Below are 111006 nucleotides of genomic sequence, written 5' to 3' on the forward strand. Positions count from 1 at the left end.
CATTGGGTGCGTTGAGCGCACCGAAGGCCACATTGGGTGCGTTGAGCGCACCGAAGGCCACATTGGGTGCGTTGAGCGCACCGAAGGCCACATTGGGTGCGTTGAGCGCACCGAAGGCCACATTGGGGCGCTGGGTCAGCCGGCCGCCCAGAAGGCGTAGTCCGCCCAGTAGCGGACCGCCGTCTGGGCACCGGCCGTGCACGTTCCGGCCGGTGCCACGCCGCCGCGGGTGTGGAGGCGCTGGATGTAGGTCACCTTGGCGAAGGTGCCGTCGCCGGTGTTGAGGTTCGCCTTGAGCAGCAGCTCCGGGATCGTGCCCGTGCGCGGCGACGAGGCGGCCGCCGCCGCGCCGACCGTGCTGCCGTCCACGATGGACGTCCAGACCGGGCCCTTGCTGTGCAGGGCCACCGGTTTGCCGTGCTTCGAGAGGACCGCCGCGGGCTGGATCAGCGCCCACGCGCCGTTCGTGCAGCCGTAGATCTGCACGCCTTCCGCGGGGTAGGCCGCCACCGGCCGGTTGCCCGCCGGGACCTTGAGCGCGTCCGGCACCTTCGAGGCCGCCGGGGTGGCCGAAGCCGTCGCCGCGCCGCCGAGCACCAGTGCGCCGACCGCGAGCGCCACCGTCATCCGCTTCATGGAATCCACCTTCGAAATCCTCCCGCCGCTTCTCGGCGGGCTCCCGCACCCGACACGGGAGCCCGCCGGAAACGGTTCAGACGGATCAGGCGGCGACTTCCTCCTGCGGCGGCGGCGTGGTTTCGGCCTCGGCCGCCTTCGGGTCCGGCGTGCGGTGCCGCAGGGCCAGCAGGCCGCCGACGACCAATGTGATCACCACGCCCATCAGCGTGTACCACGGGTAGGCGAGGGCCACCTTGTCCCCGGCCGCCTTGCTGAAGTCGACGCCGATCAGGTCGCCGGTCTTCGCGTTGAACTTCACCCCGAGGATGACGAACGCCATCGCCACGACCGTGACGACGAACGCGATGATCGCGTCCACCTGCCGGGCCTTCTTGATCAGCAGGCCCAGCAGGAACGACCCCAGCAGCGCGCCGTAGGTGTACCCGGTGATGGCCAGGCCGAGCTCGATCACCGAGTTCTTCGTGGTGGAGAACAGCGAGGCGAACACGGCGAACACGACGGCCCAGATCAGGGTCCACATGCGACCGTGCTGCAGCAGCTTCGAGTCCTCCGGCGAGCGCTTGGTGAACCGCTGGTAGAGGTCGGCCACGGTGGACGTCGAGAGCGCGTTGAGCGCCGAGGCGAGCGCCCCCATCGTCGAGGCCAGCACCCCGGCGATGAGCAGGCCCGACACACCGACCGGCAGGTCGTCGATGATGAACCGCGAGAACACGTCGTCCGGGCTCTGCATCCCCAGCTCCGCCACCGGCTTGCGGCCGTTGAACACCCACAGCATCGTCCCGACCAGCAGGAACAGCGCGAACTGCACGGTGACGATGATGCCGCTGCCGATGAGCGCCTTCTGCCCGTCGCGCAGGCTGCGCGTGGCCAGCAGCCGTTGCGCGATCAGCTGGTCGGCGCCGTGCGACGCCATCGACAGCGCCGCGCCGCCGAGCACCGCCGTCACGAAGGCGTACGGGCTGGTCAGCAGGTTCTTCCCGAAGTCGACGAGCATGAACTTGCCGTCCGCGGACGCCTGGGCGGCCCAGTCGGCGGGCAGCTTGTTCAGCAGCACGATCGCGGCCACCGCGGCCCCGCCGAGGTACAGCGAGAGCTGGATGACGTCGACCCAGACGACGGCTTTGATCCCGCCGATGTAGGCGTAGATCAGCGTCAGCGCGGTGAGGATGACGACGATCACCCAGTAGTCCAGGTGGATGTTGTAGTGCGCCAGGATCACCTTGATCGGGATCGCGCCGGCGAACAGGCGCACGCCTTCGGCGAGCAGCCGCGTGATCACGAACGTGACCGACGCGGTGCCCTGCAGGCCGGAGCCGAACCGCTTCCCGAGGAACGCGTACGCGCTGACGAGGTTGCCGCGGAAGTACCGCGGCAGCAGGACGAACGCGGCGATCGTCCGGCCGATGATGTAGCCGAAGGCCAGCTGCAGGAACAGGAACGCGTTGCCGAAGACCAGCCCGGGCGTGCTGATCACGGTGAGCGTCGAGGTCTCCGTGGCCACCACGGACAGCATCACCGCACCCCACGGCAGACTCCGCTCGCCGACGAAGTAGTCGGCCGCCGACCGTTGCTTCCGGCCGACGAGCACGCCGATCAGCGGCATCGCCGCCAGGTAGACCACGATGATGGCGAGGTCAACACCGCGCATGGATCTCTCCTACTGTCATCCGGCCTTCTCCGCGACTCGCAACCGCGTCACGGCGCCCCCCAGCGGGGCGGGAAGGATCAGGGGCCCGGCGCCCGGGACGAGCGCGCCGAGCACGCGCGGCCCGCGGGCACCGGTCGCCGACGGCACCGTACCCGGCACGCCGCACCAGGTGAGCCAGCCCAGCAACGCCGTCAGGTACGCCTCCTTGCCGGCTCCGGGCAACCCGAGGTCGTCGCTGGTCTTGAGCACCGCCGGGGCCAGGGTGCGGACCAGCGCCGTCATCAGCGCCGGGTTCGCGACGCCGCCGCCGGAGGCGATGACGACCGTGACGCCGTGGCGGCGGCACTCCTCGGCGACGGTGACGGCGGTCAGCTCGGTCAGCGTCGCGAGCAGGTCGCCGGGATCGACCGGGTCCAGGCCGGCCAGCGCCGCGTCGAGGTAGGCCGCGTTGAAGTGCTCCTTGCCGGTGGACTTCGGCGGCGCGGCGGCGAAGTACGGGTCGGCCAGCAGCCGGCCGAGGAGGTCGGCGCGCACCGACCCGCCGCGGGCGAGCCGGCCGTCGACGTCGCTGCGCTGCCCGGTGACGCGGTGGGCCGCGAGGTCGAGCAGGGCGTTGGCTGGCCCGGTGTCGTAGGCGATCACCGGTTCGCCTTCGGCGACGACGGTGATGTTCGCGATGCCGCCGAGGTTCAGCGCGGCGACCGGCCGTCCGGTGTCCTCGGCGAGGCCGCGCAGCCACAGCCCGTCGAGCGTGCTCGCCAGTGGTGCGCCGTGGCCGCCCGCGGCGACGTCGCGGGCGCGCAGGTCGGCGCACACGGGCAGCCCGGTGGCTTCGGCGATCCAGGCGGGCTGGCCGAGCTGGAGGGTGCCGCGGACGTGACCGCCGGAAACCCAGTGGAACACCGTCTGGCCGAGCGACGCGACCAGGTCCGCACGGCCGGCGGCGAGCTCCCCGGCCCCGCGCCGGGCCGCGTCGGCGAACGCCTGGCCGACGCCGGTGTCGAGCCGGGTCAGCTCGCCGGCGGTGCACGGGTTCGGCGGCAACGCGGCGAGCAGGGCTTCGCGCAGGGGTTCGGGGTAGGGGACGTCGAGCTCGCCGAGCGGCGTCAGCACCACCGTGCCGTCTTCGGCGTGCAGGTCGGCGGCGGCCACGTCGATCCCGTCGATCGACGTGCCCGAAATCAGGCCGATCACCCGAAGGCCGTGGCCACCGTTCTTCCCCATCCGGAGGGGTTTAGTGGAGCCTCCGGTGTGACGCAACCCACGTGGTGAAGTCTTGGCCCAAACGGGACCCAGGTCGTGACGAATTGCCGGTGCGGACGGGGTGTCCGGTGCGGCGGAGCGCGGATGAAAGGATGGGTCCGTGTCGAGCACCTGGTTCCTGTTCGTAGTCGTTGCCGTCGTCGTCCTGGTCGCCCTGCTGGTGACCGGCCTGCTGATCGCACGCAGGCGGCGGATCAGCCTGGACGCCCAGCGCGAGGTCGAGGAGAAACCGAAGGGCGGTTCGTACGCGGCCAGCGGCGGCATCGCGCTCGCGCCCGGCGGCACGGCCACGGAAGCCGAGCAGCCGGCCGAGAAACCGGCCGAGCACCCGGTCGAGGACCGGCCGGAGGTCGACGGCCAGCCCGCGGTGGGCGACGACGCGGCGGTGCCGCGCGACTCCGCGCAGCGCACGGTCCGCGACGTCAAGCTGCCGGACGCCGAAGTCGTCGAACCCGCCCCGGTCGTCGAGGAGATCGAACCGGCGACGGGCCGCATCGAGCGGCTGCGCGGCCGGCTGTCGAAGTCGCGGACGGTGTTCGGGACGAGCCTGCTGGGCCTGCTCGGCGCCGGCGACCTCGACGAGGACTCCTGGCAGGACGTCGAGGACACGCTCCTGATGGCCGACCTGGGTGCGGCCACCACCACCCAGCTCGTCGAGCGCCTGCGCGACGAGCTCTCCCGGCGTGCGGTGCGGTCGTCGGCCGAGGCGCGCGAAGTGCTGCACGAGGTGCTGACAGCGCAGCTGTCCACCGACGGCCACCGCGCGGTGCGGGCGCTGCCGCACATCGTCGACGGCAAGAAGCAGCCCGCGGTGGTGCTGGTCGCGGGCGTCAACGGCACGGGCAAGACGACGACGACGGGCAAGCTCGCCCGCGTCCTGGTGGCCCAGGGCGGCACGGTCCTGCTGGGCGCGGCGGACACGTTCCGCGCGGCGGCGGCCGACCAGCTGCAGACGTGGGGCGAGCGCGTGGGCGCGGAGGTCGTCCGCGGCAAGGAGGGCGCGGACCCGGCGGCGGTCGCGTTCGACGCGGTCAAGCGCGGCGTGGACACCGGCGTGGACGCGGTCCTGATCGACACGGCGGGCCGGCTGCACACGAAGACGGGCCTGATGGACGAGCTGGGCAAGGTCAAGCGCGTCGTGGAGAAGCAGGCGAAGGTCGACGAGGTACTGCTGGTCCTCGACGCGACGACGGGCCAGAACGGGCTCATGCAGGCCCGGGTGTTCGCCGAGGTCATCGACGTGACGGGGATCGTGCTGACCAAGCTGGACGGGACGGCGAAGGGCGGCATCGTGTTCCAGGTTCAGAAGGAGCTGGGCGTCCCGGTGAAGCTGGTCGGGCTGGGCGAGGGGCCGGACGACCTGGCGCCGTTCGAGCCGGGCGCCTTCGTGGACGCGCTGCTGGGCTAGGTGATCTGCTGGATCTGCTGCCGGGTCTGCCAGTCGTACACGGCTTTGCCGCCGTTCAGTGCGATGGCGTGGTTCAGGCACAGCCTGTACTGGCTCTGGGAGACGGGGGACGTGCAGCGTAGCCCGAAGCGAGAAATCATCGCGGCCCGGCACTGATGCCGGCCGGCTGCCGCGCCGAGGGCCGTGAACCGCTGCTTCACCGCGGCGAGCTGTGCAGCCGTCGGCGTGCCCGGGAGCTGCCGCGGGGCCGCGCTGCCCGGCGGGGGGAGCTCGAACGGGCTGGCGCCGTCCGGTGCCTGCAGCCCGAGCTTCCGGAGGAGCTGCTCCGTCGGTGTCTCGGTCGTGATGGTGAGCCGGTCCGTCCCGCTGCTCGCGGCCCAGTGGCGGATCCAGCCGACGCCGTGCAGCACCGGTTTGCCGCCGAACTCCGCCGGCTGATCGAGGACCAGGGCGCTGATCAGGTAGTCGTCGCGGGGCAGGGTCAGGTGCGAGGTCTCGCCGAGCACCATCGGCACGGTCACGCCCGGCGTCCGCTCGCCGTCGCGTGGCGCGGTCTGGAGCGCCAGCAGCACGGGCTGCCGCCCGGCGGGGGTGTGCCGCACGGTGATGTCGAGGTCGCTGGTGACGTCGCCGAGCCGGTGCCGCCGCGGCTCGGCCCGTGGCGGGACGGGCGGCAGGACGACCTGCCGCGGCCCGTCGAGCAGCCGGTCCATGCCTCGTTCGGCGAGCCGTCCGACGATGGCGGCGCCGGCCGCCTGCCCCAGCCAGATGAGCGACATGGTGATCGGTTCGGGCACCGAGGCTCCCCCCTTTCGCGGACGCGTGCTGTGGTGGCAGACGCTCGAGCGCCGCGGATTGATACCGGAAAGTGCGGCTAAAGCCGGAACAGCGGCGTCCCGTCCACCTTCCGCAACCCCAGCTGCAGGATCACCGGCGCCGACGGGCGGTTGGCCGGGATCAGGCACGGGGACGTCCGGCGGGCCGTGATCGTCAGGCGGGACCAGCCGATGCCCTGCAGGGTGCGGCGGGCCGGGTCGACCACCATCGCCGCGCCGAAGTAGCGGCCGCCCGGGAGCGCGATGCGGGCCGTCTGGCCCAGGATCACCGGGAACGCCGTGCCCGCCCGGCTGCCGCACTCCTGAAGCGTGAGGATCACCGGTGTCCGGCCCTTCGCGGCGAGGTGGTGCCGGACGCTGATCTCGATCGTCCCCGCCGGGGTCTTGGCCGGGCGCGGCCAGGCGGGTGGCGTGGCGGGCCCGTCGAGCGCGCGGTCGACGAGCCGGTCCAGCAGGTTCGAAGCGGCGCCCTGTGCGAGCCAGGCCAAGGCGCCGGTGTGCGAGTCCATGCTCTTCCTCCGGCGATATTCGGGTGACGGCAGCGGCGCGCCCGCGCAGAATCGGGGCATGCCCGGTTGACGCACGCGCGCCCCTCCTCGTGACAGACGTCCCGAAGCCGTCATTCGCTACGAGAGAGGACCCATCATGACTGTCATTCACGGCGATCGGGTGCGCCTGCGCCCGATCGGCCCAGCGGACCGTGCCCGCGCGCGCGAAATCCTGGCTGCGCCGGAGGTCGCCCGCTGGTGGGGCGACCCGGACCACGAGATCGAAGGCCTGTACGAGGTCGAAGAGGGCTACGCGGTTTACGTGATCGAGGCGGACGGAGTCGTCGGCCTGATCCAGAGCCACGAGGAGCTGGACCCGCAGTACCGCCACGCGGGCATCGACATTTCGGTGCACCCGGACTTCCACGGCCGCGGCCTCGGCCCGGACGCGATCCGCGCACTGGCTCGCCACCTGTTCGCCGGTGGCCACCACCGCTTGACGATCGACCCGGCGGCGGCGAACGAAACAGCGATCCGGGCGTACACGAAGGTGGGGTTCCGCCCGGTCGGCGTGCTGCGTGATTACGAACGCGCCCCGGACGGCACCTGGCACGACGGGTTGCTCATGGACCTGCTGGCCGGGGAGCTGAAGTGAGTCAGTCCTTGTCGATGACCTGCTGAAGCAGCCGGCTCATCTGCTCCATGCCGATGTTCACCTTGGTGAATCCGCTGCGCATCTCGGCCCTCAGGTCGACGATCTCCCGGCCCTGCTCGATCTGCGTCTCGCGCAGCGCGTTCAGCACCTGGGTGTGACCGTTCAAGGTCTGCTTGAACTCCGACACATCGCGGTCCGCCGTGCCGGCGAGAATGCGGGCTGCCGCGGCGTCGTGCCGAGTCTGCCGCACCTGCTCCTCCAAAACGGTCACGCGGGCTTCGAGATCTTCGAGGCTTGCCATGCCGCGTACTTTACCGGCGAGGGTCGGAGCTCTCGCAGCAGGGTCACTTTCCGTCACTAGTTATCACTTTGAGTCACACTGATAGTGGTGTCCGGGACAGGCTCGCCCCCAGGGCGTCCGCCACCCGCTGTACCGCCGGGGCGATGTGCGCCACCGCCTCGGCGGTCAGCCGCCCGGACGGGCCGGACACCGACACCGCCGCCGGTACCGGGGCTCCCGGTACCGCCACCGCGACGCACCGCACGCCGAGCTCCTGCTCCGCCTCGTCCAGTGCGTAGCCCTGCGAGGCGATCCGCGACAGCTCCACCGCCAGCGCGTCCGGGTCCGTGAACGTGTGCTCGGTGTACGCCGGCATCCCGGTCCGGTCGAGCAGTGAACGCACTTCGGCGGCGGGCAGGTGCGCCAGCATCGCCTTGCCCACCCCCGTGCCGTGCGGCAGCAGCCGCCGGCCGACCTCGGTGAACATGCGCATCGAATGCTTCGAGGGCACCTGGGCCACGTACACGACTTCGTCGCGCTCCAGGACCGCCAGGTTGGCCGTCTCGCCGACCTCTTCCACCAGTTCGGCCAGCAGGGGGCGTGCCCAGGCGCCGAACTGCATGCTCGCGTTCTCGCCCAGCCGGATCAGCCGCGCGCCCAGTGCGTAGCGGCGGTTCGTGTTCTGGCGGACGTACCCCAGGTCGACCAGGGTGCGGATCAGCCGGTGGATCGTCGGCATGGGCAGCCCGGACAGCGTCGCCAGCTCGGACAGGCTGGCTTCGCCGCCGGTGTCCGCGAGGTGTTCCAGCAGCTCGAAGGCGCGTTGCAGGGACTGGACGCCGCCGTCGCGACCGTTCTTCTCCGCCGGCACGGTGGCCCTCCTTACGTCGGCGTTGAGCTTCCGCTATGCAGAAACTATAGTCCGGCTGGTAGAAAACCGTAGGGCCGTTATCCAAAGATCCGAACCCTCGAGGTGTTTCCCCATGTCTTCTGAAGTCCAGGTGCTGGGCGACCCGGTCGAGCGCGGCGAAGAAATCCTCACGCCGGAGGCGCTCGCCTTCCTCGCCGGCCTCCACGACGCTTTCGCCGGCCGCCGCGACGAGCTGCTCCAGGCGCGGAGCAAGCGCCGCGAGGAGGCCCGGACCACCGGCAGGCTCGACTTCCTGCCGGAGACCAAGGAGATCCGCGAAGGCGACTGGCAGGTCGCCGGTGCGCCGCCCGCGCTGCGGGACCGCCGCGTCGAGATCACCGGGCCGACCGACCGCAAGATGACCATCAACGCGCTCAACTCCGGCGCCAAGGTCTGGCTCGCCGACCTCGAAGACGCCAACACGCCGCACTGGCGGAACGTGGTCTCCGGCCAGGTCAACCTGTACGACGCCGTCCGCGAGACGATCACCCTGGAAAGCGGCGGCAAGAGCTACGCCCTCAAGGACGACGTCGAGCACGCCACGATCGTGGTCCGCCCGCGCGGCTGGCACCTCCCCGAGAGCCACCTGACCTTCGGCGGCCGCGAGGGTGTCGGCGCGCTCGTCGACTTCGGCCTGCACTTCTTCCACAACGCGGCCGAGCTGCTCAAGCGCGGCAAGGGCCCGTACTACTACCTCCCGAAGATGGAGAGCCACCTCGAAGCGCGGCTCTGGAACGACGTCTTCACCCACGCCGAGAAGACCCTCGGCATCGAGCACGGCACCGTCCGCGCGACCGTGCTGATCGAGACCATCCCGGCCGCGTTCGAGATGGAAGAGATCCTCTACGAGCTGCGCGAACACGCCTCGGGCCTCAACGCCGGCCGCTGGGACTACCTGTTCAGCGTCATCAAGTACTTCCGTGACGCGGGCGAGAAGTTCGTGCTGCCGGACCGCAACTCCGTCACCATGACCGCGCCGTTCATGCGCGCCTACACCGAGCTGCTCGTGCGCACCTGCCACAAGCGCGGTGCCTTCGCGATCGGCGGCATGGCCGCGTTCATCCCGAGCAAGGACCCCGAGACCAACAAGGGGGCCTTCGAGAAGGTCCACGCGGACAAGTCCCGCGAGGCCGGCGACGGCTTCGACGGCTCCTGGGTCGCGCACCCGGGCATGGTCGAGCTGTGCAAGGAGGAGTTCGACAAGGTCCTCGGCGACAAGCCGAACCAGCTCGACCGGACCCGCGACGAGGTGAGCGTCACCGCCGACCAGCTGCTGGACGTCGCTTCGACGCCGGGCGGCGCGACAGCGGCCGGCCTGCGCGCCGCGGTGGACGTCGGCGTCCGCTACATCGCGTCCTGGCTGGGCGGCAACGGCGCGGCGGCCATCCACAACCTGATGGAGGACGCCGCCACCGCCGAGATCTCGCGCTCGCAGATCTGGCAGTGGGTCAAGAACGGGACCACTTTGGACAGCGGCGACGTCGTGACGGCGGCGCTGGTGCGCGGCGTGCTGGCCGACGTCCGCGGCGAGCTGGCCGGCGAGCTCAAGCCGGAGCAGCTGGAGCCCGCGGTGGAGCTGTTCGAGCAGGTCGCGCTGGCCGAGGAGTTCCCGGACTTCCTGACGCTGCCCGCTTACGAGCGGATCAAGTAGTGCGGCTTCCCGACGACGTCTACGACGCCGCCGACGCGCGCCTGGCTGCGGCCGACGCGCGCGTCGCGGCGTCGTACCCGGGGGAGCGGCCGGGACGGCAGCCCGTGCACACGGTCTACGTCCCGGCTTCGCAGTACAAGACGCGCCTGGTGGCCGGCTGGGGCAAGCAGGCGATGCGCGTGTTCATCGAGCACGGCGACCTCCTCGGTGCCGACGCGGACGTGTACGAACGCGTCCGCGCGAAGCTGCTGACCGAACCGATCGAGGACCTGCGGATCGACTTCGAGGACGGCTACGGCCGCGTGCCGGACGACGTCGAGGACGCCGCCGCGCTGGCGGCCGGGCAGACCTTGGCGACCACCGGCGGGACGCCGTTCTGCGGCATCCGCTTCAAGAGCTTCGAAGCGGCGACGCGCCGGCGTGGCATCCGCACCCTCGACCTGTTCCTGGGTGCGTTGCTGGACAACGGCCCGCTACCGCCCGGATTCGTCGTCACGCTGCCGAAGGTGACCGCGGTCGAGCAAGTTGCGGTGGCCGCGGAAGTCCTCTCCCGCTTGGAAACCGCGTACGGGCTCACCGGCGGCACGCTGCGCTTCGAGGTGCAGATCGAGACCGCTCAGTCCATTGTGGACCTCGACGGGACGCTGTCGGTGGCGCGGATCGTCCAGGCGGCGGAAGGCCGGTGCTCGGGCCTGCACTACGGAACCTACGACTACAGCGCGGGCCTCGGCATCGCGGCCGCGTACCAGAGCATGGCGCACCCGGCCGCCGACCTGGCCAAGGGCCTGATGCAGGTCGCGGCGGCCGGCACCGGCGTCCGCCTCTCGGACGGCTCGACGAACAAGCTCCCGATCGGCGACGCACTGCCCGCGGCGTGGGCCGAACACCTCCGGCTGGTCCGCCGGTCACTGGAACGCGGCTTCTACCAGGGCTGGGACCTGCACCCCCACCAGCTGCCGACCCGGTTCGCGGCGACGTACACGTTCTACCGCGAAGGCTTCCCGGCGGCGGTGGAGCGGCTGCGCGCGTACGCGGACAAGCAGGCCGGGGGCGTCCTGGACGAACCGGCGACGGCGCAGGCGCTGGCCGTGTACCTGCTGCGCGGCCTCGACTGCGGGGCCTTGGACGAAGGTGAGCTGCCGTTCGGGCGGCCGGAACTGGAGAAGTACGCGCTGCGGCTCGCGTGAGCAGTGGCAGAGCGGACGCTCAAGGGCGAGCGCCCACTCAGCCACTGCTCACGGCGGCTGCTACGACGGCAACCGGCCGGGGTGTTCCGGTCGGTGCGCGATCACGGCAACCACGGTCAGCAAGGCGAGCTGACCGGCGATCGTCCCGGCTGTCGCCCACGTCGGAAGAGCCGCCGAAGCCGCTTTCAACGTCAACGCCGGCCCGAGGACCGCGCCGAGCACGACCAGCACGTCCAGGACCGTGGTGAGCAGCCGGCGGGTCTGGCTCGATGGCACCGCCATTTCCGCCTTCACCTCCGACGTCTCGATCCGGACGTGCGCGAACCGGCTCGGGCTGTCGTCCCGGTCCGGCTCCACTTCGTGAGGTGCGGACGGATCCGCACGCTCGATTTCGGCACCCATGCTCGTGCCCGTTCCTTTCCGGGCCCGGCCAGGCGTCCGCGGCGGCACGTCGGACCGGGGACCACTTTTCGTGGCCGCGGCTCACGCCGCGGCCGGTTACCGGTCGGCTGTTCGCCTGCCCACCCCCACGGAAGGCAGGCGGACCCGTCGTCCGGTAACCGGAGTCCTTGCCGCGAGGAAGCGTGGTCCTGCTTCCCGATCACTCGGCCCGCCTGCATGAAGACGGGTCCGCGCCAAGGGTGGCTCGCAGTTCGACTGTAAAGCGCCGCTGTCCGGCCTGCAACACTTTTTCGCTGCGAAATATGTGTGTTTTCGGTGGCGAACCTGTCATGATGGCGTGGCACGCAAGAGGAGGCAGCATGCCCGCAGGTGAAGAGAACCGGTCCGCCGTGGTCGACCGCGTCAACGTCGCGTTGATCGCCGAAGCGGTCGATGCGCTGGCGAAGCTCCAGGAACGCACCGGTCTCAAGAAGGTCGACCTCGTCAACCGGGCACTGCTGGTGTACGAGTTCGTCGACGCCGAACTCAAGGCGGGCAAGCAGGTCCTGGTGCGCGACCGGGACGGCCGGGACCAGCTGGTGAAGATCTTCCTGTAGTCACTCACCGAGCCGGGCGCGGTCGGCGGCGGCCCGGCCCGCGCCCCAGCCTTCGTGGCTGCGCACGGTCACCGATCTGCCGACGACCTCGGGGAAGAGCGTGGTGAAGGCCGCCTCGACCTTCAGCTCGTGCGACGCCAGCACCGGCAGCAGCTCGGCCGGGTCCGGCGACCGCCCGATCGTCGCTTCGGCGGCCTGTTCGAGCCGCTCGCCGATCCGGGTGGCGTAGGAGACCAGGAACGACTTCCGGAACGGGCGCGACCGGCCGGCCGGGTCGGCGATCATCGCCCGCGTGGCCTGGACGAGCAGGGACGTCGTCAGCAGCGCGACGGAGTCCAGGTCGTCCTCGTCGCCGACGACGGTGACGAACTCCCAGCGCGGGTCGAAGACCGCCCGGCAGCGGTTGGCCTGCGCGACCACGTGGACCAGCAGCGACTTGGCGTCGGTGTACGGCGTCTCGAGCCAGATCCGGCGGGCGGCGGGCAGGTCGGGTGCGGCCTCGCCGGCCTCCACCAGCACGCGGTCGAGGGCGTGGCGGGTCATCAGCTCCTGCGCCTTCGCCGACAGGGCCTCGGCTTCCTCCGGGAACGAGCTCGACTCGGCCTTGGCCAGCAGGGCGCGGACCCGGCTCAGCTTCTTGTCGTCGACGTGCTTTTGACCGGCGCCGTGACTCACCGGGCGCTGCAGCGGGGTCCCCGGCGCGGGCAGGACGACGGTCACCGGTGGCAGCGTCTTCAGCAGGCCGAAGGCCTCGATGACCGCCGCCACGGCCTCGGACGGCGTGAGGATGTGCTTCGCCGCCCACTGCGGCAGGTGCGGCTCGGTCTCCGGCCACCAGCGGACGGCCCCCGCCGCGTCGAGCTGCTCCCGCCACGACGGGTGCACGGCGGTGAACTGCCCGGCGTACACGGCGAGTGTGTCGAGCAGGTAGGAGGCGCCGAACTCGTCCAGGCGCCGCCGGGCCGCCTGGTGGAGGTCTTCGGGCAGCCAGCCGGCCCGGCACGCCCGGCCGATCAGCTGCTGTCCGGCCCGGTCCGCGGCTTCGGCGAGTCCGGCGGGCAGGGTGAACCCCGGCGCCAGCCGGTCGGCGTCACCCGGTGCGGCGGCGAGCAGGGCGTCGCCGAATTCTTCGGCCGTGGTCGGTGGCGGGCCGACCCGGACCTGCTTCCGCTTGCCCACCCGCCCAGTCTGCCGCAGGGGATTTCCGGGCGTCGGGTACGTCACGGCGAGCGTTAACACCGCCGGAACATCCGACGCTTAGGGTCCCGCCATGGCGGAGAACAAGAAGCGCTGGTGGACGTCGGTGTTCGTGCAGCTGCTCGTGGCGGTGGTCGCGGGCGTGCTCGTGGGGCACTTCTGGCCGGTGCTCGGTGCCCAGCTCAAGCCGGTCGGCGACGGCTTCATCCGGCTGATCAAGATGATCATCGCACCGCTGATCTTCTGTGTCGTGGTGACCGGGATCGCGGCCGTCGGCGACATCAAAGCGGTCGGACGAATCGGACTCAAGGCCATCGTCTACTTCGAGGTCGTCACGACCTTCGCGCTGCTGTTCGGCCTGGTCGTGGCGAACGTCTTCCGGCCCGGTGCCGGGCTCGACATCAACCCGGCGACGCTCGACCCGAACGCCGTCGCCGCCCAGACCAAGGGCGGGCAGCTGCCGTCGATCGGGGACTTCCTGCTGCACACCATCCCCGACAGCGTGGTCAACGCGTTCGCGCAGAACCAGCTGCTGCAGGTGCTGGTGTTCGCGGTGTTCTTCGGTGTGGCGCTGGCGGCGATCGGGCGGGAGCGGGCTCCGCTGGTGCTCGACTTCGTCGACCAGGTGCAGAAGGTCATCTTCAAGGTGATGGGCTGGATCATGCGGGTCGCGCCGCTGGGCGCGTTCGGCGCGATGGCGTTCATCATCGGCCAGTACGGTCTGTCCACTTTGGGCACCTACGCGAAGCTGATCGCCGCGTGCTACGGCGCGGCCGTGCTCTTCACGCTCGTCCTCGCCGCGATTTCCCGGTTCTACACCGGGGTTTCGATCTGGAAGTTCCTCCGCTACGCGCGGGAAGAGTTCCTGCTCGCGCTGGGCACGGCCTCGACGGAGTCGGTGATGCCGCGGATCATGACCAAGCTCACCGACGCGGGCTGCTCCCGCGCGGCGACGGGGCTGGTGGTGCCGACCGGGTATTCGTTCAACCTCGACGGCGCGACCATCTACCTGTCGATCTGCACGGTGTTCCTGGCGCAGGCGTTCGGCGTCGAGATGACGCTCGGCCAGCAGCTGCTGGCGGTGCTGATCCTGATGCTGACGTCGAAGGGCATGGCGGGCGTCCCGGGCTCGAGCTTCCTGGCCCTGTCGGCGACGGCGGCGGCGATCGGCGCGTTCCCGGTGGCCGGGGTGGCCCTCCTGCTCGGCGCGGACCGCCTGATGGATTCGATGCGCGTGTTCGTCAACCTGCTCGGCAACTGCGTGGCGACGTTCGTGGTGGCGAAGTCCGAAGGCCAGCTGGACCGCGCCAAGCTGCGCGAGACGCTGGAGGGCGCGACGCCGGTCGCGGCCTGACGGCAGCGGCGACGTCACGAACGACTCTTCCATGACGTCCGGTGGTTCACCGCAGCCGCGGGAGCGCGTCCCTGGCGAAGTGGCTCAACGTCCGCAGGTCTTCGGCGAACCGCGCCCGGTGGTCCTCCGGCAGGGGCTGGAAGAAGAACTGCTCGATGTTCTCCACGTGCAGGCGGCTGGCCCGCACGGTCGTCTCCTCGCCGGCCGCGGTCAGCCGGACGAGCTGGATCCGCCGGTCGCTCGGGGCCGCCGTGCGGGTCACCAGCCCGAGCGCCTCCATCCGGTCGACCAGCCGGGTCGCGCCGCCGGTGGTGAGCACCTGCTCCTGGGCGATCGAGCGCATGGTCAGCCCGTTCTCGCCCGCTCGGCCCACGATCAGCAGGACTTCGTACATCAGGTGCGTGATGCCGCACTCGCGTTCCAGTGCCCGCCCGAGCAGGTACCCGAGCCGGTGCGCGGCACCCTGCAGCCGCCCGAAGGCCAGCACGCGGGCGTCGCCCGCCGCCTGCCGGGCCGAAGTGATTTCGGGGTCCACGCCTTCATCATCCTCCCCCCTCCACTCCGGCGCGCAAGGCGAGGTAGACGTCGAGCTGGCCGGTGAACTCCGTCAGGTCCACGCCCAGCAGCTCGCCCGCCCGGCCGATGCGGTAGCGCAGCGTGTTGACGTGGACGTGCAGCGCCTTCGCCGCCCGGGTCGGCGAGCCCGAGCACTCCAGGAACACCCGGACCGTGTGCACCAGGTCCGTGTGCTGCTCCGCGTCGTAGGCCAGCAGCGGCCCGAGCACCCGGCGGCGCAGGGCGGCCCGCAGCCCGGCCGGGGCGCCCGCCAGCAGCAGCTCGTGCGCGTCCACCTCGCCGGCCCGGACCACCGTCAGCCGGCCCGGCCGCCGCGCCGCCACCTCCACGGCGTACCGCGCGCTCTCCACGGCCTCCGTGCGCGGGCCCGGATCGCTGATCCCGCAGAGGATCCGGGTCGCCCGCAGCAAGGGCTCCACAGTGGACAAGCCGGCCGGGGAGGGCCGCACCGCGGCCGCGTACGACGTTTCCCCCGCGGAGTCGAGCAGCTGCGCGTCCGGCAGCAGCTCGCCCAGGACGTCCCGGCTTTCGTCGCTGCCTTCGGTCCGCAACGCGACGACGCACACCTCGCCGGGCAACGACGCTTCGGGCCGGGCAGCGCGCGCCCGCGTGACCCCGACGAGCCCCGCCACCTCCTCGGCCAGCTCGGCCTGCGCGGTGCTCAGCGGCCCGCCCACGGCGATCAGCCACGGCACCGCGTGCCGCCCTTCGACCGGGACCACCGTCAACGGCCCGGGCTCACGCGCCGCGTACCGGCGGACGACGTCCTCGGGCGGCATCGGCAGCGGGGCCGTCCCGGCGATCGGCCTGCCCAGCCCCGACAGCACCCAGCAGGGCAGCCCGAGTTCCGCCGCGGCGCGCTCCACCAGCGTCTCGACCGGGGCCTCCGCGGCCGCCTGCAAACGTTTGCGCGCACTGTCGGACGCGGCCGCCAGTGCCAGCACGACCTGCTCGGTGATCACCGAAAACGACAGGTCGGGCGGCACCTCCAGCAGCGGGATCCGGTGCCGGACGCAGGCGTCGACCACGTCGTCCGGTATCCCGCCCGAGTCGGCTCCGGACGCGGCCAGCGCCGCCGCGCCCGAGCGGGCCAGCGCGGCCACGAACGGCTCGGCGTCGCCGGGGGCGTGCCACCAGAGCAGGCCGGACAGCACCAGCTCACCGGCCGACAGGTACCGTCCGGGGTCGGACAGCTCCGTGACGTAGATGCGCGTCACCGGCCGGTCGAGCAGGTCGGTCCCGGCCCGCGGGCGCAGCCGCAGCCCGGGGAGGCCCAGCAGAGTTTTCACGGTCGTCATGAGGCTTGTAGGAAAGCACAACCGGGCCCGCGTCCGCTCCTGTGCGTTTCATGCGTGGTGCCGTTGCCGCCCGGCCGGGTTCCGTCGTCTACTGGTCTATCGCCCCCACGAAGGAGCGCTCTTCTAAGGAGAAGCAGTGGAGTTCCTGCGTCCCAAGACGCTCGCCGAGGCCCTGGCCCTCAAGGCCGAGCGGCCGGACGCCGTGCCGATCGCCGGCGGCACCGACGTCATGGTCGAGCTGAACTTCGACCACCGGCGTCCCGCGGCGCTGCTGGACCTGACCACGGTCCCCGAGCTGGCGGAGTGGTCCACTGTAGACCATTCGGACGGCACGATCCGGCTCGGCGCGGGCGTCCCGTACTCCCGGGTCATCGCTGAGCTGGGTGAATCCGTCCCCGCGCTGGCCATGGCATCGCGCACGGTCGGGTCCCCGCAGATCCGCAACCGCGGCACGGTCGGCGGCAACCTCGGGGCCGCCTCGCCCGCCGGCGACACCCACCCGGTGCTGCTCGCCCTGGACGCGCGGGTCGAGGCGGCCTCCGTCCGGGGGACCCGCCTCCTCCGCGCGGAGGAGTTCTACGTCGGCGTGAAACGGCACGCCCTCGAGCCGGACGAGCTGATCACCGCCGTCCACCTGCCCGGACACGCCGGGCCGCAGCAGTTCGCCAAGGTCGGCACGCGCAACGCGATGGTCATCGCCGTCTGCTCCTTCGCGCTGTCCCTGCGCGACGGCGAGGTCGGCGCGGCGATCGGCTCCGCCGCCCCGACCCCGCGCCGCGCCCGGTCCGCCGAAGACTTCCTGGCCGCCGAGCTGCCGTGGACGTCACGCGAGCCGCTGCCAGACTCCCTGAAACGCCGCTTCGGCGACCTGGTCGGCGAAGCGGCGTCGCCGATCGACGACGTCCGGGGCAGCGCCGCGTATCGGAAGCACGCCCTCGGGGTACTCGCGCGGCGTACGTTGACCTGGGCCTGGGACGAACACCGGACGGGAGCGCGCGCATGCGCCTGAATGTCACGATCAACGGCGAGCCGCGGCAGGCGGACGACGTCTGGGAAGGCGAAAGCCTGCTGTACGTGCTGCGCGAGCGGCTCGGGCTGCCCGGCTCGAAGAACGCCTGCGAACAGGGCGAATGCGGGTCCTGCACGGTCTACCTCGACGACCTCCCGGTGTGCGCCTGCCTGGTCGCGGCCGGGCAGGCCGAGGGCCGCGTGGTGCGCACGGTCGAGGGGCTGGCCGACGGCGACACGCTCGACCCGGTCCAGCAGTCCTTTGTGGACGCCGGGGCGGTGCAGTGCGGGTTCTGCACCCCCGGCCTGGTCGTCGCCGCGCACGACCTGCTGAACCGCGTCCCCGACCCGAGTGACGAGGAGATCCGCGAAGCACTGGCCGGCAACCTCTGCCGCTGCACCGGCTACGAGAAGATCCTCGACGCGGTGCGCGCGGCAGCGAAGGACTCCCTGGGAAAGGATGTTGTCGCGTGAGGACGCTCATCGCGAACGCGGCGATCGCCACCGTCACCGGCGAGGAGTACGCGAGCGGGCACGTCGTCGTCGAGAACGACCGGATCGCCGAAGTCGGCGAAGGCGTGTACACCGGCGAGTTCGACGAACGCGTCGAAGCCGAAGGCTGCCTGGTCACGCCGGGGCTGATCAACACCCACCACCACCTCTACCAGTGGGCGACCCGCGGGCTGGCCGCCGACCACACGCTCTTCGAGTGGCTGGTCGCGCTCTACCCGGTCTGGAGCCGCCTCGACGACGAGATCACGCACACCGCGGGCACCGCCGGGATGGCGCGGCTGGCGCTGACCGGCTGCACCACCGTCGCCGACCACCACTACGTCTTCCCGCGCGACGGCGGCGACCAGGTCGCGGCACTGGCTGCGGCCCGCCAGCGCATCGGCGTCCGGCTGCACGTGGTCCGCGGGTCGATGGACCGCGGCGAGTCCGACGGCGGCCTGCCGCCGGACAACCTGGTCGAGGCGACCGAGGACGCGCTGACCGGCACGGAAGCGGCGATCGACCGCTTCCACGACGACTCCGCGGGTGCGCACCTGCAGATCGCCGCGGGTCCGTGCTCGCCGTTCTCGGTCACCGAACGGCTGATGTCCGGCGCGGCCGAGCTGGCCCGGCGCAAGGGCGTCCGCCTGCACACCCACCTCGCCGAGACCGTCGACGAGGAGCGGCAGTGCCTCGCCGAGGCCGGCTGCACGCCCGCCGAGTACGCCGACAAGCTCGGCTGGCTCGCCGACGACGTCTGGCTCGCCCACACCGTCCACCTCGCGCCCGAGGCGATCCGCCGCTTCGGCGCGTCGGGCACCGGCTCGGCGCACTGCCCGACGTCCAACGGCCGCCTCGGCGCCGGCATCGCGCCCGTCCGCGACCTCCTCGACGCCGGCGTCCCGGTCGGGCTGGGTGCCGACGGTGCCGCGTCCAACGAATCCGGCGGCCTCGGCGAAGAGCTCCACCAGTCGCTGCTGCAGGCCCGCCAGCGCGGCGGCCCGCGCGGCCTGACCACGCGCGAAGCGCTGTGGATGGGCACGATGGGCGGCGCCCGCTGCCTCGGCCGCGCGGACGACCTGGGCTCCCTGGAGCCCGGCAAGCTCGCCGACCTGGCCGTCTGGGACCTGACCGGGCTGAACCACGCCGGCATCACCGACCCGGTCGCGGCGCTGGTGCTCGGCACCACGCCGCCGCTGCGCCGCCTGTTCGTCGGCGGCAAGGCCGTCGTCGAGGACGGCACGCTGCGCGAAGCCGACGAGTCCGCCATCGCCCGCGAGCTGGCTGCCGCGAGCGCCCGGTTGCGGGAGGGCAGATGACGAGCACCACCTCCGTCACCACGACCGCGAACGGCGTCGGCACGTCGCCGCGGCGGCCCGACGGCACGGTGAAGGTCCGCGGCGAGTTCGCCTATTCCTCGGACCTCTGGCACGAGGACATGGTGTGGGGCGTGACGCTGCGCAGCCCCCACCCGTACGCCCGGATCACCGGCATCGACATCGCGGAAGCCCTGGCCGTGCCCGGCGTCTCCGCGGTGCTGACGCACGAGGACGTCCCCGGCCTCAACCGCTACGGCCTCGAACACGCCGACCAGCCGGTGCTGGCGTCCGACGTCGTGCGCTACCAGGGCGAGCCGGTGGCGCTGGTCGCCGCCGACCACCCGGAGACCGCGCGCCGCGCGATGAAGCGGATCGTCGTCTCCTACGAAGAGCTCTCTCCGGTGACGGACTCCGAAGCCGCTGTCGCGGGCGAAGGGCCTTCGCTGCACGAAGGCGGCAACGTCGTCCGGCACGTCAAGATCCGCCGCGGGCCTCAGGACGTCCCCGCCGACGTCGTCGTCTCCGGTGTCTACGAGGTCGGCATGCAGGACCAGGCCTTCCTCGGCCCGGAGTCCGGGCTCGCCGTGCCGGACACCGAAGGCGGCGTCGACCTGTACGTCGCGACGCAGTGGCTGCACGTCGACCAGCAGCAGATCGTCGCCGCACTGGGGCTGCCGATCGAGAAGGTGCGGCTGACGCTCGGCGGCGTCGGCGGGGCGTTCGGCGGCCGCGAAGACCTGTCGATGCAGGTGCACGCGTGCCTGCTGGCCCTGCACACCGGCAAGCCGGTGAAGATGGTCTACAACCGCGAAGAGTCCTTCTACGGGCACGTCCACCGTCATCCGGCGAAGATGTACTACGAGCACGGCGCCACGCGCGACGGCCGGCTCGTGTACGTGCGTACGCGGCTGTTCCTCGACGGCGGCGCGTACGCGTCCTCGACCGGTGCGGTGGTCGCGAACGCGGCCACGCTCGGCGTCGGACCGTACAAAGTGGACAGTGTCGCGGTGGACTGCTGGGGCACGTACACGAACAACCCGCCGTGCGGCGCGATGCGCGGGTTCGGCGCGGTCCAGGCGGCGTTCGGCTACGAGTCGCAGATGGACAAGCTCGCCGCGGCCTGCGGGCTCGACCCGGTCGAGATCCGCGTCCGCAACGCGATGCGCGAGGGCGACCTGATGCCGACCGGCCAGGTCGTCGACGCCGAAGCGCCGGTCGCGGACCTGCTGGCCCGCGTGCGGGAGATGCCGATGCCGCCGGACCGGCCGTTCGACCTGCGGAACCTGCCGGGCGGGGTGTCCAACACGACGCACGGCGAAGGCGTCGTCCGCGGGGTCGGGTACGCCGTCGGGATCAAGAACGTCTGCTTCTCCGAGGGTTTCGACGACTACTCGACCGCTCGGGTGCGCCTGCAGCTGGTCGGCGGGGAGCCGGCCGCGACCGTGCACACCGCGGCCTGCGAGGTCGGCCAGGGCCTGGTGACGATCATGCAGCAGATCGTCCGCACCGAGCTCGGCGTCGACCAGGTGACGGTCCTGCCGATGGACACCTCGATCGGCAACGGCGGCTCGACGTCGGCGTCACGCCAGACCTACGTCACCGGCGGCGCCGTCCAAGCCGCCTGCGTGGCGGTGCGGGCGCGGCTGCTCGCGCGGTTCGACGCTCGAGTGCGCGTGGTCGGCGGCAAGCTCGTCGCGGCCGACGGACAGGTGGTCGCCGACCTGGTGGACGTCCTCGGCGGCGACGTCTACGACGAAACCGTGGAGTGGCGGCACCGGCCGACGTCCTCGCTGGATCCGGAGACCGGGCAGGGGAGCGCGCACGTGCAGTACGCGTTCGCCGCGCACCGGGCGGTCGTCGACGTCGACACCGAGCTGGGCCTGGTCAAGGTGGTGGCGCTGGACTGCGCCCAGGACGTCGGCAAGGCGCTGAACCCCCAGGCCGTGCTCGGCCAGATCCAGGGCGGTTCGGCGCAGGGGCTCGGGCTCGCGGTGATGGAGGAGATCCAGCTTTCCGGCGGGAAGATCCGGAACCCCTCCTTCACCGACTACCTCATCCCGACCGTGCTGGACATGCCGCCGATGACCATCGACGTCCTGGAGCGCCCGGACCCGCACGCGCCGTACGGCCTGCGCGGGGTGGGCGAGCCGCCGACGATCTCGTCGACGCCGGCGATCGTCGCCGCGATCCGGGCCGCGACCGGGCTCGCGCTCACCCGCGTCCCGGTCCGGCCGGAGCACCTCACCGGGACTTGAGCTGCTCGAGGGACCAGTTCTGGTTGGCGTCGTCGTGGCAGGTCCACAGTTCGAGCGGCGTGCCGTTGACGTTGCCGGCGGGCTTGTTGCCGCCGGTGACGTCGACGCACAGCCCGGCCTGGGTGATCGAGCCGTCGGCTTCCAGCTTGAACTGCTGGTTCGCGCCGCCGTGGCAGGTCGAGGCGACGAGCTTCGTCCCGGACGTTCCGCCCTGGGCGTCCAGGCAGCGGCCGTCGGCCCTGAGCTCACCGGCGCCGGTGAACGTCCAGGCCTGCTCGGTGCGGCCGTCGCAGTCCCAGATGTCGACGCTTGCGCCGTTGACGTCGATGCAGCGTGCCGACGAGGCGCCCCGCAGCGGCTGCGTGGTGCCGATGCTGCTGCCCGAGCCGGGGGCGACCCGGTAGATCACCGTGCCGTGCGACGGCACGGTGGCGCTGATCGTGCCGCCGCTGGTGGTCAGCTCCTTCGACCACAGGTTGGTCAGCCGGTAGCTCGCCGCGGCGGGCAGCCCGGCCGCGGCGGCCGTGGTCGAGACCGTGCGGGGAGAGCCGGTTTCGTTGAACAGCACGACCGCGACCTCGCCGTCCTGGAGCGGCTTCGCCAGGACGTCCAGGCCGTCGCCCGACGAGATCCGGGTGGCCTGCTTGCCGAGCGGGTCCTGGTCGACGGCGATGACGTCCGGGTCGAGGTAGGTCGAGAAGGCGGCGACACTCGCGGCGCGCAGGTCGGCGCCCGCGATCAGCGGCGCGGCCATCGCCGCCCAGAGCGTGAAGTGGGCGCGGTCCTCCCGGAAGGCCATGCCGTTGCCGACCTCGAGCATGTCCGGGTCGTTCCAGGCACCCGGCTTCGCGGCGGGGGCGAGTTCGACGTTCTGGTGGTAGATCGCGGCGATGCTGCCCCAGTTGTTGGTGATGTCGCCGGTGGTGCGCCAGAGGTTGCCGACGTCCGGGGCCCACGTCGCGGGGTCGAAGTAGCCCCATTCGCAGATGCTGTAGGTGATCGGCCGGCCGGTGGCCTGCAGCGCGTCGCGCATCGCCGAGTAGCGCCGGATGTAGTCCTGCTGGGTGCTGTCGCTGTTGTGGCAGTTGTCGTACTTGAGGTAGTCGACGCCCCAGCTCGCGAAGAGGTTCGCGTCGGCCTGTTCGTGGCCGAGGCTGCCGGGAAAGCCCTGGCAGGTCATCGTGCCCGCGTCTGCGTAGATCCCGAACTTCATCCCGCGGGCGTGGATGTGGTCGCCGAGGGCCTTGAGGCCGCTGGGGAACTTCGCGGGGTCGGCGACGAGGTTGCCGTCCGCGTCGCGGGACCAGGTCATCCAGCAGTCGTCGAGGTTGACGTAGGTGTAGCCGCGGTCGCGCATCCCGGAGCTGACCATGAGGTCGGTGGTCTGCTTGACCAGGGTTTCGTTGATGTTGCACTCGAAGGTGTTCCAGGTGTTCCAGCCCATCGGCGGGGTGCGGGCCTGGCCGTTCTCGAGGGCTTCGGCCGGGCTCGTGACCGAGACGACGGCGGCGAGGGTGACTGCGGCGACTGCGGCGGCGGGGACTCGGCGCATGGTGGCTCCAACCGGACAACGGTGTGAGGAAGGAGGACTAGACCACCGCGCAGCATCCGGCGTGACTCACCACGCGGTCAAGCGCCATGGTGGTGATTTTTGTTCGATGGGCGGCAAACGTTATCTGTTTTCGCGGAGCAGCCGCCGGGCGACGTCGACCGTGGCGGCCCCCGCGACGGCCATGGCTTCGGTGTCGCGCAGCGAGCGGCAGAGGACGAAGGCGCCTTCGAGGTTGTTGACGGCGGTGATGGTCAGTGTCCGGGCAGCGTCCCGGCTGAGCCCGAACCGCGCGAACTTCTCGGTCCCGGCGTCGATCCAGGCGGTGAAGACGTCGGCGGTGGCCTTCCGGAGCGGCTCGTTGGTGGAGGCGACCTCCAGGGCGACGGTCGCGATCGGGCAGCCCTCGACGTAATCGGTGGCTTCGAGGGTCGCGATGCCGGCGGCGAAGAAGGCTTCGATGCCGCTGACCAGGTTTTCGGCCGGCGCGATGAAGAGGTCGAACAGCTGGATGTAGGCGAGCCCCGAGGTGCGGACGACCTCTTCGCCGAGCTGCTCCTTGCCGCCGGGGAAGAAGTGGTAGAGCGACCCGAAGGGCGCGTTGGCCTCGGCGACGATCTGCTTCAGCCCGGTGCCGGCGTAGCCGTTGCGCCGGAACAGCTCGGCACCCGCGGCCATGATCCGCTCCTTGGTCCCCGTCACGCCCCCATAATAGAGCGTTCTATCAACGAGCTTTCACGTGAAAGCTGGGACCGGGCACTTTCACGTGAAAGTGCCCCTCGCTGGAAGGTCCCAGCGCCCCAATGTGGCCTTCGGTGCGTTGAACGCACCGAAGGCCACCTTGGGTGCGTTGAACGCAACCAAGGCCACCTTGGGGCGCTGGCTAGTGGAGGTCCCAGGCGGGGCCGGGGTCTTCGGCGTCGTCGCGCAGCACGGTGCCCTCGATCAGCCCGTACGGGCGGTCCGCCGCGTAGAACACCTCGTTGGCGTTCTTCAGCCCGAACGGGCTCAAGTCCACCGGGAAGTGGTGCTTGTTCGGCAGTGACAGCCGCACCTCGGCCACCTCCGGCCGTGCCTCGAGCGCCGCCGCGCCCATCGCGTACAGCGTCTGCTGCAGCGAAAGGCTGTGCTTCGTCGCGAACGTCTCCAGCAGCACCCGCCGGATCTCGCGGTGGCTCGATGCCCAGTCGATGTCCTCGCCCTGGTAGCGCCACCGGGCCGTGACGGCGGTCGCCAGGATCCGGTCGCCGGTCTCGGCCAGGGTCGTGTACTGGTCGCGGGGGAAGCCGTGGAACTCCGAGCCCGTCGACTTCAGCACCGTCAGGCCGTCGATGCCGGACACGACCCACGCGCGGCCGTCCTGGACGGTCACCGCCGTCGTGCGCCGCTCGTCGCCGGACCGGCTGAACGCGTGGTCGTGCGGCTCGCCGCCGACGACGATCCGGTCCCAGCCGTGCTCGTCGATCTTGATGCGCGCGCCCGTGATGTTCTCCTGCGTGCCGGTGAAGTGCCGGGCCAGGCGGAGACCGAAGTCCTCGATCTCGCCGACCGGCGCCTCCTTCGCGAACGCGTACACGGTGTTCTTCTGCGTGTCGGTCGCCAGCACCCCGGCGTTGTCGCCGGTCAGGTGCGTCGCGGCCAGCTCCCCGCGCAGCGACGTCGACACCGTCAGGTCCTTCAGGTGGTGCACCGGGCCGTCGCGGCGCACCGTGACCAGCCGGACCTCCGCCTTGCCGTACTGGTTGGGGCCCAGGGTGATGGCCACGGTCAGCTCCCTCGGTAGGTCGAATAGGCGAACGGGCTGAGCAGGAGCGGCACGTGGTGGTGCGTGCTTCCCCCGGTGATCCGGAAGGTCAGCGCCACCTCGGGGAAGAACGCGTCCGGGCCCAGGTACGCGCCGGTGTCGAAGACCAGCCGGTAGTTTCCCGGCTCCACGGTCTCCGGGCCGAGGTCGCGGATGCGGCCGTCGTCGTCGGTGCGGCCCTCGGCGATCGGCTCGCCTTCGGCGGTCTCGAAGCGGACGGCGATCCCGGCGGCGGGCCGCCCCTTGGCCGTGTCGAGGACGTGGGTGGTCACGAGGCTCACGCGGTCACCGCTTTCGCGAGCCGGAGTTCGGCGATCTTCAGCAGCTCACGCCCGGCGACGGCGAGCTCGGTCGCGGGGTCGTTGTTCAGCCGTTCGCGAAGGATCTTCAGCAGTTCGTCGCCGCTGCGGCCGCTCGCGCAGACCAGGTAGACGTGCCCGAACTTGGCTTCGTACTCGGCGTTCGCCGCGGCGAACGCATCGGGATTGTCCACACCGGACTGTTCGGAGCGCGCCCAGCCTGCCGCGGGCTTTTCCCCGATCCGCGGGTGCGCGGTCATCGCCTGCCGGATCTCGTCGCCGCCCAGCGGCAGGTCGGCCGCGGCTTTCAGTGCGTCGAGATCGGCGTACGGCCGCCCGGCGAGCACGGTGTCGACCCAGCGCGGGACGGCCAGGCACGCCGTCAGCAGCGACCGGACGTCGGTGGTGTTGAACTCGGTGAGCAGCACGTGCTGACCGTACGTCGGTGCCGGAACTCCGTCAACATTTTGTTGAAAGTGCTGGTCAGTCGGTGTCCCGGTTGAGGTAGTTGTAGACGGTGAACCGGGTGACCCCCAGTGCGTCGGCCACCGACGAGACGGATTTCCGCAGCCCGAAGGCGCCGCGTTCGCGCAGCAGCCGCACCGCGCGCTGTTTGCCGGCGCGGTCGAGTTCGCCCAGCTTGGCGCCCAGTTCGCGCTCGACGTCGGCGATGAGCCGGGCCAGTGCGTCGTTCAGTTCGACGACCGGCGTGCTCCCCGGGTCGTCGGCCCGGCGCACCTGCAGCGTGACTCGCGTGGCGCCGCCCTCCAGGGCCGCCTTCGCGATGGCCGGGAGAGCTTCGAGCAGTTCCTTCGCTTCGCCGCGGGCCAGGGTGCCGAGCGGGCCGAAATCGGTGTCCAGCCCGGCTTCCGCGGCGGCGTCGCGGGCGGCGACGGCGTGTTCGGGTGGCGAACCCTCGCCGTGGAACGGTTCGCTGGTGAACTCCGCCTCAAGCCGCACGAGGATGACCGTAACGTGCCGCGTCCGTCGTTGACGAGCGACGCGGGCCGTGGTTACTGTCGTTGTGCGAAACCGCCTTTCCGTTCTGTGGAAATCGGCGGTGGTCATCCTCCCGCAGAAGGGCTTTCGGATGGATCTTGTGGTGCGTGCCGCCCGGGCCGTGACGCCCGACGGCGAGGGCCCGGCGACCGTCGGCGTCGAGGGCGGCCGGATCGTCGCGGTCGAACCCGGTCGCGCGGCGCTGGCCGGCGACCGCGTGCTCGACCTCGGCGACGACGTCGTGCTGCTGCCCGGGCTGGTCGACACGCACGTCCACGTCAACGACCCCGGCCGCGCCGAGTGGGAGGGTTTCGAGACGGCGACCCGCGCGGCCGCGGCGGGCGGGGTGACCACGATCGTGGACATGCCGTTGAACAGCCTGCCGCCGACCGTCGACGTCGCGGCCCTGGCGGTCAAGCGCGCGGCGGCGGCCGGCCGCGTGCACGTCGACGTCGGTTTCTGGGGCGGTGCCATCCCGGGCAACGTCGGCGATTTGCGTGGCTTGCACGATTCCGGGGTGTTCGGCTTCAAGTGCTTCCTGCTGCACTCCGGCGTCGACGAGTTCCCGCCGCTCGACCCGGCCGGGCTCGACGAAGCGTTGCGGGAGCTGAGTTCCTTCGACGCGCTCATGATCGTCCACGCCGAGGACGCCCACGAGATCGACGCGGCCCCCGAGCCGCACGGAGGTCGCTATGTCGACTTTCTGCACTCGCGGCCGCGGCAGGCGGAGAACCTCGCGATTTCGCACGTCATCGAGGCGGCCCGGCGCCACTCGGCGCGGGCCCACATCCTGCACCTGTCCTCTTCGGACGCGCTGCCGCTGATCGCCGCGGCGCGCCACGACGGCGTGGCCCTGTCGGCGGAGACCTGCCCGCACTACCTCAGCTTCGTCGCCGAGGAGATCCGCGACGGCGCGACGCAGTTCAAGTGCTGCCCGCCGATCCGGGAAGCGGCCAACCGCGAGCTGCTCTGGCAGGGCCTGGCCGACGGCGTGATCGACACGATCGTCAGCGACCACTCGCCGTGCACGCCGGAGCTGAAACGCTTCGACAGCGGCGATTTCGGTGCGGCCTGGGGCGGGATCTCCAGCCTGCAGCTGGGGCTGCCGGCGATCTGGACGCAGGCGCGGCAGCGCGGGTTCACGCTCACCGACGTCGCCGGATGGATGGCCGAGCGCCCGGCCGCGCAGGCCGGGATGCGCCGCAAGGGCCGGCTGGCGGTGGGGCACGACGCCGACTTCTGCGTGTTCGCGCCGGACGAGGCCTTCGTGGTGGACGTCGCGAAACTGAAGCACCGCAACCCGGTCAGCGCCTACGACCGGCGTCCGCTCGCCGGCGTCGTGCGCTCGACCTGGCTGCGGGGCACCGAAATCACCGGTGACGAGCCGCGCGGCGCGCTGCTGACCCGGGGGAACTGCTGACATGGAGGCGCTGGTGTCCGACCGTCCTGAGTGGACAGAACTGCCCGACCTGGCCTCCCGCCGCTTCGGCGGGACGGTGATGTGGGCGACCGACGAGCTGTTCGCCGAGAAGGAGAACCTGGTCAACCCGTGGGTGCCGGCGCATCGCGCGGAGACGTTCGGGCCGAAGGGCCAGGTCTACGACGGCTGGGAGACCCGCCGCCACCGCGAGCCGGGCGACGACCAGGCCATCGTGCGGCTCGGCCTGGCGGGCACGATCACCGGCGTCATCGTCGACACGGCGTTCTTCAAGGGCAACTACCCGCCGTTCGTCTCGGTCGAGGCGACGTCGCTGCCGGGCTACCCGTCGGCGGCGGAGGTGGCTTCGGCCGAGTGGGACGTCCTGGTCGATCGGGCCCCCGCTTCGGGCCACACGGAGAACTTCTACGCGGTCAACGGTTCGCGGCGGTACACGCACGTCCGGCTGACGCAGCACCCGGACGGCGGCGTGGCGCGGCTGCGCGTGCACGGCGCCCCGATCCCGGACCCGGCACTGCTCGACCTCGACGCGCTCGACCTGGCGGCGCTGGAGAACGGCGCGATCGTCACCGGCTGCAGCAACCGGTTCTATTCGTCGCCGAACAACATCCTCTCGCCGGGGCTGGCGGCCCACCAGGCGGAGGGCTGGGAGACGGCCCGCCGCCGCGACCCCGGCAACGACTGGGTGACGCTGCGGCTGGCCGGCGCCGGGATCGTCCGGTTCGCGGAACTGGACACGAGCAACCTGAAGGGCAACGCACCGGGCTGGGCGTCGGTCAGCGGCCGCGAGACGTACGGCGAGTGGGTGGAGCTGCTGCCGAAGACGCGGCTGCAGCCGGACACCCGCCACCGGTTCGCGCTGCCGGACGGCCCCGAGGTCACGGAGGCTCGCCTCGACATCTACCCGGACGGCGGCCTGGCCCGGCTCCGCCTGTTCGGGCGGCTCACGGAGGCGGGCCGGACGAACCTGAAGGCCCGCTTCGCGAAGACGCGCTAGTTCGCGCCGGGCCGGTTGAGGTAGGCCGAGGCGAGCGACAGGACGCAGGCGCAGCCGACGAGGGCGCTCACCCACCACGGCAGGCCGGCGACGACGCTCCAGACGAAACCCGCCGCCGCGAGGACGGCGACGAGGACGTTCCGGAGCTGCAGCGGGGTCGGCTTGGCCATGCCGCCAGCCTCTCACGGCCCGCTGCGGATCCCGCGCCCTCCCCGGGGGTCGCCACCTCGAAGGCTTCCGCAGCGCGTCCGGTCCCTCGCCGAAGGGCTACCCTAGGGGGCCGACTGCCGTCGCGAGCTGATCACGCCGGTGTTGAAGCCGGCCAGGTGCAGGCCGCCGGCGAAGCGCGCGTGCTCGATCTTCACGCACCGGTTCATCACGACGTCCAGCCCGGCTTCGCGCGCCCGGCCGGCCACCGGCTCGTGCCACAACCCGAGTTGCAGCCACAGCGTCCGCGCGCCGGCGTCGATGGCCTCCTCGGCGACCTGCGGCAGGTCGTCGTGCTTGCGGAACACGCTGACCAGGTCCGGTTCGCCCGGGACGTCCTCGAGGGAGGCGTACACCGGCTTCCCGAACAGCGTGTCCAGGCGCGGGTTGACGAAGCTGACCTCGTAGCGCGTCGACGACAGCAGGTAGGTCGCGACGAAGTAGCTGGGCCGCGCCGGGTTGGCCGACGCGCCGACCAGCGTCACCGACTTCGTCCGGCCCAGGATCGCGCGCCGTTCGACAGCTCCGGCGTCGTGCGTCATCCGGCCACCGCCTTGCCGAGCGCCTGGTCGAGGTCCCAGAGGATGTCGTCGACGTCCTCCAGGCCGACGGACAGCCGGACCAGGTCGGGCCCGACACCCGCGGCCGCGAGCTGCTCCTCCGACAGCTGGGCGTGCGTGGTCGACGCCGGGTGGATGACGAGCGTCCGCGCGTCCCCGACGTTCGCCAGGTGCGACAGCAGCTCCACCGACTCGACGAACTTCTCGCCGGCCGCGCGGCCGCCGTCGAGGCCGAAGGAGAACACCGCGCCCGGCCCCGCGGGCAGGTACTTCTTCGCCAGGTCGTGCTGCGGGTGCGACGGCAGCCCGGCGTAGGACACCCAGGCCACGCGCGGGTCGGCTTCGAGGTGCTCGGCGACCGCGCGGGCGTTCGCGACGTGCGCGTCCATCCGCTGCGGCAGCGTCTCGACCCCTTGCAGCAACAGGAAAGCCGAATGCGGCGACAGGACCGCGCCGATGTCCCGCAGCTGCTCGGCGCGCAGCCGGGTGCAGAACGCGTACTCGCCGAAGTTCTCCCAGTACCGCAGGCCGCCGTAGCTGTCGACGGTCTCGGTCATCCGCGGGAACTTGCCGTTGCCCCAGTCGAACTTCCCGGACTCGACGACGATCCCGCCGAGCGTCGTGCCGTGGCCGCCGAGGAACTTCGTCGCCGAGTGCAGCACGATGTCGGCGCCGTGCTCGATCGGGCGGCACAGGTAGGGCGTGGCCAGCGTCGCGTCGACGACCAGCGGGACGTCGTGGGCGTGCGCGAGGTCCGCCAGCGCGGCGAGGTCGGCGATGCCGCCGCCGGGGTTGCCGATCACCTCGGTGTAGAGCAGCCGCGTCCGGTCGGTGATGGCGGCGGCGTAGGCGTCGATGCCGCCGCTGACGAAGGTCGTCTCGACGCCGAAGCGCCGGAGCGTGCCGGTGAGCTGGGTGACGGTGCCGCCGTAGAGGCCGCTCGCGGAGACGATGTGGTCCCCGGCCTCGGTGAGCGCGCTGAAGGTGAGGAACTCGGCGGCCTGCCCGCTGGCGGCGGCGACCCCGCCGATGGCCCCTTCGAGGCTGGCGATCCGCTCTTCGAAGGCGGCCACGGTCGGATTCCCGATCCGGCTGTAGATGTTCCCGTACTTCTGCAGCGCGAAGAGGTTCGCGGCATCGGCGGCGTCTTCGAAGACGAAGCTCGTGGTCTGGTAGATCGGCACGGCCCGGGCGCCGGTCGCGGGATCGGGCGTGCCACCCGCGTGCAGGGCGCGGGTGCGGAAGCCCCAGCTGCGTTCACTCATCGTGGTTCACGGTAACCGCATCATCCCCCGGATGACACGCCCTCTCAGGGCGTGGGCGCGGCTACGCTCCACCCCGTGACGGTGCGCTGGAGCGTGACGATCGACTGCGCGGAACCCCGCGCACTGGCGAGGTTCTGGGCGGTGGCCCTCGGCTACATCGAACGCCCGCCGCCGGCGGGGTTCGGCAGCTGGGAGGCGTGGTTCACCCAGCACGGCGTGCCCGAGGCCGAGTGGGACGACGGCGCGTACCTGACCGATCCCGAAGGTGTCCTGCCGAGCCTGAGCTTCCTCAAGGTCCCCGAAGGGAAGGTCGCGAAGAACCGCGTCCACCTGGACGTCCAGGCCGGCGGCGGGCGCGAGGTGCCGTGGGAGACGCGCTGGGAGCGGGTCGTCGAGGCGATCGCCCGGCTGACCGCCGCGGGCGCGACCGTCCTGCGGGAAGGCCGGCTCGACGGCCGCCCCGATCACTTCGTGATGGCGGATCCGGAGGGCAACGAGTTCTGCGTGCTGTGAAATTCCCCGATCCGAGCCTCGCCACCCGAAGGAGCCGCCCATGGCCTTCACCGCCGAAGAGATCGATTACCTGCGTTCCCAGCCGCTCGCCCGCGTGGCCACGCTGGGGCCGGGCGCCCAGCCGGACCTCGTCCCGCTCGCCTTCGAATACGACGGCGAGCACTTCTGGGTCGGTGGCGTCGGCGCGGCGGTTGCACAGACGCGCAAGTTCCGCAACCTCGCCGCCGGCCGCCGGAAGGTGGCGTTGCTGGTCGACGATCTGGTCTCGCTGCAGCCGTTCACCGCGCGGGCGATCCGGGTCTACGGCGTCGCGGACGAACCGGTGGAGCGCACCGGCCTGGTCGGGCCGGGGTGGTACGCGCGGATCACGCCCAGGATCTCCTGGAGCTGGAACATGGCCGCGGAGCCCGTGGGCGAGACCTGGTACGAGCCGAGGCGAGCGGTCCACCGCTAGCGGATCAGGCCCCGGGCCGGCGCGGGCTGCCGCTCCGCCACGGCAGCACCCGGCCGAACCGGATCAGCTCGCCGTAGGTCGCCGGGTCGACGTCGGCGAACACCAGGTCCAGCACCGCCCGCGCCGCCTCGTCCGGGGTCTGGGCCTGGCTGAAGCCGCTGAACCACGGCCGGGACGCGCGGGTGTCCACCAGGCCCGGGCAGACCGCCGCGACCAGGGTGCCGTCCGCGAGGTCGGCGTCCCGGCGCTCGGCCGCCACCGCGCGGACCGCCGCGACCTGGGCGACCTTCGACGGCACGTTGATCCAGTCCGGCCAGCCCGCGGCCCGCGCCGTGCCGTCGTGGATCGCCGCGCGCCAGTCCTCGACCGCCTTCTCGACGTCGTCCAGCGAGACGCCGTCGAAGCGCGGCCGCAGCGGCTCGGGCAGGTGACCGAGGGTGCCCAGGGAGCTGGCGACGACGAGCAGCCGTCCGCCCGGCCGCAGGACCGGCCCGAACGACCGCAGCACCGCGTGGGTGCCGCCGTTCGCGACGTCGAGGAAGACGTCGGCCTGCTCGGCCTGCGGACGGCCGGGGTCGAGCGGGCCGATGGCGTTGGAGAGCACGATGTCGGCGGGTGTCCCGGCGAAGCGGCTGACGGCGCCCGCGTCGGAGACGTCGAGGACGCGGCCCTCGACCCGGCTGCGCGTCGCCGGATCGGCGGTGACGCGGGCGGCGGCCGCCGCCACCCGTCCCGCGTCGCGGCCGGTGAGCAGCACGAGGTCTTCGGGAGCGAGCCGGGCGGCCAGGCCGCGGACGAGGGCGAAGCCGAGGCCCTGGTTGGCCCCGGTCACGACGGCGATGCGGGTCATGCCTGCACGCTACGTCCGGCGCGGACATGCGAAAAGCGAGAATCCGGCAACCCCGGTATGCGTGAACGTCATGGACTTCGGTCCGCGGTGTCGCGGCAGATCGCCGCACTCGAACGGGTGGCCCGGACAGCCGTGCTGGAGCGGCTTCCCGGCGGGTCCGCCTCACCCGCCGCCGGGACCATCGTGCTGCGCCGCGCCGCCGCACGACCGGGATCCCGCCCGTTCTCTAACCCAGGGCGGCGCGAAGGCGTGCTTCGCGCTCTTCAGGCGTCTGACGCGGGCAGCTCGCGCACTTGGGGTTGCCGGCTTCGTAGATCAGGCAGCACGAAGCACGCCGTACCGCGAAGGTGCGGCCGACGCGTACGAAACGCGGCTTCGGCAGGTCCAGGTCGATCGCGGCGACCAGCGGTCCGGCCAGGGCCATCGCGCGCTCCGGGTCGGGGGTCCACAGCAGCCGGTTGCCGATGGAGTCGGTGGCGATCGCTCCGAGCGCCCGCTCCCGCGCCCCGCTGACGGCGGCGATGGTGGCGATCGCGGTGCCGAGGGCGGCGGTGAGGGCGGTGCCCAGCTCGGGGAGGCCGCCGGGGAGCGGGCGGCTGGATCGGGCGCCGAGGAACCGCCCGTCGGCCACGAGGTCGAGCTCCACGGCGTCCAGCGACGGATCGACCGGCGTCCCGGCCACCAGGCCGTCCACCGCCGGGGCCACCAGCACCGACGACAGCGAGTACCACCAGATCGTCCCGAGCACCTCGGGCCGCGCGCAGCCGTACAGCTTCGCCGCGCCGCCGATGCGGGCCCGGACCCACTCCGCGTCCGCGAGCCGGGTCGCGGACGCGGTCCAGTCGGGCTTCACCCCTTCACCCTTCCAGACTCCTTCACCCTTCCGAACCGGAGCGCCGCCGGTACGTGGAGACGGTGAACGACACCGTGACGACCTGGGGCTCGTGCAGGGCGTCGAGACGCTCCCGGCGGCCGTCGCGGTCGAGGTGGAACGCGGCGGGACCCATCTCGACCACCTGGCGCACCTGCCGCGGCGTCAGCTCGGTCTCGCACCGGATCTCCGTGCGGTCCGTGCGCGTGAAGTACCCGCCGAGGGTGGCGTCCAGCCGCTCGTCCTTGCGCTCGTCGACGGCCAGGACCAGCTCGCCCAGCTCGCGGAGGTGGTCCGGGGCCGGCGCCGCGACGACCAGCAGGCCGCCGGGCCGCAGCACGCGGTGGAACTCGGGCCCGTTGCGCGGCGCGAAGACGTTCAGCACGACCGACGCCACGCCGTCGCCCACCGGCCACGGCTCCCACAGGTTCCACACCGCCGCGCCCAGCCGTGGGTGGGCCCGCGCCGCGCGCCGCAGCGCCACCGCCGAGACGTCGAGCGCGAGGCCGAACGCGTCCGACGCCTCCAGCACGCGCGCGAGGTAGTACCCGGTGCCCGCGCCCGCGTCGACGACGAGCTCCTCGGCCTCCGCGCAGACGCGGGCGAGCTCGTCGGCAAGGGGCTCGTAGGCGCCCGACGCGAGGAAGTCCGCGCGTGCCGCGACCATCGGTGCGGTGTCCGCCGTCCCGGCCGGGATTCGCGCGTGCAACAGGTTCACGTAACCCTGGCGGGCTAGATCGAAAGAGTGGTTGTTCCGGCAACGCAGCGTGCGACCCGCTGCTCCGATCGGGTTGCCGCACACCGAACATCGCAGCGCCGCGACGACCCGGGGTGGCAGTGGGTCATTCTCGTCGTCGGCCGGTGTCATGGGGATATTCGACCACGACGTTTCGCAACCGGACACCCGAGGAGGGGTACTGGGAAACCTGGCCGTAACAACCGGGCGCGGACAGTTCACGCGGGCGAAACCTCACGAGCCGCCCCGTGAAACACCGCGCGCCAAAACTGCCATCGCACCAACCCAGGGCACGGGAGGACGATGTGCTGAACGCAGGAGACACCGCATGGGTATTGGCCAGCGCCGCGCTGGTCATGCTCATGACCCCAGGACTGGCGTTCTTCTATGGCGGCATGGTCCGCGCGAAGAGCGTCCTGAACATGCTGATGATGAACTTCATCGCGCTGGCCGTCGTGGGGGTGCTGTGGGCCCTCTACGGGTTCACGATGTCCTTCGGCGACGATGCGTTCGGCGGATTGCTGGGTAACTTCCACTTCGCCGGCCTCGAAAACACCGTCGGGAAGCTCGCCGGCTTCGCGGTCGCCGCGACCGACACCACGCCGGCGGTCGCCTGGCCCGGCCCGGACGGCCTGCCCGTCCTCGCGTTCGTGATGTTCCAGCTGATGTTCGCGATCATCACGCCCGCGCTGATCTCCGGCGCCATCGCCGACCGCGCGAAGTTCTGGGGCTGGACGCTGTTCGTCGTCATCTGGGTGACGGTCGTGTACTTCCCGGTCGCGCACTGGGTGTTCTCCTTCAACGGCTTCATCGGCGAGAACTCCGTCGGCGGCTGGATCGCCAACAACCTCAAGGCGCTCGACTTCGCCGGTGGCACCGCGGTCCACATCAACGCCGGTGCCGCGGGTCTCGCCCTCGCCATCGTGCTCGGCAAGCGCAAGGGCTGGCCGAAGGACACCGGCCGGCCGCACAACGTGCCGTTCGTGCTGCTCGGCGCTTCGCTGCTGTGGTTCGGCTGGTACGGCTTCAACGCCGGTTCGGCGCTGGCCGCCAACGACCTCGCCGCGGTCGCGTTCACCAACACCACCGTCGCCACCGCCGCGGCCGTCCTCGGCTGGCTGATCGTCGAGCAGCTCAAGTTCGGCAAGCCGACCACCCTCGGCGCGGCCTCCGGTGCGGTCGCCGGCCTGGTCGCCATCACCCCGGCGTGTGGTTTCGTGAGCCCGCTCGGGGCCATCGCGATCGGCCTCATCGCCGGTGCCGTCTGCGCGCTGGCCATCTCGCTCAAGTTCAAGTTCGGCTTCGACGACTCGCTCGACGTCGTGGGCGTCCACCTGGTCGGCGGCATCGTCGGCACCCTGCTGATCGGCTTCTTCGGTACCACCAGCGTCAACGCGCTCGGTGCGGACGGCCTGTTCTACGGCGGTGGGCTCACCCAGCTGGGCCGTCAGGCCGCGGCCGCCGGCGCGGTGCTCGTGTACTCGTTCGTGCTTTCCTTCATCATCGGTTTCGTGATCAAGAAGGCCGGTGGCTTCCGCGTCAGCGCCGAGGACGAGATCAGCGGCATCGACGAGGCACAGCACGCGGAGAGCGCGTATGACTTCACCGGGTCCAGTGGCGGCATCGGCCAGCCGACGACGATCCCGGTCAAGTCCGCCACCGGCAACGCGAAACTCGAGGGGAGCAAGGCATGAAGCTCATCACGGCGATTGTCAAGCCGTTCACGCTGGACGACGTCCGCTCCGCGCTGGAGCAGCTGGGCGTGCTGGGCATGACGGTCAGCGAGGTCCAGGGCTACGGCCGGCAGAAGGGCCACACCGAGGTCTACCGCGGTGCGGAGTACTCGGTGGACTTCGTGGCCAAGCTGAAGATCGAGGTCGTCACCGACGACACCAACGTGGAGAAGGTCCTCGAGGCCATCACCACGGCCGCGCACACCGGCAAGATCGGCGACGGCAAGCTGTGGGTGACGCCCGTGGAGACCGTCATCCGGGTACGGACCGGCGAGCGCGGCACGGACGCTCTATAGGCGTCTGGGATGGCCGACGGGGGCGAACTGGTCAAGGCCACCGAGCGATTGCTCGAGGGCAGGCACGGGAGGCTGGGGGCGTCCGCACTGCGGGCGGCCCTGGTCGACCTCTACGAGTTCTGGCTGGGCAGGGGAGCCTCGGCGGCCGGCGTCGACACCGCGGAACCGGGTGTCGCGCTGGTCGCCGTGGGCGGGCTCGGCCGACGGGAACTGGTGCCGTTCTCCGATCTCGACCTGCTGCTGGTGCACAACGGCAACAGCGGCGTCGGCGAGATCGCGGACGCGCTCTGGTACCCCTTGTGGGACGCGAAAATCGGGCTCGACCATTCGGTTCGCACGCCCGGCGAGGCGCTGAAGGTCGCTTCGGAGGACCTTCGGGTGGCCATGGGCCTGCTCGACGCCCGGCACCTCGCCGGGGACGCCGAGCTGGCCGGCCGCCTGGTTTCCGCGGCGCGCGACCAGTGGCGCCGCACCGCGCGCAAGCAGATCCCCGACGTGATGGCGTCGGTCCGGCAGCGCTGGGCCCGCAGCGGCGAAATCGCGCAGTCCGCCGAACCGGACCTCAAGCACGGCCGGGGCGGGCTGCGGGACTTCGCCGTCCTGGAAGCCCTCGCCGCGGCGCAGCTCACCGCGCGTCCGGGTGAGGAACTCCTGGAAGCGAAGGGACTCCTGCTCGACGTCCGCACCGAGCTGCGGCGCGAAATCCGGCGTGAACGGGACGTCCTGTCCGCGCCGGAAGCCGAACTGGTCGCCGCCGAGCTCGGCTTCGGCGACCGGTTCACGCTGGCGCGCAAGCTGTCCGGAGCGGGCCGCACGATCGCCTACGCGCTCGACGTCGCGCTCCGGTCCACTGTGGAGCCGCCGAAGACGCGCTTCGGACGGCGCCCGGCCCGGACCCCGCTGGCCGAGAACGTGGTGCTGCACGGCAACGAGGTCGCGCTGGCCCGCGACGCCGTCCCGGCGAAGGACCCGGCGCTGCTGCTGCGGGTCGCCGCGGCGTCGGCGCGCACGGGCAAGCCGATCGCGCTCGGCACGCTCAAGGCACTGGCCGAGTCGGCGCCGGAGCTGCGGGCGCCGTGGCCGGCCGAGGCGCTGAACGCGCTGGTCGAGCTGCTGGGTGCGGGCGAGGGCCTGGTCGACGCGGTCGAGTCGCTCGACCGGACGGGCCTGTGGTCCCGGCTGTTCCCGGAGTGGGGCGCGGTCCGCGACCTGCCGCCGCGCTCGCCGGTGCACCAGTGGACGGTCGACCGGCACCTGGTGCGCACCTGCGTCGAGGCCGCGAAACTGACCACCACGGTGTCGCGCCCGGACCTGCTGCTGATCGGCGCGCTGCTGCACGACATCGGCAAGGGCCGCGACGCCGACCACTCGGAGCTGGGCGCCAAGATCTCCCTGCAGGTCGCGACCCGGCTGGGCCTCAGCCCGGCCGACGCGGCGACGGTGTCGGCGATGGTCCGCCACCACCTCCTGCTGCCGCACACGGCGACGCGGCGCGACATCAGCGAACCGGCCACGGTGAGCCGGGTGGTGAAGACCCTGGACAGCGGCATCGTCCTGGTCGAGCTGCTGCACGCACTGACCCAGGCCGACTCGCTGGCCACCGGTCCGGGCGTCTGGACGGACTGGAAGGCCCGCCTGCTCGCGGAGCTGGTGTCGGGCTGCGAAGAAGTGTTGCGCGGCAAGGGCTTCACGGCCCCGGAGCCGATGAACGACGAACAGCGCGAGCTCGTCGCGGCGGCCGCGGCGTCGGGCACGGGCGAGATCCGGATCAGCTCGCACGGCAAGGTCGTCACGGTCCTGCTGGCGGTCCCGGCCCGCGCGGAGCTCCTGGCCCCGGCGGCCGGCGTCCTGGCGCTCAACTCCCTGGAAGTCCACTCGGCGGTCCTGCGGGGCCACGACGGCGGCCGGGTGGGGGTGTTCACGGCGTCCCCGAAGTTCGGGTCGCTGCCGGACGCGACGCTGCTGCGCGAGCAGTTCGCCCGCGCGGTGGCGGGCACTTTGCCGCTGACACAGCGGCTTGCGGCGAAGGAACGCGACTACGGCTCGCCGGCCGAGGCACCGGTCGCGCCGAAGGTGCTGTGGTTCGACGACGAGACGACGGGCCCGGACACGGTGGTCTTGGAGCTGCGGGCGGCCGACCGGATCGGCCTGCTGTTCCGGGTGGCCGGGGCGTTGCGCCGGTGCGACGCGGAGGTCCGCTGGGCGAAGGCGTCGACGCTGGGTGGCGCGGTGGTGGACTCGTTCGCGGTGACGCCCCGGACCGGGCGCATCGAGCCGGGGTGGCGCCGCGAAGTGGAGCAGGCCGTCCTGGCCGCGGCTTCCTAGCGTCGCGCTTCCGAGGTTCGTTGACCGCGGCCCGTGCTGCGCCCCAATGTGGCCTTCGGTGCGTTCAACGCACCGAAGGCCACATTGGGTGCGTTGAACGCAACCAAGGCCACCTTGGGGCGCATGAGACTAGGCGGGCGCGCCGACCCAGCGGCGGAGCGCGTCGTCCAGGCCCGGTCCGCCGTCCCACACGACGTACCCGTCGGGCCGGACGAGCCGAGGTGCCGCCCCCTCTCGGCCCTCGACCCGTCCGGCCCACCCGGCCGGCACGGTCGCGCCGACCAGGACCGCGCGGCCGTCCGGGCCGGACGGCACGTCGGCCGCGCGGCCGGTCGTCCCGGGGTAGCTCACCCCGATGCCCGACAGCTCCGCGGCGACCGCGCGGCGCGCCTCGGGCACGGCCAGCAGCTCCGTGACCACCGCCCGGACCGCCGCCGCGTCCGGGTCCGGAACGCCGAGCACCGCCTGGGCCCGGGTGCTGACCAGCACGCGTGCCGCGATCGGGTGGCGCTCGTCGTGGTAGCTGTCGAGCAGGCCGGCCGGTGCCGTGCCGTGGACCGTCGCGGCCAGCTTCCAGCCGAGGTTCGCCGCGTCCTGCAGGCCGAGGTTGAGCCCCTGGCCGCCGACCGGCAGGTGGATGTGTGCCGCGTCGCCGGCGAACAGCACCCGGCCGTGGCGGTAGCGCTCCAGCTGCCGGGACGCGTCGCCGAAACGCGACGCCCACAGCACGTCTCCCACGAGGATCCCGGATCCGTGCGCCGCGGTCAGCGCCCGCTGCACTTCGGCGGCGGTGACCGGGGCGTCCCGGCCGAGCCGCTGCTGCTCCTCGCCGAAGACGACCGTGCGGTAGCGGCCGCCGGACAGCGGCAGCAGGTAGCCCGACCCCGGCGACGGCAGCCGCCAATCCTCAGCGAGCCCGGCGGGCTTGGCGGACAGGGTGAGATCGGCGACGACCAGCGAGCTCCGCGCCGGGCGGCCGGGGAACGCGGCGCCCAGCAGCGTCCGGACCGTGCTGTGCCCGCCGTCGGCGGCGACCAGCCAGCCGGCCCGGTGCTCGCGGCCGCCCGCGGTGACCGTGACACCTTCGTCGTCCTGGGTCACGGCGGTGACGGCCGCGGCACGCAGCACCGGCGTGCGCAGCCGCGCCTCGATCGCCGCCGCGACGTGGGCCTGTTCCACACCGAGCTGGTACGGGAAGCGCGTCGGCAGGTCGGTGTAGTCGACGGGAAGGCCCGAGAAGTGCCCGGCGGGCAGCTTCGCCCGCACGTGCGGCTCGATCGCGGCGAGCAGGCCGCGGTCGGCCAGCACCTCGACCGACCGGGGCTGCAGGCCGAGGGCCTTCGACTGCGTGGCCGGCCGGGCGTCCCGCTCCACGACGAGGACGTCGACCCCGGCGCGCTCCAGCTCGAACGCGGTCAGCAGCCCGGTCGGGCCGGCGCCGGCGACCAGCACGTCAGGCATCGAGGTGCGCCTTGCGGAGGTACCAGACGTGCCAGGTGATCAGCAGGGCCAGCGCGCCGAACCACGCCACGTTGGTGACCAGCGCGATGAGGTCGATCGGCAGCGTGTACACGAGCGCGATGTGCACCACCGCGCTGCTCAGCAGCACCGCGCCCCACGCGGCCGTGTCGATCCGCAGGCCACGCCGGAACCGGGCGTCGGTGTCCCAGCGGCCCGCCCACGCGGCCGCGCCTTCGGCACCGCGCTTGATCTCGGCGATCGTGCGGCCGAGCGTCAGCTGTGCCGGACGGCCGACGAAGACCGTGACCAGCATCCACGCGCCGAAGAGGCCGCCCAGCGCCGCTGTCCAGCCTTCGCGGACGACCAGCGTGCGCGGGTCGTCCGACAGCAGGCCGAGCACGACCGACAGCACCAGGACGCTGAGGGTGACCAGGGCGACGAGGTCGATCTTGCGGTTGCGGGCGATCGTCCACAGCACGTACGGCGCGGCGACGAGCACGCCGGCCATCAGCGCCCACCACTGGCTCACCCCCGCGGCACGCAGGCCGTAGAACAGCGCCATCGGCACGACCACTTCGAACACGACGTTCCGCACGTTGGCGCGCACGACCCGGCGCAGGCCGGCGTCGGGTCCGGTCTTCTGCTCGATCGTCATTCGGTTCCCCCCGTGGGCTCGGGTGCGGTGGCCCGCACGTACAGATCGGCGAGCTCGCGGCCGAGGCGCGAAAGCTCGGCGGGTCCGGGCACGTTCGCCGCCGCGGTGGCGACGACGGCGTCGAGCCCGGCGGTGAAGGAGAGGGCCGCGGTGCGGGCGTCGAAGGGGCCGAAGGCCCCGGCCGCCTGCCCGGTGCGGAAGTGCTCTTCGAACAGGGCGAGCCGCCCGTTGACGGCGTCGCTCTGCGAGCCGGCGTTCTTGACGAGGTCGATCAGCGCCCGGACTTCGGTGGCGTGCTCGCCGACGAGCTCGACGTTCGCCTCGACGTAGGCGCGCAGCTGGGCAACGTGCCCGGCGGCGGCGTCGATGCGCGGCTGCATGAACGCCCCGGTGATCTTTTCGATCTCGGTGACGCACGCCTCGAGCAGGTCGTCCTTGCCCGCGAAGTGGTAGCTGATCATCCCGGTGCTCGACAGCCCGGCGTGCTTCGCGATCCGGCTGAAGGACGCCTTGAGGTAGCCGGCTTCGGCGATGACGTCGATCGCCGCCCGCACGATCTGGGCGCGCCTGCCGGACTCGGTGAACGTTTTTGCTCGCACGAGCAAAATTTAGCTCAGCCGAGCAAAACTGACAAGTTGCCTGGTCAGCATGGGGAAGCCGGACTGGGTCAGGCGATCGCGGTGCCGTCGACGACCTGGTTGCGGCCCGCGTCCTTGGCCCGGTAGAGGGCCTTGTCGGCGGCTTGGAGCAGCCGGTCGACGGCCGTGCCGCCGTCCGGGTAGGTCGCGACGCCGATGGAGGCGGACAGGCCGCCGATGGCGTGGACGCGGCTGCCGTCCTCGTACTCGACGCGCAGGGACTCGATGGCCGACCGGATGCGCTCGGCCACCGTGAGCACGGCTGCCGGCCCGATGTCCGGCAGCAGGACGACGAATTCCTCGCCGCCGAAGCGGCCGACCGAGTCGTAGTCGCGGACGGCGCTCTTGATCGTCGCCGCGACCGCGCGCAGCACGGTGTCGCCCGCGAGGTGCCCGTGCTCGTCGTTGATGAGCTTGAAGTGGTCCAGGTCGATCATGAGCACGCCGAACGTGCTGCGCGTGTTGCGCTGGGCGCGGGCCAGTTCACGCGAAGCGAGCAGGTGCCACCCGGTCGTGTTGAACAGGCCGGTCTTCTCGTCGGTCGTCGCGGCGATCTCCAGCTGCTTGATCAGCACGGCGCGGTGCAGCACCAGCAGCGGCGGCACGATCGCCACGGCGAGCGCGGGCAGCGTCGCCAGCGTCAACGCGGTGAGCAGGCCCAGGCAGAGCGTCGCGACTTCCAGGAGGTTGTCGCCGAGACCGCCGAAGAACGCCTTGACCGTGCGTCGGGTGATGGTCAGCGCCGGGACGATCGTGATCGCCGCGACCAGGAAGTACGTCACCGCGGCCAGCGTGATGGCGGTGACGCCGCGCCAACCCGCCGTCAGCGCCGCGTACATGTCCGGGACGCCGAGGCGGACCAGCACGAGCTCGGCCGAGTAGCAGGTGACGACGACCAGCGTCGCGTTCAGCGTCGTCCGGAACGGCGGGACGCGCTTCATCCGCGCGAGGCTGCGCGTCGCCAGGTGCGCGTAGAGGACGGCGATCAGCGCGGTGACGAGCGCGGGCGGCAGGAGCAGCACGCCGCCGAACGTCCACACCGACGTCAGGTTGATGTGCGGGGTGTCCGACACCAGACGGCGGACGCGTTCGATCTTCCGGCCCAGCTCGGCCTGCAGCACCCCGAGGCTCGCGAGGACGGCGAAGACGGCCAGGTCCCACCCGCGCACGGGAACGGCGAGGGCGGCCCAGCCGGTGGCGGCGAGCGCCACGGACTCGACGAGGAAGCAGTAGAAGATCAGCGACCCGCGTTGCCGCCAGAGGGCCCAGCGAGCAGGGTTGAGCGCCCCACGGATCCGTCCCGCGCGGGGTGGGGCCGGACGGGCGCCGTCCATACTCAAGGCGGTGCAACTCCCCTGGGTGATCCGACGATCCGCGTTCCACCCCACCACACCGGGCGGCCGCGATCGATGATTGCCACACGTTCGGAGCAGTGAAGGGAGGGCACCGCCATGCGCAACCGCGAGTCCTGACGCCCCGAGTCCCCGTAAGTCCGCGCGAACCGCCGGAGGGAGGCCGTCATGCGCAACCGCGAGTCCTGAACCGCTGCGACCCCGTTCACCTGCGCCCGAGAGGAGAGCTGTCATGCGTAACCGTGAGTCGTGAATTCCCGCCGGAGGAGGATCCGGCCGACCCCCATCCGCCGGCCCGGGTGGGACCGCTCAGGCGGTCGCGCCGCCGTCGACCACCAGGTCGTGCCCCACGGTGAACGCGGCTTCGTCCGAAGCCAGCCACAGCACCGCGGCGGCCACTTCGGCGGTGGCGCCCACCCGGCCCAGCGGGATCGCGTCCTTCAGCCGCGCGGCCCGGCCGGCGTCCGTCTCGCCGGGGCGCAGGGACATCTCCGTGTCGGTCGCGCCCGGGCTGACGGCGTTGATGCGGACGCCGTCGGCGATGTGGTCGCGCGCCGCCGTCCTGGTCAGCGCACTCACCGCGGCTTTCGACGCCGCGTAGGCCGCCATGTTCGGCAGCCTGCCGTGCGCGCCGATGTTCGACGCCATGTTGACGATCGCGCCGCCGCCGTGCGCCCGCATGTGCGCGACCTCGTGCTTCAGGCACAGCCACGTCCCGGTGACGTTCGTGTCCAGCACCGCGCCGAAGCCGGCCTCGTCGAGGTCCGCGGCCGCCGCCGGTGATCCGAGGATGCCCGCGTTGTTGAACGCGACGTCCAGCCCGCCGTGCCGCGCGACGACCGTCTCCACCATCCGCGCCACGTCCGCGGAGTCGGTGACGTCGACGGTCACCGCGCTCGCGCCGCCTCCGATTTCCCGCACCGCCGACTCGAGCCGCTGCCCGTCGCGCCCGGCGACGACCACCGTCGCGCCTTCGCCCGCGAATGCCCGCGCCGTCGCCCGTCCGATGCCCGAGCCGCCGCCTGTCACCAGGACGACCTTGCCCGCGAAACGTGCCCCCATCGTGGTCCTTCTTTCTGGTCCGATCATTCTTGTATAAGGAGTCGCATGGCTTGGGAGACGGCCGCGGTCACCCGGCTCGCCGCATCGGTGCCCTTGCCGAGGACCCGCAGTCCCTGGAGCATCGTGAGCAGGAAGCGCGCCAGTGTCGCCGGGTCGCTGCCGCTCGGTAGCTCGTCCAGGGCCTTCGCGCGTTCCAGTGCCATGGTGAGCGCGACCTCGAGGGTGTCCCAGCTGCGTTCCACCAGCCGGGCGACTTCGGGGTCGTGGGGGAGCAGCTCGATCGCCGCGTTGACGACGAAGCAGCCCATTCTCGTTTCGTCGCCCAGGATTTCCGCCGTGTAGCCGTCGAAGAGCCGGTGCACCGCGGCCACGCCGGAACCCGGCTCCGACAATTGGGCCATGACCCGCGCGTCCGTTCGTTCCGTGTAGCGCTTCAACGCCGTGAGGTACAGGTCGTGCTTCGTGCCGAAGGTGGCGTACAGGCTGGCCTTGGCGACGCCGAGGTGCGTGACGAGGTCGCTGACCGACGTCGCCTCGTACCCCTGGCGCCGGAACAGCGTGAGTGCGCTGTCGCAGGCTTCGCCGACGTCGAACTCCTTGACCCGGGACATGATCGAAACCCTAGCCACATCGAGAACGATCGGTCAAATATGCGGGCGGCGGTGTGTCGCGTCCGGTGACGCCGCGTGCGGTGGCACTATGTCTGCTCGGACCGGCGCGAGGGGGTGAGCGATGCAGGATCGGCTGACGCTGCCGCCGACCGTCGTCGCCACTCACCTGCGCTCCTGCGCCGAGGAACTCGCCGCGGGCCTGCGCTGCGGCGGGCCGGGAGCGACGACGGCCGAGCTCACCGACGTCGTCGCCCAGCTGGTCGCCGGCCAGGAAGCCATCTCCCACGCGCTCGCCGGGCTCGCCGCCCGCGTCGAAGGCGGTTCGGCGGCCCTCGCCGCGGCCCCGCCGCTGGACGTCGAGGTGGTCACCGAGGTGCTCCGCGCGGCCGCGATCGCCTCCCGGTGCTCGGCGGAGGCCCTCGACGAAGTCACGCCGTCGTTCGAATGTGTGAGCGAATCCGTGGCACCTGACACCCGTTTGTAGCTGTCGATCCGCCGCGGCCGCTGTCTAGCCTGAAGCTGCGGAGGTGGCACGGATGCGCGCGATGTGGACGGGCACGATCGGGTTCGGCAGTTACGCCATCCCGGTGAAGGCGTACAGCGCCACCGAGGAGCGGGAACTCCCGCTGCACCAGGTGCACGAGGCCGACGGCGGCCGCGTCCGGGTGAAGCGCGTGTGCGAGGTCGACGGCGCCGAAATACCGCCCGGGGAGATGGTCCACGGCTACCCCGTCCCGGGTGGCGACGTCGTCCTGCTGTCCGACCACGAGCTGGCGTCGCTCCCGACACCCGGCCGCACGATCGCCATCCGCGGCTTCGCGCCCCTGGGCGACGTCGATCCGCTCTGGTTCGCGAAGAGCTACTACCTCGAACCCGAACCGGCGGGCACCAAGCCGTACGTGCTCTTCAGCGAGGCGCTCCAGCAGTCGGGCCGGCTCGCGCTGGTCACGGTCGCCCTGCGCCGCCGCGAGACGCTCGGTGCGCTGCGCGTGCGCGACCAGGTGATCGTGCTGGAGACGATGCGGTGGCCGGACGAGGTGCGCACCCCGGACTTCCCGTTCCGGCACGCCGACGTCGACATCCGGCCGGGCGAGCTGCGGCGCGCGGTGAACCTGGTCGAGGAGCTGACCGGCGAGTTCGACCCCGGCCGGTACCCCGACCGTTACCGCGAGGCCTTCCAGGCGTTGGTCCAGGCGAAGATCGACGGGGCCGAGGTCGTCCAGCCGACGGCCGCCGAGCAGACCGAGGGCGTCACCCGCCTGCTGGCGGCGTTGCAGGAGAGCGCCGCCGAAGCCGAGGACGCGCGCAACGCGGCCGTCACGAAAGCCAAGGCGGCTGCTTCGAGGGCCGCGAAGGCACGTACGACGGCGAAGCGAGCCGCCACGCGCAGCCACACGAAGACTCCCTGAGTATTACTACCCACGGGTAATTGAGGGTTCTCACACTCAACCCGCCGTCCCCGGCGCGGCAGACTTCCTCCTGTCAGCGAGTACCGGATCGCTGGCGAGGGGGGAAGTCCGGACGGCCCCTGGGGAGGTGAGCCGTCCGGGCGCCAGGGTTCCGGGGCGGGCCGGAGGAGGAGCGGCCCGTTTCCGGAACCCGTTCCGCACCGCGGGGAGGCGGCGCGGGACCAAGGGGGTGTCCGAAGGCTGCCGTGGAGGGATCGAGGGGTCTCCACGGCAGCTTTCAGGCGTCCGCGACCCGGACTCGCCGGGACAGCTCGGCGTCGGCGCCGCACCCCGGTCTCGTCGCGCGTCCGGGCCGGTTCGAGCTGCACGTCCCTCACCTCAGGTCGGCGTACCCGCGAGGCGGGGGACCCGGAGCGACTACCCTCGACAGAGCCGGCCGAGCCCGGCGCGCCACCATCGACCCAGCTGGAGCGTGCACACCCGTGTTCGACACCCTCTCCGATCGGCTCACCGCCGCACTGCAGACGCTCACGCGCAAGGGCAGGCTGTCCGACGCCGACATCGACGCCACCGCGCGCGAAATCCGCATCGCGCTGCTGGAGGCCGACGTCGCCCTCGGCGTGGTCAAGACCTTCATCGCGAGGATCAAGGAGCGGGCGAAGGGCGCCGAGGTCTCCCAGGCGCTCAACCCCGCGCAGCAGGTCGTCAAGATCGTCAACGAGGAGCTCGTCGGGATCCTCGGCGGCGAGACGCGCCGGCTGAACCTGGCCAAGACCCCGCCGACCGTGATCATGCTCGCCGGTCTGCAAGGTGCCGGTAAGACGACGCTGGCCGGCAAGCTCGCGATGTGGCTGAAGAAGCAGGGCCACGCGCCGATGCTGGTCGCCTGTGACCTCCAGCGCCCGAACGCCGTCACGCAGCTGCAGGTCGTCGGCGAGCGCGCCGGCGTCGTCACCTTCGCGCCCGAGCCGGGCAACGGCGTCGGCGACCCGGTCGACGTCGCCCGTCGCGCCATCGCCGAGGCCAAGCACGCGCAGCACGACGTCGTCGTGGTCGACACCGCGGGCCGCCTGGGTGTCGACGAAGAGCTGATGAAGCAGGCCGCGGACATCCGTGACGCCGTGCGCCCGGACGAGGTCCTGTTCGTCGTCGACGCGATGATCGGCCAGGACGCCGTCACCACGGCCCAGGCGTTCCAGGACGGCGTCGGCTTCAGCGGCGTCGTGCTCACCAAGCTCGACGGCGACGCGCGTGGTGGTGCCGCGCTGAGCGTCCGCGAGGTCACCGGCCAGCCGATCCTCTTCGCCTCCAACGGCGAGAAGCTCGAGGACTTCGACACCTTCCACCCGGACCGGATGGCGTCGCGGATCCTCGGCATGGGTGACGTGCTCACCCTGATCGAGCAGGCCGAGCAGGCCTTCGACCAGAACCAGGCCGAGAAGGCCGCGGAGAAGCTGTCGAGCGGCCAGCTCACTCTGGAGGACTTCCTCGAGCAGATGCTCGCGGTCCGCAAGATGGGCCCGATCGGCAACCTGCTCGGCATGCTGCCCGGTGCCGGCCAGATGAAGGACCAGCTGGCCCAGGTCGACGACAAGCACCTGGACAAGCTGCAGGCGATCATCCGCGGCATGACCCCGGCCGAGCGCGACAACCCGAAGATGATCAACGGGTCGCGCCGGCTGCGCATCGCCAACGGCTCCGGCGTCACCGTCCGCGAGGTCAACGACCTGGTCAACCGGTTCTTCGAGGCCCGCAAGATGATGGCGCAGATGGCAGGCCGGTTCGGGTTCGGCGGCGGGGGTGGCGGCTCCAAGACCCGCAAGGGCAAGAAGGGCAAGAAGGGCGGGCGCGGCCCGACCCAGCCCAAGATCCGCGGCGGCTTCCCCGGCGGCATGCCGATGCTGCCCCCGGGCGGTGGCGGGCCGGGTGGCGGGATGCCCGACCTGTCGCAGCTCGGCGGCATGAACGACATCCCGGGCTTCGACCCCTCGAAGTTCAAGCTGCCGAAGGACCCCAAGGACAATTGAGCACCGCGCTGCACGCCGCCGGGACGATCCTGCCCGGCGGCGAGCCGGGACAGCTGTGGATCACCGGCGGCCGGATCTCCTTCGAGCCGGTGCCGGACGCCGAGAGCCTCGGCCGGGACGTCTTCCTCGTGCCCGGCCTGGTCGACGCGCACTGCCACCCCGGCATCGGCGTCGGCGGCCCCGTGTCGCTCGGGGAAGCGGCCGCCCAGGCGGTCACCGACCGGCAGGCCGGCACGCTGCTCATCCGCGACTGCGGCCTGCCGATCGACGTCCGTCCGCTGCAGCGGCGGGCGGACCTGCCCACGATCATCCGCGCCGGGCGGCACCTCGCGCTGACCAAGCGGTACCTCCCCGGGCTCGGCATCGAGCTGGACGACCCGGCGCAGCTGCCGGACGCGGTCGCCGGCCAGGCACGGGACGGCGACGGCTGGGTCAAGCTCGTCGGTGACTGGATCGACCGCGGCGTGGGCGACCTGGCCCCGCTGTGGCCGGACGACATCCTCGCCGAAGCCGTCAAGGTGGCGCACGACCACGGCGCCCGCGTCACCGCGCACGTGTTCGGCGAAGCGGCACTGCCCGGGCTGATCGCGTCCGGCATCGACTGCCTGGAGCACGGCACCGGCCTGAGCGCCGATCAGCTGGCCGAGCTGGCCCGCCACGACGTCGCCCTGGTCCCGACGCTGATCAACATCGAGAACTTCCCCGGGATCGCGGACAAGGCGGGCAAGTACCCGGCCTACGCGGCCCACATGCGCGCGTTGCACGCCGGTGTCGGCGAGATGGTCGCTTCGGCCATCGAAGCCGGCGTACGCGTCTTCGCGGGCAGCGACGCCGGGGGCATGGTCGAGCACGGCAGGCTCGTCGACGAGATCGAGGCCCTCCACCGCGCCGGCATGACGCGCGAGCAGGCCCTCGCGAGCGCGTCCTGGGCCGCCCGCGACTGGCTCGGCCACCCCGGCATCGCCGATGGCGCGCCCGCCGACCTGCTCGTCTACCCGAGCGATCCGCGCGAGGACCTGGGCGTCCTCCGGCATCCGTCGCACATCGTGCTCGGCGGCGTCGTGTACGCCTAGACCCCCGCTGATTTCGTTGTGGGGGCGGCACTTTAGCGTGGGATGCGTGACGGACGACGACGGCGCACGGCGCGTGCTCGGGGCGCATTGGTGTTTCGTGGCGTTCTTCGCGGGCATCGCCGGCTACTACCTGGCCAACCTGATCATCGCCGCGGCGGTCAACCGCAACGTCGGCGAGTTCGACCCCCTCGAGCTGCACGACATCGGCCCGCTCCTGCTGCTGGCGTTCGTCCCCAACCTGCTGCTCGGCCTCGGCCCGGCGGTGGGCTCGTGGCGGTGGGGACAGGGGCTGCGCACCGACTTCGGCCTCAAGCCGACCTGGCGCGACGTCCGGATCGGCCTCGCCTGCGGGGTGCTCGCGCTGGTCGTCGGCTACCTGCTCAACCTGATGCTGATCGCGGTCTACGGCGCCGACGACGTCTCCGACAGCCCGCTGAGCGACCTCGCCGACACCTTCGAAGGCGACACGGTGTGGCTGGTGCTCGCGGCGGTGATCGTCATCGCCGGCGCGCCGCTCACCGAGGAACTGCTGGTCCGCGGCACGCTGTGGAACGCGCTGTCGGTCCACCGGGTCCCGCCGTGGGCGGTGCTCGTGCTCACCTCGCTCGTGTTCGCCCAGCTGCACGGCGAGCCGACCCGCACCATCGCCCTGTTCGGCCAGGGCATCGCGATGGGACTGGCCCGGCACCTGTCCGGCCGGGTCGGCGCCGGGGTGATCGCCCACGCGGCCAACAACCTCCCGCCCGCGGTGCTCCTGTTCGTCGCCCACTGACGTTGCGAAGATCGATGGACAGTAGCTGGACGGATACTGTGAGATCAGATCCCGGCCGCTAGGCTCGACATCTGGAGCCGAGCGACGCGGAGGGCAAGGCGTGACCACTTCCCAGCCCCGGGACCCGGCTCCCGACGCGACACCGTTCCCCGAACCGGAGGAGCCCGCCGCGACCGCCTTCCTGCCGCCCGCGCCGCGGCACCGGTGGGGTTTCGGGGCCTTCCTGCTCGTCGAGGTCGTGCTGCTGTCTTCCGCGGCCTTCGTGTCGGTCCTCGTCGGCGACACCGGCCCCGGCCCGCTGCCGATGCGCGTCGTGCTGCTCGGCACCATGCTGCCGACGATGATCGCGGCCGCCGTCGCGGTGCTGATCACCTACGTGCGGGGCAACGGGCCCGTCGTCGACCTGCGGCTCGAGTGGCGCTGGGCCGACGTGAAGACCGGCTTGCGGTACGGCTGCGTCGGGCTCGTCTTCACCACCCTCGCCGCCTACCTGTGGACGCGGCTGGTCGGCGACGCCAACGCGACGTCGGCGATCAGCGCGCTGGTCGAGGACCGCCGGATGTCGATTTCCGCGGCGCTGGTGATGTTCGTCTACCTCTGGCTGCTCGGCCCGATCTGCGAGGAGATCATCTACCGCGGCCTGCTCTGGGGCGCCGCCGAGCAGCTGCAGTGGCGCAGCGAGCGCTGGGGCCGCGTGGCGGCGTTCCTGCTCTCCACGGCGGTCTTCGCGGCGAGTCACCTCGAGCCGCTGAGGACGACGTTGCTGCTGGTCATCGCGGTGCCGATCGGCCTGGTGCGGCTGGTCACCGGCCGCCTGCCCGGCAGCATCATCGCGCACCAGGTGAACAACTTCCTGCCGGCGCTGACCATCCTGCTCGGAGCGCTCGGCGTGGCCTCTTTCTAGGCCTGTTTCCGGTCCCGGAAGCGCCGTCTGGCAGAATGGTGCACTGCCTGCTTCCGCCGGACCCTCTCACCGTGCGAAAGCTCCTGACCTTCGGGTGCCCGCGTCCGTGTCCCCACTCGGCCCGCGTGCGCCCAGCCCAGCACCAGAGAGATTCGAGGAGAACCCACACCCGTGGCCGTCAAGATCAAGCTGCAGCGCCTCGGCAAGATCCGTGCGCCGTACTACCGCATCATCGTTGCCGACGCGCGCACCCGCCGGGACGGCAAGGCCATCGAGACGATCGGCAAGTACCACCCGAAGGAAGAGCCGAGCCTGATCGAGGTCGTCTCCGAGCGCGCCCAGTACTGGCTGAACGTCGGTGCCCAGCCGACCGAGCCGGTCCAGCGCCTGCTGGAGATCACCGGTGACTGGCAGAAGTTCAAGGGCCTGCCGGGCGCCGAGGGCACCCTGAAGGTGGCCGAGCCGAAGCCGTCCAAGCAGGACCTGTTCAACGCGGCACTGGCCGCGGCCGGCGAGGAGCCCTCCACCGAGGCCACCACGCCGAAGAAGAAGTCCGCCCCGAAGAAGGCCGAGGCCGAGAAGGCGGAGGCCGCTGAGGGCGAGAAGTCCGAGTGAGTTTCCTCGCGGACTCCCTCGAGCACCTGGTGCGCGGGATCGTCGACAACCCGGACGAGGTCCGGGTCGAGCTGCTGACCACGCGCCGTGGCCGCACGCTCGAGGTGCACGTGCACCCCGACGACCTCGGCAAGGTGATCGGCCGGGGTGGTCGCACGGCGACCGCTCTGCGCACCGTCATGGGCGGCATCGGTGGCCGCGGCGTCCGCGTGGACGTCGTCGACACCGACCGCTGAGCCTTTCGGAACGGTCAGGATGAACGTCGTAGCGATCGGCCGCATCGCGAAGGCGCACGGAATCCGCGGGGAACTCGCGGTGGACGTGCGCACGGACTCGCCGGAAGAGCGGTTCAAGATCGGTGCGGCCGTCACGACGCAGCTGCGTGACGGCAGCAAGAGGGAACTCACCATCGCAGCCGCCCGCGAACACAGCGGGCGGCTGCTGGTGCGTTTCGAGGAGGTCCCGACCCGCGACGTCGCCGAGACGCTGCGGGGCGCCCTCCTGCTCGCCGACACCGACACGCTGCCGCCGACCTCGGACCCCGACGAGTTCTACGACCACGAGCTGGCCGGCCTGCGGGCCGAGCTGGCCGACGGCACGGTCGTGGGCACGGTCGTCGAGGTCGTGCACTCGCCCGCGGGCGAGCTGCTGGAGCTCGACGTCGAGGGCCGCGAGGTGCTCGTGCCGTTCGTCCGCGCGATCGTCCCCACCGTGGACGTCGCGGGCGGCCGGGTCGTCCTCGACCCGCCGGAAGGGCTCCTGGACGCCTGATGCGGATCGACGTCGTCACGATCTTCCCCGAATACCTCGACCCGCTGCGTGCCGCGCTGCTGGGCCGGGCGATCGACCGCGGCCTCATCGAGGTCGGCGTGCACGACCTGCGCGACTGGACCCACGACGTCCACCGCGCGGTCGACGACGCGCCGTACGGCGGCGGCCCCGGCATGGTCATGAAGCCCCAGATCTGGGGCCCGGCGCTGGACGAGGTCTGCCGTCCCGAGACGCGGCTCGTCGTCCCGACGCCGGCCGGCCGGCCGTTCACGCAGGAACTGGCACACGCCTACGCGGCGGAGAAGCACCTGGTCTTCGCCTGCGGTCGCTACGAAGGCATCGACCAGCGGGTCGTCGACGACGCGGCCCGCCGGATGCCGGTCGACGAGGTGTCGATCGGCGACTACGTGCTGGTCGGCGGCGAGGCGGCGGTGCTGGTCATCGTCGAGGCCGTCGTCCGGCTGCTGCCCGGCGTGCTCGGCAACGCGCGTTCGGCCGCCGAGGACTCGTTCTCCGACGGCCTGCTCGAGGGGCCCAGCTACACGCGCCCGGAGGTCTGGCGGGACCTGGCCGTGCCGGACGTGCTGCGGTCGGGCAACCACGCGCTGATCGACCGCTGGCGGCGTGACCAGGCCCTCGAGCGCACGGCCCGCCGCCGCCCGGATCTCCTGGCGCGGCTGCCGGAAGGTAGTCTCGACAAGCACGATCACGGGGTCCTCGAGGGCTTGGACCCCGAGCAGGCTTAGGGCCGGTTATTTGACAGCCGACAGGGTCTGCAATACTTGACAGGTTGGCGTGAGTGGACCTCGTCGTCCATGAGCCCGCCATCAGCCCCCTGGGTCGCCCGCAGCGGCACCGTTGCGCGCCCGGGGACGTGTACGCAAGCCATACGAAGACGAGGACGGACCACCGATGAACACCCTGGACGCGCTGGACAAGCAGTCGCTGCGTTCCGACATCCCGGACTTCCGCCCGGGCGACACGCTCAAGGTGCACGTCCGCGTCATCGAGGGCAACCGCGAGCGCAACCAGGTCTTCCAGGGCGTCGTGATCCGCCGTCAGGGCGGCGGCATCCGGGAGACCTTCACCGTTCGCAAGGTCTCCTTCGGCGTCGGCGTGGAGCGCACCTTCCCGGTGCACTCGCCGAACATCGCCGAGGTCGAGGTCCACAAGCGCGGTGACGTGCGGCGCGCGAAGCTGTACTACCTGCGCGACCTCCGCGGCAAGAAGGCCAAGATCAAGGAGCGTCGCGAGAACCGCGAGACGGCGTCGGCTAACTGAGTCACCACCCCGTTACCGGTAGCCTGACGACGTGGCCGAACCCGTGTCCCAGAACGCTCCCGAGGATGACCCCGATCGCTCCGAGGAGGACCAGCCGAGGCGGTCCCGATCCGAGGAGCGCGGGGGATCCCGCAGGCGGCGTGCCAAGCCCGCCAAGAAAAGGTCGTTCTGGAAGGAACTGCCGATCCTGCTCGTGATCGCCCTGGTGCTCACGATCCTGATCCAGACATTCCTCGCGAAGGTCTTCATGATCCCCTCGGGGTCCATGGAGGCCACCCTGCACGGGTGCCCCGGTTGCCACGGTGACCGGATCCTCGTCGACCGGGTCACCTACGACTTCACCGAGCCCTCGCCGGGCGACGTGATCGTGTTCAAGGGCCCGCAGGCGTGGATCAACAACGAGATCGCGCCCGAGGAATCGGGCAACATCGTCGTCCGCGCCATCCAAGGGCTCGGTTCGCTGGTCGGGTTCGCCCCGCCGGACGAGCGCGACTTCGTCAAGCGGGTGATCGCGGTCGGCGGCCAGACCGTCCAGTGCTGCGACCCGCAGGGCCGCGTGATCGTGGACGGCAAAGCGCTCGACGAGCCGTACATCTACTGGGAAGACCCGTCGGCCCAGGAGCAGCGGACCTTCGACCCGGTCAAGGTCCCCGCCGGAATGGTCTGGGTCATGGGGGACAACCGCAACAACTCCGACGACTCCCGGTTCCAGGGCGGCGGCGGCGTGAACGGCGCGGTCCCGGTCGACAACATCATCGGGAAGGCGCGGATCATCGTCCTGCCGCCGGGCCGGTGGGGCGGCATCACCGACCACAACCCGCAGGAGGCGGCGCAGCCGGTGGCACTGGGTGCGCCGGCCTGGCAGAGCGGGCTCCCGCTCGGCGCCGGGATCGCGGCGGCGTGGCCGGCGTTGTTCGTCGGCCGCAAGCTCAAGTCCGGACTGCGCCGGGCGGCCGGGCGGAACTCCTAGCCACCCGACCTTGCCGGCAGACGGGTGATCCAGCCTTGACACTTCCCGTTCCCCTGACGGCGGCCGAGCCGATCCGGCCACCGCGAGCCGTGGTGCGCGGCGACCTCTTCTGGGGTCTGCAGGGCGCGCTCGACCGCCGTGGCCTCGGTCCGGTCGCCGGCGTGGACGAAGCCGGCGCCGGAGCGTGCGCGGGGCCGCTGGTGGTCGCGGCCTGCGTGCTCAAGCAGGGCGACGCGGCGAAGCTGGCCGAGCTGACGGACTCGAAGATGATGACGGCCAAGGCGCGCGACCGGGTCTACGACCTGGTCCTCGCCCGGGCCGTCGACTACTCGGTGATCGTCATCCCGACCGAAGAGGTCGATTTCTACGGCATCCGGGTGATGAACCTGGAGGGCATGCGCCGCGCGGCGGCGGCCCTGCGCGTGCAGCCGGGCTACCTCCTCACCGACGGCTTCCGCGTGCCGGGCCTGACGGCCCCGAACACGGCGGTCATCAAGGGCGACCGTTCGGTGGCCTGCATCGCGGCCGCGTCGGTGCTGGCGAAGGTGACGCGGGACCGCATCATGGCGGGCTACCACGACGACTTCCCGCAGTACGGGTTCGACGTCCACAAGGGATACAGCACGTCCGACCACCTGGCGGCGCTGCGCGAACACGGCCCCAGCGACGTCCACCGCTGGTCCTACACGAACGTGGCCACCGTGGCCGTCAAGCACGGCCTGCGGCCCGCGCGGCCGGTCCTGCTGACGTACGCGGCGTTGGAGAAGGCCGTGGAGCCGCCCGGCGCGGCCGGCCTGGCCGCGGTCCTCGACGAGGCATTAGAGCCACAACTCAGCCTGCCGCTGCATGCCCCGGCCGCGGGTGTGGGTCACAATGAACGCTCCGCCGGCGGAGCAGCAGCACGATCCCGAGGAGGGGCGCGGATTTCATGAGCGCAGAGGATCTCGAGAAGTACGAGACCGAGATGGAGCTCTCGCTGTACCGCGAGTACCGCGACATAGTGGGCCAGTTCTCGTACGTGGTGGAGACCGAGCGGCGGTTCTACCTGGCGAACGCGGTCGACGTCCAGGTCCGCGACGGCGGCGGCGAGGTGTACTTCGAGGTCCGCATGTCCGACGCGTGGGTCTGGGACATGTACCGCCCGGCCCGCTTCGTCAAGCACGTCCGGGTCATCACGTTCAAGGACGTCAACGTGGAGGAGCTGGACAAGCCGGACCTCCGCCTCCCCGAAGACGGCCCGTTCTCGGGCTGACCCGCCCACCGCGCCGGCTCACCCTCACCGGACGAGCCGGCGCGGTCCACCCTCCAGCCCCACGCCCCGACCCCCCAGGCACGCGAGTCGACCCTCTGGGTACGCAACCCGACCCTTCAGGTACGCGCGTCCTCCGTCTCCGTTCGCGAGTCGACCCTTCAATCACGCGTGTCGACGCCCCAATCACGCGAGCCGACCCTTCAAGCACGCGAGCCGGCCTTTCGATCGCCGCGTTGCACCAGGTCGGCGGTCGCCGCCTAGCACACCGCACCGACCCCTGGGGCGCATCAGCGGTGTTCCGTGGACCAGTTGTCCCCAACACCCCAGTTGTCCACAGCTCCGCGATCCGGGTCTGGTGAACCCCGTCCGCCCGCTGGCATCGTCGAATGCACACGCACCGTGATCGCCGGGACCGCCCCGGTGACAGGGCGCGAACCGACGAGGGGCGAACACGATGACGGGCACCGACGAGCTCGCAAGACACCGCCGCGACCTGGGCGCCTGGGGCGAGGACATCGCCCTCGGCTACCTCCGGGGCCGCGGCCTCGTCCTGCTGGCCCGCAACTGGCGCTGCCGCGAAGGCGAGCTGGACCTCGTCTTCACCGACCGCACCCGCATCATCGTCTGCGAGGTGAAAACTCGCTCCGGCACCGAATTCGGCCTCCCGACGGAGACGGTCACCGAGGAGAAGGCCGGCCGCGTCCGCCGAGCCGCCCAACGCTGGCTCCGCGAGTTCCGGCTCGGCTGGTGCCCCGTGCGCTACGACGTCGTCACGATCCTCGCCGAGCCGGGCACCCGCCCGCGGCTCCAGCACATCGAGGCGGCGTTCTGATGCCCATCGCCAAAGCCTGGTCGGCCGGTCTCCTCGGCATCAACGGCCGGGTGATCGAGATCGAGGCCGACCTCGGCGGCGGGCTGAGCCGGATCACCCTCGTGGGCCTGCCCGACGCCGGGTTGCGCGAGGCGAAGGACCGCGTCCGCTCCGCCGTGCGCAATTCCGGGCAGCCCTGGCCCGACGGCAAGGTCACCCTCGGCCTGTCCCCGGCGAACCTGCCCAAGATGGGGTCCGCCTTCGACCTGGGCATCGCGGCGGCGGTGCTCGCGGCATCGGGGGCGGTCCCGGCCACCCGGCTGCTCGGCACCGTGCTGCTCGGCGAACTCGCCCTGGACGGCCGGATCCGCGCGGTCCGCGGCATCCTCCCGGGCCTGCTGGCGGCCCGGGCGGCCGGCTACGGACGAGCCGTCGTGCCGACGGACTCCCTCGTCGAGGCCGCCCTCGTGGACGGCATCGAAGTGGCGGGCGCGCCTCACCTGCGGGACTTCGTGGCGTGGCTGAACCGCGAAGCCGAGCTGGCCCACCCGGAGCCACCCGGCCCGGTGACCCCGCCCGACGTGCCGGACCTCGCGGACGTCGTCGGCCAGCCGGAGGCACGCTGGGCTCTGGAGGTCGCCGCGGCGGGCGGCCACCACCTCCTCCTCACCGGCCCGCCCGGAGTGGGCAAGACGATGCTGGCAAAGAGGTTGCCCGGTCTCCTCCCACAGCTGACGCCGGAGGAGTCCTTGGAGGTCACCGCGGTCCACTCCGTCGACGGTTCGCTGTCGAAGTCGTCGCCGCTGGTCACCGTCCCACCGTTCGTGGCCCCGCACTATTCGATCTCCTTGCCGGCGCTGATCGGCGGCGGCAGCGGAATGGCCGCGCCGGGTGCGATCAGCCGCGCGCACCGCGGCGTCCTGTTCCTCGACGAGGTCTGCGAATTCGGCGCGCAGTGCCTCGAATCGCTCCGGACGGTCCTGGAGGAGGGCGAGGTCCGCATTTCCCGGGTCAAGGGATCGATCACCTACCCCGCACGGTTCCAGCTCGTGCTGGCCACCAACCCGTGTGCGTGCGCGCCGCCGAAGGAGTCGGACTGCGTGTGCTCACCGAACGCCCGCCGCCGCTACCTCTCCAAGCTCTCCGGACCGCTGCTCGATCGCGTCGACCTGAGGGTCCGGTTGCGTCCGCTGAGCGCGATCAGCGCCCACGACACCGGTGCGGCGGAGCCATCGGAGGCGGTGCGCCGGCGGGTGTTCGCAGCACGTGAGCGCGCAGCACAACGCTGGAGCGCCCACGGCTGGCTGTCCAACTCCGAGGTGCCCGGACCGGCACTCCGCCGTGAGTTCGCCCTGCCCGCCGACGCAACGGCGCTGCTGGACCGAGCCATGGACCGCGGCGCCCTCAGCGGCCGCGGCGCCGACCGCTGCTTGCGCATCGCCTGGACCCTGGCCGACCTCGACGGCGAGCCCCGCCCCGGAGCCGAGCAAGTCAGCGCAGCGCTGGCCTTCCGAGAGCGGGTGGTGGCATGAGCCCCCACCGCCCGCGGCAGGCTCACGCTTGCGTTTCGTTCGTGACCGAGCCACCAGCGCCCTCCCTCGTCGCCTTCATCGCCGAGCACGGGCTCTCGGCTTCGGGCGAGCGAGCGTTCGAGCATCCGGCACCGCCTTCTGTTGCGGTCCTCACCCACGACAAGCCGAGGCGGACGTCGGCCTCTCGGAGGCGGACGGCGGAGCTGCCGGTGTCGGCTCCCGTCGTTGTCGACGCCTGCCACGAGCGGAGGTGGATATCGGCCGCTCAGGAGCAGATGGCCGAGCTCCCGGCGGCGGCTTCCACTGCTGTCAGCACTCGCCACGATCCGAGGCGGAGGTCGGCCTTTCGGAGGCAGGTGGCCGAGCTGCCGCCATCTGTCGTGGTCACCTTCGTTGCGGCGCCCGTGCGGCTGGGTTTTCGAGAGCGGGTGGCAGCGTGAGCGTCGATGAGCTGCGGCAGGCTCGCGCGTACCTGCTGCGGGTGGCCGAGCCACCGGCGCCCGCCCTCGTGGCGTTCGTTGCCGAGCACGGGCCGATTGCGGCAGCCGCGCGGGTTCGGCGTGGCGACTGCCCCGCCGAAGTGCTCAAAGCAACCGAGGCTCGACGGGGCTACGACCTCGTCGACCAGGATTTCGCGCGAGCTGCGGGGGCCGGGGCTCGCCTGGTTGTGCCCGAGGATGACGAGTGGCCCGCCTGGCCGCTGCTCGCCCTGGACCTCGCGGCCCGGCGAGGCGTCGCCGAAGCCGTGCCGCCCTTGGCGTTGTGGGTTGCCGGGGACGTGGCGCTCGGCACCGCCGCCGATCGGGCCGTGGCCGTCGTCGGTGCTCGTGCTGCCACCGATTACGGCGAGCACCACGCCGCCGAGTTCGCCTTCGGACTGGCCGGCCGGAGCGTGCCCGTGTTCTCGGGCGCCGCCTACGGCATCGATGGGGCGGCGCACCGTGGCGCACTCGCCGCCGAGGGGGTCACCGTCGCCGTGCTGGGATGCGCTGTCGATGCCGGCTATCCGGCGGGGCACGTCAGTTTGCTGAGCCGGATCGTCCGCTCCGGTGGCGCCGTCGTCAGCGAATACCCGCCCGGCACCTCGCCGGCGCGGCACCGCTTCCTCGTTCGCAACCGGCTCATCGCCGCCCTCACCGAGGGCACCTTGGTGGTCGAGGCGGGACGGCGCAGCGGCGCCCGCAACACCGCGAGCACCGCCGGCGCCCTCGGCAAGGTGGTGATGGCCCTGCCCGGGCCGGTGTCGTCCGGCATGTCCGCCGGCTGTCACGACCTGATCCGCGACGCCAAGGCAACACTGGTCTCGACCGTCGACGAAGTCCTCGAGACGGTCGGGCGGTTCGGTATCGCCGAGCCCACCGTCTCAGGCCGTGCGAAACGGCGCACCGATCGGCTGGGGCCCGAGGCGTTGCGCGCTTTCGAGGCACTGGCGGTGCGCGCCGACCGGTCCGAGGCCGAGGTCGCGGCCGAATCCGGGCTCCCCTTGCGGCGAGTGCGGGCACTGCTTCCCGAACTGGAAATCGACGGATTCGCCGTCCGTGGGGAATCCGGCTGGCGACGGCGGAAGGAAAGCGCGTGAAGACGACGAAATCCGGGCGAAATCATCGACGACGTTCGGCCGGTCCGGTGGGGCCGCGTGGCGATCCTTGACCGAAGGCGGTTGTTCGCGCAGCGTGACATCCATGCCGCCACCACGCTCCGGCCGGGCCCGCCGTCCCGACCTGCGCGCGCTCCGGGCCGCGTTGCCCGAGCCCGTGCGGGCCGTCATCACCGCCTATGAACGGCACCTCGGGCTCGAACGCGGCCTGTCCGCGCACACCGTCCGGGCGTACGTCGGCGATGCGGTGTCGCTGCTGGGGTTCGTCGTCGACGGGGGCAGTGAGGTCGCGGCGCTCGACCTCGCGCGGCTGCGCGCGTGGCTCGCCGCCCAGCAGTCCGGTGGGGCGAGCCGGACGACGCTCGCGCGGCGGGCCGCCTCGGCCCGGACGTTCACCGCCTGGGCGCACCGCACCGGCGTCCTGGCGACGGACCCGGGCGGCCGGCTCGCCGCCCCCCGGGCGCACCGCACCCTGCCGGGGGTGCTGCGGGCCGGGCAGGCGGGGGAGGTCATGCAGGCGTCGGCCGCCGGGGCGGCGCAACGTGATCCGGTCGCCCTGCGTGATCGTGCGATCGTCGAGCTGCTCTACGCGACCGGCATCCGCGTGTCCGAGTTGTGCGGGCTGGACGTCGGTGAGGCCGACTTCTCCCGTCGTGTCGTAACGGTGCTGGGGAAGGGCGGCAAGGAACGCGTCGTCCCGTTCGGCGTTCCGGCGGCGGGGGCGCTCGCGGACTGGATCGACGAGGGACGGCCGAAGATCATCGCCGAAAGCGGTGGTGAGAGCGCCGAACCCGCGCTTTTCCTCGGGGTCCGGGGCAAACGCGTCGACCCGCGTGCGGTGCGGCGCGTCGTGCACGACGCCGTCACCGCGGTGCCCGGAGCAGTCGACATGGGGCCCCACGGCCTGCGGCATTCCGCCGCGACACATCTGCTCGAAGGGGGTGCCGATCTCAGGAGCGTTCAGGAACTGCTTGGTCACGCTACGCTTGCCACGACGCAGCTCTACACTCATGTGACCGTCGACCGGTTGAAAGCGATCCATGACCGAGCGCACCCCAGGGCCTGAGGCGGCCGGGGGAGGCTCGCCGGGGTCGTCACCAGCAGGCCCGGCGGCGCACGCGCATCCGCACGAGCACGGAGACGACACTGAGCCGCATGCCGAGAACGACTGTGCAATGACCGCAGGCCCGCACGTGACCGAAGCCGCCGGAGTGACCACTCACGGTGAGGCTGCCGCGCCCGCGGAGACCCGGGCCGGCTACGACGTCGACGCCGGGATCGCGGCTCTGTGGCAGCAGTTCGCCGACAGCCCGGACCAGGCGTCGCGCGATCGGCTCGTGCTGCACTACGCCCCGCTCGTCAAGTACGTCGCCGGCCGGGTCGGCACCGGCCTGCCCACGCACATCGACGTGGGCGACCTCGTGCAGTCGGGGATCTTCGGGCTCGTCGACGCGATCGAGAAGTTCGACCCCGAGCGAGGCCTCCGCTTCGAGACGTACGCGATGCAGCGCATCCGCGGCGCCATCCTCGACGACCTCCGTTCGCAGGACTGGGTGCCGCGCGCGGTCCGCAGCAAGGCGAAGGAGGCCGAGCGCGCGATGGAACGCCTCGGCGCCCGTCTGCACCGCACCCCGACCGACGCGGAGCTCGCCGCCGAACTCGGCATCGGCCTCGACGACCTGCGCGACTTCTACGGTCAGCTGCAGCTCACCAGCGTCGTCGCGCTGGAGGACCTGGTGGCCGCGGGCAAGGACAGCGGCTCACTGGTCGACACGCTGCCCGACGACGACGCCGTCGACCCGGTCGCGGTGCTCGTCGACCAGGACAACCGCCGCCAGCTCGCCCAGGCGATCGCGCAGCTCACCGAGCGGGACAAGATCGTGGTCAGCCTCTACTACTTCGAGAGCCTGACCCTCGCCGAGATCGGCAAGGTCCTCGGGGTCACGGAGTCGCGGGTCAGCCAACTGCACACGCGGGCGGTCATGCGGCTGCGCGCCAAGCTGGTCGAGCAGACCGGCACCTGATCACCGACCACCTCCCCACGGCTTGAGCCGGTATTCGCCGACCTCGCCGGTCAACGCGAGTGGGTCGACGTACTCCTCGCCCCGCCGCACGCCCCAGTGCAGGCACGCTGCCACCGAGCAGCCGGGATGTCCGGCGAGGACGGTGCCGAGCACCTGGCCGCGGTAGACCTGTTCGCCCACGGCCACTTTTGCTGCGACGGGCTCGTAGGTGGTCCGCAGGCCACCGTCGTGGTCGACGGACAGCACGGGCCGCCCGGCCACCAAGCCGGCGAAGACGACGACACCCGCATCGGCGGCCAGCACGTCCTGCCCGGGCACGGCGGCCAGGTCGACTCCGCGATGTCCGGGGCCGAAGGGTGTCTCCGGGGCGTCGAAATACTTGGTGATCACCGGAACGGGTGACAGCGGCCAGGCGAGCCGCGATTGCCGCGCGGTGAGGGAACTGCTCGCCCCAGGTTCGGCTGCACCCGAAGCCGGCCACGCCGGGACGACCATGAGCGCGACCGCCCACGGCACGGCCGGTCCCCGCGCGGCCACCGAGGAAGCTGCGAGCTCGGCTGACGCCGGGCTCGCAGCGGTGGTGAGCCGACTCGCGCCGGACTCGAGTGATGCCACCTCGGCCGGCCACCGGAACGGCTCCGCCGCGGGTGGCGCGAGGTCACCTGCCCGAGGTGGGGCCGGCGCCGGCTCGGGGAGGCGGGCACCTGGCGGCGGCGGGGCGATGGCTCTTGCCCGATGTTCGACGACCGGCCGCTCGGTGAGCCCTGCTGCGCTCTGCCGTGGTGGTGCCAGGCGGCCTGCCCGGGGCTTCGCTGCCGCTGGCTCGGGGAGGTGGATGCCTGGCGGGAGTGGTGCCGGGGGCTTCGCGGCTGCCGGCTCGGCGAGCCGTGCGCTCTGCCGTGGTGGTGCCAGGTCGCCTGCCCGGGGCTTCGCTGCCACTGGCTCGGGGAGGTGGACGCCTGGCACAAGTGCCGGGTCGCCTGCCGGGGGCTTCGCTGCCGCTGGCTCGGGGAGGCGGATGCCTGGCACAAGTAGTGCCAGGCGAACTGCCTGAGGCTCCGCTGCCACTGGCTCGGGGAGGGGGATGCCTGGCACAAGTGCCGGGTCGCCTGCCGGGGGCTTCGCTGCCACTGGGGCGGGGACGCGGATGCCTGGCGGAAGTGGTGCCAGGCGAACTGCCTGAGGCTCCGCCGGCTCGGGCGGGCGGGGGGCCGGCGGTGCCAAGCCGCCCGTCCATGGCTCTGTCGCCGCGCGTGGTGGCCGGGATTCCTCCTTCCGGGCGGCATCCATCCCCAGCGCCGCCGACACGGGCGCCGCACCTCCCCAAGGCCCCGCTCCCGCCGCCCTGACACCCACCTCTCCACTCGCGAACACCCCTCCGAAAACGGCCATGACCAGCGCAATCGCACCCACCAACCACCGCGGCGTCCAGTGCCGGGCCTGCATGATCGACTCCATGGCTCCAGCGTGCGGTACGCCGCTGCCTCGTGGGGAGCCGAAGCCGAATCTGTGGATAACCGAACCCGATGTGGACAACTGCGGGGCCCAGCGGCCGCCAGTGGGGGAGGGGGTGGTGGGAGGGGGTAGAATCTTCTGCGCGGTCCGTTTCAGCGGGCTGACTTCGCGTGCACGTGCGCGTTCCCCGGTCTGGAAACAGCCGGGCGAGCGCACGGGGTCCGGCGGTCCTCGGGGGTCCTCACTCCCGGGGTCCGGGCGCCGGCACGGGTACCAGGGCGAACGGCCACCCGGCCGGGAGCGACAAACCGAGCAGCGCGTCCGCGGCAGCACCGCGAGCGCGCACTACACAGAAGAGGTGTGATTCCGGCAATGGCCGTCGTCACCATGAAGCAGCTGCTCGACAGCGGCGTGCACTTCGGGCACCAGACCCGCCGGTGGAACCCGAAGATGAAGCGCTACATCTTCACCGAGCGCAACGGCATCTACATCATCGACCTGCAGCAGACGCTGACCTACATCGACCGTGCGTACGAGTTCATCAAGGAAACCGTCGCGCACGGCGGCACCATCATGTTCGTCGGCACGAAGAAGCAGGCTCAGGAAGCCATCGCGGCCGAAGCCTCGCGCGTGGGCATGCCCTACGTGAACCAGCGCTGGCTCGGCGGCATGCTGACCAACTTCCAGACGGTGCACAAGCGTCTTCTCCGCCTGAAGGAGCTCGAGTCGCGGGAGCAGACCGGCGGCTTCGAAGGTCTCACCAAGCGCGAGATCCTGACGCTGACCCGCGAGAAGGACAAGCTCGAGAAGACCCTCGGCGGTATCCGCGACATGGCCAAGGTGCCGAGCATCGTGTGGATCGTCGACACGAAGAAGGAGCACATCGCCGTCGGCGAGGCTCGGAAGCTCAACATTCCGGTCGTCGCGATCCTGGACACCAACTGCGACCCGGACGAGGTCGACTACCCGATCCCGGGCAACGACGACGCCATCCGCTCGGCCGCGCTGCTGACCAAGGTCGTCGCCGAGGCCGCGGCCGCCGGTCTGATGCAGCGCTCCAGCCGCAACGGTGCTTCCGCCGACACGAAGCCGGAGCCGGGCGTCGCCGCCGACGAGCCGCTGGCCGAGTGGGAGAAGGAGCTGCTCGCCGGCTCCGAGACCGCCGCCGCCGACGCGACGGCCGCGGCCGACGCCACTGCCGACGCGACCGAGGCCGCTGTCGCCGAGGCGCCGGTCGAGGCCGCCACCGAGCAGGCGACCGCCTCCTCCTGATGCTCCACCGCCCGTGCGGCCGTGCCCCCGTGGCCCGGCCGCACGGGTGTAGCAACCCACAGATTTCCTGCAAAGGACGGATTTACCAGAATGGCGAACTACACCGCCGCTGACGTGAAGCGCCTGCGCGAGATGACCGGCGCCGGCATGATGGACTGCAAGAAGGCCCTCGAGGAGAACGGCGGCGACTTCGACAAGGCCGTCGAGTTCCTCCGCATCAAGGGTGCCAAGGACGTCGGCAAGCGCGCCGAGCGCGCCACCGCCGAGGGCCTGGTCACCGGCGAGGGCGGCGTCCTCATCGAGCTCGACTCCGAGACCGACTTCGTCGCGAAGAACGCCGACTTCCAGGCGCTCGCCGCGAAGATCGTCGAGGTCGCGAAGACCGTCAAGACCTCCGACGTCGAGGCGCTCAAGGGTGCCGAGCTCGAGGGCAAGACCGTCAACGAGGTCGTCCAGGAGCTGTCGGCCCGCATCGGCGAGAAGCTCGAGCTGCGCCGCGTCGTGGCCTTCGAAGGCCAGACCGCGACCTACCTGCACCGCCGCGGCTCCGACCTGCCGCCGGCCGTCGGTGTGCTCGTCGAGTTCACCGGTGACGACGCCGAGGCCGCCCGTGGGGCCGCCATGCAGGTCGCCGCGCTGCGCGCGAAGTACCTGACCCGCGACGAGGTGCCGGCCGAGATCGTCGAGAACGAGCGCCGCATCGCCGAGCAGACCGCCCGCGAAGAAGGCAAGCCGGAGCAGGCCATGCCGAAGATCATCGAGGGCAAGGTCAACGCCTACTACAAGGACAACGTGCTGCTCGAGCAGCCGTCGGTCAAGGACAACAAGAAGACCGTCAAGGCCCTGCTCGACGAGGCCGGCGTGACGCTGACCAAGTTCGCGCGCTTCGAGGTCGGCCAGGCCTGAGGCCAGGTCCGGGCGTAGGTTTCACCAGTGCCCCGTCTCCGTCCATCGGGGACGGGGCACTGTCAGGTCTGAGGATGAAAAGGGCACCCGCCGACGTACTCCCTCCCGCGGAGGCGGCCAACAACACAGGAGGCGACATAGATGGGTGACCGGGTCGAAGGTGGCTACCGGCGGGTGCTGCTGAAACTGGGCGGCGAGATGTTCGGCGGTGGTTCGATCGGCGTCGATCCGGACGTCGTCCACTCGGTCGCGCAGCAGATCGCCGATGTCGCCCGCACCGGTGTCCAGGTCGCGGTGGTGATCGGCGGCGGCAACTACTTCCGGGGCGCGGAGCTGTCGCAGCGCGGCATGGACCGTGACCGCGCCGACTACATGGCGATGCTGGGCACCGTGATGAACTGCCTGGCACTGCAGGACTTCCTGGAGAAGGAGGGCCTGCCCACCCGCGTGCAGACCGCCATCACGATGGGGCAGGTCGCCGAGCCGTACATCCCGCGCCGCGCCGAGCGGCACCTGGAGAAGGGCCGCGTCGTGATCTTCGGCGCCGGGGTCGGCATGCCGTACTTCTCCACCGACACCGCGGCCGCGCAGCGGGCGCTCGAGCTGGGTTGCGAAGCCGTGCTGATGGCGAAGGCCGTCGACGGCGTCTACACCGCGGACCCGAAGAACGACCCGACCGCTGAGATGTTCCGCGAGATCACCCACCGCGAGGTACTCGAGCGGGACCTCAAGGTCGCCGACGCGACGGCGTTCAGCCTCTGCATGGACAACAACATGCCGATCATCGTGTTCAACCTGCTCACCGAGGGGAACATCGCTCGCGCGGTGAGTGGTGAAAGAATCGGCACGTTGGTCAGTACCCCCACTGCCGGGGTGCCGGCCTAGACCTGCTGGGATCAGCCAGGCGCCACACCATCACAACAACGGGAGTAGCCGTGATCGACGAGACCCTCCTCGATGCCGAGGAGAAGATGGAAAAAGCGGTGGCCGTCGCCAAGGACGACCTGACGTCGGTGCGGACCGGCCGGGCAACTTCGTCGATGTTCTCGCGCATCGTGGTCGAGTACTACGGCGCGCCGACCCCGCTGAACCAGCTGGCCAGCGTCAACGTGCCGGAAGCCCGCATGGCGCTGATCAAGCCCTACGACCAGACCCAGCTCGGCGCCATCGAGAAGGCGATCCGCGAGTCCGACCTCGGGGTCAACCCGAGCAACGACGGCCAGGTCATCCGGATCGTCATCCCGCAGCTCACCGAGGAGCGGCGCAAGGAGATGGTCAAGGTCGCCAAGAGCAAGGGTGAGGACGCGCGGGTGACCATCCGCAGCATCCGCCGCAAGGCCAAGGAAGAGCTCGACCGCATCGGCAAGGACGGCGAAGCGGGCGAAGACGAGGTCGTGCGCGCGGAGAAGGAGCTGCAGAACCTCACCGACACGTACTCGCACAAGGTCGACGAGCTGGTCAAGCACAAGGAAGCCGAGCTGCTCGAGGTCTGATGGCACAGGTGAGCGAGGAACGCGAGGACCGGGTGGACGCCACCGGAGCACACCCGGCGGCCACGCCCGGGACGCCGGAGCCGGGCGACGCCGGCACCCCGGCCACACCGGAGTTCCCGGGAACCGGCACGGCGGCGGAGACGCCGGTCGTGCCGGAGACCTCGGGCACGGGCGAAGCCGTCAGGTTGTCGGCTGCCGGGGCTGCCGAGGCGACCTCGGTGCCGGGGGCCGAAGTCGCGCAGGAGACCAAGCCGGAGAGCAAGCCGGAGACCAAGAAGGCCTCCAAGGCCGGCCGGAACCTGCCGGCGGCCATCGGCGTTGCCCTCCTGCTCGGCGCCGCGATCATCGTCTCCCTGCTCACCGTCCGGTACCTGTTCATCGGGATCATCGCGATCGCGATCGCGGTCGGCACCTTCGAATTCGCCGGGGTGCTGCGCCGGGTCGCCGACATCCGGGTCGCGATGATCCCGGTGCTCGTCGGCGGCCAGGCGATGATCTGGCTCGCCTGGCCGTTCGGGCGGGAGGGCGCGCTCACCGCGTTCGTCCTCACCGTGCTCGCCTGCCTGCTCTGGCGGCTGCCCGGCGGCGCGAAGGGCTACCTGCGCGACATCAGCGCGTCCACCTTCGCGGCCGCCTACTTGCCGCTCTTCGGTGCCTTCGCGGCCATGCTCGTGCCGCCGTCGGACGGCGTCGGGCGCGTCCTGGCCTTCCTGATCGGCGTCGTCGCGTCGGACACCGGTGGCTACATCGCCGGGGTGCTCGGCGGCAAGCACCCGATGGCGCCCGCCATCAGCCCGAAGAAGACCTGGGAAGGCTTCGCCGGGTCGGTGATCGGTGGCGTCGTGGCCGGGGCGCTGACGCTCAGCCTGCTGCTCGACGGCCACGTCTGGCAGGGCGTGATCTTCGGTGTCGCCATCGTGCTGACCGCGACCCTCGGCGACCTCGTCGAGTCGCTGATCAAGCGCGACCTCGGCGTCAAGGACATGGGGACGCTGCTGCCCGGGCACGGCGGGATCATGGACCGCCTCGACTCGCTGCTGCCCTCGGCCGTCGTGTCCTGGCTGCTGCTTTCGGCGTTCGTGCCGGTCTAGTCGTCGTAGGGGTCGTCGACCTCCGCGCGGCCCCAGCCCTCGGTGACGCGCGAGTGGTCGATCACCGCGAAGACCGCACCCTCGGGGTCGGCGAGGATCGACATCCGGCCGAACGGGGTGTCGTAGGGCTGGATCACCACCGTGCCGCCGTGCATGAGCGCTTCGCCCGCGACCGCGTCCACACCGCGGGCCGGGTCGATGTCGAAGTACACGAGCCAGTGCGGCGGGGTGTCCAGGCTGTACTCCGAACCCATCACGTACCGGTACAGCACCGGCTCGTGTTCGATGAGCCATTCGACGTAGTCGAGGGTCTCGCCGTCGCCGATCTGGTGGCTGCCGTAGTTGAACAGCTTGGTGTAGAAGTGATCCGCCGCGACGCCGTCGTGGGTGTTGAGATCCGCGCCGCTGAAGGTGTTCGGGATCCCGGTGACGAACTCCCAGCTCGGCGGCACCTCCCAGAACACCACCGGCGCGCCGCACGCGTCGACGGCGTGCATGATCATGCCGCGGTCGGGGATCGCCAGCGGCCCGAGGGTGATCCGCCCGCCGAGGTGCTCCACCCACTCGGCCGCGCTCGCGGTGTGCGGCACGGAGATGTGCGGCATCCAGCCCAGCGGCGCGCCCTGGGCCGCGCGGTAGAGCCCGCCGACGGGCAGGGTGTTGAGCGCCCCGATGGCGTAGCGGCCGTCGGACGTCGCCGGATCTCGCTGAGTCGTGTACTCCCAGCCGAAGAGGGCACCGTAGAATCTTTCCGCCACGGCCTGCTCACGGCAGGCCAGCTCGATCCAGCACGGAATTCCGGCCGGGACCGGGGACGGGGTACTGGACGGGCCGATTGCCATGGGTGCTCCTCCCGATACCCACCGGATTCTAGGCGCGATCGGTGAGTTTTCCGCCAAGAATTCGCCACCGTGCCGGCACGGCCCGGCGGCGAGGACCCGGAAGGAGCAGCGGGGGTGCGGTGGTCGTCGCGGCGCACGGAGGTCGTGCCGAGCCCCAACATCTGGTACTACCAGGCCGATTACGAGCTGGAGAACCGGGCGCAGGACAGCGGCGGCGAGATCTGGCGCGTGCTGCGCGAGGAGCACGATTGGACCGGCATGGACGTGCTGGACATCGGCTGTGGTGACGGGTTTCACTTGCCGCACTTCGCCGCCGACGCGCGATCGGTGCTCGGGATCGAGCCGCACGAGCCGTTGGTGCGAAGCGCGTTGAAGCGCGTCGAGGGACTGTCGAACGTGGACGTCCGGAGAGGCCGGGCGCAGCGGCTGCCGGTCCGCAGCGCGAGCGTCGACGTCGTGCACGCGCGCACGGCATACTTCTTCGGGCCCGGGTGCGAGCCGGGGCTGGCGGAGGCCGAGCGGGTGCTGCGGCCGGGTGGCGCGATCCTGATCGTCGACCTCGACGCGACCAGCGAGCCCTACGGCCGGTGGATGCGCGCCGATCTACCGCACTACGACCCGGGCGCGGTGGAACGGTTCTTCGCCAGGGCCGGGTTCGGCTGCCGCCGCGTCGCGACCGAATGGCGTTTCGCGACCGCCGCGGACCTCGAAGCGGTGCTGAAGATCGAGTTCAGCAGGCCGGTCGCCGAACAGGCGATCGCGGAGGCCTTGCAGCGTAACGGGAATCGCGCCCAGGACCTGACGCTGCCGGTGGGCTACCGCGTGCACACGCGGGTCAAGCCCACCGGCCTCGTCGTGCCAGGTCACTCGGCTGCTTCTTCGGACGGAGCCGAGGACTCGTCCTCGTCTTCCCCGAGGATGCCGTAGAGCGAACGCCGGGCGTCGTTGAGCACCTCGGCCGCGCGGGCCTGCTGGCTCTCGGTGCCCGCGCGCATGATCTGCACGACGGCGGCGGCGAGGTTCTTGCCCGCCTTCGCGAGCCCGATCTCGCCCGGGTCGACGTCCTGCGCGATGTGCTCCCACGGCGGGGTGCTGTCCTGCTGCTCCGCGGCGGTGCGGCCGGCGTCGGTCAGCTCGAACAGCTTCTTGCCGTGCTCGTCCTTGCTGATGACCAGGCCTTCGTCGGCCAGCAGCTGCAGCGTCGGGTAGACCGAGCCGGGGCTCGGCCGCCAGAAGCCGCCGGAGCGCTCGCCGATTTCGCGGATGATCTCGTAGCCGTGCCGGGGCTGCTCGGCGAGCAGCGCCAGGATCGCGGCGCGGACGTCACCGCGGCGGCTGCGCCGTCCGCCGTGACCCCGCCGGCCCGGACCGTGGCCGCGACCGCGTCCGCCGGGGCCGAAGCCCGGGGGGAACTCGCCGAAACCACCGAAGGGCCCGAAAGGTGCGCGCCCACGTTCGTGGGCGAAGGGGTGTCGTTGCCTACGCATGTCGTTGTCCTTTCTCGAACTGTTGCGACACGTTCACGATATATCGGAACCGGTCGGATGGCAACTCCCGGCCGGTGAGCTCGCTCACGGAACTCCCGATGCGTCCTAAATGGACATCCCTGGTCGCCGTACTGGCGTCGGTGACGCTCGGCGCGGTCGAGGCCAAGCACGCCATCCCGGTCGCCGACGAGGTCTGGTTCCTCGGCCTCGGCCGATCGGGGCGAGGCGAGTCCTCGACGACCTGGTCAGCTACCTCGGCTGAGAGAATCGGCGCGTGCCGGAAACCATCGACGAGATCGACGCGCGTCTGCTCGAGGCCCTGGGGGAGGACCCCCGGGCCACGGCGGTCGCGCTGGCCGAGCGGCTGGGCCTGTCCCGCAACACGGTGCAGGCCCGGCTCGCGCGGCTCGAGCAGCGCGGTGTCCTCCGGTCGTTCGAGCGCCGCATCGACCCGGCGCGCCTGGGCTACCCGTTGCGGGCGTTCGTCAACGCGCAGGTCGACCAGCGGCGGCTCGCCGAGATCGGCGCGTCCCTCGCCGCGATCCCCGAGGTGACCGAGGTGTGCGGGCTGACCGGCGCGAGCGACCTCATGGTGCAGGTGGTCGCCGTCGACGCCGACGACCTCTACCGGATCGCCGGGCACATCCTGGCCTCGCCCGGGGTGGAGCGGACGAACATCTCCCTCGTCATGCGCGAGCTCGTCCCGTACCGCCTGGCGCCCCTGCTGGAGCGCGTGCATTCTGCGCAGCCGGAGGCCTGAGCCTTCGGGATCGAGTGCGCATTCTGCGCACTTTCGGCGACATCGGTTGTGCGATGCGTCCACCGGTGCTGTCCTGGTGGGCGCTTCCTGCACGAAAGGTGTCGACGATGACCCATGCCCCCGTGACCGCCCCGGCGCTCACCGCGATCGAGCAGCGGGTCCTGTGGCTCGCCACCGCGATCGTGCACCAGGCCAACCGGGTCCGGCCGAACCCGTCCGGGCTCAAGGTCGGCGGTCACCAGGCGTCGTGCGCGTCGCTGGTCTCGATCATGACGTCGCTGTGGTTCCGGCACCTGCGCCCCGAGGACCGCGTCTCGGTGAAGCCGCACGCGTCCCCGGTGCTCCACGCGATCAACTACCTGCTCGGTGAGCTGGACGAGGCCTACCTGCCGACGCTGCGCGAGTTCGGCGGCCTGCAGAGCTACCCGAGCCGCGCGAAGGACCCCGACCCGGTCGACTACTCGACCGGCTCGGTCGGCATCGGCGCGACCGCCCCGATCTGGGGCGCGCTGGCCCGCCGCTACCTGACGACCCGGGGCCGCGATGCGGGGACCGGCCGCCAGTACTCGCTGGTCGGCGACGCCGAGCTGGACGAAGGCGCGATCTGGGAGGCCATCCTCGACCCGGCCGTCGCCGAGCTGGGCGAGATCGTCTGGATCGTCGACCTCAACCGCCAGTCCCTCGACCGGGTCGTGCCGAACATCGCGGCCGGCCGGCTGCAGGGCATGTTCGGCGCCGCCGGCTGGCAGGTCCTGACGCTGAAGTACGGGCGGCTGCTGGAAGAGCTGTTCACCCGGCCCGGCGGCGCCGAGCTGCGTGCGCGCATCGACGCCATGCCGAACCCCGAATACCAGCGGCTGCTGCGCTGCGACGCGGCCCAGGTGCGCGACCGGCTGCCCGCGGGCGACGCCGCGCTGGCCGGGCTGGTGGCGTCGCTCGACGACGAGACGCTGCTGGCCGCGATCCGGAACCTCGGCGGCCACGACCTCGGCTCGCTCGACGAGGTCTTCGCGTCCATCGCGGACGACCGGCCGACGGTGATCTTCTGCTACACCGTCAAGGGCCGCGGTCTCCCCACACAGGGACACCCGCAGAACCACTCCTCGCTGCTGACCGTGGCGCAGATGGAGGAGCTGGCTTCGGCGTCGGGCACCGACCTCGCTTCGCCGTGGGAGCGCTTCGCGGAGGGGTCTCCCGAAGCCGCGTTGTGTCTTGAAGCTGCTTCACGCCTTCGCCGTCCGGACGTTCCTTCGGCGCCTTCGCTGGACTTGCCCGCCGACATCGGACGTACACCGTCCGGGACCGCGACGACGCAGGCGGCGCTGGGCCGCGTGTTGCTCGACCTGACGCGCGAAGCGCCCGAAGCCGCGAAGCGCGTGGTGACGGTCAGCCCCGACGTCAGTTCGACGACCAACCTCGGCGGCTGGGTCAACAAGGTCGGCGTCTGGTCGGCGACCGAGCGCCGTGACTGGTTCGAGGACGACCCCGAGACGATCATGCACTGGCGGGAGAAGCCGACCGGCCAGCACGTCGAGCTGGGCATCGCCGAGACGAACCTCGTGGGCCTGCTGGGCGAGCTCGGCGCGACCTGGAGCCGGTGGGGCGAGCCGCTGCTGCCCATCGGTGTCATGTACGACCCGTTCGTCGAGCGTGCGCTGGAGCCGTGGTCGTTCGGCATCTACGCGGGCGGGCAGTCGATCCTGATCGGGACGCCGTCGGGCGTCACGCTCGCGCCCGAAGGCGGCGCGCACCAGTCGATCACCACGCCGTCGATCGGGATCGAGCAGCCGGGCTGCGTCAGCTACGAACCGGCCTTCGCGATCGACACCGAGTGGACGCTGCTGGCCGCGCTCGGCCGGCTCGGCAAGCCGGGCGGGACGTCGTCGTACTTCCGGCTTTCGACGCGTCCGGTCGACCAGACCCTCGCCGCGGTGCCCACCGACCCGGCCGCCCGCGAACGCCGTCGCCGCCAGGTCGTGGCGGGCGCGTACCTGCTGCGGCGCGCGGCCGCGCCCGCCGTCACGCTCGCGGCGATGGGCGCGCTGGTGCCGGACACCCTGGCGGCGGCCGAGCGGCTGGCCCAGGTCGGCGTCGAGGCCGACGTCGTGTGCGTGACCAGCCCTGGCCTGCTGTTCGAGGCTCTCCAGGCCCGGTCGGGCCGGGGCAGCGCCGACTCGTGGATCCTCGACCGGGTGTTCCCGGCGTCGCGGGCGAAGCCGCTGGTCACGGTGCTCGACGGCCACCCGCACACGCTGGCGTTCCTCGCCGGGATCAACCGGGTCCCGTCGGTCGCGCTCGGCGTCACGGGCTTCGGCCAGTCGGGGTCGCTCGAGGACGTCTACCGCCACCACGGCATCGACACGGACGCGATCATCCGGGCCGCGCTCGACGCCGTCAGCTGAAGGTGGCGCGGGCGAGCAGGGCGTCCATCTTGGCGTCCCAGCCCGGGAAGGAGCCGTACTGGACGATCAGGATCCGGCTGTTCGGCAGCCACCACATCCGGATCTGGTTGTTCTGCGCCGAGTTCTCGCAGGTGACCTTCCAGCGGCCGTACTCGGCCTTCTTGGGGCCGATCGGCGCGAAGCCGGAGTCGAGGAGCTCGCTGCCGGTCGCCTCCGCGGCCTTCCCGGGCGGCGACGCGGGCGTGATGCAGGTGGGCAGGTCCGTGCCGGTGTACCAGCCGAAGGGCCGTTTCGTGCTCGGAAGGTTGATCGGCGCGTCGGCGCCTGCCGTGCGCAGGTCCACGATCCGCGCTTCGCAGACCACGGTGCCTTCGGCGATGCAGCCGTCCAGCAGGCCGTCCGGGCTGTGCTCGGTGTAGGTCGCGTCCGCGGGCAACGGCAGGTGCAGCGACCCGACGTTCGCGTGTGGCCCGTTCGCCGCGCTCGGGGTGGCGGGCCCCTCGGCCGGGGTGCTGCAAGCGGCGACGCCCAGCGTGACCGCGACCACCAGGACAAGGTGCCGGAAGGACACGCGCTCACCTCTTTCGTCGGACGCCCGGTTTTCCCGGTGGATCATCCCCTGGGACGCGCGGCACCCCCGACCGGGGGCGGCCGGTGACCTGGGGTACACCCGGCCAGGGTGCCCCGGGCGGTCCGGGTGGGCCCGTGGGACACTGGAGCCGTTATGACTGCCCTTCCCCTCGTCTTCGACGCGCCCAAGCGTGGCCTGCCGCCGCGCCACCTCGCCGACCTCTCGATGTCCGAGCGGGCCGCCGCCGTGGCCGAACTGGGGGAGAAGCCCTTCCGCGCGAAGCAGCTGTCGAACCACTACTTCTCCCGCCTGACGGTGGACCCGGCGGAGATGACGGACATCCCGGCGGTCTCCCGCTCGCGGCTCGTCGAGTCGTTGATGCCGACGCTGCTGACGGAGGTCCGCGCGCTGGCGGCCGACGATGGTGCGACGCGCAAGACGCTGTGGCGGGCCCACGACGGCACGCTCCTGGAGAGCGTCCTGATGCGCTACCCGGACCGCGCGACGCTGTGCATCTCGAGCCAGGCGGGCTGCGGCATGGCGTGCCCGTTCTGCGCGACCGGCCAGGGCGGCCTCGACCGCAACCTGTCGACGGCGGAAATCGTCGACCAGGTCCGCGCGGCGGCGGCGGTCATGCGCGACGGCACGATGCCGGGCGGCCCGGGCCGGCTGTCGAACATCGTCTTCATGGGCATGGGTGAGCCGCTGGCCAACTACAAGCGGGTGGTGGCGGCGGTGCGCCGGATCACGGATCCCGCTCCCGGTGGCCTGGGCATCGGCCAGCGTTCGGTGACGGTGTCGACCGTGGGCCTGGCGCCGGCGATCCGCAAGCTGGCGGACGAGAAGATGCAGGTGCGGCTGGCGGTGTCGCTGCACACGCCGGACGACGAGCTGCGGGACACGTTGGTGCCGGTGAACGAGCGGTGGTCGGTGGACGAGGTTTTGTCGGCGGCGCGGTATTACGCGGACACGTCGGGGCGGCGGGTGTCGATCGAGTACGCGTTGATCCGGGACATCAATGATCAGCCGTGGCGGGCGGAGCTGCTGGCGAAGCGGTTGCGAAAGCACTTGGGTCAGCTGGTGCATGTCAACGTGATTCCGTTGAACCCGACGCCGGGTTCGAAGTGGGATGCTTCGCCGAAGCCGGTGGAGCGGGAGTTCGTGCGGCTGGTGAACGCCGGCGGAGTAGCGTGCACGGTGCGCGACACGCGCGGCCGGGAGATCGCCGCGGCGTGTGGGCAGCTGGCCGCTGAAGGCTGATTCTGTTCAGTGATGGAGAAATTGTCGTGATGTATGCCCCCAGCCTGCTGGACCCGGCTGCGGAATCGTTGAAGCTGGCCGACTTCCGCGGCGCGACGGACGTCGCCCGCGGGGCGCGCTCCCTGTTGGGTGAACGCTTCAGCTCGGTGACGTTCATGTACGTCCTGATGCGGGCGTTCGAGGTCGAGTACACGGCAGCGTGTGACGCGGCGCGGTGGCACGAGTTCCACGGTGGTCCGCGTGCGTTGTCGGACGCTGATCTGGAGAACCTGCTCGCTCCGTGGCTTGACCGCTGACCATCTGCGCTCGCCGTCGCCGGTGCGTTACCGGGTAGGGGCGTCGGCTCGCTGTCGGCGTTCGATCAGTCACCCGGCGGTGTCGGCGAGCTCGACCTCTGCCGGCGCAAGCGCCCGCCTAAGAGTGCCGGCGTCGCCGCTGAAGGCTGCAACCTCATCCCCCTCCCGTGGGTCGTGAACCTGGGACTTCCCGCGCAGACCTGCGGACAGGGACTGTGCGACGGGGACTCGACGCCACGTAGGCAGGCAATCTCCGGAATCCCAGCAGCACGCGGTGGTGGTGGCTCTCCGGCCGGCCGGCCCACCCGTCCAGTCATGCCGGTATGGGCGGCAACGGCCGGATGACCTGCCATTTGGGGATTCGGGCCATGCCGCAGCCGAGGACTACCGGATGGTCGCCTGGGCCTGAGGCTGGCCGCGCTTCAGCGAGGCAGCAGGACGTCGACCTGCCTGCGGATGTCCTGCACGATCTCCTCGACGCTCAAGGCGATGTTCACGCCCGCCGCCATGCTGAGGAACATCACGGCGGACACGATGTGTGCCAGCGTCGCGGCGTCGCCCTCTGCGACCCGTTCGTCTCGGCGCAGCACGGCGGCGACGGTCTCCTCGGTCTGCGCGAGGATGGCCAGTGCCGCGCCGTGCCGGGGCTCCTCGGGGTCGCCGAAGACCATCTCTCGCAGGTAGGTGCGTCCGTTGTCGATCTGGATGCGGTTGCACTCGACGATCGGCCGGATGATCGCCAGCACCGCGTCCAGCACGCCGGGGACGGTCTCGGCGTCCGCCCGGCCCTGCTCAAGTGCTTCGACGTACTTGGCGTTCTGGACAAGGAGGAGGAGTTCGCCCTTGGTCTTGGCATAAAGGAACAGGGTCCCGGTGCCGATGTCGGCCTTGTCGGCGATCTGCTGGGTCGTGACCTCATCGACGCCGTGTTCGGCGAACAGCTCACTGGCGGCAGCGACGATGCGGTCGAGTTTCTCCTGCTTGTTCCGCTCGCGCCGTCCGGCCGGCTGGGAGGCGGCAGACATGGGTGGTGTCCTCGTGCGTTCTGTGTCGCCCGTCGCGGTTGCGGCGGGTCAGCTGTGGCCGATGACGGCCTTGCCGCGGATGCCACCCTGGGACAGGGACTGCAGCGCCTGCGGGGTCTGGTCGAAGCCGACCACCTTTCCCACGACCGGACGCACCACGCCCTGGTCGATGAGGGTGGTGATCTGGCGGAGCTGGTCGCCGCTGGCGCGCATGAGCATGAACTCATACGTCACGCCGAGCTTCTTCGCCTGCTTGCGGATCTTGCGGCTCAGGGCGGCGACCCCCACGCGCAGCAGCGGGTTGAGGCCGGCCTCGCGCGCGAAAGCGGGCTCCGGGGGACCAGCGATCTCGATGGCTTTGCCGCCGGGCTTGAGCACCCGCAGGGACTTCTCGAGAGTCTCCCCGCCGAGGCTGTCCAGCACCAGGTCGTAGCCGGTCAGGAGCTGCTCGAAGTCCTGGGTGCGGTAATCGATCACCGTGTCCGCGCCGAGCGCGCGCACGAAGTCCGCGTTGGAAGCGCTGGCGGTCGTGGCGACGTGCGCACCGAGGTGCGCGGCGAGCTGGATCGCGATCGAACCGACCCCGCCGGCGCCGGCGTGGATGAGGACCTTCTGCTCGGGCCGCACCTTCCCGCGCTCCACCAGCGCCTGCCACGCCGTGAGCGCCACCAGCGGCAGCGAGCCGGCCTCATTCATGCTGATCGAGGCGGGCTTGAGCGCCAGGTCGCCCTCCGCGACGGCGATGCGTTCGGCGAAGGTGCCGATGCGGTCCTGGTCGGGCCGACCGTAGACCTCGTCTCCGGGCTTGAAGCCGCGAACCGCCGTCCCGACGCTGATGACAGTGCCCGCGACATCGTTGCCCAGGATCAGCGGCAGCTGGTAGGGCAGGATCTGCTTCAACTCACCGGCGCGGATCTTCTCATCCAGCTGATTCAGTCCGGCGGCCTCCACCCGGACGAGCACGTCGTGCTCTCCCACGGTGGGCTCGGGGACGTCCGCCTCCTGCAGCGGCTCCTTGTACTTGGTGACGACGAACGCTCGCATGAGCGCCACTCCTTGTCTTCATCCTGTTTTTCCAGGGGTGAGGCCGGATCAGCCAATTCGGGCGTGACATGGGGGCCTAGCCTCACGCCATTGATCCGACTGCACTCAATTATGAGTCTACTCAGATTCGCTGTCAAGGGAGGTCCCATGGGACGCGGCCCACATGCCGATCGGGCGCCGCGAGCGGACCACCGACGGCATCGTCCTCGGTGCCGGATCGAGCGGGTACGTCGCCGCGATCCGCGCCGCGCAACTCGGCAAGAACATCCAGTCCGGCAGTGCGGACAACGGGCAGACGCAAACCCTGTCCACAACTTCGGTTCCGGCGGGCTACCGGCAGGCGGGGCGGACCGCAGTGGAGGAGCGGCGTGGCAGCATCGCGGGTTGAGGCGGTCCGAGGCGGTCCGGCGGGGCGGGCGCCGCTGACGGGCGGCCGACGAGGCCGCCGTCCTCGGCATCGAGGGCGTCCTGGGCCCGCAACGCGCCCTCTCCGGTGCCACATACCGGCCGCGAGCACCCGCCGGCAGCAGCAGGCCCCGGCCACCACCGAAGGCACCCTCCGGCGCGAGCCGCAGCCCTGCCTCCGCCCCCGTGCGAGCCGCCCTGGCCGTCACCGAAGCACCCTCCGCGAGCCGCAGCCCGCCCCCTCCGAAGCCCCGAGCCGCAGTTCCGTCCTGTCCGGCCGTGCCCGCAGGTCCGCCCCGTCCCGTTCGGCCGCGCTCCAGTCCCGCTCCACCTGCCCGCAGCCGACCCGGCCGGGGCGGCGGCGTCAGGCGACGCTCAGGACGATCTTCCCGGTGGTGCGGCCCTGCTCGCCGATCTCGTGCGCCTTCGCGGCCTCGGCCAGCGGGACGACGGTCTCGACCACAGGCGTGAGCGCGCCCCGCTCGGCCAGTGCGGCGATCTCGCGCAGACCCAGGTGGTCGGGCTCGACCAGCATCCACACCGCCCGCACGTGACCGGGGACGTCGGCGGGGACGTCGTCGGGGCCGGGCAGGGTGATCAGCCGGCCGCGCGGGCGCAGCACCGTCAGGGACCGCTCGGCGTTCTGGCCGCCGAGCCCGTCCAGCACCACGTCCACGTCCCCGACGGCGTCCTCGAAGCGGACCGTGCGGTAGTCGATCACCTCGTCCGCGCCCAGCTGCCGCAGCAGGTCGTGCTTGCCGGCGCTGGCCGTGCCGATGACGTACGCGCCGCGGGCCTTGGCGATCTGCACGGCCAGGTGGCCGACCCCGCCGGCCGCCGGGGAGCCAGAATTCGAGGTCTTTGATCCTCGTCAAAGGGCATTCCCGGAAGAGGACTGCCGTTGTGATGGAGGACACGGGACGCAGCTTGATGTCTCCTGACCTGCTCAGATGCAAGGTCGGCGGAGTTTGTAAAAGAGTAGGGATGGGTGAACCTCTCGCGAATTTTCGTCGCGTTATATCGGCGATATATCGGCTCGTTGAGCCTGCTCCTGCTGGGCTTGGTATCTCGCAGCGGTCGGTGACGGTGTCGACGGTGGGGTTGGCGCCGGCGATCCGGAAGCTGGCGGACGAGAAGCTGCAGGTGCGTCTAGCGGTTTCCCTGCATACGCCGGATGACGGGCTGCGGGACACGCTGGTGCCGGTGAACAACCGGTGGTCGATCGACGAGGTGCTCTCGGCCGCGCGGTACTACGCCGACACTTCCGGTCGGCGAGTGTCGATCGAGTACGCCCTGATCCGGGATATCAATGACCAGCCGTGGCGTGCGGAGTTGCTGGCGAAGCGGCTGCGCCAGCACCTGGGTCAGCTGGTCCACGTCAACGTGATCCCGCTGAATCCGACGCCGGGTAGCAAGTGGGACGCGTCGCCGAAGCCGGTGGAGCGGGAATTCGTGCGCTTGGTGAACGCTGGCGGGGTCGCGTGCACCGTCCGGGACACCCGTGGCCAGGACATCGCCGCAGCCTGTGGCCAGCTGGCCGCTGAAGGCTGAGTTTGTTGGCTTCGATGATGGAGTGTTTGTCGTGATGTATGCGCCCAGCCTGCTGGACCCGGCTGCGGAATCGTTGAAGCTTGCGGATTTCAGTGGCGCGACGGACGTGGCTCGGGAGGCCCGGACGCTGCTTGGCGAGCGGTTCAGCTCGGTGACGTTCATGTACGTGCTGATGCGGGCGTACGAGGTCGAGTACAACGCGGCGCGGGATGCTTCGCGGTGGCACGAGTTCCACAGCGGGCCGCGGGCGCTGTCGGATGCCGATCTGGAGAAGCTGCTCGCTCCGTGGCTTGACCGCTGACCCGTGGCTCAGTTGAGCCGGTAGAGGCGTCCACTCTGGACGGCAAGCACGGCCAGTGGCCCGTTGGTCGGGCCGGCCGTTGCCTCCCACGCCGTCGCGCCGGGTCCGGCTTTCGTTGCCTGCCCGGCAATGAGTGGCAGGCCCGTGATGCCGCCGCCGGTGACCGTGCCGGTCTGGTCGGTGATGAGGATGCAGTCCGGCCGGGCGCCGTTGACGACGGCCCAGCCGGTGATGATGCCGCCGGCGATGGTGGCGGGAGTGTCGAGTGCTCCGGTCGCGTTGGCCGATGTCGGTTGTGCGGTCGTCAGGTCGAGGTGGCTGCCGAGTTCGGGGCCGCGGCAACCGAGCGTGAAGCTGCTGTCGAACGGGTAGGCGCCCAACGCTCGCGCCGCCGGGCCGGCGGCCCGCTGGATGTGCAGGGCATCGAGCGCGGCGGGCGCGTCGACGCGCAGGGCGATCGCGGACAGGCCGAGAGGTGCATAGCTGCGACGGACTTCATCGGCCTTCCCGCCGCCGATGGCGTGGGTGATCAGGGACAGCGCGACGACCGCCACGACGAGGTACTTCTTCGGCCACTGTGGACGGTGCAGAGTGGTCAGGACGAGCGCTGCGGTGGTGGCCATCGCGGCGACCAGGACGTACCGGCTGATCAGTCCGACGTTGCCCCCGGGGACGTTCGCTGTCGTCCGGCCGAGCGCGAGCATCAGGGCCAGGGTTAAGGCGTAGCAGGCCAAACCCGCCCACCCCGCGTCGGTCGCCGACCGGTCGATGATGGTGTGGCGCAGCAGCAGAGCGAGCAGGGCGATGGTGAGGCCTCCGGCGATCACCGCGAGAACGGCGATGTCCACCGACCACAGTCCACCGACCGCGGCGGCGGCGACGGAAAGCCGTCCGTCCGGGTCGAAGGCGTCGGTCGCGCCGGACTGCGTTCCGGCGGGTTTGGTCAGCCACCAGGCGATGAGGATGACGAACCCAGCCGTTCCGGGGAGCAGGACACGGAGCCGCGATTCCTTGCGGAGCAAGGCGATGCCGGCGATCACGAACCAGATCGGCAACGCTGCACCGAAACTCAGGCAGCCCAGCACCGCGGCCGCGTACGCGCCGACGTGGCGGCCGTGGTGGGCGCAGGCGATCGCGATGGTGCAGAACGTGACCGCGGGGACCCAGCTGATGCCGTTCGTGCTCTGCAGCCACAGTTCGGTGGCGTGGGAGCTGAACAGCAGCCACGATGTCGCCGCGGTCAGAGCCGTCCGCGTCGTCGGGTTCAGGTGCTGCGGCAGCATCGTGCGCAGCGCGAACACCGCGGCCGCAAGCAGGGCGATCGTCAGGACGGTCAGGACGCGGTTGTCGCCGCCGAACCACGCGGCGTCGGCGTAGAACAGCAGGGAAGGCACGACGAACGGCTGGTCGAGGTGGTAGGTGAAGACCTGGCCGAGCAGGAGGCCGCCGTTGTCGTCGGTGATCTTGGCGAAGACGTGCCAGTAGTCGAGCAGCACGTGCATCTTCGGCGCGCGCACTGCGGCCAGGAGTGCCAACGCGACGGGAACGGCGGCGAAGACCCACAGCGCCGCGGCGCCGAGCCGAGGCACGCCGTCGCGGCGGACCTTCGCGGTCGTGCGCGGGATCGGAGCGGTGACGTCCGGGGCGTCGAGCGCAGGCTGGGGCATGGATCTCCTGCCGGAGGCGGTATGTGGTCCGGCGACGGCCGGACCGGCAGCGATCGTAGCCGGTCATTCTCCGCTGGCAGACGGCGGTGACCAGGCCATATACCCGAACGGTAATCGCCTGACAACTGTGTGATTCGTCTCACTCGGTGATGTAACGACAGTGTGAGGTCCCACCGATGCAGGGTGCGGGCGCGGGACGAAAAGACCCGACCTACCAGGGCAAATCGGGCATTACCTGCACGAAGCGCCGGCACCACCCCGCGGCAGTAGTCGTGCTCCGCGGGCCATTGGGGCGGCCTGGCAGATGCCGGGTCGCCGGGGGAGGAACTGGCCGTGCTGCGGTTGTCGCGCCCTGTCCAACTAGTCCGCTGGGTCAGAGCAGTCGTGCTCGCCCTGACAATGACCCTGCTCGTCGGCAGTACCGAGGCGATCGCGGCACCGCCGCGCCTGGCGGAAGCGCCGAAGCCGATCGATCCGCGTGACGTCGGGTTGCTGTCCTCGGCCACGCCCGCTCCTGTCGTGCCGCAGGCGCCGTCGGAGGCGGATTTCGCAGCTCAGAGCCGGTTGGACGGCGGCGCGGGAACGCATTTCGACCCGCAACGGTCGACGCCGGTGTCGCGGTCGATGTTCGTCACCGAGTACGTCAACGTCGACGGTACGCATTCGGTGCGGCAGTCGAACCAGCCACTGAACGTGCAGGACGAGAACGGCCAGTGGCAGCCGGTACAGACCATCTTGGCCACCGACCCGGCGACCAAGCGCGCCGACGCCGACCACCACCCGCTGAGCCCCTCCCTGGCCACCAAGGCCAACGACGCCGCGGTCCTGCAGGTCGAATCCGGCGGCCACACCGCGGGCCTGGCGCTCGACCAGGCCGCCCCGGCGGCCGCTGCGGTGAAGGGTGATTCGGTCACTTACCCGGAGGTCGCCGCGGGCATGGACCTGGACTACGAGGTCACGCCGGGCGCGGTGAAGGAGACAATTAAGCTCAAGCGCCCACCAATCGATGGCCGCTCGTCGTGGAAGTTCAAGCTCACCACCGGCGACCTGACGCCGAAGCTGGAGAAGAGCGGCGCCGTCACCCTGGCCGACGAGAGCGGTGCGGCGAAGATCGTGCTGCCGCCGATCGAGACCTGGGACTCCGCCGGCAACGGCGACACCGCACCGGCGATGACCGGCGGCACCTACACCCTCGACAAGGCCGGCACGGACTGGTGGCTGACCGTCGCGGTCGACCCGAACTGGCTGCGCGATCCGCAGCGGGTGTACCCGGTGTTCGTCGACCCGACGTTCACCTACGGCGTCACCGAGTCGCACTCCTACCGCTCCGACGGCACCAACTGCGACGCCTGCGGTCTGCGGATCGGCAACAGCCAGGCCAAGGGCGACACCTACAACCGCAGCGTCTTCCACATGGACTACTCGCCGCTGTTCGGTAAGACCGTGGTCGGCGCGCGCATGGACCTGACCCGCAACACCAGCGTGGTCGGGTCGCTGAAGACGTGGAACGCGAACCTGCACCACGCGTCGGCGTTCAACTTCAACGGCGTCGGCGGCTACATGACCAGCGCGCTGGTCGGTGACGTCGGCAGCTTCGTCGGCGAAGGCATGACCGGGTTCATCCGCGACCGCGTCAACGCCCGCGACGGCTCGGTCTTCTTTATGATGATCGGCGCCGAGAACCCGGGCACGTGGACCTACAAGAACCTCAACGCGACCCTCACCGTCGACACGGGCTCCCCGGCCCCGGCCGCGACACTGGTGGCCCCGGTCGACGGCACGGTGTCGACGTTGCTGACCCCGACGCTGTCGGTCAAGCCGGTCACCGACCCGGACGGTGAGGCCGTCAAGTACTGCTTCCGCATCGCGACCGGCGCCGACGCCAAGTCCGGTGTCGTCGTCGAGTCCGGTTGCCTGACCACCCCGAACTGGACGGTCCCGGCGGGGATCCTGCAGGACGGCGTCGCCTACACATGGCAGGCGATGACCTACAGCGGCACCACGACGATCACCCCGACGTGGATCGGGCACTTCAAGATTGACCAGCGGATCGGTGATCACGGCCCTTCGCCGACCGATGACGCCGGTGCGGTGACGGTGAACCTGGCCAACGGCAACGTTTCCACCAGTGAGCAAGCCCCGTCGTCCCTGACCGTCGGCGGCAGCGCCGGCGTGAGCTTCACCTACAACTCGCAGCAGATGGAGAACAAGGGCCTCAAGGCGTCCTACTTCGCCGACCTCTCCCACAACGGGATCATCAACGACGCGCAGCAACCGGTGCTGGTGCGGACCGAGCCGCAGGTCAACGTGGACTGGGGCACCGACTCGCCGTTCGCGCCGGCGTTGTCCGCGGACTGGTTCGTCGCCCGCTGGGAAGGGTTCTTCCAGGCACCGGTCACCGGCACGTACCAGTTCGCCGGTGTCCACGACGACGGCGGCACCGTGTGGATCAACAACGCCAAGGTCTACGAGGTCAATACTGCGAGCGATCTGAACTGGACCCAGGCGACCGGTGTCTCGCTGACCGCGGGGCAGCGTGTGCCGATCAAGGTCGAGAATGCCGAAGCGACCGGCGCGGCGAAGATGCGGCTGTTCGTCCGCACCACCGACAACACCACCGTCGCCCCGCAGATCGTGCCTGCCGACTGGCTGTTCACCTCCGACCTGCCGGTGCTGCCGCAGGGCTGGACTCTGTCGGCCGATCTGGATGGTGACGGTTCGAGCTACACCGAAGCCAAGGTCACCGACCAGAACATCGTGTTGACGGACGCGTCGGGTGCGAAGCACACCTGGACCAAGAAGAGCGCCGGTGGCTACACGCCTCCGCAGGACGAGGACGGTGTCCTGGCGCTCGACGTGGCCGGCAAGGTCACCCTGACCGACGGTGGCGAGGTGTTCGTCTTCCGCGCCGACGGCAAGCTCGAGAGCCAGACCGCCAGCACCGATTCGCGGAAGCCCGCGGCGCTGCAGTACGTCTACGACGGCACCCCGTCGCGGCTGCGCGAGATCAAGGACCCGGTCTCCGGACGGTCCCACGTACTGCGCTACAACCGTGCCGGCGACGACTGCTACGGCGGCGTCACTCCGCCACCCGGCGCCCAGGCGCTGCCGCCGTCGCAGATGCTGTGCCGCATCAGCTACTGGGACGGCACCGAAACCCGGCTTTGGTACGTCGGTGGCCAGCTGGGCCGGATCGAAGACCCGGGATCGGAGATCACCGACTACGGCTACAACGCCGCAGGGCTGCTCACCGGCACCCGGTCGAGCCTTGCGAACGACTGGATCGCCGCCGACCCGGCCAACCGCAAGGCCAACGAGGGCGACCTCACCTCCGTCGTCACCTACGACACCGGTGCCAAGCCCAAGGCGACCAACGTCAGCTTGGCGGTCGCCGCGATCGGCAAGCCCCGCGAAGGCACCGGCTACCGCTACGACCCGGCCAACCGCACGACCTACGTCGACACCGTGGGGCTTTCGCCCGCGATCGGGTTCTCCGGCAAGGTCACCTACGACGACGCCGATCGCACCCTGTCCACGACGGACAGTGCCGGCCGCGTGTCGACGCAGGAGTGGGGCCCCAAGGACCTCTCGCTGTCTACGACCGACCCGGCGGGCCGCAAGTCCACGACGGTGTACGACTACGCGGATCGCCCGGTCGATTCCTACGGGCCGGCGCCCGCGTCCTGCTTCACCGGTCAGCTGCCGAGCGGGACGTGCCCCGGCGGCATGGCCCACGGTCACAACGGCTATGACGAGGGCATCAACGGCCTGGCCGTCTCGTGGTACGACAACGACAAGCTCTCCGGTGCGCCGAGGACCTACACCACCGGCCTCGGCACCGCCGACGGCTCGTTCGTGAAGAACTGGAACAGCGACGCGCCGGGCACCGGGCCGCCCGCGGACCACTTCTCGCTCCGCGCCACCGGAGACATCGTCTTCCCCACGGCCGGGGATTACACCCTGCGGGTGCTTGCCGACGACGGCGTGCGGGTCTGGGTCGACGACCAGCTGGTCATCGACGACTGGATCAACACCACGCCGAAGTGGCGCCAGGCCGTCGTGCACGCCGACGCGTCCGGGCAGGCGAAGCGGATCCGGATCGACTACTACGAATTCGATCTCACCGCTCAACTGGAGCTGCACTGGACGACCCCGTCCGGCACCCAGCAGCCGGTTCCCGGCACGCAGCTGCGTCCGCGCTACGGGCTGAAGACGTCGACGACGGCGTCGGAGTCCGACGGGGTCGCGGACAAGGTGGCCACCACCAAGTTCGGCGAGAACGGCCTCGACCCGGTGTACGGGCTGGCGACGTCGGGGCTGGCCAGTCCCACCGGGCTGAAAGTCGCGGGTTCGGTGTCGTACGAGCCGCCGGGAACGGGCTACCTGCGCAAGACCGGCAAGACCATGCCGTCCGGCGCGAAGACCACCTACGCCTACTACGGCGACACCGAAAGCCGCGTCAACCCGTGCGCTCCCGGCAGCGTCGCGGTCAACCAGGGCGGCCTGCCGAAGCTGATCACGTCCACCGCACCCGCCGCGGGCCCGGCCCGGGTCGACGAGCAGGTCTACGACGCCTCCGGGCGAGTGGTCGCCGAGTCCTCCGGCGGCGACTGGACGTGCACCAGCTACGACAGCCAGGACCGGCCGCTGCAGGAGAAGGTGCCGGCGAGCAAGGACGCCCCGGCCCGGACCGTGACGCACGACTACGCGGTCGGTGGCGACCCGCTCACGTCATCGATCACCGACGACAAGGGCACCGTGACCACGGTCAGCGACCTGCTGGGGCGGGTCGTCGGCTACACCGACGTCAACGGCGTGCGCACCAGCACGAGCTACGACCAGGTCGGCCGGGTGACGTCCTCGACGATGACGCCACCGGACCCGGCGGACCCGCCGCGTACGGTGTCTTTCACCTACGACGACGCCGGCCGGGTGCTCACCCAGAAGCTCGACGGCCAGGTTCTCGCGACGGTCGGCTACGACAACGGCGGTGAGCTCGCCTCGGTCACCTACGGCAACGGCACGTCGCTGGCGTCGGTCACCAAGGACAACGGCGCCCGGCTCCTGTCCTTGGGGTGGAAGACGAGCGACGGGAAGGACGTCGTCTCGAAGGTCGGCCGCACGTCGGCGGGCACGATCGTCGACGAGTCCCTGGCCGGGACCGACGCCCGTCCGAACGCGCCGAACTACGTCTACGACGGTGTCGGCAGGCTGACCGAGGCCTACGTGGCCGGCCACCACTACACCTACGACTTCACCTCGAGCGCGTCGGCCACCTGCCCGGCAGGTACCCAGGCGAACGCCGGGCTGAACACCAACCGGATGCGGCTGCTCGACGAAACCGCAAGTGGAACCGCCGAAACCCGGTACTGCTACGACGCGGCAGACCGGCTGCTGGCCACCGAAGGTGCCTCCGCGCTGTCCGGGTTCACCTACGACGCGGAGGGCAACACCACGGGCTGGACCGCGGCCGACGGCAGCGCGACGACGCTGGCGTGGGACGGGTCCGGCCGCAACATCGGCGCGAAGACCACCGCTGGGGCGGGCGCGGCGGACATCGCCTACACGCGTGACGTGACCAACCGCATCGTCCGGCGCGACCCGCGCAACTGCGACAACAACACTGTCGTGCGCTATGGCTACAGCGGCGACGGGGACAGCCCGGACCTCACGCTGAGCACGAGCGGCCGGCTCACCACGCTGTCGCTGACCCTTCCGGGCGGGGTGCTCTACACGACGAAGGTGGGTTCCGACGGCGTATTCACTCCGTCTTTCGACCATCCGTCGATCCGCGGTGACCTGGTGCTGTCCACCGACGCGGCCGGCCACCAGGCCGGCGAACTGCGCACGTTCGACCCGTACGGCCAGCCGTTGGCCCCGTCGGGCGCGGTCGACACCCAGAACGTGCCGGACAACTCGCCGGGTTCGATGGACTACGGGTGGCTCGGTCAGTACCAGCGGCCCTACGAGCACACCGGTGCACTGTCGCTGGTCCAGATGGGCGCCCGTCCGTACAGCCCGCTGCTCGGCCGGTTCCTCTCGGTCGACCCGGTCGAGGGCGGCTCCGCCAACGACTACGACTACGTGGCCGGCGACCCGATCAACGCGATGGACCTCGACGGCAACTCGTGGTTCAGCTCGATCGTCAAGGCGGTCACCAAGGTCGCCCAGGTCGTCTCGTGGATTCCGGGGCCGATCGGAGCGGTGGCCAGCGGCGTCGCCGCGGTCGGCAATGCCATCCAGGGCAACTGGGGTGCGGCCGCGATGTACGCGTTCGGCGCAGTCACCGGCGGACTGGGTGGCGCGGTCGTCAAGGCGGCGAAGTTCGTGGGCAAGGCGGCGAAGTTCGTGGGCCCGGCGGTGAAAGCTGCCGGCAGGGTCGCCTCGGCTGCCAAGAGATCCGCGTCGATTGCTACGAAGACCACGGCCAAGTTCTTCCGCAACGGCAACAACTACGTGCGGATCGGCAAGCCGAACAACTTGTCGAGGTGGCGTGTGTCGCTCGGTCCGGCACCCAAGCACTACAAGAAGCTCGGCAGGCTCGGCAAGGCCTTGAACCCGATCCACGTCCACCTGGAATGGCGCAAGGTCGGCATAGACTTCAACTGGTTCAACAAGTCGTATTACAAGAAGTGGTGAGCACATGACATCAGGAGCGGGGCGCCGGCTCCTCGAGTTCCTCGGCGAGCTTCAGGTGACCACCAGGTGGACGGTGGTGGTCACCGATGAGGTCGGCGCCTCGTCGAGATGGCAGCTGAGTGGATCGACGTGGCAGGCCACTGTGACCGTGCAGCCACAGCGCTGGCTCGGCCTGGAGTTCGAGGCGCGTGACCCGGTGACCGGCAAGCGCGCCACTTACGACATCGACACCGACCTGTACGACATATCGAGGGACGACCAGCGCGAATTCGCGGAGGAAATCGAACGGGACATCATCGAATTCCTCGACGACCTCAGGAGGGGAGTCGTGCTGCGCGGAAACGACGGGACGAAATTCGTGCTCATCTTTCCGCTGGACGGTTCCTACGTCCGCGTGGTCCAGGGACGTGTCATGACCAGCGCTTCCACGCACGTCGATCTGGAGGCTGCACGGAAGGGTGGTGACTACCTCCCGTTGGAATGAGGAGCGGACCGGCCCGACGAGGTCCGCCGGACCTTTTTGTGCTCGACGTGATGATGCCCGGTGCTGAGGACAAGCTGCCGGCTTCGACTTGGGCGCTGACGACCGCCTCTACCAAGCCCTACGACCTGCCCCGCCGCTGCGGGTGGGTGATCTGTCGCTGGACGTACCCCGACACATCGTCCGAGGCGAGCTGTCTCGCCCGGGAGGCCGTCGACCTCGCCTTCGTCGCCGTTCTGCAGCACCTGTGTGCGTTGCAGCGGGCCCTAAGACGCTCGACACGGCCTACGCCTATCAGGCGGCGGGTGATGTGGTGCGTGCGATCCCGTTGTACAAGGCCGCCCTCGCCGAGAGCGAGCGAGTGCTGGGACCCGATCACTCTATAACCAGGACCATCCGTTCTAACCTCGACAGGCTGCGATAGGCCTGAAGCCACCGTGCCGTGGTTACGACACTGGCCGGCGGTTGCGCCGCACGTCCGCTCCTCGGCAGAAGAGGACGTTCAAGTGTGATGTGAGCACCGAGGCGGGCGGTTTGTGTGCGCCCCAGGGGTCAGCGATCGTCGGGTCAGGGCTGGCGGAGGTTGTCGATCACAGCTTCGGCCATCTTCGCTACCCCGGCAGCAACGGTCGTTAGCCGGTAGTTCTGGGCAGATCATTTTCGATGATCTGGAAGGTGAGGATCTGCTGGTCGGTGACTTGGACCGATATCGAGCAGTCGGTCGTGTCTCCGCGCTGGTGGTAGACGATCGTGGGCAGGTCATCGGTCGACTTCTCGGTCTGCGGCTCCAGTTCGTCTGCTGTACGTGCTGGTGAGGCCGACGGCGCGGTGAGCGGGAGTGTCTTCCTGGCCGGTTTGGAGACGGTCGCGTTCGCGCCCATCGATTCGATTCACGAGCAGCCGTAACAGGGGCGGTTTCCTGAACAGCTGCACCCCGTCGGGAGGATCGGCCACCGCGGCGGCGATCTGGTCCTTCGTGGGCTGGCTGCATGGATCGGCGTCGAACTTCGTCAGGTCAAGCGGGCGGTCGACTTGGTCTAATGGCAGCGGGGCACCGGTCTGCGCCGGCGACGGCGGCTGGGCCAGCGCACGGTCGGTGTCGACGAGCTGCACTCGGTGAGTGGGCTCGCCGACACCCGGGCCAACGGGCTCGGTTCCCGGAGTCGCCGCTTCGGGAGTGGCCTACCTCGGACAAGGTCGGCGCGCTCCAGGGTGACGAGGAACACAGGCACGCGCAGCGGTGTTCTGACCTGCATAGACGTCGGCCACTGTGCTTTGTAAAAGGGTAATGATGGGTGAGCCGCTGGCCAACTACAAGCGGGTGGTGGCGGCGGTGCGCCGGATCACGGATCCCGCTCCCGGTGGCCTGGGCATCGGCCAGCGTTCGGTGACGGTGTCGACCGTGGGCCTGGCGCCGGCGATCCGCAAGCTGGCGGACGAGAAGATGCAGGTGCGGCTGGCGGTGTCGCTGCACACGCCGGACGACGAGCTGCGGGACACGTTGGTGCCGGTGAACGAGCGGTGGTCGGTGGACGAGGTTTTGTCGGCGGCGCGGTATTACGCGGACACGTCGGGGCGGCGGGTGTCGATCGAGTACGCGTTGATCCGGGACATCAATGATCAGCCGTGGCGGGCGGAGCTGCTGGCGAAGCGGTTGCGAAAGCACTTGGGTCAGCTGGTGCATGTCAACGTGATTCCGTTGAACCCGACGCCGGGTTCGAAGTGGGATGCTTCGCCGAAGCCGGTGGAGCGGGAGTTCGTGCGGCTGGTGAACGCCGGCGGAGTAGCGTGCACGGTGCGCGACACGCGCGGCCGGGAGATCGCCGCGGCGTGTGGGCAGCTGGCCGCTGAAGGCTGATTCTGTTCAGTGATGGAGAAATTGTCGTGATGTATGCCCCCAGCCTGCTGGACCCGGCTGCGGAATCGTTGAAGCTGGCCGACTTCCGCGGCGCGACGGACGTCGCCCGCGGGGCGCGCTCCCTGTTGGGTGAACGCTTCAGCTCGGTGACGTTCATGTACGTCCTGATGCGGGCGTTCGAGGTCGAGTACACGGCAGCGTGTGACGCGGCGCGGTGGCACGAGTTCCACGGTGGTCCGCGTGCGTTGTCGGACGCTGATCTGGAGAACCTGCTCGCTCCGTGGCTTGACCGCTGACCGCTGACCGTTGCCGGGGCCGCGCCGGCGAGGTCACGCGGTTCAGTGCTCAGCCGACCCGGTAGAGACGTCCGCCCTGGGCGGCCAGCAGAGCGGCGACCAGGACGTATCGGCTGTTCAGGCCGACGTTGCCGCCTGCCGAAGGCTGGGTATGCGCTCCGGCGAGGGCGCGACCGGCTGCGATCGTAGCCGGTGAGTTTCCGGCCGCAGAGTGACTACGTCCCGCTGGAATGAGGCCCGGGCACGCGAATGCCGCTACCGGGTCGCCGCGGAAACCAGGGCCTCGGAGAGGGTCACGAGCTCGCGGACGTCGTCGTCGAGGCCGCCGCCCTCGGGGACGGCGACCGGCATGCCCTCGGGAGGCACCGGTTCGCGGCGGGCGTGGGCGCGCAGGGCTTCGGTGAGCCGGTCGGCCAGGGGACCGTCGTGGTCCAGGTGGGCGAGGTACGGGCTGATCCGGACCAGCCCGTCGCGGCATTCGATGACCCGCCGGTAGTAGCGGCGGTGCACGCCCAGCAGGCTGAGGGTGTCCCGCCACGAGGCGATCGGCTTCCGGCTCAGCGCGTCCTCCGGGAACGCCTCGTGCAGACGTGTCCACAGTGGACGGAGCTGGTGGTAGGTCCGCAGGTGCTGCCACCACACGCGGGCCGCGGCCAGCCGGGTGGCGACTCCGGGGTAGGACAGGCCGACGACGAGCAGGATCGCGCTCGGGAACACCAGGAAGACCGTGGCCTGCACCAGCAGCCAGGGGATCGCCGCGCCCGCCCAGCGCACGAGGACCACCGCGATCAGGGTCGCGCCGCCCAGCGCGCCGATGGCGAAACCGGCGGACGCCACCGAGAGCCCGCGGGCCAGCCGGGGCGCGGCGCCCCGCGCATGGCGCCGGGCGAAGAAGCACGCACTCGCGATGCCGTAGGTGAGGTACAGGTCGGCCGCGAGGTAGAAGACCGAGACGCCGGCGCGGGGGTACTGCGGCGGCGGGACGTCGGGCATGAGCACCGTGACGATCGCCATCACCAGGATCGCGGCGCCCAGCGGCACCGCTTCCAGCCAGGCGCGCCGCCGGGCCCGTGCCGCCGGAAGCGCCGAGAACAGGAAGAAGCACGCCAGGGAGTACACGAGCCCGCACAGGAAGATGTGCTGGAACAGCAGCGGCACGACCGATCCGGGATCCGGCTGGTTGACGTCCCCGGCGAGGAGGCCGAGCGGGTAGGCGGCCGCGAAGCAGGCCAGGCAGGCGGTGACCATCCAGCGCGCCACGTCGCCCGGGGCCCGGGTGAGCTGGTAGATCTTCCACACCAGGGCGGGGAAGAGGATCACCCCCTGCACCACGATGAGCGCGATCTTGCTGTTCACAGCCAGCCCAGCCGTTCGTCCAGCGCGGCCTCGATCCGCTGCGCGGTACCGGCGTCCGATGCCTCCGGGGCGACCCGGTCCAGCACGGACGCCCATTCCAGGATGATCGTCGCGACCGTCTCGGCTTCCCGCTCGTGGTCGGTGTCGTAGGACGTGCGCAGGAGCGCCTGCCGGATCGGCTCCGGTTCCAGATCCGGGTACTGCTCCTGCAGGTCTCCGCGCGGGGTCAGCCCGCCGGCCAGGCCGTGGTTCTCCGCGGTGGCGCCGTGACCGGCCAGCATGTGGCCCAGCTCGTGCAGGATGATGTGGCGCTGGTGGGCCTTGCTCGTGTCCTGCTGGTAGACGATGTAGTCGGCCCGGCCGGTGGCGATCCAGGCACCGAACGGCCCCGGCACCGGGATCCGGTGCGGGATCAGGCGGATCGGCCGACCGCGCTGTTCCCCCATGCTGCGGCACAGTTCGAGGACGTCGAGCGGCGGCTTGATGCCCAGTTCGTTCAGCAGCCGCCTGCAGCGGCGCCGCAACTCGCGTTCCTTCACCAGCCGCCTTGCCATCGCCTTCGGAGCACCACGGGCGGTAGCCCGTTCCACTCTTACGGTAGACGACCGCACCCCGGACGATCATCGCCCGCCCTGGGGACAGCGGTCCCGGGTAGCGGCGGCCGAACTCAGCGCGGGCGGCCCGGCGCCCACAGGCCGTCCGCGTCGCCGGCTTCCAGACGGCCCCGGTACACGCCGATCTTGCGGTCGATCAGTGTCAGGTTCTCCTGCAGCTCCGCCAGCCTCGCCAGCACGTCGGCGCGGTGTTCCTCCAGCAGCGCCAGGCGTTCCGGCTCGTTGCCGCGGCCGGCGGCGACCAGGTCCGCGTAGCGGCGGATCGTCTTGATCGGCATGCCCGTCGCGCGGAGCTTGGTGCAGATCTTGATCCAGTCGAGGTCCGGCTGCCGGTAGCGGCGCCGGCCGCCGCTCGTGCGGTCGACGCGGGTCACCACCAGGCCCGCTCGTTCGTAGTAGCGCAGCGTGTGCGCGCTGACCCCGGTGCGGCGGGCCGCGTCCGCGATGGTCAGGCCGTCCGCGGGGATCGGGTTGACTTCGAGCACGCTCTAAATCCTAGCGTCGGAGGCATGAACGTTCCGGCCGCCGGCCGCCCGGGCCTCGTGCTCGCGATCTGCTGCGCCAGCATCGTCGTCGTGGTGATGGACATCTCCATCGTCACCGTCGCCCTGCCCTCGATCCGCCACGACCTGGGCGCTTCCGTCTCCGGCCTGCAGTGGACCGTCGACGCCTACACGCTGGTGCTGGCGGCTTTCCTCGTGCTCGCCGGTTCGGCCGCCGACCGGTTCGGCCGCAAGCGCGTCTTCCGGTGCGGGCTCGCCCTCTTCGGCCTCGGGTCGCTGCTGTGCAGCCTCGCCCCCGGCATCGGCTGGCTGATCGCGGCCCGCGCGCTGCAGGCCGCCGGTGGCACCATGCTCAACCCGGTCGCGATGGCCATCGTCGCCACCACCTTCCCCGCGCCGGCCGAGCGCGCCCGCGCCATCGGCGTGTTCGGCTCGATGTCCGGGCTGGCGCTGGCGCTCGGGCCGATCCTCGGCGGCGCGCTCGTCGACGGCTTCGGCTGGCGGGCCGTCTTCTGGGTCAACGTCCCGATCATCGCCGCCGCCCTCGTCGCCACGACGTTGTTCGTGCCCGAGTCCCGCGCGCCGCGGGCCCGCCGCTTCGACCCGGTCGGGCAGCTTCTCGTGCTGCTGGTGCTCGGCAGCGTCGTCTCCGCTCTCATCGAGTCGCACCGGCTGGGCTGGACGTCACCGTGGATCCTCGGCCTGCTCGCCCTCGCCGGGCTCGGCGTGCTGGGCATCCTGCGCCACGAACCGCGCCGCACCGACCCGCTGCTCGAACTGCGCCTGTTCCGCAGCGTGTCCTTCAGCGCGGCGATCGTGATGGCGCTGTTCGCGCTCTGCGGCTTCGGCGCGTTCCTCTTCGTCACGACGCAGTACCTGCAGGACGTCCGGGGCATGACACCGCTGACGGCGGGCCTGTGCCTGCTGCCGGTCGGCGTGCTCGTGCTGGTCCTCTCGCCGCGGACCGGACGGTTCGTCGGCACGCGCGGGCCGCGGTGGCCGCTGGTCGTCGCCGGTGTGGCGCTCGCCGCGGGCGGCGCCGTCTCCGCGTGGCTCGGCCCGGCCACGCCGCTCCCCGCCGTGCTCGCGACCTTCCTGCTGTTCGGCGTGTTCCTCGGCACGGTCAACCCGCCGATCACCAACACCGCCGTCTCCGGGATGCCGGGGTCGATGGCCGGGGTGGCCGCGTCGCTGGCCTCCTCCGGACGGCAGACCGGCACCACCCTGGGCGTCGCGCTCGCCGGCACCGGCGCCGGGCACGGCGTGTGGTGGCTGGTCGCCGGGCTCGGGGCCGGTCTCGTCGTCCTGGCGCTGCTCAGCACCGGACGCCGGGCGGCCGCGACGGCCGACCGGGCGGCCGCGCTGTTCGACGAGCTCAGCCTCCCGCGACCGACGGGATGATCTGCACCTCGGCGTCCTCGCGCAGCACCGTCGCGGGGCCGTCGCGGCGTCGGCACTCCTCGCCGTCGACGTAGAAGTTGACGTACCGGCGCAGTCCCGCCTGCTCGTCGCGCAGCCGCCGTTCCAGCGCCGGGTACCGCTCGGCGAGCGCGTCGAGCACCGCACCCAGCGTGGCCGGTTCGGCAACCTCGACGGCCAGCCGGGCTTCGCCGCCGGCCTTCTCCCGCAGCGTCCCGGGCAGCAGCACGGTGATCCGCACGGGTCACACCCTCGCGGCGCGGACGCTCAGCACGTCGGGCAGGTGCGCCGTGACGAGCTGCCAGCTGTCGCCGTCGTCGCGGCTGGCGTAGACGTCGCCGGTCCGCGAGCCGAAGTACACCCCGGCCGGGTCGGCGTCGTCGGTGCACATCGCGTCCCGCATGACGCCCGCCCAGTACCCGTCCGGCAGGCCCGCCCCCAGCGCCTCCCACGACTTCCCGGCGTCCTCGCTGCGGTACACCCGGCACCGGCCGTCCGGCGGGAACCGCATCGCGTCGGCGACCAGGGGAAAGGTGTAGATCACCTCGGGCCGGTGCGGGTGGACGACCATCGGGAAGCCGAAGTCGCTGGGCAGGCCGTCGGCGATCGACTGCCAGGTCGCGCCCGCGTCGTCACTGCGGTAGACGCCGTGGTGGACCTGCGCGAACAGGCGGTCCGGCTCGGCCGGGTGCCGCGCGACCTTGTGCACGCACTGGCCGTACTCGGGGTACGGGTCGGGCACGTGGACCGCCTTGATGCCCGTGTTGCTCGCCGCCCAGGTCTCGCCGCCGTCTTCGGTGCGGTAGACGCCGCCGGTGGACATCGCCACGGTGACGCGGCCGGCGTCGGTGGGGTGCGGGAGCACGGTGTGGATGGCCTTGCCGCCGCCTCCGGGCGTCCAGTGCTCGCGGTGCGGGTGGTCCCACAGGCCGCGGACGAACTCGTAGGTGCGGCCGCCGTCGGTGGAGCGGAACAGGGCGGACGGCTCGGTGCCGGCGTAGACGACGTCCGGCTCGCTCGCCGGCCCCGGCACGAGCTGCCACGCTCTGGCCAGGGACTCGCCGGTGTCCGGCGGGAACGCGATCGGGGCGTGGTCGGGTTCGGCCCAGGTCGCGCCCAGGTCGTCGCTGGTGGCCACGCTCGGCCCGAAGTGCTCGCTGGTGACCCCGGCCAGCAGCCGCGGCGTGGCGCGGCGCGTGTCGATGCCGACCGCGTACACCTCGGTCATCGGGTGGTGCGGGCCGGTGACCTCCCAGGAGGCCCGGTCGTCCGTGCTGGTGGCCAGCCACAGGCCCTTGCGGGTTCCGATCGCGAGCAGGACGGTCATCCGGCACCTTCCTCCGGTTCGTGTGGTGACTCAGGTCACAGGTACTCTGCCGGAAAAATCGCCCCGGGGAAATGTCGAACACCGGATCCGGTCGTTCGACGTGGGGGTGAAGGCCGGTCACCGCGTCCGGGAACGCACCGGACCCCGGCCGACGAACACAGGGAGCAGACCATGCGGTTTCTCATGATGCACCGGGTCGACGAGCACGACCCCCAGTCGTGGAACCCCAGCCCGGAGTTCATCGAGAAGATGGGCGCGTTCATCCAGGAGTCGGCGGAAAAGGACATCCTGATCACGGCGGAGGGCGTCCACCCGACGGAGAAGGGCTCGCTGGTCCGCAAGCCCCGCGGCGCGGCGATCCGCGTGACGGACGGGCCGTTCGCCGAGGCCAAGGAGGTCATCGGCGGGTTCGCGCTGATCAACGCGGCGGACCGGGCGGAGGCCGTCGAGTTCGCCAAGCGGTACGTCGAGCTGTTCGACCAGGAGATCGAGGTGGAGATCCGCCAGGTCGTCGAGTTCGACGAGCTGCCGACGCAGGGGTGACGGCGGCCGGTGGCGCCGGCCGGGCCACGGCTCCGGGGGTGGAGCGATGGTCCCGGTCATCCGGCGCCACCGGCAACGTCGGCGGGGAGGCGGCGCTGCCGTCCCGCGCTCGCCTTCCGCGACTCGTGGCTGCTGCTTCAGAGCGTGAGCACGACCTTGCCCGTCGAGTGTCCCCTGTGGACGTAGTCGATCGCGGCCACGGCGTCGGCGAGCGCGTACGTCCGGTCGAGCAAGGGCGTGATGTCCCCGGCCTCGGCCAGTTCGCGCAGCACTTCGAGGTCTTTGCCGCGGACCGTGGAGACGAGCCCGCGCAGCCGGTGCCCCACGAACGGGCTGAGCAGCGCCGCGCCGGCGACCCGCTGGATCCCGCCCAGCCACCGGCCGCCGCCCTCGCCGCCGACGAGCACCAGCGTGCCGCCCGGGGTCAGCGCCCGGCGCAGGTACGAGAGCCCGCGCATGCTCGCCGTGTCCAGGACGAGGTCGTACCGCCGCTCGGTGAAGTCTTCGCGGGTGTAGTCGACGACGTGGTCCGCGCCGAGCTTGCGGACGACGTCCGTCTTCCCCGTGCTGCACACCGCCGTGACTTCGGCGCCGAAGGTCTTGGCCAGCTGCACCGCGAACGACCCGACGCCGCCCGCGGCGCCGATCACCAGCACCGACTGCCCCGGCCGGACGCGGCCGGCGTCACGCAGGCCCTGCAGGGCGGTGCAGCCGGAGATGGCGAGGGCCGCGGCTTGCTCGAACGAAAGCCGGGCCGGTTTCACCGCGATCCGATCCGCCTTCGCGACGGCGTACTCGGCGAACGAGCCGGTGCACTCGCCGAACACCGCGTCGCCCGGCCGGACCTTCGTGACGCCGTCGCCGGTTTCCTCGACCGTGCCCGCGAAGTCGAGGCCGCGCACCGGATCCTTCGGCGCGCGCAGCCCGAAACCGAGCAGGCGCAGCAGGTACGGCTGCCCGGTGACGAGGTGCCAGACGCCCGGGTCCACGCCGGCCGCGTGCACGCGCACGAGGACCTCGCCGGGCCCGGGCGCCGGTCTCGCGATGTCGCGCGGTTCGAGCACGCCGGTGTTTCCGTAGCGGTCTTGGACGAGGGCTTTCACGAGGACTCCTCCGGGTAGTGGAACACGTCTTCGAGCGGTACCCCGAACACGTGCGCGATCTGGAACGCCAGTTCCAGCGAAGGCGAGTACCGGCCCTGCTCGATGGCGATGACGGTCTGGCGGGTGACGCCGATCCGGGCGGCGAGGTCGGCCTGGGTCATCTGGCCGTGCGCGAACCGGAGGGCGCGGAGCGAGTTGGTGACGCGGGTCGGTTTCACCACGGCTGGAAACCCCGCCGGTAGGCGAAGATCCGGGCGATCGACCCGAGGATCGCCGAGAGCGTGAAGGCCAGGTAGACGGCGTTGGCGATCCAGAAGTGCGGCGCCTCGGCCAGCGACAGCAGCAGCGCCGCCACGGCGCCGATGACGACGAACGAGTGGCCGACGTACTCGCCGAACCGGCCGATCTCGCGGTCGCGCTGGTCGGCTTTCCCGGCGTCGCCCGAAATCACCGAGGTGAGGATCGAGGCGAGGATGCTGAGCACGATCGTCCCGGCGATGGATGCCCCGACCGTCCACAGCAACGCCCCGGCGTAGGGCGTCTCGGCGAGCGGCCGTCCGCCGGCCCGGCCGAGGACCACGACGAGGTAGACCGCATAGCTCGCGATCGCGGCGGCCCCCAGGATCCACGCCCGTATCTCTTCGTGTGTCACGCCCGCTCCCCGATGTAAAACAACTTTGACATCGCCCAAAGTAAAGCATCTTGGACATCAAGTCAAAGATTCTTGACATCGCGGCGGTTCGGGCAGAATCTTCGGCGAGGGTGTCCAACGGGCCGGCCGTCGTTCGTAGTGCTGGCGTACGGCAACCGAGCCAGGAGGAACCATGAAGTACCTGATGCTGATCAACGCTGCTCTCGACGCCGACGGCGCGCCCACTGGCTGCAGCACGCCCGAGGACTGGATGCTGTTCGACAAGTCCCTCAAGGAAGCCGGCGTCTACGTCGGCGGCGACTCGCTCGCCGACTTCACCACGGCCGCCACGGTCCGGGTCGACGAGCGCGGCGAGCGGCTCGTCACCGACGGCCCGTTCGCCGAATCCCGGGAGGTCCTCGGCGGCTACTTCGTCGTCGACGTGCCGGACCTCGACGTCGCGCTCGACTGGGCGGCGCGCTGCCCGGGCTCCCGCGACGGCGGGTCGATCGTGGTGCGGCCGCTCGCCGGCTACCAGGGCTGACGGCGGTGGCGGGGCGAGCGGACGCCCCGGCCGGGGATTCCGATCGTCCCGGGGCCGAGGCGATCTTGGAGGCGGTGTTCCGGGAGGAGCGCGGGCTGCTGCTCGCCGCGCTCGTCCGCCGGTTCGGCGACCTCGACCTCGCCGAGGAGGTGACGTCGGAGGCGATCGAGGCCGCGCTGGTGCACTGGCCGGCCGAGGGCGTGCCCCCGAAGCCGGGCGCCTGGCTGATGACGACGGCCCGGCGCAAGGCCGTCGACCGGCTGCGCCGCGACCAGGCTTACGCGGCCCGGCTCGCGGTGCTGCAGGTCGAGGCCGAGCACGCGGCGCCCGCGCGGGAGTCCGACGGCGGCCTGCCGGACGAGCGGCTCCAGCTGTTCTTCACGTGCGCCCACCCGGCGCTGCCGGCGGAGGACCGCGCGGCGCTGACGTTGCGCTGCCTGGCGGGGCTGACGACGCCGGAGGTGGCGCGGGCGTTCCTGGTGCCGAGCGCGACGATGGGCAAGCGGATCGTGCGCGCGAAGAACCGGATCCGCACGCTGCGCATCCCGTTCCGGGTCCCGGACGCCGGCGAGCTGCCGGGGCGGCTGCCGGGCGTGCTCCAGGTCGTCTACTCGATCTTCACCGAGGGCTACGCGGCGAGTTCGGGCCCGGACCTGCAGCGGCTGGACCTGGCGGAGGAGGCGATCCGGCTGGCCCGCATCCTCCGCCGGCTGCTGCCGGGGGAGCGGGAGGTGGCGGGCCTGCTGGCGTTGATGCTGCTGATCCACGCACGCCGCAACGCACGAACGGGCCCGGACGGCGACCTGGTCCTCCTCGACGACCAGGACCGCGGCCGCTGGGACCCCACGATGATCGAGGAGGGCGCGGCATTGGTGGTCGTGGCGCTGACCGGAGGCCCCCCGGGCCTGTACGGCGTCCAGGCGGCGATCGCGGCCCTCCACGACGAGGCCCCGGACGTGGCGCGCACGGACTGGCCGCAGATCGTGGCGTTGTACGACGTGCTGCGGGGGTTGGCGCCATCACCGGTGGTGGAGCTGAACCGAGCGGTGGCGGTGGCGATGAGAGACGGCCCGGCAGCGGGCCTGACGTTGCTGGAGCGGCTGGCGGACGAGCCGAGGTTGAAGGGGTACAGCCCCTTCCCGGCAGCGCGAGGTGACCTGCTCAGCCGGCTCGGCCGGAGTGCGGAAGCGGCTGAGGCGTACCGCGAGGCGCTGGAGCTGGCGGGGACGGAGCCGGAGCGGGTCCATCTGCGGAACCGGTTGGCGGAGGTGGAGCGCGGAGGGCGGTGAGGTTCGTCCGGTGGGCGGGTGCGGGGTGCGCTTCACCGCCTCGCCGTGCCGCCGCTTCGTGCACTCCGCCGCGCGCTGCCGCGCCCTGCGCCCTGCGCGCTCCGTGGTCCCCCGGAACTGTCGGTGGCCCCCGGTAGGCTGGATACCGGGGGCCGGAGGCCTACCCCACCGCCCGCAAAGCCGCCACGGCCGGTGCGAACATCGTGGCCTTGATCGCTCCCAGCGTCCCGCGGTCCTTGCCCGCCAGCTCCCGGGCCCGCTCGGAAGCCACCTTCACCACTCCGCCCTCGGCTGCGACCGCGTCCACCAACCCGATCTCCGCCGCTTCCGAGCCGCCGAAACGCCGTCCCGTCGTCATCGAAGCGATCGCCGCCGACGGCGTCAGCTTGCCCTGGATCAACGCCGCCATTCCCGGGGTGAACGGGATGTTGATGTCCGCCTCCGGGAAGCAGAAATAACCGCGGTCCGCGCGCATCACGCGGAAGTCGTGGGCCATGGCCAGCATTGCGCCCGCGCCGAAGGCGTGGCCGTTGATCGCGGCGACGGTCGGGACCGGCAGCGTCAGTACCCGCGCGAGGAGCTCCTGGACCTCCGCGACGTACTCCGTTGCCTGGTCGCCGTGGGCTGTCAGCCATTCGAGGTCGAGGCCGTTCGAATAGAACTTGCCGCCCCCGGTGGTCACCAGGGCACCTTCAACACTGTCCAAAAAGGAATGTACGCGCTGCAGCCAATCCGGTGAGAACCGGTTTTCGTCGTCGCCAAGATCCAGTACGGAAACGGTCACGGTCGGTCCTTTTCTCGAGGGGGCACGGTCAGCACGGCCCGCACCGCGGCCGCCAGCCTGTCCCGCACCAAGGGGTCGGTCATGTCACGCCGGAAGAACGCCGTCGGCAGGTCGACGACGCACGTCGTGATCACCTCGACCGCGAGGCCGTCGCCGCGGTCCCACAGCTGCCGGGCGAGCCGCACCAGCAGCGCGACGAGCCGTTTGTCCACCGCGTGCAGGGCGTCCGCCAGCTCGTCGGGCAGTTCGGGCCCGAAGAGCCGGTCGCCCCGCACCGACAGCAGCATCCGGGCGGCGTCGGGACGCCGGGTGGCGAACACCGCGGGCGTGTCCGCCGCCGCGACGACGGCCTCCACCGGCGAAGAAGCCTGGTCCACCAGTGACGTCTGCAGGTCGAGGAACGCTGTCGCCGCGCGTAGCCAGACCTGGGCCAGCAACGCGCTGAGCGACCCGAAGGCGTGGTAGATCGTCCCGTTCGGCACGCCCGCGGCCGTCGCCAAACCACGCACGGTCATGTCGGTCGAAGAGGCGAGGAGCCGCTCGGCGACGTCGAGCAGTGCGTCGAGGTCGTGGACGCGGGGGCGAGGCATGCCGCGACCATAACAGAACGAGTGCTCCAAAACCAAAGCGGTAAGCTGCGGCTCGTGGAAATCTGGATCAACCCGGCGTGCTCGAAGTGCCGCTCCGCCGTGTCGCTGCTGGACGAAGCGGGCGCGGAGTACACCGTGCGCCGCTACCTCGAGGACCCGCCGACGACGGCGGAGCTCAAAGCCGTCCTGAAGCGCCTCGGCCTCGAACCGTGGGACATCGTGCGCACCGCGGAACCCGTCGCCAAGGAGCTCGGCCTCAAGACCTGGGGCCGCACCCCGGCCGACCGGTCCCGCTGGATCGCCGCGCTGGCCGAGCACCCCAAGCTGATCCAGCGGCCGATCATCACGGCCGACGACGGCACGACGGTCATCGCCCGCGACCCCGAGACCGTGCGGTCGGTCCTTTAAGGAGTCGCGTGCCGGGCGACGAGCACCCGGAACGCGTCCAGGTCCCCGATGACTTCCTCGACGCGTTCGGGTTGCTGGTACAGGCGGTGGTACTCGCGCTGATCGGCGACAAGTGGACCGTCCTGGTCATCGGGCAGCTCCGCGGCAGCACCCTCCACCCAGCGTCCCGCCGCGCGTCGAATACACGCTCACCGAACTCGGTGCCACGCTGCTGGACTCCGTCACCCACCTCGCCGAGTGGGCCACCACGCACCGGCGGCAGATCGCGGCCAACCGCCGCCGCTACGACACGGCCCACCAAGACGGCTGACCGGCTCTCAGGGAATCGCGTCGGTTTTCGCCAGGAGCGGGACGTCCAGGGGCACCGTCTCCGGGTACTTGATCCCGGCGCCGGTGTTGAGCACGACGACGTCTTCGTCGCCCTCGAGCCACCCCGACTCGCGAAGGTGCCTCAGCGCGGCGAAGCACGCTCCGCCTTCCGGGCAGACGAAAGTGCCTTCGCGCGAAGCCAGGTCTCGTTGGGCGGCAAGCAATTCGTCGTCGGTGACGGCGACCGCGGTCCCGCCGGTCGCGTACACGGCGTCGAGCACGAGGAAGTCGCCCAGCGCCTTGGGCACGGTGATGCCGAAGGCGACCGTCCGGGCATCCGGGAACGGTGTGCTTTCCCGTTCACCGTGCGAAAACGCCGTGACGATCGGCGCGCACCCGGTGGCCTGGACGGCGACGAGCCGGGGCAGCGGACCGGCAACCCAGCCCAGTTCCCGCATTTCCAGCAACGCCTTGTAGATCCCGATGATGCCGACGCCGCCGCCGGTGGGGTAGAGGACGACGTCGGGCAGCCGCCAGCCGAACTGCTCGGCGAGCTCGTACCCCATCGTCTTCTTGCCCTCGATGCGGTACGGCTCCTTCAGCGTCGAGACGTCCTGGACGCCTTCACGCCGCTTCACCGCCGCGGCGACGAGCTTGCCGGCGTCCCCGATCAGACCGTCCACCCGGTACAGCTCGGCACCGGCGGCCACGCACTCGCGCATGGTGATCGCCGGCGCGTCGTCCGGCATCGCGACCAGGCTCGACAGTCCCGCGCGCGCCGCGTACAACGCCCACGCCGCGCCGGCGTTGCCGTTCGTCGGCATCGCGATCCCGCGCACGCCCAGCTCGGCCGCCCGCGAGACGCCGACCGCGGCGCCGCGCGCCTTGAAGGTGCCGGTCGGGATCAGGCCTTCGTCCTTCATCCACAGGCGCGACAGCCCCAGCTCGCGGCCGTAGCGCGGCAGCCGCAGCAACGGCGTCATGCCTTCGCCGAGGCTCACGACGTGCTCGGCCGACCGCACGGGCAGCAGCTCGTGGTAGCGCCACAGCGTCGGCTCCCGCCCGGCGATCTCCTTCGGCGTGACCGCTTCGCGGACCCCGCCGAGGTCGTAGCGCGCGAGCAGCGGCGCGCCCGCCGGGGAGAGGCCCTGCACCGCGTCGGCGTCCAGGCGCTCGCCGGTCCGGGAGCACTCCAGGTGACTGAGGAACGAGTAGGGCACGACGCCGATCCTAGGTCCTAAGGTGAGCACATGGACGCGCTGCGGGTGTGCCTGTACGTCTTCGCCGGGGTGACGCTCGGCACCTGGCTGGTGTCGGTGCTGACCAGGGAGTACTCCTGGGTGGACCGGATCTGGTCGATCGTGCCGGTGGTCTACGTGGGGATCTTCGCCGGCGCCGCCGGGTTCGCCGACGTCCGGCTCGACGTGCTGTTCGCGCTGGTCACCCTGTGGGGGATCCGGCTGACGTTCAACTTCGCCCGGAAGGGTGGCTACGCGCCCGGCGGCGAGGACTACCGGTGGGCGGTGCTGCGCGAACGGATGGCGCCGTGGCAGTTCCAGCTGTTCAACTTCTTCTTCATCTCGCTGTACCAGAACGCGATCCTGCTGCTGATCACGCTCCCCGCGCTGACCGCGCTGGAGCACCCCGGCGGGTTCGGGGCCGCGGACGTCGTCGTCGCGGTGGTGTTCGCCGCGTTCCTCGCCGGCGAGACGGTCGCCGACCAGCAGCAGTGGGCGTTCCACCGCGAGAAGCACGCGGGCCGGGCCCCGACGCGGTTCCTGCAGACCGGTCTGTTCCGCTACTCGCGGCACCCGAACTTCTTCTTCGAGCAGGCGCAGTGGTGGGCGGTCGCCGCGTTCGGGGTGGTCGCCGGCGGTCTGCAGTGGACGGTCGCCGGCGCGGTCCTGCTGACGCTGCTGTTCGTGGGCTCGACGCGGTTCACCGAGAGCATCACCAGGTCGCGGTACCCGGAATACGCCGACTACCAGCGGCGCACCTCGGCCGTGGTCCCGTGGCCGGCCCGCGGATGACGGTCGTCGCCGCGCTGCAGATCGCGACCGGTGTCCCGGTCGAGCGGATCCTGGCCTTCGAGGAAGAGATCCGGGGCGCCGACCTGGTGGTGCTGCCGGAGGCGGTCCTCGGCGGGTACCCGCGCAAGGAACCCTTCGTGCAGTACTTCGCCGCGGCGGTGACCGTGCCCGGTCCCGAGGTGACCGAGTTGGCCGGGCTGGCTTCCCGGACCGGCGCGACGCTGGTGGTGGGCGTCATCGAGCGCGACGGCTCGACGCTGTACAGCACGGTGGTCTTCCTCGACCCGGAACTCGGGCTGGTCGCCAAGCACCGCAAGCTGGTCCCGACCGCGCGCGAACGCCTGGTGTGGGGCCGCGGCGACGGCTCGACGCTCCCGGTGGTCCCGACGGCGGCGGGCCGGGCCGGCGCGGCGATCTGCTGGGAGAACCACATGCCCCTGCTGCGGGCGGCGATGTACGCGAAGGGCGTCGAAATCTGGTGCGCCCCGACCGTGGACGACCGCGACGTCTGGCAGGCGTCGATGCGCCACATCGCCGACGAGGGCCGGTGTTTCGTGGTTTCCGCGTGCCCGTACGAGGCAGCAGGCGACGACCCGTTCCGCGGTGGCAGCGTGATCGTCGGCCCGCTGGGGGACGTGCTGGCGGGCCCGCTGCGTGACGCGGAGGGCCTGATCACGGCGGAAATCGACCTGACGGAGATCGTGGCCGCGCGGCACAGCCTCGACGTCTCGGGGCACTACGCGCGGCCGGACGTCTTCTCGCTGACGGTGGACGAGCGGCCGCGGGACGGCGTCACCTTCCTGAGGTGACGCCGTCTCAGCTGGGACTCACACCGCCGCGCGGCCGCCGTCCACCGGGAGGATCGCGCCGTGGACGAAGCTCGCGTCACCCGCGGCCAGGAAGGCGATCGCCGCCGCGATCTCCTCCGGGGACGCCACGCGGCCCGCCGGGCCCGCCGCCGCCAGCTCGTCCAGGCCGTCGCCGAACACCGCAGTGCCTTCCGTGCGGGTCGGGCCGGGGCTGACCGCGTTGACGCGCACGCCCGATGGCCCGAACTCCGCCGCCCACGCCTTCGTCATCAGCTCGATCGCCGCCTTCGAGGCACCGTACACCGCCATGCCCGCCATGCCGGCCGTCGCGACGATCGTGGACACGTTGACGATCGCGCCGCGGCCGCGCGCGGCCATCTCCGGCGCCAGCTCCGCGACGAGGAAGAACGGCGCCTTCACGTTGGTCGCGAACACCGTGTCGAAGTCCGCCTCGACGAAGGATGCGGTCGGCCCGGCCGGGAACACGCCGGCGTTGTTGACCAGCACGTCGATCGGCCCGCCCAGTTCCCGCGCCCGCGCCGCCAGGGCCCGCGCCGACGCGGCGTCCTTCAGGTCCGCCGCGACGAAATCGGCCTTGCCGCCCGCCGCGCGGATGGTCGCGACGGCCTCGGCGCCGCGTCCGGCATCCCGGCCGGACAGCAGCACGTGCGCGCCGAGCCCGGCCAGCGCGACCGCCGTCGCCCGGCCGATTCCGCTCGTTCCGCCGGTCACCAGCGCCGTCGACCCGGACAGTTTTGCAGCTCTTTCGGGGGTCCGGGTGGCGGAGCCCCCGGCCAGGGGCGAAGCCCCGGATGTCACTGCAGTCATCGCTCAACTCCTCCGAAACCCGGGGGGTTTCCCCGGTCGCAGGGTGCAAGCGAGACCACGGCACGAGACTTCCGGATGCGTGTTCGGCCCTCCTTATACCCCCGATCCGTTCCGCCGATGGTCTTCCAGCGCCGCGACGAACTCCGCGACGTCCCGGCGGCGCGACGTCGCCGGCCACACGGCCCAGGTCCGCCGGACGATCGGGTTCCCGGCCAGCGGTGCCCAGCGGACCGTGTCCGGCAGCGGGTACGGCCACGCGGGCGGCGCGAACGCGTACGCCCCGCCCGCGCTGACCGCCGGGATCTTGAGCTCGACGATCAGCCGCTGCTCCTCCGGGACCTCCGGGCCGACGTCGAGGCCGTGGCTGCGCAGGATCGCCGCCAGTTCGTCGTACCAGGCCGGGCTGCCCGCGCGGGGGAAGGCGAACCACTCCAGGCCGGCCAGGTCCTCCAGCCGGACCGGCGAGCCCAGCTTCTCCGCCAGGTCCGCGGCCAGCAGGACGCCGACGTCTTCGGTCACCACGAGCGCCGCGTCCAGGTCCGGGCCGGCCGGGCGCTCGCGGACCAGCCCGACGTCGAGCTCGCCGGCCCGCAGCGCCGCCACCTGCGCCACCGACGACAGGTGCCGGGCCTGCACCCGCGTGTCCGGCAGCCGCGCGAGAGCCGAAGGAAGCAGGTCCGGCGGCAGTTCCAGGGGGACGCCGACGCGCAGCACGCCGCCGCCGTCCGCGGTGTGCCGGGCCATGGCGGCCAGTGCCTGGTCGTGGCGCGCGAGCACGGCGCGGGCTTCGCCGAGCAGCGTCGTCCCGGCGTCGGTGACCTGCACGCCCGTGCTCGTGCGGACCAGCAGCCGGACGCCGAGCCGCCGCTCGAGCGCCGTGATCGTCTGGGACAGCGCCGGCTGGCTCACGTGCAGCTGCCGCGCCGCCTTCGACATCGCGCCCGCCTCGACGACCGCGACGAACGTCCGCAGCTCCCGGATCTCCATCAGCGGCCCCACCGGATCGGCAGCGACTTGAGGCCGTTCTGGAAGTTCGACCGCAGCCGCACCGGCTCGCCGCCGAGCTCCACGAAGCCGAGCAGGTCGAGCACGGCCTCGAACATGGCCCGCATCTGCACCCGCGCGAGGTGCGCGCCGAGGCAGAAGTGCGGGCCGTGGCCGAAGGTCAGGTGATCGTTCGGCGTCCGGCCGATGTCGAAGGTGTCCGGGTCGTCGAACACCGCCGGATCCCGGTTGGCCGACGAGAACCAGACCACCACCTTGTCCCCGGCGGCGATGTCCACATCGGACAGCCGGACGCCGGAAACGGCCGTGCGCCGGAAGTGCGTCACCGGCGTCCAGAATCGCAGCATCTCTTCGACCGCCGAGGGCAGCAGCGACCGGTCGGCGAGCAGCCGCCGGTACTCCGAGGGGTGCGAGAGCAGCGTCAACAGCCCGCCGGGCAGGCCGTTGCGGAGGGTTTCGTTGCCCGCCACCGAAAACAGCCAGAACAGGTTCTCGAACTCGGCGAGCGAGACGCGGCCGCCGTCGTCGCCGACGTGCCGCATCAGGTTGCTCATCACGTCGTCGCCCGGGTGCTCGCGTTTGTACTCGCCGAGGGAGTTCGCGTACGCGTAGAGGTCCGGCATGCCCGCACGGGTCCGCGGGTCCGGCATGGTCCCGTCCGGCCCCGGTGCCGGGCGGACGGCGAGCGCGGCCCGGGCGAGGTCGCTCACCTCGGAAGCGGAAACCGTCGAGCTCACCGCGTACTCGGCGTCCTGGTAGCCGATCACCCGGTTGCTCCAGTCGTACATCAGCCGCCGGTCGCGCTCCGGCACGCCGAACACCCCGGCGAGGGTCCGCAGCGGCAGGTCGGCCGCCACCTGGGCGAAGTCGCACTCCCCGCGGCCGGCGACCGCGGCGACGAGCTCCCGCGCCCAGCTCTCGATCCGCGAAGTCAGCTTCGCGACGGCGCGCGGGGTGAACGCCTTCGTGAGCAGCCCGCGCAGCCGGCCGTGCTCCGGCGGGTCCATGTTCAGCATCATCCGGCGCACATACGCCAGATCGGCCGCGTCGCGGATCTGCGTCCCGCCGAGCTGGGAGGAGAACACCGCGGGGTCGCGCAGCACCCGCCGCGCCTCGGCGTGGCCCAGCACGGCCCAGAAATCGTCGACGCGCACCACCGGGCCGGCGCGCCGCAGCCGCGCCAGCTCCTCGTACGGGACACCTCGCACATAGGTGTCCGGATCGGTGATCGCCACGGGCCGACACTAGCCGTGTCCACCTACAATCTTTCGGGGGCTCGGGTGGCGAAGCCCCCGACCTGGGGCGAAGCCCCGGGTGTCATCGACAGTTTGGGAAGCTGCGCGGATGGACACGCTCAACATGCGCACCGGCGGCAAGGGCGAACCGGCCGTTCTCCTCCTGCACGGCCTCGGCGCGACCGGCGCCGTCTGGGCCCACTTCTCCGTCCTGCTCGACCGGCGCGTCCTCGTGCCCGACCTGCCCGGGCACGGCCCGTCCGCGCCCCTGCCGCACTACAGCTTCGCCACGCTCGCCGAGGCGGTCGCGCGGGCGCTGCCGGACGGCGGGCCGCTGGTCGTCGCCGGGCACTCGCTCGGCGGGGTGCTCGCGCTGGAACTGGCGTCCGATCGCCACGACGTCGAGGTCGCCGGCGTGCTGGCCCTCGGCGTGAAGGTCGAGTGGAGCCAGGACGACCTGAACCGCGCGGCGTCGTTCGCGGCCCGGCCGCCCCGGGTGTTCGCGACGCGGGAAGACGCCGAGCAGGCCTACCTGAAGGTGTCCGGGCTGCTCGGGATCGCGCCGACCGACCCGGCCGGGCTCCGCGAGACCGAGGGAGGTTGGCGCCTCGCGATGGACCCGGCCGCGTTCGGCCTCGGCGCGCCGGACATGCCGGCCCTGCTGGCCGGGGCGCGCTGCCCGGTCGTGCTCGCCGCGGGGGAAAACGACCCGATGAGCCGTCCGGAGCAGCTGCGGGCACTCGACCCCGAAGCCGTCACGCTCGCCGGTCTCGGGCACAACGCCCACGTCGAGGACCCGGCCGCCGTGCGGGCCTTGCTCGAGCGCTTCGGCGTGTGAACGTCCGGGTGCAGCCGTCGTACCCCACGCGACGGCTGCTCCGCGAACCCCTCGCCACCACCGGACGCGAGAAAGCCTAGGTACACGCGGTGGACGAGCGCCTGTACTGCCGCCCCGCACCGCCGTCACCGCCGGTACCTGCGTAAACGGTTATCTTCGCCGATCGGTGGTACATATCGGGCGGCACGATCGTGATGCTGAAGAGGTACGTTCCGCTCGGGGCACGCAGGAGAGGACGCCTGTGGACGAAGGCCTGTCGTTCGCCGGATGGCTGCGGGACCGGCGTGTGCTCGCCGGTCTCACCCAGGCCCAGCTCGCCGAGCGCGCGGGGCTGAGCCTGCGCGCGGTGCGCAACGCCGAGCGCGGCAGCGTCCGCCGTCCCCGGCCGGAGACGGCCCGCAAGCTGCGGGAGGCGCTTGCCGAAGCCCCGCCGGAGCCCGTGCGGATCGGCGTCCTGGGCCCGCTGACGGTGACGCGCGGCACCGAGGCGGTGGAGATCGGCGCGGAGAAGCAGCGGCTGCTGCTGGCGCTGCTGGCCCTGCAGCCGAACCGGACGGTCCGGCGCGAGGACCTCGTCGACGTCATCTGGGACGAGCCGCCGCTGTCGTGCCTGGAGCTGCTCCACACCTACGTCGCGCGGCTGCGGCGGGCGCTGCGGCCCGCCGAGCTCATCGCCACGGACAAGGGCGGCTACCGGCTCGCGGCCGGCGAGGACGGGCTCGATCTGCTGCGGTTCGAGGCGCTCCTCGCGCGCAACGCCCACAAGGAGGCGCTCGAACTCTGGCGCGGCCCGGCGCTCGCCGACGTCGAACGGCTGCGTCAGCACCCGGCGAGGCTCGCGCTGGGGATGCGGCGCGCCAAGGCCGTGCTGGCCTACGCCGGGGTCGCCGACCCCGAAGACGCGGCCGTGCAGCTGCGGGTGCTGACCGCCGAGGAGCCGCTGAACGAGTCCGCGCACGCCAAGCTGATGCTGGCGCTCGCCGCGTCCGGGCGCCAGGCCGCCGCGCTGGACGTCTTCGACGAGGTGCGCCGTCGGCTGGCCGGCGAGCTCGGCCTGGAACCCGGCCCGGAGCTGCGGGCGGCCCAGCGGCAGGTGCTGCGGCAGGACTTCGCCGCGCCGGAGCCGCCGGCCCGGGTGCCGGCGCAGCTGCCCGCCGACGTCCCCGGCTTCCGCGGCCGCGCCGCGCAGCTGGCCGAGCTGGACGCGCTGCTGCGCCGCGACGAAGGCGACACCGCGGCGCGCATCGCCGTGCTTTCCGGCACCGGCGGGGTCGGGAAGACCGCGCTCGCCGTCCACTGGGCGCAGCGCGCGCCCGCGGAGTTCCCGGACGGCCAGCTCTACCTCGACCTGCACGGCTACGGCACGGTCCGGCCGGTCGACCCGGGCGACGCGCTGTCGGGGTTCCTGCGCGCCCTCGGCGTCGCCGGTGCGGACATCCCCGCCGAGCCGGACGAGCGCGCCGCGAAGTTCCGCACCGCGCTCACCGGGCGGCGGATGCTGCTGGTGCTGGACAACGCGAACTCGGTCGGGCAGGTCCGTCCGCTGCTGCCCGGCTCGCCGACCTGCCTGGTGCTGGTGACCAGCCGGGACGCGCTGCCCGGGCTGGTCGCCCGCCACGGCGCCCGGCGGGTGCTCGTCGACCTGCTCACCGAGGCCGAAGCCCGCGACCTGCTGCGGACGCTGCTCGGCTCGCGCACCGACGACGAACCCGAGGCCACCGCGGCGCTGATCGGGTACGCGGCCCGGCTGCCGCTGGCCCTGCGGCTGGTCGCGGAGCTGGCGCTGAGCCGGCCGGGTGAGCGGCTGGCCGCCCTGTCCGCCGAGCTGGCCGACGAACGGCGGCGGCTCGACCTGCTCGACGGCGGCGGCGACCCGCTGACCGCGGTCCGCGCCGTGTTCTCCTGGTCCTACCGCAACCTCGCCCCCGACGTGGCCCGCCTGTTCCGGCTCTGCGGCCTGCACCCGGGCCGCGACCTGACACCGCCCGCGCTGGCCGCGCTCGCCGGCGTCCCGCTGCCGGAGGCGGAACGGCTGGCCGGCGCCCTGGTGCGCGCCCACCTCGCGCAGCAGACCGGCGACGACCGCGTCCAGCTGCACGACCTGCTGCGGGTCTACGCCGCCGAGCTCGCGGCCGTCGATCCCGCCGAGAGCCACGAGGCGCAGCAACGGCTGTTCGACTTCTACGTCTCCTCCGCCGGGCAGGCCATGGACGTCGTCCTGCCGCACGAGCGGCACCTGCGGCCGCGCGTGCCCGACCCGGACGTGAAGGTGATCGACGCGCAGGCGTGGCTGGAGGCCGAGCGCCGCAACCTCCTGGCGGTCGCCGCGCACGCGACGCGGCACGGCTGGCCGGACCACCTGCGGCTGCTGTCCGGGATCCTGTGGCACTACCTCGACGTCGGTGGCTACCACGAGGAAGCGCTGGTGCTGCACACGCACGCGTCGGCACTGGCCCACGACGCCGGCGACCGCGTCGCCGAGGCCGAGCCGCTCATCCTGATCGCGCTGGGCCACTGGCGCGTCGGCCGGTCGCCGGAGGCACTGCGGTACCTGGAGGAGGCGC

At 71.4% G+C, this 111006-nt stretch carries 114 protein-coding genes and 2 pseudogenes (1 of these 116 only partly in view); 63 read left to right on the plus strand and 53 right to left on the minus strand.

Annotation, left to right across the window (positions count from 1 at the left end):
* Positions 1-135: 135 nt before the first annotated feature.
* From ACLJQE_RS38885 to ACLJQE_RS38895, 3 genes are all read right to left on the minus strand, one after another.
* Positions 136-636: a DUF3455 domain-containing protein gene (locus ACLJQE_RS38885; RefSeq protein ID WP_410644629.1), complete on the minus strand. Its 501-nt coding sequence runs from the start codon at positions 634-636 to the stop codon at positions 136-138.
* Between the two features lie 85 nt (positions 637-721).
* Positions 722-2287 (minus strand): sodium:solute symporter, encoded by a 1566-nt coding sequence (locus ACLJQE_RS38890; protein WP_410644630.1) that lies wholly within the window; start codon positions 2285-2287, stop codon positions 722-724.
* Positions 2288-2302: 15 nt separating this feature from the next.
* Complete coding sequence (locus ACLJQE_RS38895) at positions 2303-3511, minus strand: anhydro-N-acetylmuramic acid kinase (RefSeq protein ID WP_410644631.1); 1209 nt, start codon at positions 3509-3511, stop codon at positions 2303-2305.
* Positions 3512-3650: 139 nt separating this feature from the next.
* Here ACLJQE_RS38895 and ftsY point away from each other — a divergent pair, with 139 nt between their 5' ends.
* The gene (gene ftsY / locus ACLJQE_RS38900; RefSeq protein WP_410644632.1) at positions 3651-4958 is read left to right on the plus strand and encodes a signal recognition particle-docking protein FtsY; all 1308 of its coding nucleotides are present in this window, start codon (positions 3651-3653) and stop codon (positions 4956-4958) included.
* Here the strand turns inward: ftsY and ACLJQE_RS38905 are convergent.
* Both ACLJQE_RS38905 and ACLJQE_RS38910 read right to left on the minus strand, forming a co-directional pair.
* Positions 4955-5755: a hypothetical protein gene (locus ACLJQE_RS38905; protein ID WP_410644633.1), complete on the minus strand. Its 801-nt coding sequence runs from the start codon at positions 5753-5755 to the stop codon at positions 4955-4957. The two genes, ftsY and ACLJQE_RS38905, sit on opposite strands and share 4 nt — an antisense overlap.
* 77 nt (positions 5756-5832) lie before the next feature.
* A complete protein-coding gene (locus ACLJQE_RS38910) occupies positions 5833-6303 on the minus strand; it encodes a hypothetical protein (RefSeq protein ID WP_410644634.1) in 471 nt (156 codons plus the stop codon).
* Positions 6304-6439: 136 nt separating this feature from the next.
* On the opposite strand from ACLJQE_RS38910, the gene ACLJQE_RS38915 reads away from it, so the two are divergent.
* The gene (locus tag ACLJQE_RS38915; protein ID WP_410644635.1) at positions 6440-6937 is read left to right on the plus strand and encodes a GNAT family N-acetyltransferase; all 498 of its coding nucleotides are present in this window, start codon (positions 6440-6442) and stop codon (positions 6935-6937) included.
* A gap of 1 nt (position 6938) precedes the next feature.
* On the opposite strand, the gene ACLJQE_RS38920 is transcribed toward ACLJQE_RS38915, so the two are convergent.
* The gene (locus ACLJQE_RS38920; protein WP_410644636.1) at positions 6939-7238 is read right to left on the minus strand and encodes a hypothetical protein; all 300 of its coding nucleotides are present in this window, start codon (positions 7236-7238) and stop codon (positions 6939-6941) included.
* Between the two features lie 73 nt (positions 7239-7311).
* Complete coding sequence (locus ACLJQE_RS38925; RefSeq protein ID WP_410644637.1) at positions 7312-8088, minus strand: IclR family transcriptional regulator; 777 nt, start codon at positions 8086-8088, stop codon at positions 7312-7314.
* A gap of 112 nt (positions 8089-8200) precedes the next feature.
* On the opposite strand from ACLJQE_RS38925, the gene aceB reads away from it, so the two are divergent.
* The gene (gene aceB / locus ACLJQE_RS38930) at positions 8201-9778 is read left to right on the plus strand and encodes a malate synthase A (protein WP_410644638.1); all 1578 of its coding nucleotides are present in this window, start codon (positions 8201-8203) and stop codon (positions 9776-9778) included.
* Positions 9778-10965 carry a DUF6986 family protein gene (locus ACLJQE_RS38935; RefSeq protein ID WP_410644639.1) on the plus strand — a complete coding sequence of 396 codons (1188 nt, stop codon included), beginning with the start codon at positions 9778-9780 and terminating at the stop codon, positions 10963-10965. Before aceB ends, ACLJQE_RS38935 begins: the two co-directional genes overlap by 1 nt.
* A 60-nt stretch (positions 10966-11025) precedes the next feature.
* On the opposite strand, the gene ACLJQE_RS38940 is transcribed toward ACLJQE_RS38935, so the two are convergent.
* On the minus strand, positions 11026-11367 hold the full coding sequence (locus tag ACLJQE_RS38940) for a hypothetical protein (RefSeq protein WP_410644640.1): 342 nt from the start codon (positions 11365-11367) through the stop codon (positions 11026-11028).
* Between the two features lie 359 nt (positions 11368-11726).
* Here ACLJQE_RS38940 and ACLJQE_RS38945 point away from each other — a divergent pair, with 359 nt between their 5' ends.
* Positions 11727-11963, plus strand: a complete 237-nt coding sequence (locus ACLJQE_RS38945) for a hypothetical protein (RefSeq protein WP_410644641.1) — start codon at positions 11727-11729, stop codon at positions 11961-11963.
* On the opposite strand, the gene ACLJQE_RS38950 is transcribed toward ACLJQE_RS38945, so the two are convergent.
* Entirely contained in the window at positions 11964-13142 is a 1179-nt protein-coding gene (locus tag ACLJQE_RS38950) for a DUF2786 domain-containing protein (protein ID WP_410644643.1), read from the minus strand.
* 91 nt (positions 13143-13233) lie between these two features.
* Here ACLJQE_RS38950 and dctA point away from each other — a divergent pair, with 91 nt between their 5' ends.
* On the plus strand, positions 13234-14514 hold the full coding sequence (gene dctA, locus ACLJQE_RS38955; RefSeq protein ID WP_410644644.1) for a C4-dicarboxylate transporter DctA: 1281 nt from the start codon (positions 13234-13236) through the stop codon (positions 14512-14514).
* A 46-nt stretch (positions 14515-14560) separates the two neighbouring features.
* On the opposite strand, the gene ACLJQE_RS38960 is transcribed toward dctA, so the two are convergent.
* Positions 14561-15049, minus strand: coding sequence for a MarR family winged helix-turn-helix transcriptional regulator (locus tag ACLJQE_RS38960; RefSeq protein WP_410644645.1), 489 nt, complete (start codon positions 15047-15049; stop codon positions 14561-14563).
* Between the two features lie 7 nt (positions 15050-15056).
* A complete protein-coding gene (locus tag ACLJQE_RS38965) occupies positions 15057-16388 on the minus strand; it encodes a PucR family transcriptional regulator ligand-binding domain-containing protein (RefSeq protein WP_410644646.1) in 1332 nt (443 codons plus the stop codon).
* Positions 16389-16524: 136 nt separating this feature from the next.
* On the opposite strand from ACLJQE_RS38965, the gene ACLJQE_RS38970 reads away from it, so the two are divergent.
* Genes ACLJQE_RS38970 through pucD form a run of 4 tightly spaced genes read left to right on the plus strand, consistent with a single transcriptional unit; the run spans position 16525 to position 21462 of the window.
* Complete coding sequence (locus tag ACLJQE_RS38970) at positions 16525-17397, plus strand: FAD binding domain-containing protein (RefSeq protein WP_410644647.1); 873 nt, start codon at positions 16525-16527, stop codon at positions 17395-17397.
* A complete protein-coding gene (locus ACLJQE_RS38975) occupies positions 17388-17870 on the plus strand; it encodes a (2Fe-2S)-binding protein (protein ID WP_410644648.1) in 483 nt (160 codons plus the stop codon). The genes ACLJQE_RS38970 and ACLJQE_RS38975 overlap by 10 nt, the downstream gene beginning before the upstream one ends.
* A complete protein-coding gene (locus ACLJQE_RS38980; RefSeq protein ID WP_410644649.1) occupies positions 17867-19207 on the plus strand; it encodes an 8-oxoguanine deaminase in 1341 nt (446 codons plus the stop codon). Before ACLJQE_RS38975 ends, ACLJQE_RS38980 begins: the two co-directional genes overlap by 4 nt.
* Positions 19204-21462, plus strand: coding sequence for a xanthine dehydrogenase subunit D (gene pucD / locus ACLJQE_RS38985; RefSeq protein ID WP_410644650.1), 2259 nt, complete (start codon positions 19204-19206; stop codon positions 21460-21462). The genes ACLJQE_RS38980 and pucD overlap by 4 nt, the downstream gene beginning before the upstream one ends.
* Here pucD and ACLJQE_RS38990 read toward each other — a convergent pair.
* From ACLJQE_RS38990 to ACLJQE_RS39015, 6 genes are all read right to left on the minus strand, one after another.
* Positions 21449-23014, minus strand: a complete 1566-nt coding sequence (locus ACLJQE_RS38990; RefSeq protein ID WP_410644651.1) for a glycoside hydrolase family 27 protein — start codon at positions 23012-23014, stop codon at positions 21449-21451. The genes pucD and ACLJQE_RS38990 overlap by 14 nt on opposite strands.
* A gap of 120 nt (positions 23015-23134) precedes the next feature.
* Positions 23135-23689, minus strand: coding sequence for a TetR/AcrR family transcriptional regulator (locus tag ACLJQE_RS38995; RefSeq protein ID WP_410644815.1), 555 nt, complete (start codon positions 23687-23689; stop codon positions 23135-23137).
* 205 nt (positions 23690-23894) lie between these two features.
* Positions 23895-24776 carry a factor-independent urate hydroxylase gene (gene pucL / locus ACLJQE_RS39000; protein ID WP_410644652.1) on the minus strand — a complete coding sequence of 294 codons (882 nt, stop codon included), beginning with the start codon at positions 24774-24776 and terminating at the stop codon, positions 23895-23897.
* A 2-nt stretch (positions 24777-24778) separates the two neighbouring features.
* On the minus strand, positions 24779-25096 hold the full coding sequence (gene uraH, locus ACLJQE_RS39005; RefSeq protein WP_410644653.1) for a hydroxyisourate hydrolase: 318 nt from the start codon (positions 25094-25096) through the stop codon (positions 24779-24781).
* Positions 25093-25542 carry a 2-oxo-4-hydroxy-4-carboxy-5-ureidoimidazoline decarboxylase gene (gene uraD, locus ACLJQE_RS39010; protein ID WP_410644654.1) on the minus strand — a complete coding sequence of 150 codons (450 nt, stop codon included), beginning with the start codon at positions 25540-25542 and terminating at the stop codon, positions 25093-25095. Before uraD ends, uraH begins: the two co-directional genes overlap by 4 nt.
* 55 nt (positions 25543-25597) lie before the next feature.
* Entirely contained in the window at positions 25598-26074 is a 477-nt protein-coding gene (locus ACLJQE_RS39015) for a helix-turn-helix domain-containing protein (RefSeq protein ID WP_410644655.1), read from the minus strand.
* A gap of 130 nt (positions 26075-26204) precedes the next feature.
* Between ACLJQE_RS39015 and allB the strand changes: the two genes are divergently transcribed.
* Positions 26205-27533: an allantoinase AllB gene (gene allB, locus ACLJQE_RS39020; protein WP_410644656.1), complete on the plus strand. Its 1329-nt coding sequence runs from the start codon at positions 26205-26207 to the stop codon at positions 27531-27533.
* Between the two features lies 1 nt (position 27534).
* Positions 27535-28548, plus strand: coding sequence for an allantoicase (gene alc, locus ACLJQE_RS39025; protein ID WP_410644657.1), 1014 nt, complete (start codon positions 27535-27537; stop codon positions 28546-28548).
* On the opposite strand, the gene ACLJQE_RS39030 is transcribed toward alc, so the two are convergent.
* The 3 genes from ACLJQE_RS39030 to ACLJQE_RS39040 form a co-directional block, all read right to left on the minus strand.
* A complete protein-coding gene (locus ACLJQE_RS39030) occupies positions 28545-28718 on the minus strand; it encodes a hypothetical protein (protein WP_410644658.1) in 174 nt (57 codons plus the stop codon). The genes alc and ACLJQE_RS39030 overlap by 4 nt on opposite strands.
* Positions 28719-28820: 102 nt before the next feature.
* Complete coding sequence (locus tag ACLJQE_RS39035) at positions 28821-29297, minus strand: CoA-binding protein (protein WP_410644659.1); 477 nt, start codon at positions 29295-29297, stop codon at positions 28821-28823.
* Positions 29294-30580 carry an O-acetylhomoserine aminocarboxypropyltransferase/cysteine synthase family protein gene (locus ACLJQE_RS39040; protein ID WP_410644660.1) on the minus strand — a complete coding sequence of 429 codons (1287 nt, stop codon included), beginning with the start codon at positions 30578-30580 and terminating at the stop codon, positions 29294-29296. The genes ACLJQE_RS39035 and ACLJQE_RS39040 overlap by 4 nt, the downstream gene beginning before the upstream one ends.
* A gap of 75 nt (positions 30581-30655) precedes the next feature.
* On the opposite strand from ACLJQE_RS39040, the gene ACLJQE_RS39045 reads away from it, so the two are divergent.
* Complete coding sequence (locus ACLJQE_RS39045; protein WP_410644661.1) at positions 30656-31093, plus strand: VOC family protein; 438 nt, start codon at positions 30656-30658, stop codon at positions 31091-31093.
* Between the two features lie 40 nt (positions 31094-31133).
* Entirely contained in the window at positions 31134-31547 is a 414-nt protein-coding gene (locus tag ACLJQE_RS39050) for a PPOX class F420-dependent oxidoreductase (protein WP_410644662.1), read from the plus strand.
* Positions 31548-31551: 4 nt separating this feature from the next.
* Here the strand turns inward: ACLJQE_RS39050 and ACLJQE_RS39055 are convergent, their stop codons facing one another.
* From ACLJQE_RS39055 to ACLJQE_RS39065, 3 genes are all read right to left on the minus strand, one after another.
* Positions 31552-32397, minus strand: a complete 846-nt coding sequence (locus ACLJQE_RS39055; RefSeq protein ID WP_410644663.1) for a carbonyl reductase — start codon at positions 32395-32397, stop codon at positions 31552-31554.
* A 226-nt stretch (positions 32398-32623) separates the two neighbouring features.
* A complete protein-coding gene (locus ACLJQE_RS39060; protein WP_410644664.1) occupies positions 32624-33250 on the minus strand; it encodes a (2Fe-2S)-binding protein in 627 nt (208 codons plus the stop codon).
* Between the two features lie 22 nt (positions 33251-33272).
* Positions 33273-34136, minus strand: coding sequence for a putative RNA methyltransferase (locus ACLJQE_RS39065; protein WP_410644665.1), 864 nt, complete (start codon positions 34134-34136; stop codon positions 33273-33275).
* A 173-nt stretch (positions 34137-34309) separates the two neighbouring features.
* Here ACLJQE_RS39065 and ACLJQE_RS39070 point away from each other — a divergent pair, with 173 nt between their 5' ends.
* From ACLJQE_RS39070 to ACLJQE_RS39080, 3 genes are read left to right on the plus strand one after another with little or no spacing between them, the layout of a single operon-like run.
* A complete protein-coding gene (locus ACLJQE_RS39070; RefSeq protein ID WP_410644666.1) occupies positions 34310-35698 on the plus strand; it encodes an ammonium transporter in 1389 nt (462 codons plus the stop codon).
* Positions 35695-36033, plus strand: a complete 339-nt coding sequence (locus tag ACLJQE_RS39075) for a P-II family nitrogen regulator (RefSeq protein ID WP_086855863.1) — start codon at positions 35695-35697, stop codon at positions 36031-36033. Before ACLJQE_RS39070 ends, ACLJQE_RS39075 begins: the two co-directional genes overlap by 4 nt.
* Positions 36034-36042: 9 nt before the next feature.
* Positions 36043-38358: a [protein-PII] uridylyltransferase gene (locus tag ACLJQE_RS39080; protein ID WP_410644667.1), complete on the plus strand. Its 2316-nt coding sequence runs from the start codon at positions 36043-36045 to the stop codon at positions 38356-38358.
* Between the two features lie 129 nt (positions 38359-38487).
* Here the strand turns inward: ACLJQE_RS39080 and ACLJQE_RS39085 are convergent, their stop codons facing one another.
* The 6 genes from ACLJQE_RS39085 to ACLJQE_RS39110 all read right to left on the minus strand — a co-directional run bounded on the left by ACLJQE_RS39085 (position 38488) and on the right by ACLJQE_RS39110 (position 44137).
* The gene (locus tag ACLJQE_RS39085) at positions 38488-39819 is read right to left on the minus strand and encodes an FAD-dependent oxidoreductase (protein ID WP_410644668.1); all 1332 of its coding nucleotides are present in this window, start codon (positions 39817-39819) and stop codon (positions 38488-38490) included.
* Positions 39812-40474 carry a VC0807 family protein gene (locus ACLJQE_RS39090; protein ID WP_410644669.1) on the minus strand — a complete coding sequence of 221 codons (663 nt, stop codon included), beginning with the start codon at positions 40472-40474 and terminating at the stop codon, positions 39812-39814. Before ACLJQE_RS39090 ends, ACLJQE_RS39085 begins: the two co-directional genes overlap by 8 nt.
* A complete protein-coding gene (locus tag ACLJQE_RS39095; protein ID WP_410644670.1) occupies positions 40471-41079 on the minus strand; it encodes a TetR/AcrR family transcriptional regulator in 609 nt (202 codons plus the stop codon). The genes ACLJQE_RS39090 and ACLJQE_RS39095 overlap by 4 nt, the downstream gene beginning before the upstream one ends.
* A gap of 62 nt (positions 41080-41141) precedes the next feature.
* The gene (locus ACLJQE_RS39100) at positions 41142-42446 is read right to left on the minus strand and encodes a diguanylate cyclase (protein ID WP_410644817.1); all 1305 of its coding nucleotides are present in this window, start codon (positions 42444-42446) and stop codon (positions 41142-41144) included.
* Between the two features lie 327 nt (positions 42447-42773).
* A complete protein-coding gene (locus ACLJQE_RS39105) occupies positions 42774-43526 on the minus strand; it encodes a glucose 1-dehydrogenase (RefSeq protein ID WP_410644671.1) in 753 nt (250 codons plus the stop codon).
* A gap of 23 nt (positions 43527-43549) precedes the next feature.
* Positions 43550-44137, minus strand: a complete 588-nt coding sequence (locus tag ACLJQE_RS39110) for a TetR/AcrR family transcriptional regulator (RefSeq protein ID WP_410644672.1) — start codon at positions 44135-44137, stop codon at positions 43550-43552.
* Positions 44138-44258: 121 nt separating this feature from the next.
* Between ACLJQE_RS39110 and ACLJQE_RS39115 the strand changes: the two genes are divergently transcribed.
* From ACLJQE_RS39115 to ACLJQE_RS39205, 19 genes are all read left to right on the plus strand, one after another.
* Positions 44259-44621 (plus strand): hypothetical protein, encoded by a 363-nt coding sequence (locus ACLJQE_RS39115; RefSeq protein WP_103343707.1) that lies wholly within the window; start codon positions 44259-44261, stop codon positions 44619-44621.
* Positions 44622-44673: 52 nt separating this feature from the next.
* Positions 44674-45546, plus strand: a complete 873-nt coding sequence (locus ACLJQE_RS39120) for a Ku protein (protein WP_410644673.1) — start codon at positions 44674-44676, stop codon at positions 45544-45546.
* A 482-nt stretch (positions 45547-46028) separates the two neighbouring features.
* Positions 46029-47573 (plus strand): signal recognition particle protein, encoded by a 1545-nt coding sequence (gene ffh, locus ACLJQE_RS39125; protein ID WP_410644674.1) that lies wholly within the window; start codon positions 46029-46031, stop codon positions 47571-47573.
* The gene (locus tag ACLJQE_RS39130; RefSeq protein WP_410644675.1) at positions 47570-48646 is read left to right on the plus strand and encodes an amidohydrolase family protein; all 1077 of its coding nucleotides are present in this window, start codon (positions 47570-47572) and stop codon (positions 48644-48646) included. The genes ffh and ACLJQE_RS39130 overlap by 4 nt, the downstream gene beginning before the upstream one ends.
* 46 nt (positions 48647-48692) lie before the next feature.
* A complete protein-coding gene (locus ACLJQE_RS39135; RefSeq protein WP_410644676.1) occupies positions 48693-49418 on the plus strand; it encodes a CPBP family intramembrane glutamic endopeptidase in 726 nt (241 codons plus the stop codon).
* Positions 49419-49518: 100 nt separating this feature from the next.
* Positions 49519-50322 (plus strand): CPBP family intramembrane glutamic endopeptidase, encoded by an 804-nt coding sequence (locus tag ACLJQE_RS39140; protein ID WP_410644677.1) that lies wholly within the window; start codon positions 49519-49521, stop codon positions 50320-50322.
* Between the two features lie 171 nt (positions 50323-50493).
* Entirely contained in the window at positions 50494-50937 is a 444-nt protein-coding gene (rpsP, locus tag ACLJQE_RS39145) for a 30S ribosomal protein S16 (protein WP_020644460.1), read from the plus strand.
* Positions 50934-51173 carry an RNA-binding protein gene (locus ACLJQE_RS39150; protein WP_003103110.1) on the plus strand — a complete coding sequence of 80 codons (240 nt, stop codon included), beginning with the start codon at positions 50934-50936 and terminating at the stop codon, positions 51171-51173. Before rpsP ends, ACLJQE_RS39150 begins: the two co-directional genes overlap by 4 nt.
* A gap of 19 nt (positions 51174-51192) precedes the next feature.
* Positions 51193-51708, plus strand: a complete 516-nt coding sequence (gene rimM / locus ACLJQE_RS39155; RefSeq protein ID WP_410644679.1) for a ribosome maturation factor RimM — start codon at positions 51193-51195, stop codon at positions 51706-51708.
* The gene (gene trmD / locus ACLJQE_RS39160; protein WP_410644680.1) at positions 51708-52454 is read left to right on the plus strand and encodes a tRNA (guanosine(37)-N1)-methyltransferase TrmD; all 747 of its coding nucleotides are present in this window, start codon (positions 51708-51710) and stop codon (positions 52452-52454) included. Before rimM ends, trmD begins: the two co-directional genes overlap by 1 nt.
* 166 nt (positions 52455-52620) lie before the next feature.
* Positions 52621-52989 carry a 50S ribosomal protein L19 gene (gene rplS, locus ACLJQE_RS39165; RefSeq protein ID WP_086855881.1) on the plus strand — a complete coding sequence of 123 codons (369 nt, stop codon included), beginning with the start codon at positions 52621-52623 and terminating at the stop codon, positions 52987-52989.
* 31 nt (positions 52990-53020) lie between these two features.
* Positions 53021-53959, plus strand: a complete 939-nt coding sequence (gene lepB / locus ACLJQE_RS39170; protein ID WP_410644681.1) for a signal peptidase I — start codon at positions 53021-53023, stop codon at positions 53957-53959.
* An 89-nt stretch (positions 53960-54048) separates the two neighbouring features.
* On the plus strand, positions 54049-54891 hold the full coding sequence (locus ACLJQE_RS39175; RefSeq protein WP_410644818.1) for a ribonuclease HII: 843 nt from the start codon (positions 54049-54051) through the stop codon (positions 54889-54891).
* Positions 54888-55211 (plus strand): DUF2469 domain-containing protein, encoded by a 324-nt coding sequence (locus ACLJQE_RS39180; RefSeq protein ID WP_003096226.1) that lies wholly within the window; start codon positions 54888-54890, stop codon positions 55209-55211. The genes ACLJQE_RS39175 and ACLJQE_RS39180 overlap by 4 nt, the downstream gene beginning before the upstream one ends.
* Positions 55212-55665: 454 nt before the next feature.
* Positions 55666-56043 carry a YraN family protein gene (locus ACLJQE_RS39185; RefSeq protein ID WP_410644682.1) on the plus strand — a complete coding sequence of 126 codons (378 nt, stop codon included), beginning with the start codon at positions 55666-55668 and terminating at the stop codon, positions 56041-56043.
* Positions 56043-57554, plus strand: coding sequence for a YifB family Mg chelatase-like AAA ATPase (locus ACLJQE_RS39190; protein WP_410644683.1), 1512 nt, complete (start codon positions 56043-56045; stop codon positions 57552-57554). The genes ACLJQE_RS39185 and ACLJQE_RS39190 overlap by 1 nt, the downstream gene beginning before the upstream one ends.
* A 436-nt stretch (positions 57555-57990) precedes the next feature.
* Positions 57991-59133 (plus strand): DNA-processing protein DprA, encoded by a 1143-nt coding sequence (gene dprA, locus ACLJQE_RS39195; protein ID WP_410644684.1) that lies wholly within the window; start codon positions 57991-57993, stop codon positions 59131-59133.
* A 103-nt stretch (positions 59134-59236) separates the two neighbouring features.
* Complete coding sequence (locus tag ACLJQE_RS39200) at positions 59237-60217, plus strand: tyrosine recombinase XerC (RefSeq protein WP_410644685.1); 981 nt, start codon at positions 59237-59239, stop codon at positions 60215-60217.
* Positions 60218-60326: 109 nt separating this feature from the next.
* Positions 60327-61175 (plus strand): FliA/WhiG family RNA polymerase sigma factor, encoded by an 849-nt coding sequence (locus ACLJQE_RS39205; protein WP_410644686.1) that lies wholly within the window; start codon positions 60327-60329, stop codon positions 61173-61175.
* Here ACLJQE_RS39205 and ACLJQE_RS39210 read toward each other — a convergent pair whose 3' ends face one another.
* Positions 61176-61670: a M23 family metallopeptidase gene (locus ACLJQE_RS39210; RefSeq protein ID WP_410644819.1), complete on the minus strand. Its 495-nt coding sequence runs from the start codon at positions 61668-61670 to the stop codon at positions 61176-61178.
* A 1332-nt stretch (positions 61671-63002) separates the two neighbouring features.
* Here ACLJQE_RS39210 and rpsB point away from each other — a divergent pair.
* The 5 genes from rpsB to ACLJQE_RS39235 all read left to right on the plus strand — a co-directional run bounded on the left by rpsB (position 63003) and on the right by ACLJQE_RS39235 (position 67392).
* Positions 63003-63902 carry a 30S ribosomal protein S2 gene (rpsB, locus tag ACLJQE_RS39215; RefSeq protein WP_410644687.1) on the plus strand — a complete coding sequence of 300 codons (900 nt, stop codon included), beginning with the start codon at positions 63003-63005 and terminating at the stop codon, positions 63900-63902.
* 90 nt (positions 63903-63992) lie between these two features.
* Positions 63993-64808, plus strand: a complete 816-nt coding sequence (gene tsf / locus ACLJQE_RS39220) for a translation elongation factor Ts (RefSeq protein WP_093952258.1) — start codon at positions 63993-63995, stop codon at positions 64806-64808.
* Between the two features lie 141 nt (positions 64809-64949).
* Positions 64950-65693, plus strand: coding sequence for a UMP kinase (gene pyrH, locus ACLJQE_RS39225; protein ID WP_410644689.1), 744 nt, complete (start codon positions 64950-64952; stop codon positions 65691-65693).
* A gap of 50 nt (positions 65694-65743) precedes the next feature.
* Positions 65744-66301: a ribosome recycling factor gene (gene frr, locus ACLJQE_RS39230; RefSeq protein WP_364570223.1), complete on the plus strand. Its 558-nt coding sequence runs from the start codon at positions 65744-65746 to the stop codon at positions 66299-66301.
* A complete protein-coding gene (locus tag ACLJQE_RS39235; protein ID WP_410644690.1) occupies positions 66301-67392 on the plus strand; it encodes a CDP-archaeol synthase in 1092 nt (363 codons plus the stop codon). Before frr ends, ACLJQE_RS39235 begins: the two co-directional genes overlap by 1 nt.
* On the opposite strand, the gene ACLJQE_RS39240 is transcribed toward ACLJQE_RS39235, so the two are convergent.
* Positions 67389-68234 carry a VOC family protein gene (locus ACLJQE_RS39240; RefSeq protein WP_410644692.1) on the minus strand — a complete coding sequence of 282 codons (846 nt, stop codon included), beginning with the start codon at positions 68232-68234 and terminating at the stop codon, positions 67389-67391. The two genes, ACLJQE_RS39235 and ACLJQE_RS39240, sit on opposite strands and share 4 nt — an antisense overlap.
* Before the next feature lie 114 nt (positions 68235-68348).
* Here ACLJQE_RS39240 and ACLJQE_RS39245 point away from each other — a divergent pair, with 114 nt between their 5' ends.
* Positions 68349-69161, plus strand: a complete 813-nt coding sequence (locus ACLJQE_RS39245) for a class I SAM-dependent methyltransferase (RefSeq protein WP_410644693.1) — start codon at positions 68349-68351, stop codon at positions 69159-69161.
* Here the strand turns inward: ACLJQE_RS39245 and ACLJQE_RS39250 are convergent.
* A complete protein-coding gene (locus ACLJQE_RS39250; RefSeq protein ID WP_410644694.1) occupies positions 69098-69721 on the minus strand; it encodes a PadR family transcriptional regulator in 624 nt (207 codons plus the stop codon). The genes ACLJQE_RS39245 and ACLJQE_RS39250 overlap by 64 nt on opposite strands.
* Before the next feature lie 274 nt (positions 69722-69995).
* Between ACLJQE_RS39250 and ACLJQE_RS39255 the strand changes: the two genes are divergently transcribed.
* On the plus strand, positions 69996-70481 hold the full coding sequence (locus ACLJQE_RS39255) for an Lrp/AsnC family transcriptional regulator (RefSeq protein ID WP_410644695.1): 486 nt from the start codon (positions 69996-69998) through the stop codon (positions 70479-70481).
* Positions 70482-70588: 107 nt separating this feature from the next.
* Positions 70589-72883: a transketolase-like TK C-terminal-containing protein gene (locus ACLJQE_RS39260; RefSeq protein WP_410644696.1), complete on the plus strand. Its 2295-nt coding sequence runs from the start codon at positions 70589-70591 to the stop codon at positions 72881-72883.
* Here ACLJQE_RS39260 and ACLJQE_RS39265 read toward each other — a convergent pair.
* Positions 72876-73454, minus strand: a complete 579-nt coding sequence (locus ACLJQE_RS39265; protein ID WP_410644697.1) for a hypothetical protein — start codon at positions 73452-73454, stop codon at positions 72876-72878. The genes ACLJQE_RS39260 and ACLJQE_RS39265 overlap by 8 nt on opposite strands.
* A gap of 153 nt (positions 73455-73607) precedes the next feature.
* On the opposite strand from ACLJQE_RS39265, the gene rlmN reads away from it, so the two are divergent.
* Together rlmN and ACLJQE_RS39275 are read left to right on the plus strand one after the other, a co-directional pair.
* Entirely contained in the window at positions 73608-74714 is a 1107-nt protein-coding gene (rlmN, locus tag ACLJQE_RS39270; RefSeq protein ID WP_410644698.1) for a 23S rRNA (adenine(2503)-C(2))-methyltransferase RlmN, read from the plus strand.
* A gap of 29 nt (positions 74715-74743) precedes the next feature.
* Entirely contained in the window at positions 74744-75010 is a 267-nt protein-coding gene (locus ACLJQE_RS39275; protein ID WP_410644700.1) for a hypothetical protein, read from the plus strand.
* Positions 75011-75432: 422 nt separating this feature from the next.
* Here the strand turns inward: ACLJQE_RS39275 and ACLJQE_RS39280 are convergent, their stop codons facing one another.
* Positions 75433-76035, minus strand: coding sequence for a TetR/AcrR family transcriptional regulator (locus tag ACLJQE_RS39280; RefSeq protein WP_410644701.1), 603 nt, complete (start codon positions 76033-76035; stop codon positions 75433-75435).
* A 48-nt stretch (positions 76036-76083) separates the two neighbouring features.
* Complete coding sequence (locus tag ACLJQE_RS39285) at positions 76084-77079, minus strand: NADP-dependent oxidoreductase (protein ID WP_410644703.1); 996 nt, start codon at positions 77077-77079, stop codon at positions 76084-76086.
* Positions 77080-77242: 163 nt separating this feature from the next.
* On the opposite strand from ACLJQE_RS39285, the gene ACLJQE_RS39290 reads away from it, so the two are divergent.
* On the plus strand, positions 77243-77467 hold the full coding sequence (locus ACLJQE_RS39290) for a hypothetical protein (protein WP_410644704.1): 225 nt from the start codon (positions 77243-77245) through the stop codon (positions 77465-77467).
* 381 nt (positions 77468-77848) lie between these two features.
* Here the strand turns inward: ACLJQE_RS39290 and ACLJQE_RS39295 are convergent, their stop codons facing one another.
* Positions 77849-78301: a zinc-binding dehydrogenase gene (locus ACLJQE_RS39295; protein WP_410644820.1), complete on the minus strand. Its 453-nt coding sequence runs from the start codon at positions 78299-78301 to the stop codon at positions 77849-77851.
* A 161-nt stretch (positions 78302-78462) separates the two neighbouring features.
* Here ACLJQE_RS39295 and ACLJQE_RS39300 point away from each other — a divergent pair.
* Together ACLJQE_RS39300 and ACLJQE_RS39305 are read left to right on the plus strand one after the other, a co-directional pair.
* A pseudogene (locus ACLJQE_RS39300) lies at positions 78463-79035 on the plus strand (radical SAM protein); the annotation flags it as partial.
* A gap of 34 nt (positions 79036-79069) precedes the next feature.
* Positions 79070-79336 (plus strand): hypothetical protein, encoded by a 267-nt coding sequence (locus ACLJQE_RS39305; RefSeq protein ID WP_410644821.1) that lies wholly within the window; start codon positions 79070-79072, stop codon positions 79334-79336.
* Positions 79337-79344: 8 nt separating this feature from the next.
* Here the strand turns inward: ACLJQE_RS39305 and ACLJQE_RS39310 are convergent, their stop codons facing one another.
* Entirely contained in the window at positions 79345-81003 is a 1659-nt protein-coding gene (locus tag ACLJQE_RS39310) for a DUF2079 domain-containing protein (protein WP_410644705.1), read from the minus strand.
* A 384-nt stretch (positions 81004-81387) separates the two neighbouring features.
* On the opposite strand from ACLJQE_RS39310, the gene ACLJQE_RS39315 reads away from it, so the two are divergent.
* Together ACLJQE_RS39315 and ACLJQE_RS39320 are read left to right on the plus strand one after the other, a co-directional pair.
* The gene (locus ACLJQE_RS39315) at positions 81388-87642 is read left to right on the plus strand and encodes a PA14 domain-containing protein (RefSeq protein WP_410644706.1); all 6255 of its coding nucleotides are present in this window, start codon (positions 81388-81390) and stop codon (positions 87640-87642) included.
* Between the two features lie 4 nt (positions 87643-87646).
* Positions 87647-88126, plus strand: a complete 480-nt coding sequence (locus tag ACLJQE_RS39320) for a hypothetical protein (protein WP_410644707.1) — start codon at positions 87647-87649, stop codon at positions 88124-88126.
* A 629-nt stretch (positions 88127-88755) separates the two neighbouring features.
* Here the strand turns inward: ACLJQE_RS39320 and ACLJQE_RS39325 are convergent.
* Positions 88756-89004 carry a hypothetical protein gene (locus ACLJQE_RS39325; RefSeq protein ID WP_410644708.1) on the minus strand — a complete coding sequence of 83 codons (249 nt, stop codon included), beginning with the start codon at positions 89002-89004 and terminating at the stop codon, positions 88756-88758.
* Between the two features lie 410 nt (positions 89005-89414).
* On the opposite strand from ACLJQE_RS39325, the pseudogene ACLJQE_RS39330 reads away from it, so the two are divergent.
* Positions 89415-89981, plus strand: a pseudogene (locus tag ACLJQE_RS39330) (radical SAM protein); the annotation flags it as partial.
* 29 nt (positions 89982-90010) lie between these two features.
* Positions 90011-90277: a hypothetical protein gene (locus tag ACLJQE_RS39335; protein ID WP_410644700.1), complete on the plus strand. Its 267-nt coding sequence runs from the start codon at positions 90011-90013 to the stop codon at positions 90275-90277.
* A 255-nt stretch (positions 90278-90532) separates the two neighbouring features.
* Here ACLJQE_RS39335 and ACLJQE_RS39340 read toward each other — a convergent pair whose 3' ends face one another.
* From ACLJQE_RS39340 to ACLJQE_RS39350, 3 genes are all read right to left on the minus strand, one after another.
* On the minus strand, positions 90533-91633 hold the full coding sequence (locus tag ACLJQE_RS39340) for an MAB_1171c family putative transporter (protein WP_410644709.1): 1101 nt from the start codon (positions 91631-91633) through the stop codon (positions 90533-90535).
* Positions 91630-92172 (minus strand): hypothetical protein, encoded by a 543-nt coding sequence (locus ACLJQE_RS39345; RefSeq protein ID WP_410644822.1) that lies wholly within the window; start codon positions 92170-92172, stop codon positions 91630-91632. Before ACLJQE_RS39345 ends, ACLJQE_RS39340 begins: the two co-directional genes overlap by 4 nt.
* A gap of 128 nt (positions 92173-92300) precedes the next feature.
* Positions 92301-92732 carry a MerR family transcriptional regulator gene (locus ACLJQE_RS39350; RefSeq protein WP_410644710.1) on the minus strand — a complete coding sequence of 144 codons (432 nt, stop codon included), beginning with the start codon at positions 92730-92732 and terminating at the stop codon, positions 92301-92303.
* Positions 92733-92756: 24 nt separating this feature from the next.
* On the opposite strand from ACLJQE_RS39350, the gene ACLJQE_RS39355 reads away from it, so the two are divergent.
* The gene (locus ACLJQE_RS39355) at positions 92757-94151 is read left to right on the plus strand and encodes an MFS transporter (RefSeq protein WP_410644711.1); all 1395 of its coding nucleotides are present in this window, start codon (positions 92757-92759) and stop codon (positions 94149-94151) included.
* On the opposite strand, the gene ACLJQE_RS39360 is transcribed toward ACLJQE_RS39355, so the two are convergent.
* Together ACLJQE_RS39360 and ACLJQE_RS39365 are read right to left on the minus strand one after the other, a co-directional pair.
* A complete protein-coding gene (locus ACLJQE_RS39360; protein ID WP_410644713.1) occupies positions 94126-94410 on the minus strand; it encodes a ubiquitin-like small modifier protein 1 in 285 nt (94 codons plus the stop codon). The two genes, ACLJQE_RS39355 and ACLJQE_RS39360, sit on opposite strands and share 26 nt — an antisense overlap.
* Before the next feature lie 3 nt (positions 94411-94413).
* Positions 94414-95496, minus strand: coding sequence for an exo-alpha-sialidase (locus ACLJQE_RS39365; RefSeq protein WP_410644715.1), 1083 nt, complete (start codon positions 95494-95496; stop codon positions 94414-94416).
* 171 nt (positions 95497-95667) lie between these two features.
* Between ACLJQE_RS39365 and ACLJQE_RS39370 the strand changes: the two genes are divergently transcribed.
* The gene (locus tag ACLJQE_RS39370) at positions 95668-96039 is read left to right on the plus strand and encodes a YciI family protein (protein WP_410644716.1); all 372 of its coding nucleotides are present in this window, start codon (positions 95668-95670) and stop codon (positions 96037-96039) included.
* Between the two features lie 137 nt (positions 96040-96176).
* On the opposite strand, the gene ACLJQE_RS39375 is transcribed toward ACLJQE_RS39370, so the two are convergent.
* The 3 genes from ACLJQE_RS39375 to ACLJQE_RS39385 are packed head-to-tail and all read right to left on the minus strand — an operon-like array spanning position 96177 to position 97794.
* The gene (locus ACLJQE_RS39375) at positions 96177-97142 is read right to left on the minus strand and encodes an NAD(P)-dependent alcohol dehydrogenase (RefSeq protein WP_410644717.1); all 966 of its coding nucleotides are present in this window, start codon (positions 97140-97142) and stop codon (positions 96177-96179) included.
* Positions 97139-97363 carry a helix-turn-helix transcriptional regulator gene (locus ACLJQE_RS39380; protein WP_410644718.1) on the minus strand — a complete coding sequence of 75 codons (225 nt, stop codon included), beginning with the start codon at positions 97361-97363 and terminating at the stop codon, positions 97139-97141. The genes ACLJQE_RS39375 and ACLJQE_RS39380 overlap by 4 nt, the downstream gene beginning before the upstream one ends.
* On the minus strand, positions 97357-97794 hold the full coding sequence (locus ACLJQE_RS39385; protein ID WP_410644719.1) for a hypothetical protein: 438 nt from the start codon (positions 97792-97794) through the stop codon (positions 97357-97359). Before ACLJQE_RS39385 ends, ACLJQE_RS39380 begins: the two co-directional genes overlap by 7 nt.
* A 172-nt stretch (positions 97795-97966) precedes the next feature.
* Between ACLJQE_RS39385 and ACLJQE_RS39390 the strand changes: the two genes are divergently transcribed.
* Together ACLJQE_RS39390 and ACLJQE_RS39395 are read left to right on the plus strand one after the other, a co-directional pair.
* Positions 97967-98317 carry a YciI family protein gene (locus ACLJQE_RS39390; RefSeq protein ID WP_410644721.1) on the plus strand — a complete coding sequence of 117 codons (351 nt, stop codon included), beginning with the start codon at positions 97967-97969 and terminating at the stop codon, positions 98315-98317.
* Between the two features lie 5 nt (positions 98318-98322).
* Positions 98323-99606, plus strand: a complete 1284-nt coding sequence (locus ACLJQE_RS39395) for an RNA polymerase sigma factor (protein ID WP_410644723.1) — start codon at positions 98323-98325, stop codon at positions 99604-99606.
* A 160-nt stretch (positions 99607-99766) separates the two neighbouring features.
* On the opposite strand, the gene ACLJQE_RS39400 is transcribed toward ACLJQE_RS39395, so the two are convergent.
* Together ACLJQE_RS39400 and ACLJQE_RS39405 are read right to left on the minus strand one after the other, a co-directional pair.
* Complete coding sequence (locus ACLJQE_RS39400) at positions 99767-100390, minus strand: enoyl-CoA hydratase/isomerase family protein (RefSeq protein WP_410644725.1); 624 nt, start codon at positions 100388-100390, stop codon at positions 99767-99769.
* Positions 100387-100980, minus strand: coding sequence for a TetR/AcrR family transcriptional regulator (locus tag ACLJQE_RS39405; RefSeq protein ID WP_410644727.1), 594 nt, complete (start codon positions 100978-100980; stop codon positions 100387-100389). Before ACLJQE_RS39405 ends, ACLJQE_RS39400 begins: the two co-directional genes overlap by 4 nt.
* A 54-nt stretch (positions 100981-101034) precedes the next feature.
* On the opposite strand from ACLJQE_RS39405, the gene ACLJQE_RS39410 reads away from it, so the two are divergent.
* Complete coding sequence (locus tag ACLJQE_RS39410; RefSeq protein WP_410644728.1) at positions 101035-101388, plus strand: arsenate reductase family protein; 354 nt, start codon at positions 101035-101037, stop codon at positions 101386-101388.
* Here ACLJQE_RS39410 and ACLJQE_RS39415 read toward each other — a convergent pair.
* The gene (locus ACLJQE_RS39415) at positions 101385-101546 is read right to left on the minus strand and encodes a hypothetical protein (protein ID WP_410644825.1); all 162 of its coding nucleotides are present in this window, start codon (positions 101544-101546) and stop codon (positions 101385-101387) included. The genes ACLJQE_RS39410 and ACLJQE_RS39415 overlap by 4 nt on opposite strands.
* Here ACLJQE_RS39415 and ACLJQE_RS39420 point away from each other — a divergent pair.
* Positions 101501-101698, plus strand: coding sequence for a winged helix-turn-helix transcriptional regulator (locus ACLJQE_RS39420; protein WP_410644729.1), 198 nt, complete (start codon positions 101501-101503; stop codon positions 101696-101698). The genes ACLJQE_RS39415 and ACLJQE_RS39420 overlap by 46 nt on opposite strands.
* Positions 101699-101705: 7 nt before the next feature.
* Here the strand turns inward: ACLJQE_RS39420 and ACLJQE_RS39425 are convergent, their stop codons facing one another.
* Complete coding sequence (locus tag ACLJQE_RS39425) at positions 101706-102917, minus strand: threonine synthase (RefSeq protein WP_410644730.1); 1212 nt, start codon at positions 102915-102917, stop codon at positions 101706-101708.
* A 30-nt stretch (positions 102918-102947) separates the two neighbouring features.
* On the opposite strand from ACLJQE_RS39425, the gene ACLJQE_RS39430 reads away from it, so the two are divergent.
* The gene (locus tag ACLJQE_RS39430) at positions 102948-103727 is read left to right on the plus strand and encodes a DUF1295 domain-containing protein (RefSeq protein ID WP_410644731.1); all 780 of its coding nucleotides are present in this window, start codon (positions 102948-102950) and stop codon (positions 103725-103727) included.
* Positions 103724-104536, plus strand: a complete 813-nt coding sequence (locus ACLJQE_RS39435) for a carbon-nitrogen hydrolase family protein (protein ID WP_410644732.1) — start codon at positions 103724-103726, stop codon at positions 104534-104536. The genes ACLJQE_RS39430 and ACLJQE_RS39435 overlap by 4 nt, the downstream gene beginning before the upstream one ends.
* A gap of 18 nt (positions 104537-104554) precedes the next feature.
* Here ACLJQE_RS39435 and ACLJQE_RS39440 read toward each other — a convergent pair whose 3' ends face one another.
* The 3 genes from ACLJQE_RS39440 to ACLJQE_RS39450 form a co-directional block, all read right to left on the minus strand.
* A complete protein-coding gene (locus tag ACLJQE_RS39440; protein ID WP_410644733.1) occupies positions 104555-105364 on the minus strand; it encodes an SDR family NAD(P)-dependent oxidoreductase in 810 nt (269 codons plus the stop codon).
* Between the two features lie 93 nt (positions 105365-105457).
* Positions 105458-106351 (minus strand): LysR family transcriptional regulator, encoded by an 894-nt coding sequence (locus ACLJQE_RS39445; RefSeq protein ID WP_410644734.1) that lies wholly within the window; start codon positions 106349-106351, stop codon positions 105458-105460.
* Positions 106351-107604, minus strand: coding sequence for a cytochrome P450 (locus tag ACLJQE_RS39450; protein WP_410644735.1), 1254 nt, complete (start codon positions 107602-107604; stop codon positions 106351-106353). The genes ACLJQE_RS39445 and ACLJQE_RS39450 overlap by 1 nt, the downstream gene beginning before the upstream one ends.
* A gap of 109 nt (positions 107605-107713) precedes the next feature.
* On the opposite strand from ACLJQE_RS39450, the gene ACLJQE_RS39455 reads away from it, so the two are divergent.
* Entirely contained in the window at positions 107714-108442 is a 729-nt protein-coding gene (locus ACLJQE_RS39455; protein WP_410644736.1) for an alpha/beta fold hydrolase, read from the plus strand.
* Positions 108443-108683: 241 nt separating this feature from the next.
* Positions 108684-111006, plus strand: partial view of a tetratricopeptide repeat protein gene (locus tag ACLJQE_RS39460; protein WP_410644737.1) — the 5' portion only. It continues 926 nt past the right edge of the window; 2323 of the gene's 3249 nt are visible here — the first part of the coding sequence; its start codon is at positions 108684-108686; the stop codon falls past the right edge of the window.

The organism is Amycolatopsis sp. lyj-346 (assembly GCF_046548975.1).
In the GTDB taxonomy this organism is placed as follows: domain Bacteria; phylum Actinomycetota; class Actinomycetes; order Mycobacteriales; family Pseudonocardiaceae; genus Amycolatopsis.

Coding starts and splice junctions, on each gene's coding strand:
- ACLJQE_RS39445 (WP_410644734.1), bottom strand. CDS start 106,351: ATGGAGATCCGGGAGCTGCGGACGTTCGTCGCGGTCGTCGAGGCGGGC.
- ACLJQE_RS38885 (WP_410644629.1), bottom strand. CDS start 636: ATGAAGCGGATGACGGTGGCGCTCGCGGTCGGCGCACTGGTGCTCGGC.
- ACLJQE_RS39180 (WP_003096226.1), top strand. CDS start 54,888: ATGAGCGCAGAGGATCTCGAGAAGTACGAGACCGAGATGGAGCTCTCG.
- ACLJQE_RS39205 (WP_410644686.1), top strand. CDS start 60,327: ATGACCGCAGGCCCGCACGTGACCGAAGCCGCCGGAGTGACCACTCAC.
- ACLJQE_RS38940 (WP_410644640.1), bottom strand. CDS start 11,367: ATGGGTGCCGAAATCGAGCGTGCGGATCCGTCCGCACCTCACGAAGTG.
- ACLJQE_RS39310 (WP_410644705.1), bottom strand. CDS start 81,003: ATGCCCCAGCCTGCGCTCGACGCCCCGGACGTCACCGCTCCGATCCCG.
- ACLJQE_RS39055 (WP_410644663.1), bottom strand. CDS start 32,397: ATGACCCGCATCGCCGTCGTGACCGGGGCCAACCAGGGCCTCGGCTTC.
- ACLJQE_RS39440 (WP_410644733.1), bottom strand. CDS start 105,364: ATGACTGCAGTGACATCCGGGGCTTCGCCCCTGGCCGGGGGCTCCGCC.
- ACLJQE_RS39280 (WP_410644701.1), bottom strand. CDS start 76,035: ATGTCTGCCGCCTCCCAGCCGGCCGGACGGCGCGAGCGGAACAAGCAG.
- ACLJQE_RS38945 (WP_410644641.1), top strand. CDS start 11,727: ATGCCCGCAGGTGAAGAGAACCGGTCCGCCGTGGTCGACCGCGTCAAC.
- ACLJQE_RS39335 (WP_410644700.1), top strand. CDS start 90,011: ATGTATGCCCCCAGCCTGCTGGACCCGGCTGCGGAATCGTTGAAGCTG.
- ACLJQE_RS39405 (WP_410644727.1), bottom strand. CDS start 100,980: ATGCCTCGCCCCCGCGTCCACGACCTCGACGCACTGCTCGACGTCGCC.
- ACLJQE_RS39035 (WP_410644659.1), bottom strand. CDS start 29,297: ATGACGCACGACGCCGGAGCTGTCGAACGGCGCGCGATCCTGGGCCGG.
- ACLJQE_RS38995 (WP_410644815.1), bottom strand. CDS start 23,689: ATGGCCGCGGGTGCCGAGCTGTTCCGGCGCAACGGCTACGCCGGCACC.
- ACLJQE_RS38895 (WP_410644631.1), bottom strand. CDS start 3,511: ATGGGGAAGAACGGTGGCCACGGCCTTCGGGTGATCGGCCTGATTTCG.
- rimM (WP_410644679.1), top strand. CDS start 51,193: ATGAACGTCGTAGCGATCGGCCGCATCGCGAAGGCGCACGGAATCCGC.
- ACLJQE_RS39030 (WP_410644658.1), bottom strand. CDS start 28,718: ATGGCCAAGCCGACCCCGCTGCAGCTCCGGAACGTCCTCGTCGCCGTC.
- ACLJQE_RS39065 (WP_410644665.1), bottom strand. CDS start 34,136: ATGACACCGGCCGACGACGAGAATGACCCACTGCCACCCCGGGTCGTC.
- tsf (WP_093952258.1), top strand. CDS start 63,993: ATGGCGAACTACACCGCCGCTGACGTGAAGCGCCTGCGCGAGATGACC.
- ACLJQE_RS39085 (WP_410644668.1), bottom strand. CDS start 39,819: ATGCCTGACGTGCTGGTCGCCGGCGCCGGCCCGACCGGGCTGCTGACC.
- ACLJQE_RS39320 (WP_410644707.1), top strand. CDS start 87,647: ATGACATCAGGAGCGGGGCGCCGGCTCCTCGAGTTCCTCGGCGAGCTT.
- rlmN (WP_410644698.1), top strand. CDS start 73,608: ATGACTGCCCTTCCCCTCGTCTTCGACGCGCCCAAGCGTGGCCTGCCG.
- ACLJQE_RS39210 (WP_410644819.1), bottom strand. CDS start 61,670: ATGGTCGTCCCGGCGTGGCCGGCTTCGGGTGCAGCCGAACCTGGGGCG.
- ACLJQE_RS39285 (WP_410644703.1), bottom strand. CDS start 77,079: ATGCGAGCGTTCGTCGTCACCAAGTACAAGGAGCCGCTGCAGGAGGCG.
- ACLJQE_RS38915 (WP_410644635.1), top strand. CDS start 6,440: ATGACTGTCATTCACGGCGATCGGGTGCGCCTGCGCCCGATCGGCCCA.
- ACLJQE_RS38965 (WP_410644646.1), bottom strand. CDS start 16,388: ATGACGACCGTGAAAACTCTGCTGGGCCTCCCCGGGCTGCGGCTGCGC.
- ACLJQE_RS39370 (WP_410644716.1), top strand. CDS start 95,668: ATGCGGTTTCTCATGATGCACCGGGTCGACGAGCACGACCCCCAGTCG.
- ACLJQE_RS39250 (WP_410644694.1), bottom strand. CDS start 69,721: ATGCGTAGGCAACGACACCCCTTCGCCCACGAACGTGGGCGCGCACCT.
- ACLJQE_RS39105 (WP_410644671.1), bottom strand. CDS start 43,526: ATGGGGGCACGTTTCGCGGGCAAGGTCGTCCTGGTGACAGGCGGCGGC.
- ACLJQE_RS39190 (WP_410644683.1), top strand. CDS start 56,043: ATGCCCATCGCCAAAGCCTGGTCGGCCGGTCTCCTCGGCATCAACGGC.
- rplS (WP_086855881.1), top strand. CDS start 52,621: ATGAACACCCTGGACGCGCTGGACAAGCAGTCGCTGCGTTCCGACATC.
- ACLJQE_RS39275 (WP_410644700.1), top strand. CDS start 74,744: ATGTATGCCCCCAGCCTGCTGGACCCGGCTGCGGAATCGTTGAAGCTG.
- ACLJQE_RS39390 (WP_410644721.1), top strand. CDS start 97,967: ATGAAGTACCTGATGCTGATCAACGCTGCTCTCGACGCCGACGGCGCG.
- ACLJQE_RS38890 (WP_410644630.1), bottom strand. CDS start 2,287: ATGCGCGGTGTTGACCTCGCCATCATCGTGGTCTACCTGGCGGCGATG.
- allB (WP_410644656.1), top strand. CDS start 26,205: ATGGATCTTGTGGTGCGTGCCGCCCGGGCCGTGACGCCCGACGGCGAG.
- ACLJQE_RS39290 (WP_410644704.1), top strand. CDS start 77,243: ATGCCGATCGGGCGCCGCGAGCGGACCACCGACGGCATCGTCCTCGGT.
- ACLJQE_RS39455 (WP_410644736.1), top strand. CDS start 107,714: ATGGACACGCTCAACATGCGCACCGGCGGCAAGGGCGAACCGGCCGTT.
- ACLJQE_RS39430 (WP_410644731.1), top strand. CDS start 102,948: ATGGACGCGCTGCGGGTGTGCCTGTACGTCTTCGCCGGGGTGACGCTC.
- dctA (WP_410644644.1), top strand. CDS start 13,234: ATGGCGGAGAACAAGAAGCGCTGGTGGACGTCGGTGTTCGTGCAGCTG.
- pucD (WP_410644650.1), top strand. CDS start 19,204: ATGACGAGCACCACCTCCGTCACCACGACCGCGAACGGCGTCGGCACG.
- ACLJQE_RS39365 (WP_410644715.1), bottom strand. CDS start 95,496: ATGACCGTCCTGCTCGCGATCGGAACCCGCAAGGGCCTGTGGCTGGCC.
- rpsB (WP_410644687.1), top strand. CDS start 63,003: ATGGCCGTCGTCACCATGAAGCAGCTGCTCGACAGCGGCGTGCACTTC.
- ACLJQE_RS39305 (WP_410644821.1), top strand. CDS start 79,070: ATGTATGCGCCCAGCCTGCTGGACCCGGCTGCGGAATCGTTGAAGCTT.
- ACLJQE_RS38975 (WP_410644648.1), top strand. CDS start 17,388: ATGCGCCTGAATGTCACGATCAACGGCGAGCCGCGGCAGGCGGACGAC.
- alc (WP_410644657.1), top strand. CDS start 27,535: ATGGAGGCGCTGGTGTCCGACCGTCCTGAGTGGACAGAACTGCCCGAC.
- ACLJQE_RS38920 (WP_410644636.1), bottom strand. CDS start 7,238: ATGGCAAGCCTCGAAGATCTCGAAGCCCGCGTGACCGTTTTGGAGGAG.
- ACLJQE_RS39435 (WP_410644732.1), top strand. CDS start 103,724: ATGACGGTCGTCGCCGCGCTGCAGATCGCGACCGGTGTCCCGGTCGAG.
- ACLJQE_RS39100 (WP_410644817.1), bottom strand. CDS start 42,446: ATGGACGGCGCCCGTCCGGCCCCACCCCGCGCGGGACGGATCCGTGGG.
- ACLJQE_RS39240 (WP_410644692.1), bottom strand. CDS start 68,234: ATGGCAATCGGCCCGTCCAGTACCCCGTCCCCGGTCCCGGCCGGAATT.
- ACLJQE_RS39200 (WP_410644685.1), top strand. CDS start 59,237: ATGCCGCCACCACGCTCCGGCCGGGCCCGCCGTCCCGACCTGCGCGCG.
- ACLJQE_RS39185 (WP_410644682.1), top strand. CDS start 55,666: ATGACGGGCACCGACGAGCTCGCAAGACACCGCCGCGACCTGGGCGCC.
- ACLJQE_RS39120 (WP_410644673.1), top strand. CDS start 44,674: ATGCGCGCGATGTGGACGGGCACGATCGGGTTCGGCAGTTACGCCATC.
- ACLJQE_RS38910 (WP_410644634.1), bottom strand. CDS start 6,303: ATGGACTCGCACACCGGCGCCTTGGCCTGGCTCGCACAGGGCGCCGCT.
- ACLJQE_RS39075 (WP_086855863.1), top strand. CDS start 35,695: ATGAAGCTCATCACGGCGATTGTCAAGCCGTTCACGCTGGACGACGTC.
- trmD (WP_410644680.1), top strand. CDS start 51,708: ATGCGGATCGACGTCGTCACGATCTTCCCCGAATACCTCGACCCGCTG.
- ACLJQE_RS39355 (WP_410644711.1), top strand. CDS start 92,757: ATGAACGTTCCGGCCGCCGGCCGCCCGGGCCTCGTGCTCGCGATCTGC.
- aceB (WP_410644638.1), top strand. CDS start 8,201: ATGTCTTCTGAAGTCCAGGTGCTGGGCGACCCGGTCGAGCGCGGCGAA.
- ACLJQE_RS39325 (WP_410644708.1), bottom strand. CDS start 89,004: ATGGGCGCGAACGCGACCGTCTCCAAACCGGCCAGGAAGACACTCCCG.
- ACLJQE_RS39050 (WP_410644662.1), top strand. CDS start 31,134: ATGGCCTTCACCGCCGAAGAGATCGATTACCTGCGTTCCCAGCCGCTC.
- ACLJQE_RS39115 (WP_103343707.1), top strand. CDS start 44,259: ATGCAGGATCGGCTGACGCTGCCGCCGACCGTCGTCGCCACTCACCTG.
- ACLJQE_RS39110 (WP_410644672.1), bottom strand. CDS start 44,137: ATGTCCCGGGTCAAGGAGTTCGACGTCGGCGAAGCCTGCGACAGCGCA.
- ACLJQE_RS39090 (WP_410644669.1), bottom strand. CDS start 40,474: ATGACGATCGAGCAGAAGACCGGACCCGACGCCGGCCTGCGCCGGGTC.
- ACLJQE_RS39080 (WP_410644667.1), top strand. CDS start 36,043: ATGGCCGACGGGGGCGAACTGGTCAAGGCCACCGAGCGATTGCTCGAG.
- ACLJQE_RS38990 (WP_410644651.1), bottom strand. CDS start 23,014: ATGCGCCGAGTCCCCGCCGCCGCAGTCGCCGCAGTCACCCTCGCCGCC.
- pyrH (WP_410644689.1), top strand. CDS start 64,950: ATGGGTGACCGGGTCGAAGGTGGCTACCGGCGGGTGCTGCTGAAACTG.
- ACLJQE_RS39260 (WP_410644696.1), top strand. CDS start 70,589: ATGACCCATGCCCCCGTGACCGCCCCGGCGCTCACCGCGATCGAGCAG.
- ACLJQE_RS39040 (WP_410644660.1), bottom strand. CDS start 30,580: ATGAGTGAACGCAGCTGGGGCTTCCGCACCCGCGCCCTGCACGCGGGT.
- ACLJQE_RS39235 (WP_410644690.1), top strand. CDS start 66,301: ATGGCACAGGTGAGCGAGGAACGCGAGGACCGGGTGGACGCCACCGGA.